General features: G+C 62.9%; 105 protein-coding genes and 4 pseudogenes (1 of these 109 only partly in view). 40 read left to right on the top strand and 69 right to left on the bottom strand.

The annotated features are described in order from the left end of the window. Window positions 1-115: 115 nt before the first annotated feature. From WP12_RS25920 to WP12_RS24230, 11 genes and pseudogenes are all read left to right on the top strand, one after another. Window positions 116-244, top strand: a pseudogene (locus WP12_RS25920) (type IV secretion system protein); the annotation flags it as partial. 333 nt (window positions 245-577) lie between these two features. Beyond that, complete coding sequence (locus tag WP12_RS15885) at window positions 578-1267, top strand: virB8 family protein (protein ID WP_046194749.1); 690 nt, start codon at window positions 578-580, stop codon at window positions 1265-1267. Further along, window positions 1264-2121: a P-type conjugative transfer protein VirB9 gene (gene virB9, locus WP12_RS15890; RefSeq protein WP_046194664.1), complete on the top strand. Its 858-nt coding sequence runs from the start codon at window positions 1264-1266 to the stop codon at window positions 2119-2121. Before WP12_RS15885 ends, virB9 begins: the two co-directional genes overlap by 4 nt. Before the next feature lie 5 nt (window positions 2122-2126). Next, complete coding sequence (gene virB10, locus WP12_RS15895; RefSeq protein ID WP_046194665.1) at window positions 2127-3347, top strand: type IV secretion system protein VirB10; 1221 nt, start codon at window positions 2127-2129, stop codon at window positions 3345-3347. A gap of 1 nt (window position 3348) precedes the next feature. Next, the gene (virB11, locus tag WP12_RS15900) at window positions 3349-4353 is read left to right on the top strand and encodes a P-type DNA transfer ATPase VirB11 (RefSeq protein ID WP_046194666.1); all 1005 of its coding nucleotides are present in this window, start codon (window positions 3349-3351) and stop codon (window positions 4351-4353) included. Next, window positions 4319-6316: a type IV secretory system conjugative DNA transfer family protein gene (locus WP12_RS15905; protein ID WP_200894538.1), complete on the top strand. Its 1998-nt coding sequence runs from the start codon at window positions 4319-4321 to the stop codon at window positions 6314-6316. The genes virB11 and WP12_RS15905 overlap by 35 nt, the downstream gene beginning before the upstream one ends. After that, window positions 6306-7241, top strand: coding sequence for an LPD7 domain-containing protein (locus tag WP12_RS15910; protein ID WP_046194751.1), 936 nt, complete (start codon window positions 6306-6308; stop codon window positions 7239-7241). Before WP12_RS15905 ends, WP12_RS15910 begins: the two co-directional genes overlap by 11 nt. A gap of 116 nt (window positions 7242-7357) precedes the next feature. After that, on the top strand, window positions 7358-8218 hold the full coding sequence (locus WP12_RS15915; RefSeq protein WP_046194667.1) for a type IV toxin-antitoxin system AbiEi family antitoxin: 861 nt from the start codon (window positions 7358-7360) through the stop codon (window positions 8216-8218). Beyond that, complete coding sequence (locus tag WP12_RS15920) at window positions 8215-9135, top strand: nucleotidyl transferase AbiEii/AbiGii toxin family protein (RefSeq protein WP_046194668.1); 921 nt, start codon at window positions 8215-8217, stop codon at window positions 9133-9135. The genes WP12_RS15915 and WP12_RS15920 overlap by 4 nt, the downstream gene beginning before the upstream one ends. Window positions 9136-9461: 326 nt before the next feature. Then, the gene (locus WP12_RS15925; RefSeq protein ID WP_046194669.1) at window positions 9462-9959 is read left to right on the top strand and encodes a nitroreductase family deazaflavin-dependent oxidoreductase; all 498 of its coding nucleotides are present in this window, start codon (window positions 9462-9464) and stop codon (window positions 9957-9959) included. A 146-nt stretch (window positions 9960-10105) separates the two neighbouring features. Then, a complete protein-coding gene (locus WP12_RS24230; RefSeq protein ID WP_084691191.1) occupies window positions 10106-13147 on the top strand; it encodes an EAL domain-containing protein in 3042 nt (1013 codons plus the stop codon). A 236-nt stretch (window positions 13148-13383) separates the two neighbouring features. Here WP12_RS24230 and WP12_RS26490 read toward each other — a convergent pair. Continuing rightward, window positions 13384-13455: pseudogene (locus tag WP12_RS26490) on the bottom strand (transposase domain-containing protein); the annotation flags it as partial. A 148-nt stretch (window positions 13456-13603) separates the two neighbouring features. Between WP12_RS26490 and WP12_RS15935 the strand changes: the two are divergent. Next, entirely contained in the window at window positions 13604-14263 is a 660-nt protein-coding gene (locus WP12_RS15935; protein ID WP_046194670.1) for an SOS response-associated peptidase family protein, read from the top strand. Window positions 14264-14312: 49 nt separating this feature from the next. After that, window positions 14313-14963, top strand: coding sequence for an SOS response-associated peptidase (locus WP12_RS15940; protein ID WP_046194671.1), 651 nt, complete (start codon window positions 14313-14315; stop codon window positions 14961-14963). A gap of 30 nt (window positions 14964-14993) precedes the next feature. On the opposite strand, the gene WP12_RS15945 is transcribed toward WP12_RS15940, so the two are convergent. From WP12_RS15945 to WP12_RS15980, 9 genes are all read right to left on the bottom strand, one after another. Next, on the bottom strand, window positions 14994-16082 hold the full coding sequence (locus WP12_RS15945; RefSeq protein WP_046194753.1) for a relaxase/mobilization nuclease domain-containing protein: 1089 nt from the start codon (window positions 16080-16082) through the stop codon (window positions 14994-14996). 32 nt (window positions 16083-16114) lie between these two features. Then, complete coding sequence (locus WP12_RS15950; protein ID WP_046194672.1) at window positions 16115-16645, bottom strand: plasmid mobilization protein; 531 nt, start codon at window positions 16643-16645, stop codon at window positions 16115-16117. Window positions 16646-16897: 252 nt separating this feature from the next. Beyond that, window positions 16898-17107 (bottom strand): hypothetical protein, encoded by a 210-nt coding sequence (locus tag WP12_RS15955; RefSeq protein ID WP_046194673.1) that lies wholly within the window; start codon window positions 17105-17107, stop codon window positions 16898-16900. A gap of 62 nt (window positions 17108-17169) precedes the next feature. Next, window positions 17170-18066, bottom strand: a complete 897-nt coding sequence (locus tag WP12_RS15960) for a ParB/RepB/Spo0J family partition protein (protein ID WP_046194674.1) — start codon at window positions 18064-18066, stop codon at window positions 17170-17172. Next, window positions 18066-18830: a ParA family protein gene (locus tag WP12_RS15965; protein WP_046194675.1), complete on the bottom strand. Its 765-nt coding sequence runs from the start codon at window positions 18828-18830 to the stop codon at window positions 18066-18068. The genes WP12_RS15960 and WP12_RS15965 overlap by 1 nt, the downstream gene beginning before the upstream one ends. Window positions 18831-18858: 28 nt before the next feature. Then, on the bottom strand, window positions 18859-19032 hold the full coding sequence (locus tag WP12_RS25555) for a hypothetical protein (protein WP_167535076.1): 174 nt from the start codon (window positions 19030-19032) through the stop codon (window positions 18859-18861). Further along, on the bottom strand, window positions 19025-19210 hold the full coding sequence (locus WP12_RS15970) for a hypothetical protein (RefSeq protein WP_235399165.1): 186 nt from the start codon (window positions 19208-19210) through the stop codon (window positions 19025-19027). The genes WP12_RS25555 and WP12_RS15970 overlap by 8 nt, the downstream gene beginning before the upstream one ends. 212 nt (window positions 19211-19422) lie before the next feature. Continuing rightward, window positions 19423-19722 carry a DUF7673 family protein gene (locus WP12_RS15975; protein ID WP_046194676.1) on the bottom strand — a complete coding sequence of 100 codons (300 nt, stop codon included), beginning with the start codon at window positions 19720-19722 and terminating at the stop codon, window positions 19423-19425. A gap of 54 nt (window positions 19723-19776) precedes the next feature. Then, window positions 19777-20169, bottom strand: a complete 393-nt coding sequence (locus WP12_RS15980) for a DUF3768 domain-containing protein (RefSeq protein WP_046194677.1) — start codon at window positions 20167-20169, stop codon at window positions 19777-19779. A gap of 241 nt (window positions 20170-20410) precedes the next feature. On the opposite strand from WP12_RS15980, the gene WP12_RS15985 reads away from it, so the two are divergent. The 3 genes from WP12_RS15985 to WP12_RS15995 all read left to right on the top strand — a co-directional run bounded on the left by WP12_RS15985 (window position 20411) and on the right by WP12_RS15995 (window position 21907). Further along, window positions 20411-20797: a hypothetical protein gene (locus tag WP12_RS15985; RefSeq protein ID WP_046194678.1), complete on the top strand. Its 387-nt coding sequence runs from the start codon at window positions 20411-20413 to the stop codon at window positions 20795-20797. Between the two features lie 67 nt (window positions 20798-20864). Further along, the gene (locus WP12_RS15990; RefSeq protein WP_046194679.1) at window positions 20865-21173 is read left to right on the top strand and encodes a hypothetical protein; all 309 of its coding nucleotides are present in this window, start codon (window positions 20865-20867) and stop codon (window positions 21171-21173) included. Continuing rightward, window positions 21170-21907, top strand: a complete 738-nt coding sequence (locus tag WP12_RS15995; protein WP_046194680.1) for a zeta toxin family protein — start codon at window positions 21170-21172, stop codon at window positions 21905-21907. The genes WP12_RS15990 and WP12_RS15995 overlap by 4 nt, the downstream gene beginning before the upstream one ends. Before the next feature lie 65 nt (window positions 21908-21972). On the opposite strand, the gene WP12_RS16000 is transcribed toward WP12_RS15995, so the two are convergent. The 3 genes from WP12_RS16000 to WP12_RS25560 are packed head-to-tail and all read right to left on the bottom strand — an operon-like array spanning window position 21973 to window position 22746. Then, window positions 21973-22362 (bottom strand): hypothetical protein, encoded by a 390-nt coding sequence (locus WP12_RS16000; RefSeq protein WP_235399166.1) that lies wholly within the window; start codon window positions 22360-22362, stop codon window positions 21973-21975. A gap of 9 nt (window positions 22363-22371) precedes the next feature. Then, window positions 22372-22533: a hypothetical protein gene (locus WP12_RS25925; protein ID WP_235399167.1), complete on the bottom strand. Its 162-nt coding sequence runs from the start codon at window positions 22531-22533 to the stop codon at window positions 22372-22374. 48 nt (window positions 22534-22581) lie between these two features. Next, on the bottom strand, window positions 22582-22746 hold the full coding sequence (locus WP12_RS25560) for a hypothetical protein (protein ID WP_200894539.1): 165 nt from the start codon (window positions 22744-22746) through the stop codon (window positions 22582-22584). A gap of 275 nt (window positions 22747-23021) precedes the next feature. On the opposite strand from WP12_RS25560, the gene WP12_RS16005 reads away from it, so the two are divergent. After that, window positions 23022-23456 (top strand): thermonuclease family protein, encoded by a 435-nt coding sequence (locus WP12_RS16005; protein ID WP_235399168.1) that lies wholly within the window; start codon window positions 23022-23024, stop codon window positions 23454-23456. Between the two features lie 13 nt (window positions 23457-23469). Here WP12_RS16005 and WP12_RS16010 read toward each other — a convergent pair whose 3' ends face one another. Beyond that, window positions 23470-23901, bottom strand: a complete 432-nt coding sequence (locus tag WP12_RS16010) for a DUF1810 domain-containing protein (RefSeq protein WP_046194682.1) — start codon at window positions 23899-23901, stop codon at window positions 23470-23472. A gap of 189 nt (window positions 23902-24090) precedes the next feature. Here WP12_RS16010 and WP12_RS16015 point away from each other — a divergent pair, with 189 nt between their 5' ends. The 3 genes from WP12_RS16015 to WP12_RS16025 are packed head-to-tail and all read left to right on the top strand — an operon-like array spanning window position 24091 to window position 29616. Further along, window positions 24091-24822, top strand: coding sequence for an ImuA family protein (locus WP12_RS16015; RefSeq protein ID WP_046194683.1), 732 nt, complete (start codon window positions 24091-24093; stop codon window positions 24820-24822). After that, the gene (locus WP12_RS16020; RefSeq protein ID WP_046194684.1) at window positions 24743-26302 is read left to right on the top strand and encodes a DUF6504 family protein; all 1560 of its coding nucleotides are present in this window, start codon (window positions 24743-24745) and stop codon (window positions 26300-26302) included. Before WP12_RS16015 ends, WP12_RS16020 begins: the two co-directional genes overlap by 80 nt. Further along, window positions 26299-29616, top strand: a complete 3318-nt coding sequence (locus WP12_RS16025) for an error-prone DNA polymerase (protein WP_046194685.1) — start codon at window positions 26299-26301, stop codon at window positions 29614-29616. Before WP12_RS16020 ends, WP12_RS16025 begins: the two co-directional genes overlap by 4 nt. A 52-nt stretch (window positions 29617-29668) precedes the next feature. On the opposite strand, the gene WP12_RS16030 is transcribed toward WP12_RS16025, so the two are convergent. Continuing rightward, window positions 29669-30082, bottom strand: a complete 414-nt coding sequence (locus WP12_RS16030) for a single-stranded DNA-binding protein (RefSeq protein ID WP_046194686.1) — start codon at window positions 30080-30082, stop codon at window positions 29669-29671. Between the two features lie 686 nt (window positions 30083-30768). On the opposite strand from WP12_RS16030, the gene WP12_RS24945 reads away from it, so the two are divergent. Continuing rightward, on the top strand, window positions 30769-31302 hold the full coding sequence (locus WP12_RS24945) for a hypothetical protein (protein ID WP_152664027.1): 534 nt from the start codon (window positions 30769-30771) through the stop codon (window positions 31300-31302). 80 nt (window positions 31303-31382) lie between these two features. On the opposite strand, the gene WP12_RS16035 is transcribed toward WP12_RS24945, so the two are convergent. The 8 genes from WP12_RS16035 to WP12_RS16070 all read right to left on the bottom strand — a co-directional run bounded on the left by WP12_RS16035 (window position 31383) and on the right by WP12_RS16070 (window position 42580). Further along, window positions 31383-32342 carry a DUF2493 domain-containing protein gene (locus tag WP12_RS16035; RefSeq protein ID WP_046194687.1) on the bottom strand — a complete coding sequence of 320 codons (960 nt, stop codon included), beginning with the start codon at window positions 32340-32342 and terminating at the stop codon, window positions 31383-31385. A 244-nt stretch (window positions 32343-32586) separates the two neighbouring features. Beyond that, window positions 32587-32886 carry a hypothetical protein gene (locus tag WP12_RS16040; RefSeq protein WP_052730433.1) on the bottom strand — a complete coding sequence of 100 codons (300 nt, stop codon included), beginning with the start codon at window positions 32884-32886 and terminating at the stop codon, window positions 32587-32589. A gap of 339 nt (window positions 32887-33225) precedes the next feature. Continuing rightward, entirely contained in the window at window positions 33226-34164 is a 939-nt protein-coding gene (locus WP12_RS16045; protein WP_046194755.1) for an ArdC family protein, read from the bottom strand. A gap of 128 nt (window positions 34165-34292) precedes the next feature. Next, complete coding sequence (locus WP12_RS16050; RefSeq protein ID WP_046194688.1) at window positions 34293-36365, bottom strand: ParB/RepB/Spo0J family partition protein; 2073 nt, start codon at window positions 36363-36365, stop codon at window positions 34293-34295. 149 nt (window positions 36366-36514) lie between these two features. Beyond that, window positions 36515-36931 carry a hypothetical protein gene (locus tag WP12_RS16055; RefSeq protein WP_235399169.1) on the bottom strand — a complete coding sequence of 139 codons (417 nt, stop codon included), beginning with the start codon at window positions 36929-36931 and terminating at the stop codon, window positions 36515-36517. A 58-nt stretch (window positions 36932-36989) separates the two neighbouring features. After that, a complete protein-coding gene (locus WP12_RS16060; RefSeq protein WP_046194689.1) occupies window positions 36990-41210 on the bottom strand; it encodes a strawberry notch-like NTP hydrolase domain-containing protein in 4221 nt (1406 codons plus the stop codon). A 66-nt stretch (window positions 41211-41276) separates the two neighbouring features. Then, the gene (locus tag WP12_RS16065; RefSeq protein WP_046194690.1) at window positions 41277-42176 is read right to left on the bottom strand and encodes a DUF7146 domain-containing protein; all 900 of its coding nucleotides are present in this window, start codon (window positions 42174-42176) and stop codon (window positions 41277-41279) included. 83 nt (window positions 42177-42259) lie between these two features. Continuing rightward, window positions 42260-42580: a single-stranded DNA-binding protein gene (locus WP12_RS16070; RefSeq protein WP_046194691.1), complete on the bottom strand. Its 321-nt coding sequence runs from the start codon at window positions 42578-42580 to the stop codon at window positions 42260-42262. Between the two features lie 753 nt (window positions 42581-43333). Between WP12_RS16070 and WP12_RS16075 the strand changes: the two genes are divergently transcribed. The 3 genes from WP12_RS16075 to WP12_RS16085 all read left to right on the top strand — a co-directional run bounded on the left by WP12_RS16075 (window position 43334) and on the right by WP12_RS16085 (window position 46837). Continuing rightward, window positions 43334-44410, top strand: a complete 1077-nt coding sequence (locus WP12_RS16075) for a replication initiation protein (protein WP_046194757.1) — start codon at window positions 43334-43336, stop codon at window positions 44408-44410. Window positions 44411-44550: 140 nt separating this feature from the next. After that, complete coding sequence (locus WP12_RS16080; RefSeq protein WP_443027885.1) at window positions 44551-45780, top strand: AAA family ATPase; 1230 nt, start codon at window positions 44551-44553, stop codon at window positions 45778-45780. A gap of 46 nt (window positions 45781-45826) precedes the next feature. Then, complete coding sequence (locus WP12_RS16085; protein ID WP_046194758.1) at window positions 45827-46837, top strand: ParB/RepB/Spo0J family partition protein; 1011 nt, start codon at window positions 45827-45829, stop codon at window positions 46835-46837. Here the strand turns inward: WP12_RS16085 and WP12_RS16090 are convergent. Further along, window positions 46803-47780 carry a hypothetical protein gene (locus WP12_RS16090; protein WP_235399171.1) on the bottom strand — a complete coding sequence of 326 codons (978 nt, stop codon included), beginning with the start codon at window positions 47778-47780 and terminating at the stop codon, window positions 46803-46805. The genes WP12_RS16085 and WP12_RS16090 overlap by 35 nt on opposite strands. Before the next feature lie 127 nt (window positions 47781-47907). Between WP12_RS16090 and WP12_RS25330 the strand changes: the two genes are divergently transcribed. Together WP12_RS25330 and WP12_RS16095 are read left to right on the top strand one after the other, a co-directional pair. Beyond that, window positions 47908-48075: a hypothetical protein gene (locus WP12_RS25330; RefSeq protein WP_160299232.1), complete on the top strand. Its 168-nt coding sequence runs from the start codon at window positions 47908-47910 to the stop codon at window positions 48073-48075. Between the two features lie 148 nt (window positions 48076-48223). Then, window positions 48224-51142: a Tn3 family transposase gene (locus tag WP12_RS16095; protein ID WP_046194694.1), complete on the top strand. Its 2919-nt coding sequence runs from the start codon at window positions 48224-48226 to the stop codon at window positions 51140-51142. Between the two features lie 351 nt (window positions 51143-51493). Here WP12_RS16095 and WP12_RS16100 read toward each other — a convergent pair whose 3' ends face one another. From WP12_RS16100 to WP12_RS24235, 9 genes are all read right to left on the bottom strand, one after another. Further along, the gene (locus tag WP12_RS16100) at window positions 51494-52366 is read right to left on the bottom strand and encodes a 3'-5' exonuclease (protein WP_046194759.1); all 873 of its coding nucleotides are present in this window, start codon (window positions 52364-52366) and stop codon (window positions 51494-51496) included. A 77-nt stretch (window positions 52367-52443) separates the two neighbouring features. Then, window positions 52444-53355: a hypothetical protein gene (locus WP12_RS16105; RefSeq protein ID WP_046194695.1), complete on the bottom strand. Its 912-nt coding sequence runs from the start codon at window positions 53353-53355 to the stop codon at window positions 52444-52446. Then, complete coding sequence (locus tag WP12_RS16110; protein ID WP_046194696.1) at window positions 53352-56555, bottom strand: RNA-directed DNA polymerase; 3204 nt, start codon at window positions 56553-56555, stop codon at window positions 53352-53354. Before WP12_RS16110 ends, WP12_RS16105 begins: the two co-directional genes overlap by 4 nt. Further along, on the bottom strand, window positions 56552-57592 hold the full coding sequence (locus WP12_RS23515) for a CHC2 zinc finger domain-containing protein (protein ID WP_160299233.1): 1041 nt from the start codon (window positions 57590-57592) through the stop codon (window positions 56552-56554). Before WP12_RS23515 ends, WP12_RS16110 begins: the two co-directional genes overlap by 4 nt. A 107-nt stretch (window positions 57593-57699) precedes the next feature. Next, entirely contained in the window at window positions 57700-61074 is a 3375-nt protein-coding gene (locus WP12_RS16120) for a UvrD-helicase domain-containing protein (protein WP_046194697.1), read from the bottom strand. Further along, window positions 61074-63629: a PD-(D/E)XK nuclease family protein gene (locus WP12_RS16125; RefSeq protein ID WP_235399172.1), complete on the bottom strand. Its 2556-nt coding sequence runs from the start codon at window positions 63627-63629 to the stop codon at window positions 61074-61076. Before WP12_RS16125 ends, WP12_RS16120 begins: the two co-directional genes overlap by 1 nt. Before the next feature lie 105 nt (window positions 63630-63734). After that, window positions 63735-66668: a DEAD/DEAH box helicase family protein gene (locus tag WP12_RS16130; protein WP_046194699.1), complete on the bottom strand. Its 2934-nt coding sequence runs from the start codon at window positions 66666-66668 to the stop codon at window positions 63735-63737. Beyond that, window positions 66668-68722 (bottom strand): site-specific DNA-methyltransferase, encoded by a 2055-nt coding sequence (locus WP12_RS16135; RefSeq protein ID WP_046194700.1) that lies wholly within the window; start codon window positions 68720-68722, stop codon window positions 66668-66670. The genes WP12_RS16130 and WP12_RS16135 overlap by 1 nt, the downstream gene beginning before the upstream one ends. Window positions 68723-69295: 573 nt before the next feature. Next, window positions 69296-69826 carry a hypothetical protein gene (locus WP12_RS24235; RefSeq protein WP_084691193.1) on the bottom strand — a complete coding sequence of 177 codons (531 nt, stop codon included), beginning with the start codon at window positions 69824-69826 and terminating at the stop codon, window positions 69296-69298. A gap of 308 nt (window positions 69827-70134) precedes the next feature. Here WP12_RS24235 and WP12_RS16145 point away from each other — a divergent pair, with 308 nt between their 5' ends. The 5 genes from WP12_RS16145 (at window position 70135) to WP12_RS16165 (ending at window position 77272) form a co-directional block, all read left to right on the top strand. Then, on the top strand, window positions 70135-70866 hold the full coding sequence (locus WP12_RS16145) for an ImuA family protein (protein WP_046194702.1): 732 nt from the start codon (window positions 70135-70137) through the stop codon (window positions 70864-70866). Then, entirely contained in the window at window positions 70787-72343 is a 1557-nt protein-coding gene (locus WP12_RS16150) for a DUF6504 family protein (protein WP_046194703.1), read from the top strand. Before WP12_RS16145 ends, WP12_RS16150 begins: the two co-directional genes overlap by 80 nt. Next, a complete protein-coding gene (locus tag WP12_RS16155; RefSeq protein WP_046194704.1) occupies window positions 72340-75657 on the top strand; it encodes an error-prone DNA polymerase in 3318 nt (1105 codons plus the stop codon). The genes WP12_RS16150 and WP12_RS16155 overlap by 4 nt, the downstream gene beginning before the upstream one ends. A gap of 256 nt (window positions 75658-75913) precedes the next feature. Further along, window positions 75914-76573 (top strand): SOS response-associated peptidase family protein, encoded by a 660-nt coding sequence (locus tag WP12_RS16160; RefSeq protein ID WP_046194705.1) that lies wholly within the window; start codon window positions 75914-75916, stop codon window positions 76571-76573. 45 nt (window positions 76574-76618) lie between these two features. Beyond that, entirely contained in the window at window positions 76619-77272 is a 654-nt protein-coding gene (locus WP12_RS16165; RefSeq protein WP_046194706.1) for an SOS response-associated peptidase, read from the top strand. A gap of 258 nt (window positions 77273-77530) precedes the next feature. Here the strand turns inward: WP12_RS16165 and WP12_RS16170 are convergent, their stop codons facing one another. Genes WP12_RS16170 through WP12_RS16180 form a run of 3 tightly spaced genes read right to left on the bottom strand, consistent with a single transcriptional unit; the run spans window position 77531 to window position 79010 of the window. Then, window positions 77531-78469 carry a reverse transcriptase family protein gene (locus WP12_RS16170; protein ID WP_160299234.1) on the bottom strand — a complete coding sequence of 313 codons (939 nt, stop codon included), beginning with the start codon at window positions 78467-78469 and terminating at the stop codon, window positions 77531-77533. After that, complete coding sequence (locus WP12_RS16175) at window positions 78441-78782, bottom strand: helix-turn-helix domain-containing protein (protein WP_046194708.1); 342 nt, start codon at window positions 78780-78782, stop codon at window positions 78441-78443. The genes WP12_RS16170 and WP12_RS16175 overlap by 29 nt, the downstream gene beginning before the upstream one ends. Before the next feature lie 27 nt (window positions 78783-78809). Then, window positions 78810-79010 carry a hypothetical protein gene (locus WP12_RS16180; protein WP_046194709.1) on the bottom strand — a complete coding sequence of 67 codons (201 nt, stop codon included), beginning with the start codon at window positions 79008-79010 and terminating at the stop codon, window positions 78810-78812. Between the two features lie 564 nt (window positions 79011-79574). Here WP12_RS16180 and WP12_RS16185 point away from each other — a divergent pair. Further along, window positions 79575-80558 carry an AAA family ATPase gene (locus WP12_RS16185; protein WP_046194710.1) on the top strand — a complete coding sequence of 328 codons (984 nt, stop codon included), beginning with the start codon at window positions 79575-79577 and terminating at the stop codon, window positions 80556-80558. A gap of 13 nt (window positions 80559-80571) precedes the next feature. Beyond that, on the top strand, window positions 80572-83031 hold the full coding sequence (locus tag WP12_RS16190; protein WP_046194711.1) for a S8 family peptidase: 2460 nt from the start codon (window positions 80572-80574) through the stop codon (window positions 83029-83031). Between the two features lie 114 nt (window positions 83032-83145). Here the strand turns inward: WP12_RS16190 and WP12_RS16195 are convergent, their stop codons facing one another. From WP12_RS16195 to WP12_RS16220, 6 genes are all read right to left on the bottom strand, one after another. Then, on the bottom strand, window positions 83146-83865 hold the full coding sequence (locus WP12_RS16195; protein WP_046194712.1) for a DUF6602 domain-containing protein: 720 nt from the start codon (window positions 83863-83865) through the stop codon (window positions 83146-83148). Continuing rightward, complete coding sequence (locus WP12_RS16200) at window positions 83862-84518, bottom strand: nucleotidyltransferase domain-containing protein (protein ID WP_200894540.1); 657 nt, start codon at window positions 84516-84518, stop codon at window positions 83862-83864. The genes WP12_RS16195 and WP12_RS16200 overlap by 4 nt, the downstream gene beginning before the upstream one ends. Window positions 84519-84999: 481 nt before the next feature. Beyond that, on the bottom strand, window positions 85000-85203 hold the full coding sequence (locus WP12_RS16205; RefSeq protein ID WP_046194714.1) for a hypothetical protein: 204 nt from the start codon (window positions 85201-85203) through the stop codon (window positions 85000-85002). 45 nt (window positions 85204-85248) lie between these two features. Beyond that, window positions 85249-88308 carry a MobF family relaxase gene (mobF, locus tag WP12_RS16210; protein WP_046194715.1) on the bottom strand — a complete coding sequence of 1020 codons (3060 nt, stop codon included), beginning with the start codon at window positions 88306-88308 and terminating at the stop codon, window positions 85249-85251. 3 nt (window positions 88309-88311) lie between these two features. Beyond that, on the bottom strand, window positions 88312-90615 hold the full coding sequence (locus tag WP12_RS16215) for a type IV secretion system DNA-binding domain-containing protein (RefSeq protein WP_046194716.1): 2304 nt from the start codon (window positions 90613-90615) through the stop codon (window positions 88312-88314). Then, window positions 90605-90895, bottom strand: coding sequence for a hypothetical protein (locus WP12_RS16220; RefSeq protein WP_046194717.1), 291 nt, complete (start codon window positions 90893-90895; stop codon window positions 90605-90607). The genes WP12_RS16215 and WP12_RS16220 overlap by 11 nt, the downstream gene beginning before the upstream one ends. Before the next feature lie 743 nt (window positions 90896-91638). On the opposite strand from WP12_RS16220, the gene WP12_RS16225 reads away from it, so the two are divergent. Next, window positions 91639-91857, top strand: a complete 219-nt coding sequence (locus WP12_RS16225; protein WP_046194718.1) for a hypothetical protein — start codon at window positions 91639-91641, stop codon at window positions 91855-91857. Window positions 91858-91970: 113 nt separating this feature from the next. Here WP12_RS16225 and WP12_RS16230 read toward each other — a convergent pair whose 3' ends face one another. The 5 genes from WP12_RS16230 to WP12_RS16245 form a co-directional block, all read right to left on the bottom strand. Beyond that, window positions 91971-92195, bottom strand: coding sequence for a hypothetical protein (locus tag WP12_RS16230; RefSeq protein ID WP_046194719.1), 225 nt, complete (start codon window positions 92193-92195; stop codon window positions 91971-91973). A 251-nt stretch (window positions 92196-92446) separates the two neighbouring features. Next, window positions 92447-92617, bottom strand: a complete 171-nt coding sequence (locus WP12_RS25335; protein ID WP_160299235.1) for a hypothetical protein — start codon at window positions 92615-92617, stop codon at window positions 92447-92449. 177 nt (window positions 92618-92794) lie between these two features. Continuing rightward, the gene (locus tag WP12_RS25340; RefSeq protein ID WP_160299236.1) at window positions 92795-92965 is read right to left on the bottom strand and encodes a hypothetical protein; all 171 of its coding nucleotides are present in this window, start codon (window positions 92963-92965) and stop codon (window positions 92795-92797) included. 208 nt (window positions 92966-93173) lie between these two features. Continuing rightward, entirely contained in the window at window positions 93174-93752 is a 579-nt protein-coding gene (locus tag WP12_RS16240) for a hypothetical protein (RefSeq protein ID WP_046194721.1), read from the bottom strand. 198 nt (window positions 93753-93950) lie between these two features. Continuing rightward, window positions 93951-94925, bottom strand: a complete 975-nt coding sequence (locus WP12_RS16245) for a DUF2493 domain-containing protein (RefSeq protein ID WP_046194722.1) — start codon at window positions 94923-94925, stop codon at window positions 93951-93953. Between the two features lie 568 nt (window positions 94926-95493). Between WP12_RS16245 and WP12_RS25565 the strand changes: the two genes are divergently transcribed. Beyond that, on the top strand, window positions 95494-95667 hold the full coding sequence (locus tag WP12_RS25565; protein WP_200894541.1) for a hypothetical protein: 174 nt from the start codon (window positions 95494-95496) through the stop codon (window positions 95665-95667). 1 nt (window position 95668) lies between these two features. Next, entirely contained in the window at window positions 95669-96028 is a 360-nt protein-coding gene (locus tag WP12_RS16250; protein WP_046194723.1) for a hypothetical protein, read from the top strand. A gap of 28 nt (window positions 96029-96056) precedes the next feature. On the opposite strand, the gene WP12_RS16255 is transcribed toward WP12_RS16250, so the two are convergent. The 13 genes and pseudogenes from WP12_RS16255 to WP12_RS16315 form a co-directional block, all read right to left on the bottom strand. Next, on the bottom strand, window positions 96057-96377 hold the full coding sequence (locus tag WP12_RS16255) for a single-stranded DNA-binding protein (protein WP_046194724.1): 321 nt from the start codon (window positions 96375-96377) through the stop codon (window positions 96057-96059). 602 nt (window positions 96378-96979) lie between these two features. Further along, complete coding sequence (locus tag WP12_RS24240) at window positions 96980-97273, bottom strand: hypothetical protein (protein ID WP_152664030.1); 294 nt, start codon at window positions 97271-97273, stop codon at window positions 96980-96982. Between the two features lie 43 nt (window positions 97274-97316). After that, window positions 97317-97676: a type II toxin-antitoxin system Phd/YefM family antitoxin gene (locus WP12_RS24245; RefSeq protein WP_069067201.1), complete on the bottom strand. Its 360-nt coding sequence runs from the start codon at window positions 97674-97676 to the stop codon at window positions 97317-97319. Window positions 97677-97820: 144 nt separating this feature from the next. Next, on the bottom strand, window positions 97821-98108 hold the full coding sequence (locus WP12_RS16270; RefSeq protein ID WP_052730435.1) for a hypothetical protein: 288 nt from the start codon (window positions 98106-98108) through the stop codon (window positions 97821-97823). A 130-nt stretch (window positions 98109-98238) separates the two neighbouring features. Continuing rightward, window positions 98239-98757 (bottom strand): DUF736 domain-containing protein, encoded by a 519-nt coding sequence (locus WP12_RS16275; protein WP_046194727.1) that lies wholly within the window; start codon window positions 98755-98757, stop codon window positions 98239-98241. A 162-nt stretch (window positions 98758-98919) separates the two neighbouring features. Further along, window positions 98920-99249 (bottom strand): hypothetical protein, encoded by a 330-nt coding sequence (locus WP12_RS16280; protein ID WP_046194728.1) that lies wholly within the window; start codon window positions 99247-99249, stop codon window positions 98920-98922. Window positions 99250-99491: 242 nt separating this feature from the next. Then, the gene (locus WP12_RS16285) at window positions 99492-99959 is read right to left on the bottom strand and encodes a hypothetical protein (protein ID WP_046194729.1); all 468 of its coding nucleotides are present in this window, start codon (window positions 99957-99959) and stop codon (window positions 99492-99494) included. 78 nt (window positions 99960-100037) lie between these two features. After that, window positions 100038-100388: a DUF3768 domain-containing protein gene (locus tag WP12_RS16290; RefSeq protein WP_046194762.1), complete on the bottom strand. Its 351-nt coding sequence runs from the start codon at window positions 100386-100388 to the stop codon at window positions 100038-100040. Between the two features lie 5 nt (window positions 100389-100393). Next, a pseudogene (locus tag WP12_RS16295) lies at window positions 100394-100996 on the bottom strand (hypothetical protein); the annotation flags it as partial. A 103-nt stretch (window positions 100997-101099) separates the two neighbouring features. Further along, complete coding sequence (locus WP12_RS16300) at window positions 101100-101558, bottom strand: hypothetical protein (RefSeq protein WP_046194764.1); 459 nt, start codon at window positions 101556-101558, stop codon at window positions 101100-101102. Next, window positions 101542-103350, bottom strand: coding sequence for an integrase (locus WP12_RS16305; RefSeq protein ID WP_046194730.1), 1809 nt, complete (start codon window positions 103348-103350; stop codon window positions 101542-101544). Before WP12_RS16305 ends, WP12_RS16300 begins: the two co-directional genes overlap by 17 nt. A 4-nt stretch (window positions 103351-103354) precedes the next feature. After that, window positions 103355-105172 (bottom strand): site-specific integrase, encoded by a 1818-nt coding sequence (locus WP12_RS16310; protein ID WP_046194731.1) that lies wholly within the window; start codon window positions 105170-105172, stop codon window positions 103355-103357. Beyond that, window positions 105165-106298 (bottom strand): tyrosine-type recombinase/integrase, encoded by a 1134-nt coding sequence (locus WP12_RS16315; protein ID WP_046194732.1) that lies wholly within the window; start codon window positions 106296-106298, stop codon window positions 105165-105167. The genes WP12_RS16310 and WP12_RS16315 overlap by 8 nt, the downstream gene beginning before the upstream one ends. A gap of 209 nt (window positions 106299-106507) precedes the next feature. Here WP12_RS16315 and WP12_RS16320 point away from each other — a divergent pair, with 209 nt between their 5' ends. The 3 genes from WP12_RS16320 to WP12_RS16335 are packed head-to-tail and all read left to right on the top strand — an operon-like array spanning window position 106508 to window position 108821. Then, a complete protein-coding gene (locus tag WP12_RS16320; RefSeq protein WP_038577284.1) occupies window positions 106508-106996 on the top strand; it encodes a TIR domain-containing protein in 489 nt (162 codons plus the stop codon). A 5-nt stretch (window positions 106997-107001) separates the two neighbouring features. Further along, on the top strand, window positions 107002-108162 hold the full coding sequence (locus WP12_RS24255; RefSeq protein ID WP_084691196.1) for a toll/interleukin-1 receptor domain-containing protein: 1161 nt from the start codon (window positions 107002-107004) through the stop codon (window positions 108160-108162). A 2-nt stretch (window positions 108163-108164) separates the two neighbouring features. Continuing rightward, a complete protein-coding gene (locus tag WP12_RS16335) occupies window positions 108165-108821 on the top strand; it encodes an SLOG domain-containing protein (RefSeq protein ID WP_038575783.1) in 657 nt (218 codons plus the stop codon). A gap of 16 nt (window positions 108822-108837) precedes the next feature. On the opposite strand, the gene WP12_RS16340 is transcribed toward WP12_RS16335, so the two are convergent. The 9 genes and pseudogenes from WP12_RS16340 to WP12_RS16380 all read right to left on the bottom strand — a co-directional run bounded on the left by WP12_RS16340 (window position 108838) and on the right by WP12_RS16380 (window position 114500). Continuing rightward, window positions 108838-109392 (bottom strand): toll/interleukin-1 receptor domain-containing protein, encoded by a 555-nt coding sequence (locus WP12_RS16340; RefSeq protein WP_038575785.1) that lies wholly within the window; start codon window positions 109390-109392, stop codon window positions 108838-108840. 46 nt (window positions 109393-109438) lie between these two features. Further along, a complete protein-coding gene (locus WP12_RS16345) occupies window positions 109439-109936 on the bottom strand; it encodes a TIR domain-containing protein (RefSeq protein ID WP_046194735.1) in 498 nt (165 codons plus the stop codon). Between the two features lie 241 nt (window positions 109937-110177). After that, window positions 110178-110585 (bottom strand): annotated as a pseudogene (locus WP12_RS16350) (hypothetical protein); the annotation flags it as partial. Between the two features lie 124 nt (window positions 110586-110709). Further along, the gene (locus WP12_RS16355) at window positions 110710-111090 is read right to left on the bottom strand and encodes a hypothetical protein (protein ID WP_046194736.1); all 381 of its coding nucleotides are present in this window, start codon (window positions 111088-111090) and stop codon (window positions 110710-110712) included. A 16-nt stretch (window positions 111091-111106) separates the two neighbouring features. Next, on the bottom strand, window positions 111107-111907 hold the full coding sequence (locus tag WP12_RS16360) for a Mom family adenine methylcarbamoylation protein (RefSeq protein WP_046194737.1): 801 nt from the start codon (window positions 111905-111907) through the stop codon (window positions 111107-111109). 18 nt (window positions 111908-111925) lie between these two features. Then, a complete protein-coding gene (locus WP12_RS16365; RefSeq protein WP_046194738.1) occupies window positions 111926-112249 on the bottom strand; it encodes a hypothetical protein in 324 nt (107 codons plus the stop codon). Beyond that, window positions 112246-113382 (bottom strand): phosphoadenosine phosphosulfate reductase domain-containing protein, encoded by a 1137-nt coding sequence (locus WP12_RS16370; protein ID WP_046194739.1) that lies wholly within the window; start codon window positions 113380-113382, stop codon window positions 112246-112248. The genes WP12_RS16365 and WP12_RS16370 overlap by 4 nt, the downstream gene beginning before the upstream one ends. Then, entirely contained in the window at window positions 113379-113843 is a 465-nt protein-coding gene (locus tag WP12_RS16375) for a hypothetical protein (protein ID WP_046194740.1), read from the bottom strand. The genes WP12_RS16370 and WP12_RS16375 overlap by 4 nt, the downstream gene beginning before the upstream one ends. Before the next feature lie 12 nt (window positions 113844-113855). Continuing rightward, window positions 113856-114500, bottom strand: a complete 645-nt coding sequence (locus WP12_RS16380; RefSeq protein ID WP_046194741.1) for a hypothetical protein — start codon at window positions 114498-114500, stop codon at window positions 113856-113858. 176 nt (window positions 114501-114676) lie between these two features. Here WP12_RS16380 and WP12_RS16385 point away from each other — a divergent pair, with 176 nt between their 5' ends. Continuing rightward, window positions 114677-114999, top strand: the start of a protein-coding gene (locus WP12_RS16385; protein ID WP_152664031.1) for a hypothetical protein. Its footprint extends 370 nt past the window's final position; only the first 323 of its 693 coding nucleotides appear in the window; its start codon is at window positions 114677-114679; its stop codon lies off the right edge, out of view.

Raw genomic sequence — 114999 nt, forward strand, 5'->3', positions numbered from 1 at the left:
GCACAACCTCAGCTTCACGCAGCTTGCCAATGATCTCTTCCGGGCGATGCTTCTTGCTCGGCATTCCTTGTCTCCTTCGTCATCCAAAATATCATCAATTTTGGACCACTCAGAAGGGGGCAGATCATTCGCCGGCTCAGCCTGGGGAACGATGGCGGCACCGTTTCAGCAGAGCCGCATCGCCCGCAACAGTCGCAACCTTGAACGGGCCGCTCAGCGCGGCGGTTCGGTCAGCCGCGCATGACAAGGAAAAGCCTATGACGAGGTCCTCTTCGATAGTCCGATGGCTTCGGCGTTCGACAATCGTCATCGCCCTGCTCCCGGCGTTGGCGAGCGGGGCATCGGGGCCAAAGAAGCTGCCGGTTTGCAACGGCAAGCACCTGCGTGACGCTAACATCTATGGAAGCGTTTTGCCGGGTTCACCATTACCGGCCGTGGTTGCGCCCCCTGCCCCGCCACCCGTGCCGCAGATCAAGCAACCGATCGAAGGCGGGACACCGCCGCCGCCGGTTCCCGACCCCGCGCCCGAAAAGACTTCCGCGCGGACGGATCCTCGATCCTTTGGGAGTTGCTGACCATGCGCAGCCAGGCGGAGGGCGTGCCCGCAAAGGACGCCGAGCTCTATTTCGGGCAGGCACGATCCTGGGATCAGGATCGCCAGCGCAAGTCGCTTCGATCCGAGCGCATAGCGTGGATCGTGGCAGGCCTGGCGATGATTGTGTCAGCTGCGGAGGGGTTCGCGCTCGCGGGCCTTGCCCCGCTGAAAACCGTCATGCCGTATATCATCCGGGTCAACCAGACGACGGGCGCGGTCGACGTCCAGACCACCCTCACCCAGAAGCCGATGCGCTACGACGAGGCGGTCACGAAATTTTTCCTCGCGCAATATGTCAGGCAGCGAGAGAGCTGGTTGCCGGCGGCGGCCGAAGAGAATTTCAGGGCCGTCACCATCCTGTCCGAGCCGGGCGAGCAGCAGCGCTGGGGTCGCTTTTTCAGTTCGAACAACGCGGCGAGTCCACAGGTCGTCTGGGGCAAAGGTGCGGTGGTCCAGGCCCGTGTCCGCAACATCGCCTTCATCAATGACCGTGTTGCCAACGTGCGCTTCACCCGCACGGTGCAGACCGAAACGGATACGCAGAGCAGTGATTGGATCGCGACGGTGACCTTCCAATACACCAACGCGCCGATGGCGGAGGGCGACCGGTACCGTAATCCGCTTGGGTTTCAGGTCCAAAACTACCGCGCCGACCCGGAGGTGGTGCGGTGAAGCGGCTGATCCATATCGCAGGCATCCTCGCGCTTATTGCCGCGCCCGCGTTGGCCGAGGATACGCCGCGCGCGGGACCAGCAGACCAGCGCGTGAAGTTCGTCGAATATCAGGAGACCCAGGTCTACCGCATCGTCGGCACGTTCCGCACGGCGACGCAGGTCGTCCTCGGTGCCGACGAGACGATCGAGCATGTCGCACTCGGGGACACGGTATCGTGGGAAGTGGCGGTCGCCGGTCACATCCTCTTCCTGAAGCCACGCGAGCGCGCAGGTCCAACCAACCTTATCGTCACGACCAATCGCGGCGGCGAGCTTCGCAACTACGCGTTCGAGTTGACTACGCGCCGGGGGCCGATCGGTCGTGGCAGCAGTAACACCTTCTTCCAGGTCCGTTTCCGCTACCCGCGTGATGAAGCAGACCGCGCGGCCCGGATGCGGGCGACCCAAGAGGCGCAACGCGTCGCGGCGCTTCAGGCGAGCGTCGTTCGCGGTGCGCTCGATCATGGTGTGATAGAGGGGCCGCGCAATTTGAATTACAAGGTCCAGGGCTCGAGCGACCTCCAGCCGTCGGAGATCTCCGACAACGGCCAGTTCACGGTCCTGCGCTTCCCAGGAAGCCATGAGATTCCGGCGATCTACCTTGTTCGGCCGGATGGCTCGGAAAGCCTTGTCCCGTTCGATGTGCGAGACGAATTCGTTGTGGTGCATGCCGTTGCGGCTCAACTCCGACTGCGCCGTAACCGAGAGGTGCTGTGCATCTATAATCTGGCACCGACCCCTTACGGTGTCGACTACGGCACCAACACTGCGTCGCCGCATGTCGAGCGCACCATTCAAGACCCGAAGGAGTGAGCGCGATGGACGAATCTGCGCCTGAGGACCGTCGTCGCCCGCATGGCGATCCCACGCCCGAGCGCGACGAGATCATCCGCGAACGCGGTATCGACCCGATCGGCGGCATGACGCCGGCGAAGCGCAACACAGCGCTGATCTTCGCCGGCACGGCGATGGTGCTCGGCATTCTGTGGGTGAATTCGGGACCGAGCAAGAATGTCAGCAGCTTGATGGCGAAACCCGAAGCAATGGCGCGGCGACCCGATCTCGCGGCGCGCGAGACGGTCGCTTATGATGCTGTCGCTACAAAGGCCAAGCCGCTCGGCCTAGCAGCTGTTGATCCCAACGCGCCGGTCATCAACCCACCGCCTGGTGCACAGGTCGTCGGCCCTGATGGCCAGATCGTACCCGCAATTCAACCGGGAGCGGCCCCCGCCGCGGCACCGCAGAACAATCGCCAGAACCTCGCCGACCAGGCGCGGCGATCGACATTGATCGCCTATGGCGGCCGGGACGCGATGCGCGCTTCGGGAGCCGGGACCAGCGCCGATCCCGCCCAGCCAGAAACAGCCGGCGATGGGTCTGCGGGCCAGGCCGCCCGCGGCGCGCCCAATGCGCTGGACGCGCTTCGACAGAGTTCCGCGGTCGGCGAAGCGCGGGCCTCGATGCTGCCGAACCGCAACTATCTCGTGACCGCCGGAACGCTGATCCCGTGTATTCTCCAGACTGCCATGAACTCGGCGCAGCCCGGCTACACCTCCTGTTTGATCCCGCGCGACGTCTATTCCGAAAATGGCCGGGTCGTGCTGATGGAGAAAGGCACGAAGGTGCTCGGCGAATATCATGGCGGCATTCAGCAGGGCCAGAACCGCCTTTTCGTTCTATGGACGAGAGCGGTCACACCTCAGGGGGTCCGAATCGACCTGGCGTCGCCCGGCTCGGACGCGCTCGGCCGAGCGGGAATAGCCGGATCGGTCGACACATTCTTCTGGGCACGGTTCGGCAGCGCATTGCTGCTCTCGTTGGTCGACGACGCCGCCTATATCGCCGGTCAATCGGTGTCGGGCGGCAGCAACAACTTCAACAACACGACGCGCACGCCGAGCGAAGGCGCGGGCATAGCACTCCAGAACAGCATCAACATCCGCCCCGTGCTCAAAAAGAACCAGGGCGAGGAAGTCGGGATATTCGTCGCCAAAGACTTCAATTTCGCCGACGTCTACAATCTCGAGCTGCGGCGTTGACGTGAGCGATACCGCCGTCCTGCGCCACTACCTGGCACCGATCCTGCCACTGCTGGAGCCGGTCGAGGTGACGGAGCTTGTGATCAACAAGCCCGGCGAGGTCGGCATCGAGGATCATCAGGGCTGGCATTGGCATGATGTCGCCGAACTCGACAGCGACTGGCTCGCGACGCTCGCCGTCGCCGCCGCGAGTTTCACCCGGCAGGACGTCAATGCAGAGACGCCGATCTGCTCGACGATATTGCCTGGTGGCGAGCGCTGCCAGATCGTCATACCGTCAGTGACGCCGAGCGGGGCGCCATCCTTCACGGTGCGCAAGCCATCGCGCGTCAACCTCGCAATCGATCAACTCGCCAACACGGGACTGTTCAAGGGCACGCGCTCTGCCGCACGCGGTCTCGGCGGGGTCGATGCGCAGCTGGTAGCGCAACGCGATGCCGGTGACTGGCCGTCCTTCTTCAGGACCGCAGTTGCTGCCCGCAAGAACATCCTGGTGAGCGGCGCGACCGGGTCAGGCAAGACCACCTTCGCCAAGGCGCTCATCCAGCTGATCCCGCCCCATGAGCGGCTGCTGACGATCGAGGATACGCGCGAGCTCGTCGTCGAGCATCGCAACGTCGTGCATATGGTCTATTCGAGCGAGCGACAGGGCCTCGCCAAGGTCGGCCCCAAGCAATTGCTCGAAAGCGCGCTTCGCATGCGCCCCGATCGCATCCTGCTGCAGGAGCTGCGCGACGGCACCGCCTTCTTCTATCTGCGCAACGTCAACTCGGGGCATCCTGGCTCGATCACGACCGTCCATGCCGGCTCGGCCATGGGAGCGTTCGAGCAGCTCACCTTGCTGGTCAAGGAATCGGAGGGCGGGCGGGATCTCGCCCGCGACGACATCCGCGGGCTGCTTCGCATGTTGGTCGACGTTGTTGTCCAGACCCGCAAGCACGCCGGAAAATTCGAGGTCGAGGAGGTATATTTTGACCCGCCTGTCGGACGCACGATCACTCACTAGGGTCGCGATCGTCGCGGGGATCCTCGCGGCGGTGCTTATCCTCGGCTCCCTGTGCGCGGTGCTGGTGGCGCTCGTCGGCTTGAAGCAGATCGGGCCGCGGATGCAGATCACGGCGGTGCCAGCATGGCTCTGGTACTATCGCGGCGATCCGCTCCTCCACCTGTGGTTGAACCGGGGCGCGTTGGTCAGCGGTGCAATCGCCTTCGTCATTTTGCTCGTCATCCTGAAACGGGGGCGCTCGCTGCATGGCGAGGCGCGGTTCGCGCGTGAAAGCGAGATCCGGCAAGAACAGCTGCGCAGCAAGAGCGGCATCATCGTCGGCCAGAAGGGTGGCCGCTATCTTGTGTTCGGCGGGACCGAGCATGTGCTGCTCGAGGCGCCCACGCGTGCTGGCAAGGGCGTAGGTGTCGTGATCCCCAATCTTCTGAGTTGGGCGGACTCGGTCGTGGTGCTCGACGTGAAGCGCGAGAACTGGGACATCACAGCCGGCTTCCGGGCGCGCCATGGCCAAGCCGTCTATCTGTTCGACCCGCTCGATCCCGAAGGGCGGACCGCGCGGTACAATCCGCTGAGCTTCATCGATCGTCTCGACGACGTCGATGTGGTCAACGAGCTCCAGAAGATCGGCGGCATGTTATTTCCAGCACCCGAGAAGGCCGACCCCTTCTGGGCTGAAGCCGCGCGCGCCGCCTTCGTCGGCGTCGGCGCCCTTGTTGCGGCCAACCCCGCCCTCCCCTTCACGATCGGCGAAATCTACCGGCGGCTGACGGCGGGCGACCCGAAGGTCGAGCTGCCCAAGGTTGTCGATGAAGCGCAGAAGCGCGGGCAGCGGCTAAGCCAGGCCTGCGTCTCGGCGTTGAGCGACTTCACCTCCGCGTCCGACAACACCTTCTCCGGTATCAAGCAGACGATCACCTCGAAGCTCAGCCTCTGGCTTAACCCCTATGTCGATGCAGCGACGTCGGAGACCGACTTCGATCTGCGCCAGGTCCGCCGCGAGCGGATTTCGATCTATCTGGGCGTCTCGCCGGACAATATCGATCGGATCGCGCCGGTCTATAATCTGTTCCTGCAGCAGCTGATCGATCTCAACACGCGGGAGTTGCCGGCGTCCGGGGGCCAGGTGCCCGTCCTCCTGCTGCTCGATGAATTCGCTCGACTGGGCAAGGCACCGGTAATCGCGTCGGCCTTTTCCTATGTCGCCGGCTACGGGCTACGCTTGTTGCCGGTAATCCAGAGCCGCTCGCAACCGCGGGGAATCTACGGTGCGGACGTCACCGACGAGATTATCGCCAACTGCGGTCTGGAGGTGGTTTTCACACCGAAAGAGCTGAGGGTCGCCAATGAACTCTCCGAGCGGCTCGGCTTCTTCACGATGAACGTAAAGTCGAAGAGCCGCACCATTCACGGCATGCTCGCCAACCGTAGCATTTCGGAATCCGATCAGCGCCGCGCGCTGATGATGCCGCAAGAGCTGATGCAGATGCCCAAGGGCGATTTGCTGTTGCTGCGCGGCGGGATTCCGCCGGTTCGCGCGCGTAAGATCGAGTATTTCCGCTCGCGGCATTTCACCAGCAGGATCTCGGACCCGCCCAAGGTTGCGCCGCGGCTGACCGTGATCCCGCAGGCGAAACAGGTCTCGCCGCCGGCCAGCGCCGGCGCTGGCTCGGATGTGCTTGCCCAAGCGATCGAGGCGAAGCGGGCGGCGCTCCTCACCCCACCACCAACCGAGGAAGAGCCCGCCGTGACCCGCACGCTGACTGACGACGAATTGTCCGGCTATGCCGAGATCACCGACGACATGCTCGTCCTGGGCGAACTTGAGGAGCTTCCGCCGCCGGGCGATGAGAAAGCGGCGATTGCCTTCGTCATGGCGATGACCGCGCGTGCGGCCATCGAGCCGGACGACGATCACGATTCATCCGAAGCATTAGTGACAGCGAGGCATGATCATGGCCGATAATGACAAGGCGGCGGCGCCCAAGCCGCGCGCCAGGACCAACAGCGTCGCCTTTGACGACAAGGAGCGCGGCAAGGAGGCCGCGCCCGCAGTCCAGGCGACCAGACCCGACCCGGTCGCTCCTGCCATTGATGTGGAACGTACGGCCGAGCCGGGCAAGAAGCCGAAGGCTCTTTCCGTCGAGGCGGGCGATCTGCCCGAAGCCGTGCGCAAGCGCTATTATGCCGACAAGGCGAAATGGTCCGGGGAGCCGGCCTTTTTTACCTCGGCCGAGATGAAGGATCCAGCGTTCCGCGATCAGGGCCGCCGGCTCGTCACGGCGACAGAGAGCCAGGAGGTCGTGAAGGATCTCGTCGCGATCGCGCAGCATCGTGGGTGGGAGAGGATCCACGTCACGGGGACCGAAGCCTTCCGGCGATCGGTTTGGCTCGAGGCGGGCCAGAAGGGGCTCGATGTCAGAGGCTATAAGCCGAATGATCGCGATTTGCAGGAGCTCGACCGCCTCCGCAGCGATGCCAGCAAGAACACGATCGCGCCAATGATCGCGCGCGACGCGGCCGAGAGCCGCGATCCGGCGCCCGGCCGGCGATCGAGCGAGTCCCCCGTTACAGCGCGGCAGCCCGGCGGGCGCGCCGATGGGCGGTCGATGCCCAACGATCGGGCTGTCGATAGCCAGATGCGTGTGATGGAAGCCGTGATCCGGCGCACCTTGTTCGATAATCCAGAGGCCGTCACGCGCGTGATGACCGTAGCGCGCGCGCAGCTCGATGCGCATATAGCTGTCGGGCGCACTATTCGGCCCGCCATTGTCCGGGATGCGGGCGCATCGGTGCAACGCGGGGTCGAGCCTACCGCAGGGCCAGCGCGAGGCGCGCCTGTTCGGCAAGGCCGGGATCACAAGCCGCCCGAGCGTAGCCGATCGCGCTGATGTAGGCGCAGAGGCTGGTTTGGGAATCGATCCGTTCGTTCGTATTTTGCGAACATATTTGGCCTGTCGTAAACTGCGCATTGCCATCGGTTCGCAAATCGTTCAAATAGTTCGTCATGGACGAACGAAAGCGCCAGCCATTAAACCAGCTTCTCACCAGCCTGACCCCCGGGCTGATGGTCGATTCCGCCTGGTTGCAGGCGCAGGGCATCTCCAGGACATCGATCCACGATTATGTCCAGCGGGGCTGGCTCGAACGCGTCGCGCCGCGCGTCTACCGACGCGCGAACCCGGCTGGCGGGGCGACAAGCTTGCGCTGGGACATGGCAGTGATGTCAGCGCAACGGATTGGAACTGCATCCTTCTATATCGGCGGCATGACCGCACTCGAACTCCGCGGGCTAGGGCATTTCGCCCGTCTCGGCGGCGACCGGACGGTCCATCTCTATGATCCGGAAGGCGCGGTTCCCTCCTGGCTGCAGAAGCTCCCGACCGACGCGATGGTAGTCCTCCACAACCGCGCGCTTTTCTCGAATCCATCGCTTGGTGTCGAATGGCATCGGCTCGATCTGGGGACGACGCGCCTCGGTGCCGCCGTGCCGTCGCCAGACGCGAGTGAACCTTGGGACCATTTCTTGCGGGTAGCGGGTGCCGAGCGGGCAACCATCGAGATGATGGAAAACGTGCCCCAACGCCTGAGCTTCGAGCATGTCGATACGATCTTCGAGGGCTTGACGACGTTGCGGCCGAGGCTCCTGACCAGCCTGCTTGAAGGATGCAAGAGCATCCGAGCCAAGCGGCTGTTCCTGTTCTTCGCCGATCGCCACGACCATGGCTGGGCGAAGCATATCGATCGCCAGCATATCGATCTGGGTCGCGGAAAGCGGCAGCTCGTCCCGGGCGGGCGGTTGGACCCTCATTACCAGATAACGGTGCCGGCGACCTTCACCGCCAAGGCAGGGGAAACAGCCCAATGACCGCGCAGCGATATGTCGACCAGGTCAGCTTGCTCGTCCGCGCCATCCCCGAGATCGCGCGCGAAGACATCTTCGCGTTGAAAGGCGGGACTGCGATCAACCTGTTCGTGCGCGACTTGCCGCGCCTGTCGGTCGATATCGATCTCGTCTATCTGCCCGTCGCCGATCGCGACAGCTCGCTTCAGGCAGTCCGCGATGGTCTCGACCGGATCGCGTCACGGCTCGAGCGAGACGGGCGCATGACCGTCGAACGGCGGCTCCTTCCCGACGGCAAGCGCCTGGTGGTCCAGTCCGACGGCGTGACGATCAAGATCGAGGTATCCCCGGTATTGCGGGGCTCGGTGTTCCCGCCGGTGCTGAGATCCGTGAACGCCGCAGTCGAGGAACGCTTCGGCTTCGTCGAAATGCAACTCGTGTCCGAGGCCGACCTCTATGCCGGGAAGATCGCGGCCGCGCTCGATCGCCAGCACCCCCGCGACCTGTTCGACATCCACTTCCTGTTCGCCAACGAAGGGATCAGCGACGATCTCTTCAAAGCCTTCCTGATTTATCTCGTCAGCCATCCGCGTCCCGCGCACGAACTGCTCTGCCCGCACCGGCTCGATATCAGCGCCCAATATAGCGACGAGTTTCTCGGCATGACCGTCGCGGACCTGTCCCTCGATGCCCTTCTGGAGGCACGGGAGCAGTTGGTGCGCGAGATCCTCGGCCGCGCGAGCCATGGTGCAAATCGCCACTTCCTCACCTCCTTCCATCACCTCACGCCCGATTGGGATGCGCTCGGTTTCGAGTCCACGATCGCGGACTTGCCGGCGCTACGCTGGAAGCGCCTCAATCTTGAGCGGCTACGCTCGGAGAATCCGGCGAAGTTCGATCACCAGCTGCAGGCGCTCCAGGATTGCCTCGGGTCGGCGTAAGCGCCCGCCCAGAAAAGCGGTCGGTCGGCAAGGACCGGGTCATAGCCGTTTTGAGGCGGTCGAGGGCTTCCTGAGATCTGCCCTTCGTTCCGCCGTGGTCGATGAGGCTGGAATGACGGGGGTTGGGACTTACCCGCCATTCCCAACGACGGCGGCAAACGTCAGCTTCCGGCGGGAGCGGACACTCAGACGTTCGCCAGTGCAGTGGCCCCCAATGAGCGAGTTCATGTTCGCAGGCCCTTTCGGCGCGGGACCGCCTTCGGCTATGGTGACGCGACCGCGACGCACTGCGGCCGGCAAACCACCTCCCAGCGGAGAAGCTCCCTATGAGCGCCACCAATTCCACCCCGCCAAGCATGCACGAGTGGCAACAACAGCACCTGCAACGTTACCTCCGGTCCGGCGGCACGGACGGCCATTTTTTTGATTTCGGCCCAATCAATGACGAGGGCTATCAACCGATCTGCCTGATAAAGCATGTAGGCCGCAAGACTGGCCGCACGCTGGTCGTGCCGCTCATCTACGGCATGGTCGAAGGCGAGATCGCAATCGTCGCTTCGAAGGGCGGCTCGCCAACACACCCCGCATGGTACCTCAACATCGCGGCGGCGAGTGAGGTCGAGGTCCAGGTCGCCACGCAGGCCTTCCGCGCCACCTGGCGCGAGCCCGTCGATGCCGAGCGGCAGCGGATCTGGGGCCAGATGGTCGCGATCTATCCGCCCTACGCCGATTATCAGGAGAGCACGGACCGTCTGATCCCGCTCGTCCTGATGAAGCCGGTGGCCGCCATCTCGGTATTCGAAGAAGCTGATCTGGATCGCTGAAGCATTGATGCGAACACCGGCCCGACGCCGGTGGATGGCGTAGTGATCCGCGTCGGTCAGGAACTTTTCGTCCATCACGCCGAGGCTTGATGTTCGCGATGTGCGAAGTTTGTGCTAGCATGATCGTTTCCTGAAAAGGGACCATAATGCCGAAAGCAGCGTATCCGATCGACGAAGCCGCCCGGCTCGATGCGCTATTGGAACTTGGCGTGTTGGACACGCCTCCGGAGCCAGAGTTTGACGCCTTGGTCAAGGCTGCGGCCTTGATCTGCGAGGTTCCAATTTCGTTGGTCAGCCTGGTTGATGAGAAGCGTCAGTGGTTTAAAGCGAATGTGGGCCTGCCCGGGGTTGCCGAGACGCCACGCGATTTCGCGTTTTGTGCACATTCCATCCTCGGTAACGACCTGCTGGAGACGTCCGATGCGACGCTGGATCCACGGTTTTCCGATAATCCGCTGGTTACCGGCAACCCCGATATTCGCTTCTATGCAGGAGTGCCATTGCGCTTGAGCGGTGGTAGCCATGTCGGAACGCTATGCGTGATCGACCGCCAACCACGCCAGCTCAATGATATCCAGCGCGAAGTGCTGCGCAATCTCGCAAATGCCACCGTTAAAGCACTCGAAGGCAGGCTTGCCGTTCGAAAACTACATGATGCAGTCAAAATAATTAATGCTAGAGAGTCAAGCCTGCGGTTAATAGTTGATAATGCGCCGTCGATGATGGCGTATTGGAATCTTGACCTCACTTGCCGTTTTGCTAACCGGGTCTACGAGCGATGGTTCGGCGTTGAAGCAAGTGGACTGGTTGGCACCAACATCCGCGATCTTCTCGGGCCTGAATTATTCGCACTCAACAAGCCGCACATAGATGGGGTCCTCGCTGGTAACGAGCAAATATTCGAGCGGGCCATTCCCGGCCCGGACGGCATAATTCGGCACGGTCTTACATATTATTCGCCGGATATCATCGATGGCGAGGTGCGCGGATTCCTTGTTCAGGTGAGCGATGTGTCGGCACTTAAAAAGGCTCAGGCCTCGCTGGAGGAGGCTCAGCGGCTCGGTGGCATCGGCAGTTGGGAGTGGTTACCGGAGTCCGACGTTACGACCTGGTCGGAACAGCTCTATCACATCATGGGGCGAGATCCTGCGGATGGGTCCCCTTCGTTCGCCGACCATGCACAACTCTATACGGCGGAAAGCTGGGCGCGGCTGCAGACCGCTGTTGAGACTGCATTGCAGAGCGGCCAATCCTATATCCTGGAGATGGAGTTTGTAACGCCAGACGGACTGACAGGCTGGGTCGAGGCGCGAGGCGAGGTATTCCGCGATGAAGCACAGCATGTAGCCAAGCTGCGCGGTACCGTGCAGGATATAACGTTACGACGCGCTCTTACCGCACAGCTTGCGGCACAGCATGAATTGTTGCGCGTTACGCTCGAATCGATCGGCGATGCCGTGATAACCACCGACGAGCGCGGCATTATCACGTGGTTGAACCCGGTAGCCGCGCAAATGACCGGCTGGGATTCAGTTGATGCGCAGGGACGCCCCCTAAGCCAGGTTTTTCACATTATAAGCGAGGAAACCCGACGACTGGCCGAGAATCCAATCGAGGTCGCGCTACGGCAAGGCCGGATCGTCGGCCTTGCCAACCACACAATGCTGATTTCACGAAATGGTCACGAATTCAGCATTGAGGATTCGGCGGCGCCGATCCGTAGCGAAACTGGCGACATGATGGGCGCGGTTCTGGTATTTCACGACGTCACGGAGCAACGCCGCCTGAGCAACGAGATGAGCCACCGGGCGCGGCACGACGGTCTCACCGGCTTGCTCAACCGGACCGAGTTCGAGATCCGATTACAACGTGCACTTACCGAAGCGCAGACGGGCGGGAGCGCTCACGCTCTGATGTATATCGATCTCGATCAGTTCAAGATCGTCAACGACACTTGCGGTCACACGGCAGGCGACATGTTGCTTCAGCAAATCACGAAGCTGCTCCGGGACACGGTTCGTAGCGGGGATACGATCGCGCGCCTCGGCGGCGATGAATTCGCCGTCCTTCTCGAACATTGCTCCCGCCACGACGCCGAGCGCGTCGCGCAGCAGATTTGCGATCGCCTCGACGACTTCCGCTTCATCCATGATGGAAAGCGGTTCAGAATTGGCGCCAGTATCGGTCTGGTCCCGATCGACAGCCACTGGCCCACCTCGACAGCAATCATGCAAGCCGCGGATAGTTCCTGCTACGCCGCAAAGGAGGCAGGCCGCAACCGCGTGCATATATGGTTCGAGGCGGACCACATGATGCACGCCCGACAAGGTGAGACTCAATGGGCGACCCGGCTGGAGGCGGCGCTCGACGAGGGGCGCTTCCGCTTGTTCGCGCAACGTATTTTGCCCGTCAACGATACCGGGCATGGATTGTATTTGGAGGTGCTGCTGCGTCTGGTGGAAAATGACGGCATGGTGATCCTGCCGGGCCTATTTCTCCCTGCTGCCGAACGGTTCCATCTGGCTTCGCGGATCGATCGGTCGGTGATCAGGCAGGTTGCCGACCTGCTGGCGGGCCAGCCTGATCTCTCGGCTGTCGATACGATCTGCATCAACCTTTCCGGTCAATCCATCGGCGATCGCGCGTTCCATAGGGAGGCAATAAGCATATTGAGCGCCGCCGGCACGTCTGTGTGCGAGTGCATCTGCCTGGAAATCACGGAAACGGCCGCTATCACCAACATCGCCGATGCCGGCGCTTTCATTGAACAGATGCATCGGCTCGGCGTAAGGATCGCGCTCGATGATTTCGGTGCGGGCGCCGCCTCATTCGGTTACCTCAAATCATTGGCGATCGATGTTCTGAAGATCGACGGTCAATTTGTACGCGACATGATCAGCGATCCGCTCGATGAAGCGGCGGTACGCTGCTTCGTGGATGTCGGCAGAGTCCTCGGCATCAAGATTGTCGCGGAGGGCGTTGAGAAGCAGGCTGTATTTTCCCGCTTGAAGCTGATGGGCGCGGATTATGCGCAGGGCTATCTCTTCCATCGACCTGAGCCGATCGAAGACATCATCCATTGCGCCCGCGCCGGTGATGGCGAGCGCGATTCATCGATCGCTGCAGAAGTTATCGCCGGAAGAGGCCCCGTCCTCGGCACGGAAATGTTCTGTCCAGATTGCCCCTGAAAGTCGCCGACGGAAGCAGCTTCCCTAGGTAACGTCGATCGGGACCGGCAGGATTTTTCCGAAATGGCCGTTCGCTGCCGATAAGTGGAACGACCGGCTTTGGGTCGTAAGCGCCCGAAAGATCTATCCGGCGTCGACCGGCAGCTATTCTCACCGTCCTTGCCTGCAGCGGACAGTGCGCCCCTTTTCCCGTTCCCGGTCCGCACTCCGATAGCCAAGCGGCACGGCGCAAGTTCCTCGATGCGGTTGACCCGGTGCCCTTCGGCGATGCGGGTCAGCGCTTCGCGCAGCCACGCTTCGGGGTCAACGAACTTGAGTTTTGGCGGTCTCGATACGGCCGACCGCTTAGCGGAGCGAAGCGATCAGCTTCGGCTATGGCGCGAGACACGGCATTTGTTCGATGTTTGTTCCATGCTATATCGGGCACTCATCGAGTCGATTTGCGTGAGGTGAGCCATGTCGAGGCTCTATACCGTCGTCAGCACTGTCCCCGAGATCGCCGCGCATTTCGGCGCGGAAGCGAGTCCTGAGCTGACGGTGCCGTCGGAGACCGTCGAGGCCCTGCCGGGCCTGGTGGTGTTCGAGAAAAGCGGCCGCCGGCTGATGCGGCAGATGGACTGGGGCTTTCCGCGATTGACCCGCGAAATGCGCGAGCGCGGAGATCTCCCTGGGCGGATCGGCCTCGTCGCCGATCTCACCAATCCGCTATGGGACAAGCTCGTCGTGCAGCCGCAATATCGCTGCCTGATCCCACTCACTCACTTCGCCAACCCGAATGGCGATCCCGGATCGAAGACGCGCAGCTGGTTCTCGGTCTCCGATCGGCCAATGCTCGCCTGGGCGGGCTTCTGCCGCAATGTCCCGGACTATGGACCCGTCTATGCCGGCATGACGATGACCGCCAATGCGGCGGTCGAGCCCTATAACGACCGCATGCCCGTGCTGCTCGAACCGCAAGACTATGCGCGGTGGCTCGGCTGCTCAATCAGGGACGTCATCGGCTTTCAGATTCGCCCCCCGATAGCGGCTGCGCGGATGACGGTGTTGCACAGTGACGATCTCTGGCGGAGCGGTGATCTTCCGGCCGCGCTGCAACCGCAAATGGCTTTGCTATGATCGCGATCATCGGCGATGATCGACCCTGAAACACGAGCCAGGACCGTCCATGTGTAATCTCTACACAGTCAGGAAAAGCGCGGCAGAAGTCGCGGCGCATTTCGGTGTCGATGTGCCGACCGAATTCAACACGCCCGAAGAAACACTGCCAGGTTATCCCGGCATGGTCGTTCGCGAAGCCGAGGGCGCGCGCGTTCTTCAGTCGATGGTGTGGGGTTTCCCGCGGCCGATGAAAAGCAAGAAGACCGGCCTTCCGATCAAGCCGAAGCCCGTCAACAACATCGCCGACCTGACCAATTTCATGTGGCGCGGGATCGCACCGAAGCCGCAGTGGCGTTGCCTGATCCCGGTGACCGGCTTCGCCGAAGCGGAGGGTGAAAAAGGCTCGATGACGCGGACCTGGTTCGCGGTGAAGGATCAACCGATCTTCGCCTGGGCGGGCATGTGGCGGATCAGCGACGAATGGGGAGCCGTTTATTCCGGGATGATGACCGACTGCAATGAGGCGATCCGCCCGGTGCACGACCGAATGCCGGTCCTGTTGCACCCGGACGAATATGACCAGTGGCTCCACGGCTCTCTGGATGATGTGATCGCCTTCCGCGACCGATGCTTTCCGGACGAGTTGATTGAGATGAATCGGACGGACGAGCTGTGGTCGCGCCGGCGACCCGCACAGGTAAGCCTGGATCAACTCTGACCGCGGCGGCCTCGCGGCCTGGCCCCTGCCCTATCGATCGCGATCGCGCGGCTTGGGCCGTTCGCGATCGGGTGCCTTGCCGCTTTCGTTTCCGGTTTCTGGGCTACGCTCGACACCGCCACCAGCGGCCCGTTCGGCCATCATGATTTCGCGCGCGCGCTCCAGGCGCCGCGATACGGCCGGCGGCATCGCCGCGACGAAGCTCGTCACGTCTTCAGCTAGAGCGAGGTCATCCTCCTTGCCCGTCGCGGCCAGCGCTGCCGCCGCCTGAGCATAGGCACCGCGGATGAACTTCTGCCGGCCGAGCGCTGCCACATCCTCGGGCCGCCGCTCTGGCTCGGCCGAGCGCGCGAACTCGGCCGCGCGTTCCTCGGTCAGCCGATGGATGTCGAGCCCCCTGCCCTGCTCCGCCGTGCGCGCTTCGAGATGCAGCGCCGGCGAGCGAACCCGCTTCTGGACATGACCGCGCGCGCGGCGCGGCGTCGCCTCGGCCGCGACGCCGCGTTGCCGCAATTCGTGCGCAAAGCTCTCGCGCCAGTGATGCAGATCCGCCTTGCGCGGATTGAAGCGTGTTCCGTCTTCGCCCTGGGTCGCAACGGTCAGGTGGACATGCGGATGATCGGTATCGGTATGCAGCGCGACCATATAGGCGAACTGCCCTTCGAACTCGACGCGCGCAAAGGCCTGGACCGCGTCGTGGATCGTCGCCGCATCGGTGGTGCCGCCCGGCATTGAGAGCACCATCGACATCGAGGTCGGTCGATCCTTGCCATAGGGGTTCATGGCCTGGTCGAGCATGTCCCAATCGGCGGCGATGACCTTGAGCCGCTTCTCGTCGGTGATGATCTCGCCTTCGCTGCTGCGGACCTCGAGCTTTCCGTGCCGCGAAATATAGCCGAAATGCTCGGCGAGATGGGCAGCACCACGCTGCTTGCCCGAGATCTTGACCATGACCTCCGGCGCCTTGCGCACGATCCGTTCGAGTTTCGCTCTAGCCTCGGCCTGCGACAAGGCGGGCGCGCCCTCCGCCGCTCCCCTGCCCTTGCCGCCGGATCGAATTCGCAGCGTACCGCCCTTCAACGTCCGCTTGCCCCCGGTCGGCGGGCGCCAGGCCTCCATCAGGCTCGGCAGCGGAAGGACGTCATCATCCTTCACGCCGGCGTATCCCAATAGGCGACGTCGCCGGCGAGTGCGCGACCCAGCGCGCGAAGCTGACCGTCGATTTCTTCCTGGAACGAGGCGACCCGCGCCGCTTCGCGCGCGAGATCGAGGCCCGAGTCCACCATCGTCGCCGCATTGAGCGCGCGCACCGCCTGGTTGAGGTTGATCCCGATCCGATTGAGCTCGCGCCAGGATTGCGAGATCAGCGCGCGGTCAGGTTGTGGCGGCGGCGATTTGCCGAAGAGTCGGCGGCGCAACAGCGCGACGATCCATTCGGTGCGCTTGAGACCTCGTTCGCTAGCCGCCGCGTCGAGCCGGTCGATGTCGGTCGCGGTCAGGCGGACTTCGACGCGGGCGGTCGTCCGCTCACGCGGCGACGGGACAAGGACTTCATCTTGGGGATTGCGAAGCGCCTGATCGATCAGGCCGCGCAGGTGGGCCGAACGACCTCCGTGGGAAGCCGCCACCGCATCGAAGCGCGCCGCGAGTTCATCGGGCAATCGCACGTTGAAGACAGCCACCTCAAAAGGCTATTGTCATACATCCCCGGCGTCAAGCCTATCCGGCCCTCACCTAATTTGAACCTTCTTCAGTCTGCTCAAGCAGACTCGAAGCCTTCTTCCGAACCATCGCCTCCCCGGCTGCATACGCAAGCCGAAAATGCCCTGCGAAACGAAAATGGCGGCATCCCTGAAGAAGGGATGCCGCCATCATTCTATCTGAAAAATCGATTTCTCTACGCGGAGTGAGGGGTTCTGGTGGTTGGTCTCGCGCTAGGCATCATTGGCCGACGTTGGCGGGTTCGCCTCGTCGATCAGGCGTTGAATGGCTGCGATCGGAGTATCGTCCTCAAGACGGATCATCGCACCGCACGAACAGGCCGCGGCCTTCTGCAACCGTATCTGGCTGAAGGGCACGTTGAGAATTGCCCCGCATTTTGGGCAGTCCACTTGCGCACAGATATCGTCCAACTCACCGGCCATCGGTAATCCTGACTTTCCAAAGCGACTCATCAGCCTCAGTTCGCGACTCTACCCTAATCGCGTCAGTCGAACGACAGGTCGGATGATGCTACCTCGTCTTCGTCACCGTCATCGAACACGACACGGACCCGATCAGGCAGCACCAGTCGGGCAGATCTGGTGCCAACCATGACCTTGAACGGGCTCGGCTGGAACGATGCCGAAGACCGCCCTGCCCTGCCCACCCGCTTTCCAGACGCTGGTTCGACTGGCGCGGCGGCGGGCGCGGCCTTTGCAGACGGCGCCCCTGTTTCAGCCGGCACTTTGAGCGAGGTGACGAACATCGTGCCTTCCGCAAGCGTCACGCCCCGCTCGCCGAATCCCCTGACGAAGTCGCGAACCTCCAGCGGGTGCTTTCGTGCAGCCCGGTGCAAATCGTACAGAACCCGGATCGGGGCCTTGTCGATTGCGTCGCGCAGATATGGCTCCATCTCGCCATAAGCGGCGTAGAGCGAGACGAACTGCTTCGAACGGCCGAGCGCCTTGGCGATCTCGGCCTGGTTCATTCCATCGGCCAGCATCCGCTCAACACCGAGTGCCAGCTCGCGCGACGAGAGGCTGGCGCGCTGGTCATTCTCGACGATCTGGTCGGCAAGGACATCGGCCCCCTCCCCCGCATCGCTGACAATGGCCGGGATGGTTTTCTTCCCCGCTGCGAGCGAGGCGCGGTAACGCCGCTCACCCATCCGAATGACATGCTTGCCATCTCCATTCTTGGGACGGACGATAATCGGCTGCAGCACGCCGCGCGCCTCGATCGAAGCCGCAAGCTCCGCCATCTCGGCTTCATCGAAATGCGTGCGGGGATTGCCGGGATCGGGCGTCAGCCAGTCGAGCGGCAGCTCCTCGACGCGGCGCGCACTTTCGTGCGCGCCAACCAGCATCCCGAATTCCTCGGCCCGTTGGTCGAACTTTCCCATCAGGCCGGCTCCTTGGTCCTGGTATCAACCCGACGTTCCACCTCGGCGAGGATCGTGCGGATCTCCTCGGAGGCCGCCTTGGCGCCGCTCCCCTTCTCGTGCCAGACCGCATGATGGTTCTCGGCCGAATGTTTGTAGGTCGGCCGCGCCTTCACGAAGGCCGGGAACATCATCGTCGGACCGACGGCGTGTGCGAGCTTCACCGCATTCTCCATCTCGCGCTTGTCGAAGGCGTTGACCATCGACGGTAGCAGCCCAAGGAAATTGACCTTGCGGCCGCCGCGCGCGGCTTCGGCCTTTTTGAGCGCGGTCAGCAGCATCTTGGCGCACTCGATCGAATCCTCGGCAACCTGGACCGGCGCGATCACCTCGTCGGCAACCGCCATCGCGCTCAAGGTCAGCTCATCCCACTTGGGTCCGGTGTCGATAACGCAATAATCGAAATGCTTGGGCAGCCCCCGGAAGCGCCCGATGAAGTCGTGAACGTCCGCGGCCGCCTTGACCATTTGCAGGCGCGGGTCGGCGCCGAACACGGTGATGCCGGGTGCATCTTCAAGCACGAGCTTGGCCTCGGGATCGAACAGGTCGGCCGAGAACCAGCCATTGCGCTCTTTGGCAAGGCGACGCGTCGAGCTGCCCTGCGGGTCGAGATCGATATACGCGACCCGGCAACCCGCCTGCTCGGCGAGATACCAGGCGAGATGGGTCGCGAAGAAGGTTTTGCCGACGCCGCCTTTCAGGAGGCTGATCACGATGGTTTTCACGAAGATCTTCCGTCCTGGGCAACCGCGCTCAATAGTCGTCGCCGCCGTTGCGAAGGTTGCGCTCATAATGGTCCCGCGCCGACCAGTCGCCGCGCGCGCCAAATCTGGGTCCGACGTAGCGGAACAGATAGACGGTCAGCGCGAAGCAGGCGAACGCAAACAGGATCGCATGATCGGGATGGCGCGAAAAATACTCAGCCATCATCAGTCTCCTTGAGAAGCGCGGGCCGTGGCTGGCGACCGCGCCGATCACGAAGCTCCTCATCGGGGACATCGAGACCATAGGTTTGCTTGAGCGCGTTCATGATCAGCGCTCGCAGCGTGATATTGCCCTGATCCAAGGCGAGGCGTGCGATCGTGGCGTGCATCTTCGGGGTCACGCGAAGCTGCAAAAAGGCTGAGCGCCGGTCTTCGCTCCCCTGCCCCTCCATCGCCACAGGCGTCCTCTCCTCCATCATGACAAGGACATCGGGCTATGCTTCTGATGTATTGAATTCAATACATCGTCGGCGAACGGACGGATTTTCGCGATCATCGTCGCAAGGCCGGAGTCTGCTCAAGCAGACTTTCGTCTTGCCGAATGCGAAGAGCCTCAGTTCTCGACGGGCGCGGGCATGCGCCAGCGCTCGACCAGCGCGACGATCTGGTCCTTATAGCCCATCTGGTCCGGGTAGATCGCGCCGGGATGGCCGCCCAGATAGAGGAAGACCAGGCCCATATCGGCGGCGACCGCCTGGTCGACGCCGAACAGATCGGCGAGGTCGAAGCCGCCATTGTCGCCAGCATTCCACCAGGCGAGCAGGAAATTAGCGACGCGCTTGGCCTGCCCGGTATCGGACGCGGCGAGATCGAACAGGCGGTCGAGCGCCTCGAAGACAGGTTGCTGGGTCATATCCGACTCCGCAAAAAAGCTGGTGGCCCCGACCGGGGTCGGGGCCAGTATATCTCAGTATTCGTGCGTGAGAAGGATTGTCAGCACGCGCGTGGTCATTTCCGGATCGGCGGGATCGGACGAGCCAAAGTCCAACGTGCGATCATAATAATCGATCTTCCAATACAGCGCGGCACCCCGGAATTCGAACCGCCCGAAATCGCGCTCGCCGTGCGGATCAACGTCGGGACCAAAATCGTCATAGTCGCGGATGGTGCGCAGCAATTCGGCCTGGGCGTGGAAGTTGCGGAACAGGCTGACGTCGCCGATCAGCTCCTGGACACCGATGGTCATCACCACACGATTGTGGCCGGGCTGGGTGAGGTTCTGTCGAAGGGCATCGTTGAGGCAGGCGATGGTCGCGATGCGATCCGACGCTGGGGCAGGGGAGGCGTTTTGATCGGGCATGACGTACGATCCTGTGTTTTTCGACAAACCCCGCCGATCGGGGTCTTTCAACAGGGACCGGCGCGCCGGGGCACAGCAGGCTTGCGCACCCGCAGGGTCGAAACGGCAGAGGAGAAGCCCGGCTACGGGCTTGCGCGCGCCTGCGCCTCGGCAAGGACCGGACATGGTGATGATCCCGTCGTCTCGGCGGCTGCGAACACCAGGCCATCACGCTCTCGATCAGGATGCTGGACCAGTCGCGATGAAGCGGACTATCGTCGACAAGATGACCGCCGCGCTCCACATTCTCTGGCCGATTTGGACGAAAACCGTCGGTGCCATGAGCAAGCGTAATATCCTCGTGCGCAGCCAGTGTCGGCGCTGCGGCGCGCTGATGCGGGTCGATCCGGTCGATCTGGTCGCGCGATACGGGGCAGGGCATTCGCTCATCGACACTCAGGAACGCTGCCGAATGGTCGCCTGCGACGGCGCGGCCTATTATCTGGCGGCCCGAACCTATGGCGCGCCGTGGCGCGTCCTGCTCGACGATCCGGTGTTGAAAGAGGGTCTTGAGGGTCGGCCTGCGGCCGTTACGGGCCGGAGCCTGCAGGTTTGCGGACAAGCGACGGTCTTGGACGTCAGCCCCTAGCGATCAGCCCTTATAAACGCTATCTTGGTATCAGCAGAATTGCATCAAGCCTGAAGGAGGGCAGTATATGGCGACAAACGCAGTTATTCAGCCCACGACGGGCAAGATCAAGTCGCGCCGGGTCCGCTTCGGCAGCGTAACGGTGACCGCCCCAGCGCCGTCGTCGGCGCTCGTCCAGCACAATATCGAACTCAGCACGCAGGCCCTTGAGCGTGTGGCGAAGCGCCTGGCCAAGCCGGGCGTGACGCTCCGTGCGAAAAAGGACGTGCCGCTTTACTCGCTCGATAGCGATAATCCCGACGTGATGATCCGTAAGCTGAACGGCAAGACCGAACGCGGCCAGCTGGTTGACGGTAGCTTCAAGGCGATCGATTGACCTCTGCGATCGAGGCGATCCGACAGGTTCGCCAGACACAGGAAAAGCGTAAGAAACCGCTCGCGATCGTGCTCGCTGGCCATAATGGTTCGGGCAAATCGACATTGTGGCGCCGTAGCCTCGCCGATGAACTACAGATGCCGTTGGTCAATGCCGACCGCATGATGCTGTCGATCCTGCCCGAGCAGGCGAGCGACGGCGCGCTCCCGTCCTGGGCGGCGACACTGCGCGATACCGATCAGAGCTGGATGAAGGTGTCGCAGCAGGGCGTACAAGCCTTTGTCGGTCATGCGATGAACGCGAAGGTACCATTCGCAATGGAAACCGTGTTTTCTCACTGGCAGGCGCTGGGCGACGGCACCTTCGAATCCAAGATCGACCAGATTCGCCAGATGCAGACGGCGGGGTATTTCGTTCTCCTGATCTTCGTGGGCCTGGCGAGCGTCGAGCTCTCGATCGGCCGCGTCCAGACGCGGGTTCAGGAAAATGGCCATGCGGTGCCCGAGAATAAATTGCGCGAACGGTTCCCGCGGACCCAGATGGCGATCGCCGAGGCGATAAAGGTCGCCGACGCCTCCTTGCTCGCGGATAACAGCCGGACGTCGGCACAGGCCTTCACCGTCTGCCGGGTCCAGATCGAGGAGCGCGAGATCTTTGACCTAAGGGCGGGCGAGAGAACCACCCCGAGCGTGATCTCGCGCTGGCTCGAGATCGTCAGCCCCCGCGTCGGCTGAGCGATAGCCCCCGCGGCAGGGATCGCGACCCGCATGGGCCGAGACCCGGAACGGGGCTCGGGGCGTCAGCCTAGAGCCCGGTCCGGTGCAACCGGAGCCGTCTGATCCTGCTCCAGCGCACCAAAAAGTCGCTCCAGCACCATGTCGAGGCTTACCAGTTTCTCGAACTTGCTGATCCTGATCGTCCGATGGTTTGGCCGTTCAGCCTTCTCGCCCTGCGCATTTCCCTTGGCATGCTTGGCGATCATGTTCCGGCTGATATCGGGCAAGGGCTCACCCGGCTTGCCGCCAAACCAGAGATAGTGGTCGAACAGCAGATCCGGCGTCACCACGATCCACAATATGCACCCGCTCGGCTTGTCCATCAGCTTGAGGTTGATCTTCACCTCATCGGTCTTGCCGCCGAGCGTCTTGGTCTTGAACTGGATATGGCGGGTGACGCGGTGATAGCTCATCACTTGGAGCTAGCCGCCGGCATCGAACTCGGATCGCAGCACCTCGACGTCCGTCACACCCATCTGCCAGAGCCGGCGCAGCGCTTCGCCCACGAAAACATGCTCGACGATACGTTCGCGCAGCGTCGAGTTGATATAATGCGGGCTGGCTTGCTCGGTCAGGTCATCCAAAGGCGATCTCGCGGGAGAAGGGGCGGGGGCGCAGCCCCCGCCCGAGGGTCAGGCGAATGGATCATATTCGTTGATGACCGATACGTCGCCGTCGAAGTCGTCGGCGGTGATGACGCCGAACTGGGTTCCGATCGCGATGACCATCGTTGCGACCATGAGGCTTTTCGAGAGGCTGAGTGCGCTTCTGCGGGCGGTCCAGATGTCGGTGAACATATCGAGGCTCCTTCAGATGCCGGCGGGTTCATCCCCGCTCGACTGGCGCCCGAAGTGTTGGTCTCGTGGCCGCGATCATCTTTTGGCGGCACGGCAAAAGGCCGTAGCGAAGCGTGCGGACGCTTTACGGGTTGATCGCATTAGGCCGCGGGAGCGACCAAGGATTGCGCCTCAAAGAGCGGGGTGAAGCTGCCGGCATGGGGGTGGCGCTGTTCCACCGTGCTGATCCCAAATCGACATCATCCGACCCCAGGCCACCGTTCGCATCTTGTTCCATGAAACGCGCGCGCTACTGTCCCGCGATGACCTGGCTGCGCTCCCCATCTTCGATCTGCCTGCTCCTGATGAGCAGCGTTGCCTGCGGCACATCCGCCGGCGCCGAGACCGGGCAGGTCCGCTATGTGACGGATGGCGACACGTTTCGCCTGGAGAGTGGCGAGCGCATCAGGATCGCCAATATCGACGCGCCCGAGATTCATGCGCGCCAAGCAAAATGCCGGCTCGAAATCGAACGCGGCGAAGCCGCATCCGAACGCGCCCGAACCTTGCTCGATGGCAAGGTCGTGACGTTCGAGCGGGTAGGGCGCAGCTATAACCGGACGGTCGCGCGCGTCCGCGTCGACGGCCGGGATCTGGGCACAGCTCTCATTGCCATGGGCGTCGCGCGACCATGGCTTCGCCATCATCCCAAACCCGACTGGTGTTCCTGATGGATTGCCAATTCTAGGTCGAGGAAGATCCCACCTTCGCAAGTGTCGCCGCGTCCGCGGCACCGTCGAACCACCGATCGAGCGCCGCGACAAAGAGCGGGCCTCCGCCCGCTTCGGCGAACAGGGTCAGGCAGGAGCGGAGCTTCATCGCGTCGACCTTGCCGAACACCGCGATCGCGGTCGTCCCGGTCAGATCCTGCAGCGCGCCAACACAGTCGCGAAGTCGGAGCCCAAGCAGGGGATGCGCCAGATAGGCGCGCGCTTCGTCCAGCGATCCGATGGCATAGCGCCGCGCCATGTCGCTGGTGCCGAGACCGGCGATCTGCGGAAAGATGAACCACATCCAATGACTGCGCTTGGCGCCGCGCCGGATCTCGGCGAGCGCTGTGTCATAGGTCGTCGCCTGTGCCGTCACGAATCGGTCGAGGTGGAAATCCGCAGCCATCACTCTCCCATATCCTCCTGGCACCCAGGACGCGTCGCTTCGCACAATTTTTTTGCCGCCAGCAAAAGCCCGGCGGAGGCGGTTATCCACCGCCGGAGGCAAAATCGATACGCCCCCGACGCTTGACTCTCGGACGGACTGAATAGAACAAAAGGCGAACTAATCAACCGCCCGAGTCTTTTGAATGTTATGCGCGAAGCCAGCGTCATCGAAAATCTGCGAGCGCGCATCGCGCAGATCGAAGGCGTGGGCGCTCGCCATGGATCGATTCCGTTCGGGCTGGAGGCCATCGACGCCAGCCTGCCGGGCGGTGGCATAGCGAGCGGCGCGCTGCATGAGGTCGCCGGCAGTCCCGATCTTGCCGACGATGCGAGCGCGACGATCTTTATCGCCGGAATCCTGGCGCGGGTGGAGGGCCCGGTCCTCTGGTGCCTGCGGTGGCGTGACCTGTTCGCGCCCGCGCTCCAACTCGCGGGGTTGCATCCCGATCGTATAATCTATGTCGAGGCGGGCAGCGATGCGAACGTCCTGCTCGCCATGGAAGAATGCCTGCGCCATCCCGGCCTTGGCGGCGTGGTCGGCGAGGTCACCAAATATAGCACCACGGCATCGAAGCGGCTCCAGCTTGCCGCCGAGGGATCAGGCGTCGCCGCCTTCGTTTTTCGGCGCGCGTCCAAGCCCGAGCTGGCGGCCGAGGGAACCGCCGCTGTCACGCGGTGGCGGATTACGGCCAGTCCGAGCGAAGATCTCGGCATCCCGAGCCTCGGCCGCGCGCGCTGGCACGTCGAGCTGGAGCGCGTGCGCGGGGGGAATCCGCACGCATGGATAGTGGAGGGCTGCGATGCGACGGGTCGTATCGGTCTACCTGCCGCACTGGTCGACAGACCGGCTGCGGCGGCAGACCGCCAAGTCGCCGCCTGACCGGCGCGACACACCAATCCCGACACGCCCGCTCGTCACGGCGATCCCCGATCATGGCCGGCGTATCGTCGCGGCGGTCGATGCCGGCGCACGCGCGCTCGGTATTTCGCCCGGCATGACCATCACCAAGGCGCGCTCGTTCGCGCCGGAGCTCGACATCGTCGACGCGCAACCCGAAGCCGATGTCGAGGGATTGCGCCGCCTGGCGCTATGGGCGGGCCAGCGATACTCGCCGATCGTCGCGCCCGATGCACCTGACGGTCTGTGGCTCGACATTACCGGCTGCGCCGCCCTGTTCAGCACCGAGGCGGCCTTGCTCAAGGATCTCCACCGCCGCGTGGCCGCCTTCGGCGTATCGGTCCAGATCGCCGTGGCCGACACCGCGGGTTGTGCCCATGCGGTAGCGCGGCATGTTCCCGCCGGTCGGCCGGTGACGATCGAACCTGGTGATCATCGTAAAGCGATCGCACTCCTTCCTATAGCGGCGCTGCGGCTCGAAGCCGATGTCGTTGAGGGACTGCGAAAGCTCGGCTTCGAACGGGTCGAGCAATTGATCGGCGCGCCGCGCGGGCCGCTCGCCAAGCGGTTCGGCCGTAGCCTGCACCGTCGGCTCGATCAGGCGCTTGGGACTGTGGCCGAACCGATCGAGCCGATATTCCCCGAGCATCTGCCCCGCGCGCGCTGCGGCTTCATGGAGCCAATCGCGACAGCGGAGGCGTTTGCCAAGGTGATCGGCGATCTCGTCGCCGAAATCGTCGATCAGCTTGGTCGGGTGGGCAAGGGGGCGCGGCGCCTCGATTGCTATTTCCACCGGGTTGACGGGCATACGCAGGTCATCCGGGTCGGCACGGCCACGCCGAGCCGCGACCAGGCCCATCTGTCGAAGCTTCTTTGCGCGAAGATCGAGACCGTCGAGCCAGGTCTTGGGATCGAATCGATGACCTTGCTGGTCTCGCTGATGGAGGCCGTCGCCGCCCGACAGGGCGAGAGCCTGGAGCGCCTGGGCCAGCGCGGGCCGGATCTCGCCGCCCTGGTCGACACCCTCTCCAACCGCTTCGGCAGTCGGTGCCTGCACCGCATGGCGCCGCACCCGAGCGAGATGCCCGAGCGCTCGGCGGCGAGTTCATCGGCGCTCGATACCGCGCGGGGCGCGGGCTGGGACGATGATCTGCCGCGCCCCGCGCGGATGCTGGCGCGGCCCGAAGCGATCGAGGTCATCGCGCTTCTGCCCGATGACGCGCCGAGGATGTTCATCTGGCGCGGCAAGCGATACCGGGTCACGCAGGGCGACGGACCCGAACGGCTGCACGGCGAATGGTGGCGCGACGCCGGGATCGAGAGCGCGCAGCCGCTCAGCATCCGCGACTATTATCAGGTCGAGACCCTGAGCGGCGGCCGTTACTGGCTGTTCCGGGCAGGCGATGGAGAGAACCGGTCGACCGGATCGATGCGCTGGTTCCTGCACGGGGCGTTCGCGTGAGCGAGAGCCAAGCCCGTTATGTCGAGCTGCAGGTCACGACCCATTTCAGCTTCCTGCGCGGTGCGTCGAGCCCGGAGGAGTTGTTCGTCACGGCCGCGCGCATGGAGTTGCCCGCGCTCGGCATCGTCGACCGCAATTCGGTCGCCGGCATCGTGCGGGCCTGGGACGCCGAGAAGACGACCGGCGTCCGCGCCATCATCGGCTGTCGGCTCGATCTCACCGACGGGACGGCGCTGCTGGTCTATCCGACCGACAGGGCGGCCTATGGCCGCATGTGCCGGCTCCTCAGCGTTGGCAAAGGCCGGGCAGGGAAGGGCGCTTGCCACCTTGAATGGTCCGATGTCGCGGAGTGGAACGAAGGGCTTCTCGCGATGCTCGTCCCCGATCGCGCCGATGCGGTGACCGAGGCCGCGCTGGCGCGGACGAAGCGCATGTTCGGCGATCGCGCCCATATGGCGCTCGTCGTCAGGCGGCGGCCGAAGGACGCAATCCGCCTGCGCGATCTGTCGGCGCTCGCGGCCGCCGCAGGCGTGCCGACCATCGCCACCAACGACGTCCTCTATCACACGCCCGAACGTCGGCTGCTGCAGGATGTGGTCACCTGCATCCGGGAGAAATGCACGATCGATACGCTGGGGGCCGCGCGCGAGCGATTTGCCGATCGCTATCTCAAGACCGGCGAGGAGATGGAGCGGCTCTTTCGTCGCTATCTGAAGGACACGCGGCCAGTCGCGCGCAGCGTCGAGTTCGCGGCGAGCTGCACGTTCAGCCTCGACGAACTCAAATATCAATATCCCGACGAGATCCAGGTGCCGGGCCGCACCCCGCAACAGGAACTCGAACGGCTGACCTGGGAGAAGGCCCCCGAACGCTATCCCGAAGGTATCGAAGGCAAGGTGCGCGCGCAGCTGGAGCATGAGCTTCGGCTCATCGCCCAGCTCGACTATGCGCCCTACTTCCTGACCGTCCATGCGATCGTCGCGGAAGCGCGGCGGCGCGAGATCCTGTGTCAGGGCAGGGGGTCGGCCGCGAACAGCGCGGTCTGTTATGTGCTTGGCATCACCTCGATCGACCCGGTCCGCTCGGAACTGCTGTTCGAGCGTTTCGTCTCGGCCGAGCGCCGCGAGCCGCCCGATATCGATGTCGATTTCGAACATGAGCGCCGCGAAGAGGTGATCCAGTGGATCTACGAGACCTATGGCCGGACGCGTTCCGCGCTGACCGCCGTCGTCACGCGCTACCGCGCGCGCGGCGCGGTGCGCGAGGTCGGCAAGGCGCTGGGACTGTCGGAGGACATGACGGCCGGCCTGTCGGGTGCGGTCTGGGGATATAGCCGCGAAGGCGTCGAGGCGAAGCACGCGGAGGAGCTCAATCTCGACCTGAGCGACAGGCGCCTCGCGCTGACGCTTGAACTGGCGCGGACGCTGATCAACACGCCGCGCCACTTGTCGCAGCATCCCGGCGGGTTCGTGCTGACCCGCGATCGGCTCGACGAGCTTGTGCCGATCGAACCGGCGGCGATGGACGATCGCCAGGTCATCGAATGGGACAAGGATGACATCGACGCCCTGGGCTTCATGAAGGTCGATGTGCTGGCGCTCGGGATGCTGAGCTGCATGCGCCGCGCGTTCGCGTTTCTCGAGAACGACAAGGGCATCAAGCACGACCTCGCGACGATCCCGGCCGAAGATCCCGCGACCTATGCGATGATCAGGAAGGCAGACACCTTGGGCGTCTTCCAGATCGAATCCCGCGCGCAGATGGCCTCGATCCCGCTGATGGCTTCGAAGACCTTCTACGATCTCGTGATCCAGGTCGCGATCGTCCGCCCGGGTCCAATCCAGGGCGACATGGTCCATCCCTACAGGCGGCGACGTAACGGCGAGGAGGCCGTCACCTATCCGACCGAGGAGCTGCGCCGGGTACTGGAAAAGACGCTCGGCGTGCCCCTGTTTCAGGAGCAGGCGATGCGGGTGGCGATCGAGTGCGCCGGCTTCACGGCAAGCGAGGCCGATCTGTTGCGGCGCGCGATGGCGACATTCAAGCTCACGGGCGGGGTCAGCCATTTTCGCGACAAGCTGATCAGCGGCATGGTCGGCCGCGGCTATGATCAGGAGTTCGCGGAAAAGACGTTCAAGCAGATTGAAGGCTTCGGTTCCTACGGCTTCCCTGAGAGCCATGCCGCGAGCTTCGCGCTGATCGCCTATGCGTCGAGCTGGATGAAATGCCATCATCCCGACGCCTTCTGCGCGGCATTGCTCAACGCGCAGCCCATGGGGTTTTACGCGCCGGCGCAGATCGTGCGCGACGCGCGCCAGCATGGCGTCGACGTGCGGCCGATCGACGTGAACGCCAGTCGATGGGATTGCACGCTGGAAGCGAGCCGCGGACGGCACAAGGCCGTCCGTCTCGGGCTGCGCATGGCACGCGACCTCTCGAACGCAGACGGTGCGGCGATCGTCACCGCGCGTGGCACGACGGCTTATGCCAGCATCGAAGAGATCCAGCGCCGTGCCGGCGTCGGGCGCGGCGCGCTCGACCGGATCGGCGATGCCGACGGGTTTGGATCGCTGGGCGCGGACCGCCGCTCCGGGCTGTGGGAGGTCAAGGGCCTCGGAAGCGCGGCGCTACCACTATTCGCGGCTGCCGATAAACGCGACGGCGAGCTGCGGCAGGAGGCGATCGAGCCGACGGTCATCCTTGCGTCGATGGGGGAGGGCGCGGAGGTGGTCGAAGACTACCGCGCTTCGGGCCTATCGCTCCGGGCGCATCCGCTCGCATTCCTGCGCGACGAACTCAAGGCCCGCAAGATGATCACCTGTGAGGCGCTGCGCACCACCAAGGATGGGCGCTGGATCGAGCTCGCCGGCATCGTTCTCGTCCGGCAGAAACCGGGGAGCGCGAAGGGCGTCATGTTCATCACGCTGGAGGATGAGACCGATGTTGCCAACCTCGTGGTGTGGACCAAGGTCTTCGAGGCCAACCGTCGCACGGTGCTCGGCGCGTCGATGATGGGTGTGCGTGGCCAGGTCCAGCGCGAAGGCGAGGTCATCCACATCATCGCCCAGCGGCTCGACGATTTGTCGGGCATGCTGGCAAGCGTCGGCCGCCGCGCGGACGTCGCCGAGATCTATCGGGTCAGCAGGGCAGACGTGGTCAGAAACCCGATGTCACCGGACCCGCGCGATCCCGAGCATCAGCCCCTGGGGCGGGCCGCGAGGGAAATCTACATTCCCGATCTGCGGCTCGGGTCCGGGATCATCCCCGGCCAACCGACCGAGGGCATCAAGATTAAGCCGCGCGATTTTCGCTGACCGCAGACATGGAAAAAGGCCCGGTGGCTTTCGCCACCGGGCCGATGCCGCTTCAGAAGGGGATGTCATCGTCTTCGGTCGTGTCGTTGCCGTTGCCCGACCGCTCGGAGGCCTGACGGGCGCGGGTGAGGAAGGTGACTTCGTCGGCGATGATCTCGGTACCGTAGCGCTTGATGTCGTCCTGGTCGGTCCAGGTCGTGTAGTGGATCCTGCCGCGGACCATCACCTTCATGCCCTTCTGGACATAGTCCTCGACGGTCTTGCCAACGCCGTTGAAGCAGGTGATCCGGTGCCATTCGGTGTCCTCGACGCGGTAGCCGTCGCGATCCTTGATGACCTTGCCGTCGCTGTCGCGCTTCGGCCGCGAGGTTGCGAGCGAGAAGTGGGTGATCTTGGTGCCGCCCTGCGTGGTGCGGACTTCCGGGGTGGCGCCGACATTGCCGGCGAGGATGACGATGTTCTGCATGTCGAGGTTTCCTTATCTGTCGGCCGAGGGATGATCCCTTCGACTGATCCCCGAAAAAGGCGGCCAGGACGGTGCCTCCACCAAAACGCGCCAGCGCGCAGGGGAACCCCGAGGCGAGGGGTGGTGCGGGCAGCCGTGGCACACGGCAACTCGGCCCGAAGGATCGCGGGTTGGAGGCGGCGAACGGCCGACTTAGGGGTCAGGTGAAAGAGAAGGGATTGTCCCTCACTGCCGACACGAACACGGGAAACAGTGCAGGATCGTCCGCCATTCTCGCCTGTGTCCACGCGCCGGATCTCTCGACCCGGCGGCACCAAGATAATCCACTTCCTTCCCGCCCGGCCGCAAAGAGCCAGCGACGGCGCAACCAGATAAGCCGGCCCCCGATAGACCGAGGACCATTGGCACCGATCCCAAGCGGGCATCGGCAAGCTCGAGGAGATCCACAGATGGTCAGATTGTGTCGGCCCCCGGCCCTTGATTCATGGCATGATCTCAACCGGCACGTTCGCGCATCGTCTCGCACCGACCTGACAGACGCATTGCCACCGACGTCCATCTGCTCAGGCGCCGCGCGTATCGGGAAAGGAACGACACACGTTTCGCCGACATCACGGTGAACGGGTTTGCGCCGGCACGCCGAGGACCTTGAGGATCGGTTTCAGCCGCCGGCCCGCAGCTTGCCAGTGATCGACAAGCTCAAAAGAGCGGGCTGCAATGAACCATTCCCGATCACGCCGCCGCATGGCTCAAGGCGCTGGCGATTCATTCGAACAGACGGCAATCTGGGCAGAATGCCAAATTCGACGTCCCAAAAGCCGCCCGCCGATCGCCGCGATCTTGAGTATTTCGCAATGGCAGTTTGTTACGGCAACGCGGCAACCTTGCTGAACGAGCAACCGGTAACGGACAAACCAGTCCATTGGCCCTTCTTCCAGCTTGTGGCGCATGCGCTGGAGCTTTCGCTCAAGGCAGTCCTCAGCCACCAAGGCCGGGACGAAGAATGGCTAATGATGATTGGGCACAGTCTTGAGCGCTGCTACACGCAGGCATCAGCGGCGGCCTGTATACCGATCGCGATCCAGCAACCGACGCGCTCATGGGTTCGCTCGACGAACCCCATGCGCTCCAGGTCTTCCGATACCCTCAGAACTCTCGTTGGGTTGCCCCAGATCCGCATTGGACAATCCAGACAATGGAGACCCACCTCGAAATCGTGAGGCGCTATCTCGCCGTCCAGACGGGAGCAGATCGCCGACAAGTTTGGAGGGGCACCGGGAAAACCAGTGCCCCCGCAAGGTCAGCGGGATCGCTGCCGGCGTTCCGGATCGAGTGACGCTGGCGCTGTTCCCAGCGGTCCCCGACGATCGACGACCCGGATGTTGCGCGCTTTCGCCTCGATCACGAGGCGTTCGGTGACGCCGTTGCCCTGAAAGGCGATCACGAACCTCGGCTTGAGCGAAAGCATTTGCTCGTTGCGCCGGAACCCCGCCCGATCGCCGAGCTTGCGATCCAGGCCGAACCGCACCTGCTGGATGCCGTTCTGCTCGGCCCAGGATGCCGCGAGCCGCTCGATTCCCTTCATGTCGCCGCCATGGACAAGGTACATATCGCCGACATGGACGCGCACCTTGTTCAGGGTGCCGAGCAGATTATCGGCGAACGTCTTCATATCGGCATCGTTGGGGAAGGTCAGGCGACCACCCGCGAACACCACCGGCGTACCCTGCGCCGTGTTTGCGGTGAGCGCCCGCTCGCGTCGCGCCCGCAGGAAGGCATGCCCATCGACGATCCCGGCGGTGACGCCCAGCGAGATGCGATTGCCAGACGATGGCACCCATGACCGGCCAGTCTCGCGGATATAGTGCGCGGCGGCGACATCGCGCATGATCTCGAACGAGCCAGCAGATTCCTCGACCTTCTTGGCAAGATCGATCTTCTCCTCGAGATTGGCCGTGCTGATCTCGGAGCCGTCCTGTTCGGCGAGGAGCAGGCGGATGTCGTCGGTCAACCGGTCGACCAGCCCGTGCTTCTTGGCGGCGGCACGATGGAAAAGGTTCACCAGACCCCACCCCAGATCTTCGATGTCACGCTCGAGCGACGTGTTTCCCATCGTCGTGAAGAGATCGCTCCAGATTGCGGTGACGGTCTGCTCCAGGGCCTCGACGGGCGGCGGTGCCATGCCGGTCAATTCTTCGGCGCGGGGTTCGAGGTGCCCTAGCTCCAGTGCCGCGAGCGCGGCTGCAAGCGATGTGGACATGATAGCGAGCCTTTCTGTCTGTGCCGGCGGCCTCTCCGCCGGATGCGCATCCTCTGGGCGCCCGCAAAAGAGGCGCTGGCACCGAGGCGCAGCCGAGGGGAACTCGCGAACAAGGGGTGGTGCGGGCAGCCGTGGTACACGGCAACTCGGCCCGCCGGTCGCGGGTTGCCAGCGCCTCGCGGGCGCCCATATGCCGCATCCTCTGGCGGGGAGGTGTCGGGACAGGCCGGCTCTTGCCCAGTCCTCATGCGCTGCCGTCCGCCCGGAACGGGGGTATCTCCAAGTCCGCAGCAGCGAAATGCGCCAGCACCGCCGCGTAGCTTCCGAGGCCGCGCACCGTCTCGACCGACATCAGGATCTCGTCGTCGTCAGATGCTGTGAAGCTCCGTGCATCCGTGCCATCGAAAACGAGGCGCTCGGGACCGAACGACCCTGACGCGCCGCCCGCCCAGCGGGCAAAGATGAGGCCATGATCGATGCAGAATGTCTCGATCGCGTCGAACCGGCCCCAGGCGACCTCAAGGCCAACCAGATAGAGGGACACTCAAGAGGACTCTCCTCTCAAAGATTGGGCCGTCGGTTTGTTTGGCGTACTGAAGGGGCAAGAAGCCCCGCGCGCGGGTACGCGCGGGGCCGGGCTTCACCCGGGTGAGCGGTGTGGGTTATGCCGGGTGGCACGGAATATCGATCCCGTGCGACAGAAAGCAGACATAGCAGACGCCCCCGCCTGCTATGTCCCTCGCGAGCTATGGCAAATCCGGCTCACCGCCCATTGGTGGGCCGCACCTGAAGAGGCGGCACCTTGTCGGTGCCGCCTCAGTCGTCTCGAACCTGGAAAGGTCCAATGTCTCGGACGCTGCCTCACCTCTGGGGTGAGCGGGCGTCAGGCGGCCTCGCGGATGCGCTCGGTCTCGGGGCGTTCGCCGGCATCGATCGGAATGCCGGTAGCGCGGAGGAGGAAGCCGGCGGCATCTTCGGCACGCGCCGCAGCGGTCATCAGCGCGCGGCTGTCACCCTTCAGGATATCGAGCCAGTAGCCGATATAGGCGGCGTGATCGTCGAGATGGTCGGTCGGCAATCCGAGATCCGCGCCGAGCAGCGCGGCCGTCATCTCGGCCACCAGCTCCTCAAACGCATACGCCGCATCGCCAAACCGCTTGCCGAAGGTTCTGTCCAACCGATCCGGGTGACCCGTCCAATGGCCGGCTTCATGGACAAGGGTGGCACCCCACTGAGCGCGCGACGAAAATTGCGTGAGTGGCGGCATCGTGATGCGGTCGGCGATCTTGTCGTAATAGGCTTGGTCGCCACAGTGGCGGATCTTGGCGGGGAGCGCGTCGAAGAAGCGCATCGCCTGGTCCGACAGCTGATCCGCCGGCATCACCAGCTCGACGGGGCTTGGATAGTAATGCGCCGGCAGCCCATCGATCTGGTCGGCCGAGAAAACGGCGTAGCTGCGCAAGACACGGCGTTGCTCGTCGGTTGTATCACCCGGACGCGCGGCCGATTCCACGGTCTTGGTGTAGCTTTTGTAGAAGATTGCGAATTGCGACCGCTCGCCCTCGCGAACCTGCCCGCCAAGCAGCTGGGCCTGGCGGTAGGTCATCCAGTAGCGCGAACTATATCCGCAATTCTCAGACGCCAGCCAAAGCCAGAACGTGTTCATGCCCCGATAAGGCTCGCCGGTCGCGCGCAGCGGTCGACCGCCCGACGCATTGGGGCGCCATGGTTTGACCCAGGGGCGGACGCCTTGAGCGAGCTTTTCGATAATCGTTTGGGTGATGACGTCCGCAGGGGAGGGCTTTGCGCGATTGCGGGCCATGACGGTCTCCATCTTTTGAGGGAACCCCCTTCCGAGCGCGCCGGTCGCGGCCCGGTGGGGTCACAAAAGAAGAGGCGACACCTTTCGATGCCGCCCCAGTTTCCTCGAACGATATGGCATTCTGGTGGTCAGGCGGCCTGATCGAGATCCTCGACATCGTCATCGGTGCCATCGGTCACCAATTCGTCGCCACCCAGGGTCTCGTGGTCGGTCAGCAAGTCGCCGTCATCACGATCTTCATCCTCGCTGTCCGTCACGAAGTCGGAACGCAGGCGAAGGGATTCGGGCTTCTCGACGCCATCGAAGCGCATCGCATCGGGCAGCCAGGCGAGGGCCTTTTCCTTGACCTCCGCCTCGACGATGCCGTTGCCCGAGCACAACGAAGCACAGGTCGCAGCTAGTTCGCTCTTCTTGGCGTCCTTGTACCGGCCGCGCAGGATTGGGCCGCCGATATCCTCAAGCGCCTCGAGCATCACATCCTTCTTCACGCGACCGAAGAAGTTCTGTGCCGACGGACGCCACCACCGGGCAACATCGATGTCGAGCATCCGGCCGAGATGGTCATGGAAGCCGTTCTGGCGTCCACCGCCCACGATGTTGAGCGTCGGCTCCAGCGTCTGTGCGACCGCGAACGCAAGCCACGCGGCCCGGGCTTCCTCATCGAGCGCGCGAAACGCGTCGAAGCGTTCCGAGAGCGTCGAGGCACCGGCCCAGCTCGTGTCGAGGGCCTGCTTCTGCTCGTCGATAGTGGCGCTGGCGGCGCTGTCCTCGTCCCGGAAGGTGAAGATCGGGAACGCGGCGGCCGGCGCCTTGAGGGTCGAATGATCGCGGACGTAGCTGTTCGCGAACACGACCTCGATCGCCATCAGGAAGATCGCGAGGTCGAGCGCGAGCGGTTGATCGTTGGCGATGTGGGCCGCCAGTATCTGACGCCGCTGCGTCGCCAGTTCATCGACCAGCGTGGCGCTGAGCCGGACGCCAGCCTCGCCAGTGTCATCGCCATCGTTCTTCCCATCGCCGGGCCGCTGTTCGTCGTCGCCCGATCGGATCGGCTGTTCGCTGAACAGGCGGGCATGAACCCGCACCTCGCCGTCGGTGCCGATATAGACGAAGGTGCCGAGCTGGCTGGCGACCTCCGGATCGACCGCGGCGCGTGCGGCCTGGATCGCGTCGACCTCGCGCTCGATCTCCTCAAGGCGCGTGTAGGCCGCCGTCGCCTCATCGGTCGCGTCGGCGATTTCGCCCTCGAGTTGTTCCTCGATCGTGTCATTTTCCGCAGCCAGAGCCTCGACCAAAGACTGTTCCTCATCGGTCAGCGGCCGCAGGGGAGCGTGATATTGGTGGAGCTGGCGCTCCAGATCGTATGGCACGCTGGTGCCGAGAACCGGCGTCACGAAGGCGAGGCCCTGCGTTTTGGCAATGTCCGCCGCAGCATCCTCGAGCTTCTTGGCCGTGAGGGTATCGATGATGTCGATATCCACCCAGCTTTCCTCGGCTTCGGAGCCGAAAAGGTCATTCTCGACCCGACCACCGGCTTCGAGATAGACGTCGCGTCCGATGAAGCGCGCCTTTGCGTCGGTTGCCTTGACGCTCCCATTGAGCAGCGCACGACGGATGTTGTCGGGATTGCTGCCATAATAGGCGTTCTTCATCGTCTCGAAGATGCGCGCCTGGCGCTCGGTATCTGGCGTCACCGCGTAGGCCTGGGCGACGCCGAGCGTGATCTCGCCCGCAGCCAGGGCCTGAAACACCGCCGGAGCAAGCTCGGCGAGGCGGACCCGCTGTTCGACGAAGCGCATGGTGACACCGAAGCGCTTGGCGACGTCCTCGGCATCGGCACCCTTGTCGATGAAATGCTTGAACGCGGTGCATTCGTCCGCCGGGTTCATCGGCACGCGGCCAAAATTTTCCGCCAGGCTAGCTTCACTCGAGACGCCCTCGTCATCGAGCACTAGCACATGAACCTCGTGGTTGGCCGGCAGGACATCGGTCGCGATCAGGTGCTGGAGCGCGCGCAGCCGCCGGCCGCCCGCCTTGACCGAGAAGTGACCGGGCTTCTTCAGCGGGGTCACGACGAGATTCTGCAGCAGGCCGTGCGCAGCGATGTTCGCCGCGAACGATTCGATATCAACGTCGCGGTTGCTCTTGCGGACATTGTCCTTCGACAGCGACAGGTTCTTCACTTTGACAGACTGGATCATGGGATTTCTCCACGAAGAGGCGAACGCCAGCTTTTCTCGCGCCCGGAACCTGCTCATCAGGCCCACAAAGGCGAAGCCTCCTCCCCTCTGGAATCTGGCTGGAATGTGAGGATGGGACCGCGCGCAGCGCGGGGACCGGCGATCGAAGGTCAGTCCACCAGGGCGTCGGCGAGCGCGCGGTAGTCGGGATGGACGCCGTCGCGCGTTGCGATCGCGGCAAGGTCGAGGCGGTCGTCGCGAAATCGGATGGCGATACGGGTCACGACCGCGGCTGCGCCTCGATGATAGGGCAGGAGCCAGATGACACGACGCGCGCGCAGAGCGGTGCGGATCCCTTCGATCCGCTCGGCAAGACGGGGATCATCGGGGATGTTCGATCCAAGCGAGACGATGGCCGTATCATAGGCTTTCGCGATCGGCGGCCACGCAGCGACCGTCGCGGCGCTGACGCCTTCACGCGCCGCGACGTCGCAGGTCACACCATAGCGCGCGCGAACAGCCGCAGCGGCCCCGACGTCGATGCTGTCGCCGAGGAACAGGCAGGAAAAGGCGGCAGCGATCATCATGCTCGCGCCGGGATCCCCCGTGGCGTGAGACGACGGAGGATGATCGCTACCGCCCCGCTCATGCCCGCACCGCCGCGATCACGGCTTCCGCGCGGGCCTGCGGTATGAACAAGCGGGTCTTGTAGGCGATGATTTCGGAGAAGCAGCCGAGCGCCTTCAACTCGGAGAGCCGGTTTGCCGGCCAATCGAGCAGCTCAAGACGCTGTTCGCCGGCGACGAGGCTCCGTTTGATCCGATATGGACCAACCGCCTCGACCGATCCGGTGCCAAGCACATGGCGGACAAGATCGCTGGGCATGATATCCACCGCGCCCTCGACACCGAAGCCCGCCGCGATCTTGGGAACGACCGGTGCCGGCACAAGGCGGCCGAGCAACGACTGACCATCCTCGGTCGTCAGGCGCCAGACCTGGACGTGGTCGTCGGGCAATTTGCCCCAGACCGGCAACAGCAGCCCCGTGACGAGATAGATCGTCTCGGTGCGCGTGCGATGGCGCATCTCCTCGACCTCGGCATCCCAAAGCTGCGCGAACTCGCTTGCCTCGGCATCCTCCCACAATGTTTCGAGGAACAAGTCCTCGCGGTGACGTTCGGTGCGGGTGGGCCTCACCAGCTCGAACCGTTTCACAGGCCGGCCCTCCTCGTCCGTAAGGGAATGGGTCGGACTGCAGATGGCGGCTTTGCCCGAGCGGCGGTTGACGACGCGCCGGCTCGCGCCGTCATTGCAAAGCCATTCGATCCGATCACGCCCGACTGGCCGATAGCGCTGCTCGGTTTCGAGCCGCAGGATCTCCGTGACCGCGCCGGTGACGGGGTCTCGGCGGATCGTCGTCCGGTCAAGGATCGTGATGCGCTCGGCATTGATGGTCTCGACCCCCAGATCGAGCGTACCGGCTTCCCGGGCCGCCTCGATCCGCGCCTCGATGAGGCCGAGATATTCGTCGAAGATTGAATTCTGAAGTGCGATCCGCAACGCGAGGATCCGATTCAACCATCGCTGGATCGGCGGCAACTCCTCGACCAGGCCGCCGCCCTCACCCTCGAGATTGAGACCTGTCAGGGCCTGGAAGTCGGCGAAACCGATCGAGGCGAGTTTCCCGGCGAATAGCAGCCGGAACCAGGTCACGAGCGATTCTTTGGCGAAGTCCGATTCGAGATTGTCGCGGGGATCGAAGAGACCTTGACCGCCGGTCTGGCGTTGGCCGCGGGTCAGCGCGCCGAGGCTGTCGAGGCGGCGTGCAATCGTGGAGATGAAACGCCGCTCGCCACGGCAATCGGTCGATACGGGCCGGAAAAGCGGCGCCACGGCCTGATGGGTTCGATGCGTCCGCCCTAGCCCTTGAATGGCAGCATCGGCGCGCCAGCCCGGCTCGAGGAGATAATGGATTCGCCGCGACTGGTTCTCTGCGTCCAGGCTCGCATGATAGCTTCGCCCTGTACCTCCAGCATCCGAGAAGATCAGGATGCGCTTGGCACCGCGCATGAAGGTATCGGTTTCAGCAAGATTGGTACGCGGAGAGCGGCTTTCGATGCGCTGCCCGCCACGGCCGTCATCGACGACCCTGCGCGATCGTCCCGTGACCTCGGCCACGCTGTCGGTGCCGAAATGTCCGATGATGTGGTCGAGCGCGGAACCGACCACTGGCAGCGCGCCCAGCTCTTCGAGCAGCGCGTCGCGCATTTTGATCGCCTCAAGACAGTGAACGGGCCGGCCGTCTTCGTCGATCATCGGTTCGGACCGGATATTGCCGCCGTCATCAGTGAACGTACGCATCTGGCGCGTCGGGAACGCCGCGTTCAAATAATCCATGACGAACTCCCGAGGCGAGAGCTCGATATCGAGATTGGCGCGCGCTTCGGCGTCGAGCCCGGCCAGCGTTCGATCGAGCATGGCTTCCGACGTCGACACGAGCTGGATGACCACGCAGTCGCCGCGTTCCAGATCAGCCCGGACTGCTGGGATGAGCGAGGGCAGTTTCATCGATATAAGCACCTGGGCGAAGAACCGCTGCTTGGTCGATTCGAAGATCGAGATTGCTGCCGCCTTGGCCCCGCCATTGTAGGTGGATTTGCTGAAGCTGTCGGTGATCCTGGTCGCGTCGAGCGCGGCCTGTAGATTGCGGTGGATGATACCCCAAGCATCGGCATAGGCGTCATAGATCGCGACTTGTTCCGGTGTCAGCCGATGTTCGAGGACGTCATATTCGACGCCGGCGAAGCTCAGCGCCCGAGCCGCGTAGAGCCCCTGCGCCTTGAGATCGCGGGCGATCAGTTCCATTGCGGCGATACCGCCCCGGCGCAGGCTTTCGACGAAATCCCGCCGATCGGCGAAGGCGGTACTCGGCCCCCAGAGTTCGAGGCGCGTGGCATATGCCAGATTGTTGACGTCGGACGCGCCTGTTGCCGAGACATAGAGGATCCGGGCACGCGGAAGGAGGTTCTGGAGACGGACCCCGGCGATCCCCTGTTCCGAACCCTTCGAAGTGCCGAACCGACCCTCGCCGCCTGCGACGCCGGCCATCTCATGGGCCTCGTCGAACACAATCATGCCCTCGAAATCGTCGCCCACCCAGTCCAGGATCTGCCGCAGCCGCGTGCCGCGATCACCCCGGTTCGAACGCAGCGTCGCGTAAGTGAGGAACAGGATGCCCTCCGATGCCGCGATCGGCGTGCCCAGCTTCCATTGATTGAGATGCTGAATGTCGAGCGAGAGGCCGCCGACGGCTGTCCAGTCGCGGCGGGCATCCTCCAGCAAGGTCTCCGTTTTGGATATCCAGATGTGCTTGCGGCGCCCCCGCAGCCATTGGTCGAGCACGATCGCGCCGACCTGACGGCCTTTGCCGGCGCCGGTGCCGTCGCCGAGGAAGAAACCCGTCCGAACAGGCCTGCCGGCTTCATCCGGGATGAGGGTCAGCCCTTCGTCTTTGGTCAGGAACCGCCCCGGCAGATCTCGCTCGAACGCGGAGCCGGCATAGATGATCGTCTCGAGCTGGGCATCCGACAATGTCCGGTTGAGCGCGAGCTCGGGCGGGAGAATGGGCGCATAGCCGGGCTTTGGAGCAGCGATCGAACCCATCGCGATCGATTCTACCAACGCCGTCGGATGAGGCTGCGCGGCGTGGATAGAAATGCGGCTCGGACGGTACGGCAGATAGATACCAGACGGCGCCCCGACTGGCGCCGCATCCTCGAAAACCTCGTAGGCGATCGGCTCGGCGCTGGAGGTGGGGGGTGCCGTTTTGACCGGCGCGATATCACCAGACCGGCGCCGGAAGCCGCCGAGCAACGCGGGCCGTGTCTTGAACCGGCTTGGCAATGCTCGCGGCATTTGCGCTTCTGGCGCACAGGCGGCCCGTTCGCAGGCGACCAACGCATCATCCAAAGTTGCGCAGACGATCTTCGCGGCCGCGCCATCGCCGCCTTTGCGCAGCAGCACCATCTGGACGGGTTGCGAAGTTCCGTGCCGCGCATAGGCGGCCGCCGGAAGTTCAAGCTGGGCGAGGATGCCGGCCCCGGCGGTAGCGACGCGCCATTCCGGGGATTGCGTATCGACCCTCGTGGGCAGGATCACCACGCAGCGGCCACCAGGCCGGAGGCGGGTCAGCGATGCCCGGAGGTGCCGCAGGCCCGCCACGCGGTCTGCTCCACGACCATCGCTACGCGAAAATGGAGGATTAAGGAGGATGGCGTCGGGAGAGATTTCGACGGGGAGAAGATCGTCGATCAGTTCCCCGTCGTGACCGAAATGCCGAGCCTCAGGGAACGCCGCCTGGAGCATGTTCCGACGCCAGGGGTCGATCTCGTTCAGGACCAGCGAGGCGCCGGCACGCTGCGCAAACACCGCCAACAGCCCGGTCCCTGCCGATGGTTCCAGGACGGTTTCGCCGGCGCGGATGTTGGCGAGGCGGGCAGCGAGCAAGGCCAGGGAAGCCGGCGTCGAGAATTGCTGAAGCTCGATCTGCTTCTCGCTGCGGACGCTATGAACGGGCAGGCGCGCTGTCATCGCTGCCACCACGGCAAGCTGGGCGGTAAGTGCATCCGGCATCGACGCACGGGCGAGGAACAGCACCTGGCCGAGTTCCAGCACGTCATAAGCGTCGCGGATCGACCATGTGCCGTCGGCCGCGCTCGAACCGTAGGCGCGGGTCATGGCGGCGATCAGGGCTGGTCGCTCGATGCTCACATTGCTTGCGATCACGCGGGCGATCTCGTGCGCTGCGATGATGGCCGGGTCGGAGAAGTCCAGTTCAAGGTCGGCTGATGCGATGGCTGCGGGCATGGGAAGCTCCTCGGTTTTGCCCAATGGTCGTCACCGGGCCACCTCGCCGAAGGCCACCTCTCCTCTCTAACGGGAGTGAACAGAAATCTCGGCCCGGGGGACGGCATTGCGGGCAAGCCGATCGCGTAGCGCGTCGTTCCAATCATCTTGATGAGATGGGAGCCATTCTTCGACCCGGCGCCCATTGCCGGCCAGATGCTCGCCCGCGCGCGCCAGGCAGGCCTTGGCTGCCTTGTTCCGCTGGCCGAACACGATGATACGCCTAACGTGGGATGGGATGCCAACATGGGCGTAGCGCTCGGCACCAAGCACGGCCCACACCGGCAATTGGAACCAGTCGATAGCGGACAGGGCATCTTCGATCCCCTCGGCCAACCCCAGGACATCGTCCGGCTCTCCAAACCGGACGCTGCCGGTTCCGAGCAAGCCCAAAGCCAGCTTCGGCTTGCGGAATGGGCGGTGGAGAATGTCGGTGGGATCGAGAAAAGTGCGGTGGACCGCCACAAGGCCCAGTTCGTTCTTCACGGCAGCAATCATGGCCGGGAGGCTGCGCCGATCCTTTCCCTTGCCGATGATCGTTTGAGAATTGAACCGTAGCTCGGGCGACGGTGTATAAAGACTGCGGGCGTGGAGATAATCCTCAGCCAGTGTCCCATCGACCGGGATGCTGTTCTGCCACAATATCCTGGCGAGACCGCTCAGGTCGCGAGCCGGTGCATGAGGCTCAACGTGGATCGGGGCGCGATCATGCAAACCCTGTCGATCGAGCGCCTTCAGAATATCAATCGACGTACATCCCGCAAAGCATTTGAAGAGGATGGCCTTCGATCCCAGGCGGACCGAAAGGCTTGGCGATCGATCGTCATGTGCCGGGCAACGGCATTCACCCCGCGATCCTGACCAACGTCCGCCGAGACTTTCGACGATCTGTTTTGCGCGGACTGCGGCATCGATGGTTGCGGGCATGGGCGAAGCTCCTCGCGAAATCCAAGTTTCGCTCCGCGCATGCTACCTCTCCTCTCGAACGATCGGTGCGAGGTACGATCGATCTATGCTGCCTTTGAAGCGAGGACGCCGAACTCCTCGACGATGCGATCCGTCGTGTAATGCGTGGTGCCGTCGCGCTCGTAGGAGCTGTCGCGGAGCCGGCCGGAGACCCGGACGAGATCACCGACCTGGGCCTTCTCCTCGATATACTTTCGCTGGCCGTCGCTGAAGATGACGACCCTGTTCCAGTAGCTATCCTCGGTCCACTGATCGCCCTCGCCGCGTCGACGATAGTTGGCGCAGACCGAGACGTTGGTGACTTTGGGTTTGGCGTCGATCTCGCCGATTCGCCCGATGATCTCGAATTTGGCGAAATTGATCATGCTACCTCCTCACTGCAGTGCGCCCGGAGTGATGACGAAGCGGTGATCCAGCTGCTGTCGGTTCGCCGAGCACCTCGATCGTCGGCAGTTTTGCCAAGAGCGCGGTTCCTCGATGCTACCGTGGGATGTAAGTTCTGAGGTATCCCCCCAGACAGGGGGACCAGGCGATCTTGTTCGGCGCCCGAAGGCTCTGCGAATCGGTCTCTGCCCTTCAAGAATCATTCTAAAACAACGCCGCTGCTCGCAGCGGAAGGATTCATGATTCAATAGATTCTAATTCGCGGCCAGATTGTTGTTTAATCACAGCCTGTTATGCCGAACTACCTGACCGCATGGGGGTGTTTGTCTGACCGTTCGGGGGCAGATGCCTGTCCCATTGGGGGGTCTTTCCTGACCAATCGGGGCTTCCCTGACCGCTTGGGGGAAGGAAGGGACACCAGCAAAAGTACGCCAGGTTGGGCGTTGTGAGCGAGGAGATTTGCAGAAAATCGCCGTTCGCGGCGAATGATCTGCGCTGCATTGCGACTCGGCGGAATCCCAGAGGTTTCTGACTTCGCCATGCTTATTCCATCCTGACCGCGTGGGGGCGCGTAAGCCGTCAGTATCCTGACCTGACTTGACGAAGGAGGTCAGGTCAGGCAGCAAATAGGTCCCGAGCCCTGATTCTGATCGTAATATGGCATGGAAGCCGAAGGTAGCGATAGTGCAGTTGTAGTCGATGGCGAGGCTGAGGAAGCAGTTCCAGGCCGCGCGATGCGAGTTGCTGCGGCACTTCGGGCGAAAGGCGGCGAGGAGTTTGCCAAGCCCGGGAATATTATCGAGGTTAAGTTCGTCAAAGGCGAGTCGCTTAGCCTCACGGCGTCGCGCCTATTGGCCTTGATGATCCTTGCTGCTGGTGGTGATGCTTGGGAAGACAAGCCTCACCGGATGCGCAAGGCCGACATTCGCCGCGGCCACAAGGGCAACGAGCGGATCACCGATATGCTTCAGGAGTTGCATCGGACGCTGTTTGCCGTCGACGACAAGTCATGGCGAGGCAAGAAGGCGACGACCTTGTTTTCACTGATCTCCCGATCACGCGAGGAGACCGAGGAAGACGGCGGGGAGGCAGGGTGGATCGAGTGGGAGTTTACCCCTGACGCTCGCAAGCTGATCCAGGCATCCGAAACCTATGCCGTGCTGAACAGACAGGCGGTCCTCGGATTTCGATCGAATTATGCGCTGAGGCTCTACGAGCTTGGAGCGCTTCGACTGCACAGGCGGCAGGCGACATGGCGGGGGGACATGACCGCGCTGCGAGCAGCGCTGGGCGTTCCTCCGGAAGTCTACACCGACTTTGCGCAACTGCGCCGCAAGGTGCTCGAAAAGGCCAAGGCCGAGATCGATCAGCTCGCACACTTCCGCGTGGAATGGCGGGAAATCCGGCAGGGCAGGACAGTCTCGGAAATCGAGTTTCGCTTCGAACCAAAGGATGCGCCGGAGTTGATCGCGACGGTGGATGAGCTCGAGCGGCACTCCGGTGGCCGTCGCCAACGGCGAGAAGGCACTGTGGAAGTAGTGAGTTTGGCGCCACCGGCCCTGCCGGCGGCCAAGGCCGAAAAGGTCGCGAAGGCTACAGACCTCACGTTTCCGTCGGGGTCTATCCGCTTTGGATCAGAGGAGCTTGCAGCCATCGCTCGGCGAAGTGGGGGTGGTTGGGATATCGACCTCATCGCGGATGGATTTCGAGGGCAGATGGGCGACCGGCTTGAGAAGCTTCGTGGCGCTAAACTGATCTCGTCCTGGACGGGCTTTTGTGAGGGCTGGGTGACGCGGCGAGGCAGAGCATAAGCGGAAATTGCACGCGTGCAATTTGGTCGATCCCCCACCGAGTCAGGATAGGGTTCGGGAGCGCTGTCCACGGCGCCAAACGGCATCGCAGCTTTCGAAATTGTCGAAATTATTGACAAAAAAGCGCAAGTGAGTGCACCATGTCCCAAATTTCAAAAGGTGGGCATGTGACTTCAGCGCTGCAAATTGAGGGGACGCAGGATCTGGTCTCGGTGGCGACATTGGCTGCCCGGACGTCTTCGGTCCTTGAACGGTTGCGAGATTCTGCGCGAAGCGCGCGCGCCGATGACCGGCGCGAGCCGACTTTTACGATCAGCAAGGCGGCCGAACTGGTAGGCCGGACTTCCGCGGCGATTCGCGATGCGGAGAAAGACGGTCGGCTACCCGAACCCGTTCGGGGCGAGAATAACCGGCGCGAGCGCTACACCCTCGCGCAGATCAATGACATGCGCGGTGTGTTTGGGACGCGGCCCTACCGGAGCCCTGACGACCCATGCTGCGTCGTCGCCGTCCAAAATTTCAAAGGCGGCGTCGGCAAGTCGACGATCGCTGTCCACCTTGCTCAATATCTGGCGATTCGTGGCTATCGCGTTGCATTGATCGACTGCGACAGCCAGGCCTCTGCGACCACGCTCTTCGGCTATGTTCCCGATCTCGATCTGACCGAAGACGATACGCTCTATCCGTACCTCCGCGAGGAGGAGCGCACGTCGCTCGACTACGCGCTGCGCAAGACCCATTTTGACGGGCTTGAGCTTATCCCGGCGAACCTCCGCCTGTTCCAGTCCGAATATGAACTGGCGGCGCGCATGGCGCGCGGGAGCGGGGCGTTGCTCGACCGCTTGAGGCAGGGCATCGATAGTATTTCGGATCGCTTCGATGTCATCGTGATGGATCCGCCACCTGCTCTTGGTGCTATCTCGCTCTCCGTCCTGCGTGCAGCCAATGCTTTGATTGTGCCGGTGCCGCCGACGGTGATGGATTTTTCCTCGACCGCGGCGTTCCTTTCGATGCTCGACGAGACCATCGAGCAACTGGCGGAACGCGATCTCGCGCCTGAACTCCAGTTTCTAAGGTTCGTCGCTTCGAAGGTCGACGAGAACAAGTCGATGCAGAAGGAACTCCTCAACCTTATGCGGACCCTGTTCGGGCACGCCATGATCCGGACTCCGCTGAAGGATTCGGCGGAGATCGACAACGCCACCGCCAGATTGATGACCGTTTACGAGCTCGACGGCCCCGCGACGAGTTCGCAGGTACGCAACCGTTGCCTGGCTTATCTCGATGGCGTGAACCAGGAAATCGAAGTGGACGTGCGATCGATGTGGCCAAGCCATCGGGCCAGGTTGCGCCAGGAGGCATTGGCGTGAAGAGACGAAATTGCACGCGTGCAATTTCCAACGAATGGAGAGCCGCATGAGCGGAAAGAATAGTGGCTTTGCGGCCGATCTGGCAGCTGGCATCGACCTGACAGCTGATGCTGCACCTCGGCGGAGCGGCCTTGCTGCGAATGTCCTCACCGGGCGTAGCAACAGGATCGCAGAACTCGCGTCGGGCGCCGTTGTAACGCGCACCCACGAACTGGTTGACCCGGCGCGTTGCCGGATGTGGTCCGGGCACAACCGCGAATATGCTCTGCTGAACGAGCAGCGCTGCGAAGACCTGATCGAGAGCATCAAGGCGCAGGGGCGCCAGGAAATACCCGCGATCGTTCGCCGCGTGGCGGGCGATCCGGATATCGATTTCGAAGTGATCTGCGGTGCCCGCAGACATTGGACGATCAGCTGGCTGCGGGCGCATAATTACCCGGATTTCAAATTCCTGGTCGACATCCGGGAAATCGGTGACGAGGAAGCGTTCAGGCTTGCCGACATCGAGAACCGCGCGCGCGATGATCTCACCGATCTCGAACGCGCCCGGGATTATCTCCGTGCGCTCGACGCCTATTATGGCGGGCGGCAGAAGACGATGGCGGAGCGTATCAATGTCAGTGAAAGCTGGCTCACACGCTATCTCGACCTGGCACGGTTGCCGGAAGAGTTGATGGTCGCCTTTCCCGAGCCCCAGGAACTCGGAATCCGCAATGTCATCGCCTTGAAGCCACTCCTCAAGCCCGACGACAAGCGCGCTCGAGTGGTAAAGGAAGCTGCGGTTCTAGGGGAGGCGCAGGCGGAAGCCGGCAAGGCCATGCCGGTGCTCGATGTGATCAGAGCGCTAACGCTTGCCGGAGACCGCCCCAAGAAGTCAGGATCCCCCAAGAAGTCAGGTTTGGCACAAACCGTATCTAGCTCGACTGGCAAGGCTGTGCTGAGGATCGAAGGCACGGATCGCAAGGGCATCCGCTTGACCCTGCTGAACAAGGGCGGGGCGACCCGCGAGGACGCCGAGAAGGCTATCCGCGAGGTGCTTGACCTCCATTGGTCCTGATGTGCCCGTTGGCTGCCAACAAGAGCTTCCTCGCGCCCTGGGGCGATATCTCGAGCAATTGGGCGACGGCCTTGGGTTGAAGACCGGGATAGGCGAGTTGCAAGCGTGCTAGCAAAGGAGCTCGGCTCCGGCGCGTTACCGAGAGCAGATCCACCAGATTAACGGCCTGTGTCTCGATAGCATCGAGTTCCTGCAGCCCGGCACGAACGGCTTTCGCGAGTGATTCCGCCATCATGTCGGCCAATTTTGCGGGTGTTGCTGGCAGGAATTTGGGCAGCAGCACGAAGGACGGGATGACACGGGTGGTGACGCGCGCGTGGAACAGCATCGTCGGCACGGCGACCGCGATCAGCCAGTTGCGGTCGGGCGCGCGTGACGGCAGCGATAGTGCGCGGCCATCGACCGTCACGACCTCGGCCGCGTCAGCGCTGCTCGCGCGGGTGAGGTCGGCGATGGCGAAGACGCGATCGGCGATCGCCCGCAGGCCGCCTTTGGGAAAGGGCAGGGCGGCTTGTTGTCGGACGGTTCGCCACAGCGGCCCAAAGTGGGCGATATCTTCTCCCCCCCACAAGGCGGCCGCCGACCGATCATCAAGCACGGTTCGGAGCGCGTTGAGCGTGGCCCGCAGGATCGGGTCGCGACTATCTTCGTCGCGGCTGATCGCGAGGTGGAATACCGCCGCCACCGAGATCGGATCGTTGAGGCCTTCGGAGGCGCGGGGAGGGGGTGTTCGCCCGGTGATCCAGTCCTGGAGATCGCTTAAATCGATCGGCACGCCGGCGAGGCCCGCTAGTGCTACAGCCCCGTGAAGCCGGGCTTTTGCGAGAAAGATGTCGGTGCAGGGGCTGCCGCGCAGCCGGCCGTCGAGGCGCCCGAGCTGCAGCATCGTTTCGGCACGGCGCTCGGCCCATTGCTGTGCGGTATCCATGGCGTAGCCTGTCATGAATGGAAACCAAAGTCAGTAGTTAGTTTCCCCCTCAAATACGGTCGAAACATGGACATGCGATAATTGCACTTATCACATGTCCATGTTTGACGCCTCTCTATAAGGTGCGCTACACATTGCGCCGATGGATCTTCCCTCGCACCTCGACAACAAAGCCCTGATTGCGGGGGAAACAGCGCCGGCGCCGATGATGGCGCCCGACGATCTCTCGTGGGCGGTGGTGAAGATGCGGGCTGTTGAGCCCATCGTCGTCAACGAGCCGCTGATCGCCGCCTACCAGGGGTTCTCGTGACGGCGGTGCAAAAAGTGCCGCTAAGCAAGCTATTGAAACATAGCGATAAAAGCCGCGAGAAAATTGTAACCCATTGATATCATTGACCGGTGAGGTTTCTCGACCTTCAGCCGGCGGTGTGTAGGGTCTTTCCTGGGAGGGCCGAGTCGTGGATGCGCCGTTTCGACAATATCTTGGTTGCGAACGGTTTCCGGAGAATTTAACCGAACCCGAAGTCGCGCATTTCTTCTCGCTTTCCGAGGACGATCGGCGAACCGTCCGCCGCCGCCGGCGACCGTTAAACCGGTTGGGCGTGGCGCTGCAGGTTGGTTTTCTGCGCCTCACGGGAGCACCACTCAATTCCGTGGAGATGATTTCGCCGCAAGTGCTGGCTCATCTCGGTGCCGAGCTTGGGATTGCACCGCCCCGGCTTGCCTCAATCCGCGCGCTTTACCGCCGCCACCGCACGCTGTTCGAGCATCAGGACGCGGCGAAACAGGCACTGGGTTTGCGCGACCTCACCGAGCACGGGGAACGCGCGTTGAATGGCTTTCTGCGGCGCGAGGCCGGCGACAAATTCCTCGTGGACGAGTTGGAACAAGCCGCGCGCGCATGGCTCCGTGATCACCACTATGTCCAGTTGCCAACGCGACGGCTGAGGAGTTCTGCATCAGGCGCCCGGCGCCATTACGATGGCGGTCTGTTGGCCGGCGCGGTAGCCGCAGTGGGGATAGAACAGACGAAGGTCTGGCCGCTTGAGCTGTCGGAGACGATGCCAAATGGCAAGACGCGGTTGGAATGGCTTCGAGACAGTCCCGCGTCCCGTAAAACCAAAGGCCTCGCCGACCATATCGCGAAGATCGATTTTCTGAAGAAACTTGGGGCCGACAGGCTCCATCTTGGCTTGGCAGCCGGAATGCTGAACGCCCAGGCGAGATCAATGCTCTACCGCAAGCCTGCGACGCTCAAGCGGATGCGTGGTGAGCGCAAGACCATTGAAATAGCCTGCTTTCTGCGCTTGCAACTGCTGCGTCTCACGGATGGCGGTCTGGGGATGATCGACTACCGGATCGCCGATCTCTGGCGTCAGGCCCGAACCCGCGCCGAGGCGGCGGTCGAGGACGAACTGCGCCGACATCAAGCGTTGGTCTTGCAATTGGCAAGCCTTGTCGACGATGAGAATACCTCCGCTTCCGTCGCGCGCGACCAGATGCGCACCATGTTGGCGCCGTTCCTGCCGGCCAGCGCACACGGTCCATCCACGAAGGTTGGCCGGGTCCGGCGGGAACTGGCGACAGCAGGCAGAGGCGCGAGTGAGTTGTTGGGCGCGGCTTCGTCGATCAGCTTGGACCTGCCGTCGACGCACCCGCTTTCGCAGGCATTGACGACACTGGACCGGGTGGCGGGTTCGGAAATGGGACGATTGCCGGAAGGCACCGCCAATCCATTCGGTCGGACGTGGGCGTTCCTCATCGATCAACCGGACCGCGAGGCCGCCTTTGGCGGCTATAGGGCGGCGACGCTCATGCTGCTCAAACGCTCGCTGCGCAATGGGCAGGCCAGCGTCGACCACAGCCTGGAACACCGTGCTCCTGAGGACCGCCTGATCCCAAAGGCGCAATGGCAAAAGGAACGAGCACGGTTCGTGCGAAACCTCGCCGTGTCAGCCAAGCCGGAAGCGAACATCCGCTGGATCAAGGATGAACTCACGACGGCCCTGAAAGCCATCGATGCGGCGGTGTCGAGAGGCGATATCCGGATTGAAAACGACCGATTGGTCGTTCCAAAACTCAAGGCGGCTCCCGAAGACGAAAGGCTCAAGGCCATTCGCCGCGAACTGTTCGCCGGTGTCGGAAAGATCCAGTTGCCGGATCTGCTGATCGCCATCGATGCCGCCACGCGCTTTTCCTGGGCGCTGTTGGGCAGGTCACCCGCAAGCGAGCATGAACTCATAATCCTCTACGCGGCCCTGATCGCCTTGGGCTCAGATCTGACCGCCGCCGACATGGCGCGCATGACGCTCAATATTGAAGCCGACGCAGTCGGCGAGATGATGCGCCGCATCGAGGCGAATGGTCGATTGCCGGCGGCCAACCGCTTGGTGCTTGATCATTTCAGGACGCTTCCGGTCACCAGGCTGTGGGGAGGCGGAATTCAGGCATCGGCCGACATGATGAGCCTTGATGCAACCCGCCATCTCTGGACAGCCCGCCATGATCCGCGACGGCGCACGCCGGCTGTCGGAACCTACACCCATGTGCTCGACCAATGGGTGATCCTGCATGACCAGGCCGTCGTCCTGAACCGACGGCAAGCCGGGGCCGCTATCGAAGGGGCTCTTCGCCACGAAGCCGTCGATCTCCACCGTGTCGCGGTGGATACGCATGGCCACACACATTTCGGTATGGCGCTGGCCAATCTGGTGGGGTTTGATCTCGCGCCGAGGCTGGCCGGCATGAACAAGCGCAAGCTCTATCTCCCGCGTGGCCTCGATGTACCTGCCAGCCTGCGGCCAATTGTGAGCGAGACCGTCTCAACCAGCGCCATCACTCGGGGATGGGACCCGCTCCTCCGAATTGCGGCATCGACCAAGAGTGGTTGGTGTTCCGCGACCTACGTTTTGGACCGCTTTGGCAGCGCCGCGCGGGGCGATGAGGCGTTTCAGGCAGGGGATGCCTTCGGCAGGCTGTTACTGACCCGCTTCCTGGGCGCTTATCTCGGCGATCCGGCGTTCCGTGGGATGAATGACGCTTTGCTCAGCCAAGGCGAGTCGGTCCACACCCTGCAGCGCGCGATCTATTCCGGGCCGATCGGCGCACGGCATGGCCGCACGCCCGAACAAATGGCCGCGATATCATCAGGCCTGACACTGCTTACCAACGTTATCATGACGTGGAACGCGACCCGGATCGGTGAGGTTCGAGCGCGAATGCCGGACACCTTTCCGGATCATCACATCATGCACATCGCCCCCAATGCGCACGAGCATATCAACACCAAAGGCGTCATCACCATTGACGTCTCGCCACACCGGGATCGGCTCCTGGGCGGGAAACCGCCAGCGGCCGGGATCAGGAGCGTAACATGAAAAACCTCCAGAATGAGGGATATCAATCACTTACCGCGAGCGACGCGCTATTATATCAGCAATTTCAATGGGTTGCTTAGCGACACTTTTTGCACTGCCGTCACGAGAACCCCTGATGGGTACTAGCCGCCTATCCATAGTATGCGGGATCAACCACGGCCCGATCGAGCGGCATCAGCAGATATTACTGACAGACAGTTTTTGGAGGAAATCAGTCGCATAGATTCCGTTCAGGACGGGAGCGGGCGTGGCACGTCCTCGTTCAAACGAGCTGCAAAGTGCCCCCAGCCCACGCATACCGGCATGCCGCGGCCGGTGCCGGTGCCGGTGCCGGCAAAGAGGGAACGTCCGTCAGGTGTCACGGGCAAAACGTTCGCGCGCCGTGATTGGCCGTAGGTTTGCTCGACCGCGGCCGCGATAGACGTTTTGCTCAAGCCAATCGACCTCACTCGGTAGGCCAACCTCTTCGGCCTCGCGCCACCAGAAGCGGCGCCGCGCGTCCCAGCGATATCCGGCGCCCTTGAGCAGATCCTTGGCGTCGAAGGGTGCACCGACGGCCTCTATGCGGATGCTCGCCGCCTCGGCCCGCTCGAGCAGGTGCGACAGGATCGTGCGATCGCTGGCCACTTTCAGGCCCAGCAGAGCGGTTAGTGCGGCGACGTCATTGCCAGCTCGATGGCCCTGGAAGAACCAACCTCCCTGCAGCAGCAGGTGGCCGAGGGATCGGCCATCGAATCCGAGCGCGAGCCAATCGAGCTGCGAAAGGCTGCAGGCCCAAGGGAGTCGCCGCAGCGGCGGAAACCGAAGATCGAGAAAGGGCCGGTCAAAGGCTGCATTATGCGCGATCACGAAATCAGCCTCGCCGATTAGTTTGACGATCGCCGCATCGTCGAAGCGCTGTCCAGCGAGGTCTGCGTCGGTCAGACCGGTGAGCGCCGTCAGTCGTTCGGGCATGGCCCGACCGGGATCCTCTAGCCAGGACCGAACGCGTTCGATCGCGACGATCTGTCCGGCCCGGTCGAACGTAAAGCGCTGGATGGCAACTTCGACGGTCCGGTCGACGTCGGGGTCGAGGCCAGTAGTCTCCGTGTCGACGACAGCTGCGATCCGTTGCCCAGGCGCGGGGATGGGCAGCTCTGCGTCGCCGATGTCAACGTTAAGCGCGCGCAGCACGCGATAGCCTGGCATAGCTTCGAGGCGCCGCGCGAGCTCGTCGCTCTCCATGTGGAGCGCGGGCGCCCTTGCTGCCGGATCAGCACCCGCCCTGCCGGCGAGCCGGTTAAGAAGATGCTGCACAATGCTCATCCGTCGCTCTTTTCCGCTTTCGAAATAGGGACAACTGGCAATCGATAACCTGGCGGCAGACTCTTGAAAGCCTTCTCACCGTCGCTCATCGGATCGCTGTGGCTCTGATGCAGATCGAGCGGTGCCACTGGTAGTTCGATGATCTGGCCCGTCGCGAGCCCCGCGCCGGCATGCTGATAGATCGTGCGTCGCTCGGGCTGGCGATAGGGCGATACCGCCAGCGAGCCTCCAAAATGCCCGCAATTGCAGATGACGACATTGCAGAAGACCATCCGCGCCACGGCCTCCGCCACATGCCGAAACGAAGTTGCATCCTTGTTGAGTGCGAGAATAAAAAGATGTTGAACCCGGCCTCGATACATGGCGATCCGTTCCAGATCGAGGAAGTCGTAGCACACCATGACGCCAAAGGTCCCAATGGCGCCACCGTCGAGAAGCCAAACCGAGGGATCTCGCTTGAACGTGTAAGCTGCGGCAATAAGCTTCTTGTCCTCGTCCGGCGCAGCGTAGGTCTTGCCGATCCGGCGCGTCATGGTTTTCGAACCCATCGCTTTGCCGCGCCATCGTTGTGGCACGATCAGGAGAGCATCATTATGCACCTCTCCAGGGGCATCACCGGCGCGATAATCGAGCCCTGCAATCACGACCGACTGCATTTTTGTCGCCATTGCCCGCAATTTGCCTTCGAAGCCGGTCGGCACTGCAAGCTCAGGCAGCACGATGATGTCGGGTGGCGGGCTTTCCTGGTGGAACGCGGCAAAATAGCCCCTGATCTCGGTAATCGCTCGCTCCTCCTCACAAGGCGACATTTTTGGACCGTTTACCCAGGCCGCAATCGGGTCAAGGGAGGTTTGGATAATGCCGAGCTTCAGCGTTTCGGTGAGATGGGAGCTGTGGGGCTCGCTCATTGCGGTTGATCCCCCTCGGCGGCGTCGCCGTCGGCAAACGCGCCAATCTGCTGCAGACGAACTGGGATCAGCTGCCGCGGCTCATGCTCTAGCACGGTCATCTGGCTGCGTTCGAGCTCGCCCTGTGCCTTGACAAGGAGATAACGTAGCGCGTCGGGCGATCGGATCGGTCGATCAAACTCGCTGTCATCGGCGGCACGGCGGAGGAGGTTGCCGAACAGGGACGGGAAAAGTGGCAGGAAGGACGTCTCAACGCTTCTTGGCATCAGACAGGACTGCAGGATCGCAAGCGTGAACGAAGAAATCGGCAGGCGTTCAAGGTCCCACGTAACCGTGTCGACAAGACTGCGTTCCTGTCCGCGGATATTCCAGGCCGCTGGTAGCGCGAAGCTCAGCCGCAAGATGCCCCAGAGGAGCTGACCGAAAGGACGCAGTCGCCGCTCCCAGCGACGCTCGGTCCGCTGGACTAGCTCGCTGTAGCGGAAATCGTCGATGCCCGGCTTAATCATCGTTGCGCTCTCTTCGCGCGCCAAGCGGCACCAGCCCTCCCAGGTGATCCGGTCGTTGATGCGCCTGTCCGGTTCCACGTTGCGCCAGGTCATTGGGATGCGAACATTCTCTGGGTGAAGACGATCGAGGAAATCCGCATCTGGGCCACCGAATTTGAAGAGCGGCTCAAGGATTTGACGGGTGATCTCGAGCGCGGTCCATTCAGAACGGCGCGGATCGCTTGGCGAGCGTGTCCGTGCATACGCAACCCAGTCGCGGAGGGACATCGTGTCAGGTGCTAGAGCGATCCTCGATGCTACCGCCGCAACGACCGAACTATCGGCCGATAGCACGGCGAATTGGTCAGGCGCCGCTCGCGCCGCATCGAGCAACCAGCCTGCGTCATCGGCCGCAAGCAGGGTCGGCTCAAGCCGTAGCCGCGTCCATGCCTCGTTCGGGAGTTCGGCGGGATAACGGCGCAGGTTGATCCAGTCATATGAATCAGCAGTATCGTGTTCCGTGACCATGTCGGGCCAAAATGCCGGCGGGTCGTAGCGATGGGTGCCGGTTGTCGCGAAGAACCAGTGCGACCAGATGCCGACTGAGACCTGCGTCGCGGTGCGCAAGTTGGCCAGCGTTGGAACGGCCTCCAGCGTTTCGGCTGTCCGTTGTCGCATGCTGGTTGCGAGCGCAGGGTCTGTTCGCCCGACCTCCAGGGCGCCGAGCAGCATTGAGGCAACGAAAGCGCTCTTCGCATCGAGCTGAAACCGTTGGAGCGGCTCTGCACGTGACAATGGCACGAATGCGTCGATATCTGCCCGCAAGGTGTGATTGATAAACGATCGCGCGGCCTCCCTCTCGCGATGGAGCAAATCGACGCGATTCACTGCGGCGCAGGCGGTCAGAAGGTGGCGGGCAAGGTGCTGCACGCCAAGTGCGCCAAGGTAGCATTTGAGCAGACGCGTCTCGCCCTCACCATGGAGGCGCATCCATTCGCCCAGACGTGAGAAACCGTCATGACCCGTGGCGCGGCAATAGTCGATCATTCGGATAAACAGTCGCGCCTTGTCCGGATGCGCGTGAAAAGCCTCGAACAGCAGCCCGAAATGGCGCTTGAGCAAGGCCTCCCAAATGCTTTGCTCGTCGCGCTTGCGAAGTTCAATTTTCTCATAAAGCCGTTGGATTTCGGCTTCGGCGCTTTCGTCGAGAGATTTGCCCGCAGTCTCGATCTTACGCTTCTTCTCCAGGGTCAAGGCCAGATGGCGATGCGCCTCGAGCAGCTCATCGTTGGGACGAAATAGTGCTGGCGTAAGCGTCGCGATGCGTGCCGCCGCGAAGGCCATTCGTGTGTCTCCCCGGATCTCCTGCTCGGGAATGTTCGCGAGCAGAAGCCATTCGAGCTGTTCCAGTCGCTGCCCGCGCCCGGCGTCGGTCAATAGGTCGAAATCGGTTGCCGCCAGCATCGACACCTGGGCGAGTGTCCGCGTCATCAGCTCGGTCGGTTTGCGGCCGTTTACCTCAGCCGCCCTCGCGACTTTCTCGATCAACTCGTCGTGGGTCTCGCTTGCCTCACCGGATCCCTCGCATAGTTCGGGATGGAGTATGGATTTCAGTTCGGACGGCACATATTTGTCGGGTTCGATCCGGGCACCGATGTTGAACGCCTCAAGCAGCCGTGCATATTCTTCGATCCACGCGACTAGCGCCTTGAAATCATAGGCGAGGACTTCATGATCATCGACGAAGCGAAAATGAGCGATGGTGCGCCTTTCCCGCAATATCTCGTCGACCTTGAGATCGAGCGGCAGCATCGCGACATTGGCGAGGAAGCCGCCGGCGAAGAGGCCAGTGGGAATGCCCTCAAACAATCCCGGCGGCACCTGCGGCTCGACTGTTGTTTTCATCTCGTCGGTTAACCCGCTGTCATCGACCTCGAACCGCAGCATGTCGTTGAGCAGGGTCGCAAGCGGGGCCTCATCCCGGAAGCCGTCGATATACTCCTCGAACCCGCGTACGATTGCTTCCAAACGGATGGTTGGATAGAATTTCATCAGGTCGAATGACGCCGCATAGAGTTTTTCACCCTGCGACGGCGGCCGGATCCAGAATGGTAATTCTAGATAGGCGAGCCCTTCGGTTTGGTCGAGCGCGCGACGCTCGCCCTGGTCGAGTTCGTCCTCATCGATCAGCTCGCTCACCATCCGGCGGGCGGTTAGCGAGATATGGCGGCGATAAAGTGGCCAGCTATGCTTGAAATGGCGGTAGAGATGGCCGGCCGAATGGCGATAAGGGCCGATGTTCAGCTGTGATCCCTTGCCCTCAGGCGATTCCTCCTCATACCAAGCGGCCCGATACAGGCGGTTACCATAACTCCAGGCCGGCATCTTTCGGTCGAGTTCGGGTCCAAGCACGGTGGCCATCGCTGTCCATGCGACTTGGTCCCGCACCGCGATCTCGAAATATTGCCTGAGCCTGGGCTTGCCCTCTTTGTCGGGCTTCTTCGTTTGCGGCACGAGCCGGATCGGCCGGGCGACCCAGTGCCCAGCGGCGAAGTCAGCACGTATACCCTCAAGTTCCGCTTCGAGATTAAGCTCGAAGGCTGCGAGAGCCGCCTGATCATACAGGCTGTCGGCCGACCGATAGCAGCGCCGGACCTTACGCCACGCCCACAGCAGCGTCTCGGGCAACAGCAGGATGTCATGCAGGCTCATCGGTCGATCCCCTCCCGTGCCCGCAAAAAGTCGTTTAAGTCATTGATGCCCTCCGGCATCGACGTAGTCGACGCCGTGATCCCATGATCGCCCAGCAGCCGCACCAATCGTTGGGCGAAGCCCGCGCCCGCCGCGTCGGCGTCGCCGAGTACCGCGACATTGCGACCGCGCAGGCGGGCAATCGTAGGTGCATCGATCCGGGCGCTGGCCCCGACGAAACCGATCGCCGGGATGCCAAGTTGATGCGCGGAGAGAACGTCGGTCACACCCTCGCAGATTGTAATTGTCGGGGCAGAACCCGCCAGTGCTTCGAGATTGAAAGGCGGCGGTGGCAGGTGCGCTGGGCAGAGCCATCGGCTGTCGCGCTCGCCGTCGGGGCGCCGCGCCTGTAGGAATACAATCTCGCCGTCGATGACGAAAGGGAAGAGCAGGTAGCCCGAGCGAAAGGCCAGATAGGGACCGTAGCGACCCTTGATCATAACCCCGCAGCGTTCGAGACGCGTTTCCCCGAAGCGTTCGCGCGCCGCACGAAGCAACGCCTTGCCCTCGCCAAGCTGGCCAACGCCGAAATGTGCGAGCGTCGCGGGCACGAAACCGCGCGAGTCGAGGTAAGCCCGTCCGGACGGTGCGAGCGGCGATTGCGCGAGAATCCAAGTGAAGATCTCGCTATCGGAGCCGACCTCCCCGGTGGAGCCGGCAGGGGCAGTGACCGAGGGAAGAGGATCACGCACCGTCCGCACGCCGCGACGAGGCGATTTTCCAGACCGCGTGTCATCGATTCCGAAGCGACCGCCGAGCCATCGGCAAGCGCCGAGAAAGTCGGTGCCTTCCATGATCCGTACAAGATCAATCGCGTCGCCGCCGCGATTGCACGCGAAGCAATTGAAACGGTTGGTCCGCGACCGAACCGAAAAGGACGGGTGCTCATCGTCATGACCGGGCAAGCGGCATCGCGCCATGCCACGAGACAGCTGAAAGCCGAGCGCAGTCGCTACCGAAGCGATCGGGATCGCCCTGAGCTTCTCAGCGTCAAACATCTTTCCGCCAGCGCGACGGTCCGTCGGCCGGCGCCCCCCTCCTTGCAGCGCCATCCGTGTTCTATGCCCGATGGCCGCGCATACGCCAAGGCGACGCTGTGCATTACTCAAGGAACGCTAAACAGTTTCCCGCTTGTAACAAATACGACCATTCCTTTTGGAATACCAGTCACCTCGAGGTAGCGCAGAACCTGGGAACGGTAGTGATCGAGAGCCTCCCCGCTAGGGTTCACGTCGCTCTTCCAATCGATCACCAGTTCGGGCTTGCCATCCTCACCGATGCAGAGCGCATCAACGATCCCGAAGGTGGCAAGTTCGCAGCAATCATCCTCGATCGAGCCGTAGACCGGCAGCTCGGGCACAAGCCTGGGCCGAATTGCCGCGATCTCGGGCAGTGCCAGCGTCCTCCCCACAGTTACCGCTATCTCGTCCGCCGATAGTCCAAGCGCGGGATCGAGTCCGGGTTCGCGGCCGAGATCCCGGATCAAACCAGCGGCCCGTGCGACGAGTGCCCCGGCATCGTCCGCGGTCTCGCCAGTCAGCACTTCCTCGATCAGCTTGTGGATGACGAGACCCCGCTCCCGGCCGCCCTGGACGGCGATGGCATCGATTGCGGGGGAATCGTCATCGGCCCCAAGTACGATCTGCGGGACGGATACGACATCCAGTGGACCCGCAGGATCCTCATCCCGACTCGGTGCAATCCAGCGCAGCTTGTGGCTAGCCGCGACTACCGCCACCGCCTCGGCCACAAACACCTCTCGCGTCTGTCCATTCTCCGGATCTCCGTCGATCGTCTCGAACCCAGGTGGATGCTGATCGATCTGGATGAGCGGCAGTCCATCAAGATCGAAGTCCATCAAAGCGTTCCAGCTGCTTTTCGCTGGAGCCACATCGAGCTTCGGCAGCACGAGCAGCTCGCGGGCCCGGGTTGCCGCGACATACCAAAGCCGCAGCCGCTCGCGCTCGCGCTCCGCGACCTCGGCTGCTTTTGCTTCCTCGTAACCCGCAGGCTCAACCCCGAAGATTGGCAGGAAGATGCGCCTCGTTTCGCTGTCGATGATCGGATCGCGCACGTCGTTGCCTGACGTCATCGTGTTGATCGGCACGACGATCGGCCATTCGAGGCCCTTGGAGGCGTGCATCGTGACCAGCGATACCGCTTCCTCCTGAGCGTCAGGACGCCCCTCGGCCGACCGGACCTTGCCCTCCCATGCCGCCGTCATCACGTCCGCGAACGCCCTCAATCCTCGTACGCCATAAGGCTGCGCCAGGCTCAAGAAGAGATCGACATTGGCCAGCGGCCGCTCTGCCTGCCCGCCATGGCGCTGGAGCAGGATGGCGCGCACGCGCAGCACGTCAACCGCCTCGGCCAGCAATTGGTGCGGCGTGGTTCCGTTGATCCCCCGACGGAGTGCCTGAAGCTTCTCGACGATGTCGCGGGCGTGGCGGTTTTCGATCGCATCTGGGTCGAGGTGGATATTGAGCTTTGGGCGTGCTGCGGGACGCTCCGGATCACGGGGCTGGTTCCAGACGAGATCGAGCAGTTGCTCCTCGGTCAAGCCAACCAGCGGCCCGCGCAGGAGTGCGATCAGTGCGAGGCTGTCGCGGCTATCGGCCAGCACTCGCGTGATCGCGACGAGATCCTGCACCTCCTGGCGGCGGTAGAAGCCTTTGCCGGCTTGGGTCGCCACAGGCACGCCGCGCTTCTCGAGCGCCTCTTCGTAACGCCACAGTTCGGTCCCGCCGGGCGCCAGCAACGCGATGTCGCCAGGTCGGCAGGGCCGTCGCTCGTCGGTCTTGCGGTCGACGATGATCTGGCTGCCGATCAGCCGGCTGCACATTTCCGCGACGGCCTCTGCTTCGCAGTCGCGCTGCGCGGCCGCTTTGGCCTTGCCGTCCTCGCCCGCGCATTGAACCGGGAGCGCTGCGACGCACAACCCCTCGCCGTGATCAGGGTGAAAGCTGTCGAGTGCGGTGAATCCCGGCTGCCCTTTCTCGACCGTCATGTGCGGCGCGAAGCGTTCGTTCACATATGCGAGGATCGCCGCGCACGAGCGGAAGTTAGTTGAGATTGACAGCAGGTCTTGGGGATTGAGTGCCCGGATCGCCTCGCGCGCCCGGATATAAGCGGCGACGTCGGCCCCGCGAAAGCGGTAGATCGCCTGCTTGGGATCGCCGACGAGGAACAGCGCACCCGGCCTAATCCGGTAGGCCGCCCAATCCTGCGGATCGGCACCGGCGATCGGGTCGCCGCACAACCGCCAGAATATTTCCGTCTGAAGGGGATCTGTGTCCTGGAACTCGTCTACCAGCACATGGGTGTATCGTTTTGCCAATGCTTCGCGCACCACCGGATGATCGCGCAACAAGTCGCGCGCCGCGAAGATCAGGTCGTCGAAATCGAGCAGCGCCGCCGAACGCTTATAGTCGCGGAAGTTGTCGGCGATGGGTTGGATAGCCGCGATCAGGTCTGCCAGCACGCGTCCTGCCACGGCTTGTAGAAGCACCGTCCAACCCCGACAGCAGGCGAGGTGGAGCACTTCGGCTTGGGCGTTGAGCAGCCCACCATCCGCCTTGGACAGGCCTGCCGTCTTCGCTGCCGCCTCCCATTTGCCCTTCTTTTTGTAGGCGCTGAACGCACCCTTAGCCGTGCAGAGTGACGGGTGCGGGGTCGAAGCAAGCAGGCGAACAAGCGCCGGGGGCGCCTCGTCCTCAACCGCGAATGCGATCGCCTCGCTCATCTCCACGAAGGCCGAGGCGCCCGCTGTACTCTCCGCCTCCTGAGCAGCCGTGCCGATGACGAAGGCGCGATAGGCTTCAGCCGCCGCGCCGAAGGTCGTCACCAACGGCGAGATCCCGCCCACATCAGGTGCCACCAGCACCCGATTGTCGCGCAGCGCTCCTGCCGCAGTTGCGATCAGTTCGCTCGCTTTCGTTGGGTTCAGGAACACGAGCTCGGCGACGAGACTCTCCTCGCCCGAGTTGAGCGTGACGCGAAGCCAGCGATCGACGGCATCGCTGAACGTCAGGTCCGCTTGCGCGGGGTCCATTAGCGAAGCGCCGGGATCGATGTTCGCCTCGACCGGATAGGGCTTGATGAGCCGCTGGCAGAAGCCGTGGATCGTCGAGCAGGTAATCTCGTCGATCGCGGACGCGGCTTGGTCGAGGTTCGCCCGCTGCTCGGCCGAAAGACCGCTCGGCAGGGCGATACGCAGTTCCCGGGGCACTTGCCCGTCGAGTAATTCGTCGATGAAGTCGCGGACGCGGGCGAGCAGCTCGCTCGCGGCGAGCTCGGTGAATGTGACGGCCGCAATCACTTTGGGCGCAGTGCCACCGGCGAGTAGCAACGCCAGCCGCCCAGCCATGACCGCGGTCTTTCCCGAGCCCGCCCCGGCCTCAACCAGGACGGAGCGATCGTGCGCGGTCATCGCGGCCAGGCGCGCAGCTTCGTCGCGAAGTATCGGGATCGCGATGTTCATTAGATCGCTTCCCAGACGAGCGCGGCATCGCCCAGTGCCTCACGTGCCGGTTCCAGTTTTCGGGGGCAGTAGCCGTTGCCGGCATTCGCCGGTAGCGCAAAGCTCAGATCGTCATAGTCACCGCCATTGTCGGGCCCGATCACGGCGCGTCCGGCGAGCAGGCTTGCGCGCGCCGCCCGGAGATGTCCGGCCAGATCCTCCATCACAGCCGCCGGTTCCTCAAGATGGCGGGCTTCCGTGTCACGAGGGTAGAGCAACGCTGCATCAATCTCGATGCCGTCGCCAAGCAACGCCTTCACCGCATAGGCATAGAGGCAGCGCTGCAGCTCTTTCCCGCCCTGAAGGACGACCTGGTCCTTCGGCAGCTTGCCGCCCTTATAATCGAACACACGTGCCTTGGCCGCATCCCCCGAGAGGTCGAGGCGATCGATATAGCCGGATATCTGGAATCCGGTGTCGACGATCTCCACCGGCTTGGTCGTGTCCCAAGGCAATGCACCGTCGGACTTCGCTTTTTGCCCGCCAAACGGTACCTCGGTGTAGCATTTTTGATCTGATAGAGCCGGTTCAGGATGCTGAAGCGCGTTCAGCGCCGTCTGTTTGGCGTCCTCCACCGTGCGGCGCCACACGACGAGCGGCGGCACCGCTAGTTCGGCTTGCCACTGCCTGGCGACGGTTGTTGCCGCCTGCTCAATCGCGGCGACAACCTGATTCGGACGTGCGCCGGCAAGGCTCCCCTGCCCTTCCAGCAGCCGCACCGCATGATCGAGCGTCTCGTGGAGCAGGATGCCGCTTTGTCGCGCGTCCAACACGAGCGCCTCCTCCGCGCTTTCCGGTGCGCTGATCCCGAGCGCATAGCTCCAGGTGAACCCGAGCGGATTGCGCAGCAGCTTGGCGAGCGAGCTCGCCGACTGCACCCGTTGCAGTGCGGCAAGCAGCGCGGGATGATTAGCCCGGACCATTCCGTCATGGGCAGTGACAGCGGCTCGCTGCCAGTTGTTCCAGCACTCGGCTGCAGAGCGTGCCTGATCGCTGGCGCCGAAATCCGCGGGACGCGCCACCAGGCGATCGGTTTCGCTCATCGCATGCGTTGGCCGCCGATTACGGCGGATATAGCGGGCGTCTGGCTGCCCGCGCAGCAACGGGCTCTTGCCGAGCAGCCGTCCTTCGCTGTCGCGACGAGCTCGCGAGAGCACCACCTGCTCAGTCGTAGTGCAGAGGATCGTCTCGAAATCGCGACGGTCGGCAGCGGTAACTGGCAGCGGGTCGAGCTCTCCGACCGGGACGATATGATCGGACAGCAACCGATCCTCGGAAATCCGCCTTGGCCATCCGGTCGAGGTCAGGCCGAGCAGACGCACGAACTTCCGAGGCGATGCCGCAAGCGCCGACGCCGGCATCCACGCCACCGACACGCACACCTCGCAGGCATCCTCCTGGCGTAGGCCATCGATGGTGACGTCGATCGCGGCCGCGCTGCCGGCGAGCAGGGCCTTCTTCCAGATACGTAGCGCGCCGCCTGACAGGAAGGTGCGCCCCATCTCGTCCGCATCGTTCGTCCCACCGCTGAGCTTTTCGACGATTGCCCGGAGGTCGGAGCTATGTTCGATACTATCGGGCCAGCGATCGGCTGTCAGGCCGCTCAGGAGCCGCTCCCAGGCGTCGGCTGAGGACAAAGGCGCATCGGGCGGCAGCACGCGCTGCCAACCTTCGGGAAGCATCTGGAACGGCCCCGAGCCAGCGAGCAGCGTCGCGAGCCGCCGCAGGCGCAACTGCGATAGCCCGCGCACCAGGATGTCAGCCAGCGCTGCGGCCGTCTGCCCCTCCCGGGTGGTGACCACCCGGATACTGTGAACGAAATGCAGGTCGATATTGGCGTCGGCCCTGAGCGCCATGAACTCATCGTCATAGGCGGCCGGCGCAGCCGCCGCGATCGCGATTTCGGATGGCTTGGCTGTGCCGCTGGTGATCAACTCGCGCGCCCAGCGCAGCGCCTCGATTGCCTCATGATAGCCGCTGGCAGCGCTTACTGACTTAACGTGCGGCGTGGCTGGCTCCGATCGCTCGATCTCGACGTTCGAACCTTCCAGCCAGGCGGGGACTGAGCGCGGCCCTGCGTTCCAGCGCACCGGTAACGTCCCGGCAAGCTCGATCAGCAACTCGCGCCAGCACGGCGAAAGCTCGCTGATTCCGACGATCTCGATCTCGCCGAAGAGCACGGGAGCAAGGTGGAGACGAGCAAGCGCTTGCGAAGCGAGATCGACCGGCCGCAGCATCGACGAAGGTAGGCGTTCCAATAGGGCCTGCTCGAGCGCGGCCATCGCTGCTAGCCGGGGATGATCACCGGCTCTCGCAGAAAGGTTGATGCCGGTGCGCCAGACCTTATGCAGGGTGTCGGCCGTGGCGCCCACCATGCCGGGTAGAAGCTTGATGGCATCCAGCTCACCGAGATCGGTATCGGGCAGCGTCTTCTGGATCCCATCGCGTAGCGCCTCCGCGTCGATAGGCCGCGCGAAGCCGCCGGCAAGGCGGGCTGCCAGCTGCTCGAAGGACATGACTTGGACGCCATGGCGTCGGTTGCGGGCAGCAGCTAGGCGGATCTCTCGGGACGTCAGCCGCCCATGTGCTATGTACGTCTGCCTCTTCATGCCCCGCCCCACTTAGAATGCGAACTTCGCTTGACCCTTGTTCTCGACAGGGCGCAACTTCGCGTAGGCGAAGAGGTCGGCCAACGAACCGCCCTTGTCGCGCCACCCATAGAATGTATCCTCGCCCAAAAGGACATAGTTCCACTCTGCGCCGCTGCGGTGTTCTGCGGGAAGGCCATTAATCCGGTTGCACCAAGCCACCGCAGCTTTCCGCTTGCGGAGCACGTTTGGACTCGTCAGCTGGCCCTGTGCCTTGGTTTCGATAAGGTAGATACCATTGCCCGTACGCACGAGAAAATCGGGAGAATAGAATGCGGGGAGACCGTCTTCCTTGATATAGCGTAGCCGCGCAAAGGTATGCTTTTGCTCGTTGATCTTGCAGTGGGCATCGACGCTGGCATCCCGCTCACACGTTTCCATGAAGGCGTGTTCTAGGCCGCCATTCCGCGACGGGTATGGCAGGCGAAAGTAGATTGCCTTCTCGACGGCGAGGGATGACCCCTCTCGCATCGCCAACTTCGGCACTTCGGAGAGGCGCCGGTGCGCCACCTCTGCCTCGGCAACGATCACACTTTCTTCGGCCTCAAGTATTGCCCGAGCCCATACCTTAATGAGGTGCTCCGTCACCGGGTCGATGAGCAGGACTCTCCAATTTTCATCGGCGAGCGGATCAATGACCTGACGGAAAAGGTGGTTGCGAACAAAGGTGTCGATTCCTTCGGCCATCTCGGCCCGATTGATCTGGATGTAGGGGAACTTGTTCGCGTTGGCGAAAGCCTTGGGGCTGCTCGTAGTATCTGTCAGCGTGACGGCCTCTGCAATGCGCCGCGTAACTCGGGCGAGATAATCGTTGTAGCCCGTTGCCGTCATCACTCCGCCGTGGACGCGATAATCGCCGAAGCGAGTTTTCGCCTGCACATCTTCGGAGTGGAATTTTTCGCCTTGGCCGAGCTGGCTCTTCAGCTGATCGAGCGTGAAATTGCCAAACGCCTGTAGTTTTGCGGGTTCGATATGAGTGTCGTCCAGCTCCTCCACTTCTTCCCGGAGGATGAATGGAAGAGCGAAATCATACTCCTCGAAGCCGGGCCGCAGCCCGACCGAAATAAGATCGCCGGTCGAGCTGGTATTCTGATCGTCCTCGTCGTCCTCTTCGGTAGCGAGGCCTTCTTGAATCAGCTCGTCATAGAACCCCTGGAAAGCCGGGTGCTCAACGATCGACAGAATGTCGATCATGTTGGAAGGGGTCTTGCCGGTGCGAATGAGTTGACGATTCTCTCGTTTGATGTCGTCAAATTCGTTACCGCGCCACATGAGGCGCAGCCCGCGCCCAATGGTCTGCTCCAGCAGGATACCGGAGCCGGACGCCCGCAGCGGTACGATCACGCAGATGTTGTTCACATCGAAGCCCTCGCGCAGCATTAGGACGCTGACGATGACCCGGGGCGACCGATGCCGATCGACGTCGAACAGGCGTTCGCGCAAAATCTTCCACTCGTCCGGTTTCAGCTCGCCCTTACGGTTGGAATCGACGCGAAGCAGCTCATCGTCAGCAAGGCCTTCGAGCGTCATAAACTCGGCGACGAGGGGGGTGACAGTCGTATCCTCGCAGACTACCAGCATTTTCGGGTGCTTGTCAGGATCGAGGCCGGCGAAATCCGCTTCGAGTTTGCGGAGTTTGGTCAGGCCGGCGCGAAGCATGATCCGCTGCCCTTCAGACAGCATCGGGTTGCCGTTTTCGTCTCGATCGGCGTTGAAGTCGAGGTCTTCATGGCTGAGCGCCCCGATTTCCGAGCGCTTGTCGAGCACGAGGGATTTCACGAGACCTGCGCGCATCGCGGTTTTCAAGTCGAAATCGACGACAATGTGCGGAAAATAGGCCTTTCGAGAATTCCTTCCAGTCCCAACCTCGTTGTAGGGCGTCGCTGAAAAATCAACCTGAACAAAGCGAGCGCCCTTCGGCTGTGAAATCAAGTTAAGGCTCTTCTGCCACTCGACCTCCGTAACTTCCCCCTCCCGCTTGAAATCGTGGATGTGGTGCGCCTCGTCGTTAAACACCATTAATGCCGGTAGGTCTTTTAAGTATGAGAGAATACCGCCACGCTCAAACCGACGGTTGAGGACGTTCAAATCATTGCCCTGGCTCATGCCAGGCATCAGCGGAAAAATGCTCTGCACCACGGCCTTGGGATCGACAGTATCTCCGGGGGCGACGATCTCATCGTCTTCGAGTGGCTCGCCTTCTTCTGAAAGGACGTGCCAGTTAGAAATGGCGATGATCCCGCCGGCTGTCGTTTTGCGGCCGATCTCTTCTTTAGGGCAGACTGCACCTTGGACGAAGCGAAACACCTCATCCCGATAGGCGTCAGGAATGAACAGTTCTTGGAATATCGCTAGATCGGAAATCGAGAAGTCGCGCTTGCCGTGGCGCTCTTTGCCCATGAATGCATCCAATAGGCGATCATAGACGATGAGGCCGGGGACCACGATAAGGAAATTTTTTGTGTAGCGCTCGCTTTCCGGCGCGCGGTTTGCGTTTAACACTTGCCAGACCAAGAGGGCTTGCAGCACCCACGTTTTGCCGGTGCCGGTCGCCATTTTCAGGCAGTATTTGGGATAGCCATTTTTCGGCGCGCGAATGATTTCAGAATCGCGCGTGCTTGCCAACAAAACGTCGGGGGCCGCCCTCTGGTAGAGGTCCTGCAACGTCGCAATGCCCAGTACCTCGTGGGCATAAATTACATTGAGTAGTGCCTGCCGCTGCCCAGGATGGAAGTTGAACTGCCTGGAGTCCTGAAACTCCGCTTGAAACCACCATTTCAGTAGCTCGGCCGTCGTCTCCGAAACCAGGTCAAGGATCGGCGCCGTTCCCGCTTCTAGGCCGGCTGAGAGCTCTTCAACCTTGGCGGTTAAACCGCTGGCAAGAGTAAGTTCGTTGATGCCCGCCATCACGCCACCTCGACCATGGCTTCGGCTTCGAATCCGAAGACATCCACGACCCGAACGCAGATCAAACGCTTGCCATCCTTCCTTGGAAGCCCCGTCAGCCTTGCGGTCGAGACGACTCGGAGGGGATCGTCATCATTCTCAGTGTTTCCTCGATAGTCTTGCCACACAGAACGGAACACTTCGCCGTCATAGTCCGGATCGACGCTCCAATATTCAATGAGTGCCAACGGATCCGAGTTGATGACGTTTTGAAGTTGGCGTCTGTTTGCATCGTCCAAGTTGAGCGCATCTGGCGAAAGCAGAACATAGTTTGCTATCGCCACGTCCAATGCCTCCCCTTTTCCTTCGGCCCTGCGAAGCACTTCGCCCAGCTTGAGATACTGAAGCGACGAAAAGCGTACCTCGTCAGCCTTCAACTTGTGGCCCTTTTTCTTGAGACGATCGAGAAGGTCGGGCGGAATAACCAAAACCTCAAGCTTATCTGCCTGACCGAGCGCCTCAATATCATGTCCAATTGTCGGAGAAAAGTTCCAGCCGAGGACGATGACCTTATCCCATCCTCCCATAAGATTGTCGCGAATCTCGATGGCCCGCCGAAGCGTAGTGAGGCCCGTCATCTTATTTGGGCTGTCGGCCAACACCAAAGTTTTGCTGCTTCCGGCTATCCGACCCATGTTCTTGTTTGGATTCTCATCGACCGGTAACGGGAGTGCTCCAAAGAGTCCCAGCACGATCTCGGCAAGATCGCCGATACGGAACCGGCTTCCCATAGTCGAGCGGAGCTGCTCGACTTGATAGTCGCCAATGTGCTGGTAAAGAAAAGGGCGGGCGTCCTGATCGATCAGGCGCTTTCGCGCGATCATACAGGCGGGCTTACCGAGGTCGGACACTATCCAGCGCCGGCCAAGCCGTTCGGCCACCGCGGCCGTAGTCCCCGAGCCTGAGAAAAGGTCCAAGACGAGTGAGTCAGGATTACTGGATGCGCTTATTATTCGCTCAAGAAGCTTCTCAGGTTTTTGGGTGCCGTAGCCCACTTTCTCGGACGACCATCCCCGTATCATGCTGATGTCATCCCACCAAGTACCAACCTGGACACCTTTGGAATCGTCTAGATATTTCTTTTGCATCGGGACGGTGCCGGGATTCGTTTGGATCACTAGCCCAGCGTCTATTAGGCCTTGCATCCTCGCCCGCGAATAACGCCAAGCGCGAGTAACGCCCATTACTTCGTAGACGGGATTGCCCTTCGCCGCTCCGCCGGGGCCCAACATATTCTCCATCTTGTATCGGCGGCCGTCGGGGTCTTTGTACTTGTAAAACCCGTCGACGTAGTTGTCAGACAGAGGCAGATATATGGGATTCCAAATCCTGCTCTGTCCTTTGGCGTAAAATAGGATGACGTCGTGGACGCGACTATAATGTTTGCTTCCCTGTGCCGCATCGCCCTTTGCATCGGAGCGTTTCCAGCAAATCTCATTAACGAAGCTATCGGGTCCAAATATGCTGTCGGCCACGACCCTCACATAGTCTGCAACGTGCCAATCTAGGTGAATGTAAATAGAGCCACTGTCAGAAAGAAGCTCACGCATTAGCACCAGGCGCGGCACGATATTTTCGATGTATGATGACGTGCCATTGGACCAAGTGTCGGCGTAGGCATACTGCTCAATCACGGTGGGGCGTTGCTCAATATCACCAGTAGGCAAAGATATCTTGGTCTTGTAGTCAGCTTTGCTGTCAAACGGTGGATCGATGTAGATGAGATCGACCTTCCCTCTTATCGACCCGGAATTATCGTCACCCGCCAGAAGGGCAGCCATCGCAAGTAGATTATCACCGTAGATCAGCCTATTGGCGCTCGTATGAATTTGCTGATAATCGGCCCTTTCGCTACTGCGAAGTAGATCCTGCCAGTTGCTATCTCTTGAGGGAATCACCAGTTCACGCGTCTGCAGCCCGAGGCGGTAATTGCTCTCAGCGCGCTCCATGACACGCTCCGCTTCGCGCTTTCCCTCCGTCACGATCGGCGGAAGCTGCTCTAACAGACTCTTCATTCAGAGATTCCTTTTTCCGTGCGGGTGGCACGGTCACGCGCTTTAGATATTGAAAGGTCACGGTTGTAATGACGCGGTCGCCACAGCAGCGTTTGTGGGAAAGCGCTGCCTAGCGGCTCATGATCGGTCATGAGAGTCCCCTCGCGCGGCGTTAAGTCGATGAAGAACGGCTTTCTCAAGCCCTCCGAGCTCGAGTTTTTTACGGTTGACGATCGCCAGCAGCCTTGGTCCGAGATCTTCGGGACACGTCGTTGCTGATGAAAGCCAGTAGCGGACCGTACGGTCCGAGACGCTCAGATCTGCAGCAAGGGGCGCCTGCCATCGTTCGCCATATAGCGCTTCTCCGACAAAGCGGAGCAGACCGAGTTTGCCTTCGTCCCCCATTTCCGCGTTTCTAGGAAATTGGGGAGCGATGATCAAGGAAAAGTGGTCGCTAACCTGCCCGGCTGCTAGCTTTGGGTCAGCAACCAATGAGGTGGCTCGGCGACGAGCAGCCCGAGTGGAGCGGCCGTTATCTTACTGCCAGGCTACGCGATATTGCCTAGGGTTCGCTACCGGAATGATCGTCAGATGTTAGCGGCGCGCTCCAAGAGCGTGGGCAGCTTGCCGCGTAAGAGTGTAAACCGCTTCGCGTTGAGCACCTCGATTTTGATGGTCGACGCGGAACCCCTGGTAGTGCCGGCGAACGAGCCCTGCCTTCACCAGATCCGAGACCGCCCGACTGACACTGCATCGACCAGATCGGAGCACGCGGCGCCGCACCTCGGCGTCGATGATCGCATGGGCTTCAGCGGGATCGGTCGGTAGAGCGCCACTGCGGGAAAGTTCGTCGCGCACTGCGGCTGTCGTGGCGCGTCGCTTGGGATCGCGCTGCGCCATTGGAACCATGGCGTCTGAGAGCCAGTCCCGGACGGGAACACGGCGATCGGCATCCTTCACATAGGGGCCTGCGCGCCCAGACGGTCCAGCCGCCTTAGCGATCAGGTTGAGCACCATGAACGTGTAGCGGGGACGGTCTGAAACGCCCGCCAGACGCTCAAGAACCGCCGGCAGATCCAGGACCGTGCTGTCGTCGTCGCACACAAAGAGATCCGGTTGAAACATGGAACATTACAAGCACATCGGGTGCTCAGTGTGAATCCCTATTCGTGCCTTCCCAGCGAATTTCCGGCTATGGCACTTCACCGGGCATCCCAGTTTGGCGTCCGTTATCGGTAGGGTGTTTCCTTCCTCCGCGGTCTCCGCGAGAGCAGCACGAGTGGCACTTTACCCGATATCGCGGCTTTCCGGGTAAAGTGCCACTGGCGGCAAATGCCCCGATGAGAGCCCCGCGAGTTCCTGGCTTGACTCAAGCGGTCGGGAGATAGAACGTATAGGGAACATTTCAACCGCTCCCGAGTCGCACCAATGCTATGCGCCAGTCTATCGTCCTCGAACATCTGCGAGCGCGTATCGCGCAGATCGAAGGCGTGGGTGCGAGGCATGATGCTATCCCGTTCGGCCTAAGCGAACTCGACGGCCGGTTGCCAGGTGGCGGGATCGCAACAGGCGCTCTCCATGAGATCATGGGCAGTCCCGATCTCGCCGACGATGCGAGCGCCACCACGTTTCTCGCGGGAATCCTCGCCCGGATCGAAGGTCCCGTTTTCTGGTGCCTCCGGTGGCGCGACCTGTTCGCGCCTGCTCTCCATCTCGCTGGGCTGCATCCAGACCGAGTGATTTATGTCGAGGCGGGAACAGACACCAACGTGCTGCTGGCGATGGAAGAATGCCTCCGCCATGCCGGGTTGGCTGGCGTGGTTGGAGAGGTCGCGAAATATTCGACAACCGCCTCCAAGCGTCTTCAGCTCGCGGCGGAAGCGTCGGGTGTGGCCGCATTCGTGTTCCGTCGAGCCGCGAAGCTTGATGAGATAGCCGAAGGCTCGGCCGCGATGACGCGTTGGCGCGTCATCGCCTCTCCGAGCGAGGATCTCGGCATTCCGAGCCTGGGGCGCCCGCGGTGGCAGGTTGCGCTGGAGCGTGTCCGGGGAGGGCTTCCCCACACATGGATCGTGGAGGGGTGCGATGCGACGGGTCGTATCGCTCTTCCTGCCGCACTGGTCGACCGACCGGCTGCGGCGGAAGACCGCCAAGTCGCCGCCTGAAGGCGGAGCCTCCCCTGCCCCCCAACCGCTGGTGACGGCGATTCCCGATCATGGCCGGCGCATCGTCGCGGCGGTCGATGGAGCTGCGCGCGCGCTTGGCATCCTGCCGGGCATCACGATCACCAGGGCACGGTCCTTCGCGCCGGAGTTCGAGGTGGTGGATGCCGACCCTGACGCCGACTTCGAAGGGCTGCGGCGCCTCGCCCTCTGGGCCGGCCAGCGCTATTCCCCGATTGTCGCGCCCGATCCGCCCGACGGAATCTGGCTCGACATCACCGGATGCGTGCATCTTTTCGGCAATGAAAGGGCTTTGCTCAAGGATCTGCACCGCCGGGTTTCGTCATTCGGACTTTCCGTTCAGATTGCGGTCGCCGACACCGCTGGCTGTGCCCATGCGGTCGCCCGCCAGGTGCCGGCGGGCCGCCCGGTCACGATCGAGCCGGGCGATCATCGCAAGGCGATCGCGCTCCTGCCGATTATGTCGCTGCGTCTCGATTCCGACGTGGTCGAAGGGCTGCGAAAACTCGGCTTCGAACGGATTGAGCAGCTCATCGGAAGCCCGCGGGGGCCGCTCGCCAAACGCTTCGGGCGGTCGTTGCATCGCCGCCTCGACCAGGCTCTGGGCTTTCTGCCCGAGCCGATCGAGCCGATCTTTCCCGACCAGCTCCCCCGCGCGCGGCGCGGCTTTGTCGAGCCGCTGTCGACAGCGGACGCGTTCGGGCAGGTCATCGCAGATCTCGTTGCCGACATTGTCGATCAGCTTCATCGGCTCGGCAAAGGTGCCCGCAGGCTCGACTGCTATTTCCACAGGGTCGATGGCCATAACCAGGCCGTCCGCGTGGGCACCGCGACACCCACGCGAGATGTCCAACATCTGGCCAAGCTGCTTTCCGCCAAAGTCGAGACGGTCGATCCTGGTCTCGGCATCGAGGCGATGACGCTGGTCGCGCAGCTGGTCGAACCCATGGCACCCAAGCAAGGCGAAGGTCTCGAGATCCTGGCGCGGCGTGGGCCCGATCTCGCCTCGCTGGTCGATGCGCTAGCCAATCGTTTCGGTCAAAACCGCCTATACCGTACCGCGCCGCGTGCCAGCGTCATGCCCGAACGCGCGGTGGGGCTCACTAAAGCGCTGGCCAGCACGACAGGCGCCGCGTGGGACGACGACCTGCCCCGGCCTTGCCGGATGCTGAGCCCGCCCGAACCGATCGACGTCACCGCGATGCTCCCTGATCACCCGCCCGCGATGTTCATTTGGCGGCGCAAGCGGTTTCGCGTGACCCGCGCCGACGGACCCGAGCGCTTGCATGGCGAATGGTGGCGCGACGCCGGTCATGAGGCCGAGCGGCCTCAGACCGTGCGGGATTATTATCAGGTCGAGACCGCGACGGGTGGTCGCTATTGGGTCTTCAGGCTCGGAGATGGCGAGAATCCAGCGACAGGGCCGATGCGCTGGTTCATCCACGGAGCGTTCGCGTGAACGACCCCGACCCCTCCTACGTCGAACTCCAAGTCACGACACATTTCAGCTTCCTGCGCGGAGCGTCGTCGCCCGACGAGCTGTTCGCCGCCGCGGCGGTGCTTGGCCTGCCGGCGCTCGGGATCGTTGATCGCAACAGCGTTGCCGGCATCGTCCGCGCCTGGGATGCGGCAAAGACCACCGGCGTGCGCGCGGTCATCGGGTGCCGGCTTGATCTCACCGACGGCACCGCGCTGCTGATCTACCCGACCGATCGCGCCGCCTACGGCCGAATGTGCCGGCTCCTGAGCGTTGGCAAGAGCCGCGCCGGCAAGGGTGCGTGCCATCTCGATTGGTCGGATGTCGAGGATTGGAATGAAGGCCTGATCGGCATACTCTGCCCGGACCGCGCTGACCCTGTGACCCAAGCGTCGCTCGCGCGCACCGCGCAGATTTTTGGCGAGCGCGCCTATATGGCACTGTCGATCCGTCGGCGTCCGCGCGACGCTATCCGACTGCGGGACCTTGCGGCGATGGCAGCGTCAGTGCGTGTGCCGACCGTGGCCACTGGCGATGTCCTCTACCATGCGCCCGATCGTCGGATGCTGCAGGACGTGGTCACCTGCATTCGGGAGAAATGCACGATCGACGAACTCGGCGAGCGCCGCGAGCGCTTTGCCGACCGCCACCTCAAAACTGGCCAGGAGATGGAGCGGCTGTTCCGCCGATATCTCCGGGACACTGCGCCGGTCGCGCGCAGCGTCGAGCTGGCGGCGCGCTGCGCCTTCAGCCTCGACGAACTGCGCTACCAATATCCGGACGAGATCCGGGTGGCCGGCCGGACGCCGCAGCAGGAACTGGAGCGGCTGACCTGGAAAAAGGCGCCGGAGCGCTACCCCGAGGGCATCGATGGCAAGGAGCGCAATCAGCTCGAGCACGAGCTTCGGCTGATCGCGCAGCTGGACTATGCGCCCTATTTCCTGACCGTGCATTCGATCGTCGTCGAGGCTCGGCGCCGCGGGATCCTCTGCCAAGGGCGCGGATCGGCAGCCAATAGCGCGGTCTGCTATGTGCTCGGCATAACCTCGATCGACCCCGTGCGATCCGAGCTGCTGTTCGAGCGCTTCGTATCGGCCGAGCGGCGCGAACCGCCCGACATCGATGTCGACTTCGAGCATGAGCGGCGCGAGGAGGTGATCCAATGGATCTATGAGACCTATGGACGCACGCACTCGGCGCTGACTGCGGTCGTGACCCGCTATCGCGCACGCGGTGCGGTGCGTGAAGTCGGGAAGGCGCTCGGGTTATCCGAGGACGTGACAGCCGGACTTTCCGGTGCGGTTTCGGGATGGAGCCGAGAAGGCGTCGAAGAGAAGCATGCCGAAGAGCTCAACCTCGATCTCAGCGACAGGCGCCTGACACTCACGATCGAGCTGGCGCGACTTCTGATCAACACACCTCGCCATCTCTCGCAGCATCCCGGCGGATTCGTACTGACCCGCGACAGGCTCGACGAGCTGGTCCCGATCGAGCCGGCCGCGATGGAGGATCGCCAGGTTATTGAATGGGACAAAGACGATATCGACGCGCTCGGCTTTATGAAGATCGATGTGCTGGCGCTCGGCATGCTCAGCTGCATGCGCCGCGCCTTCGAGTTCCTCGAGCAGCACAAGGGAATCAAACACGACCTCGCGACAATCCCGGCTGAGGATCCCGCGACTTACGCGATGATCCGCAAAGCGGATACGCTCGGCGTCTTCCAGATCGAAAGTCGCGCGCAGATGGCGTCGATCCCGCTGATGGCACCGAAGACCTTTTACGATCTGGTGATCCAGGTCGCGATCGTGAGGCCAGGTCCGATCCAGGGCGACATGGTCCATCCCTACCGGCGCCGGCGCAGCGGCGAAGAAGAGGTGACCTATCCGACGCCCGAGCTTCGCCGCGTGCTGGAGAAGACGCTCGGCGTCCCCCTTTTTCAGGATCAAGCGATGCGGGTCGCGATCGAATGTGCCGGGTTCACCCCGAGCGAGGCTGATCTGCTCAGGCGCGCAATGGCGACGTTTAAGCTGACGGGCGGCGTCTCCCATTTTCGCGACAAGCTGATCGATGGGATGGTCGCCCGCGGCTATGAGCGCGAGTTCGCCGAGAAGACTTTCAAGCAGATCGAAGGATTTGGAAGCTACGGCTTTCCCGAGAGCCACGCCGCCAGCTTCGCGCTGATCGCCTATGCCTCGTCCTGGATGAAATGCCATCATCCTGACGTGTTTTGCGCAGCACTTCTCAACGCCCAGCCGATGGGCTTCTACGCACCGGCACAAATCGTCCGTGATGCCCGCCAGCATGGCGTCGAGGTTCGGACGATCGACGTGAACCACAGCCGTTGGGACTGCACGCTCGAGCCGGCAGCCGGCCGCTACAAGGCGGTGCGGCTTGGTTTGCGCATGGTGCGCCAGCTGTCCAATGCCGATGCCGCCGCAATCGTTACCGCGCGCGGCAATATGCCTTATGCCAGCATCGAAGAGATCCAACGCCGTGCGAGCGTCGGTCGCGGCGCGCTCGACCGGATCGGCGAGGCAGACGGATTCCGCTCGCTCGAGCACAGCCGCCGGTCGGGCTTGTGGCAAGTGAAGGGTCTGCGCGACGCCCCCCTTCCCCTGTTCGCTGCGGCCGATGCCCGGGACGGACTGCTCCGCGATGAGGCATCTGAGCCCGAGGTTATGTTAAGCCCGATGGGCGAAGGCGCCGAAGTCGTAGAGGACTACCGCGCGTCGGGCTTATCGCTGCGCGCCCATCCGCTAGCCTTCCTCCGCGACGAGCTCACCCAGCGCCGGATGATCAGTTGCGCCGCACTCCGCTCAACCAAGGACGGGCGCTATGTCGAGCTCGCCGGAATCGTGCTGGTCCGGCAAAAGCCGGGGAGCGCAAAGGGGGTGATGTTCATCACCCTCGAGGACGAAACGGACGTCGCCAACCTCGTCGTGTGGACCAATGTCTTCGACAAGAACCGCCGAACCGTCCTCGGCGCGTCGATGATGGGCGTACGCGGCCAGGTGCAACGCGAGGGCGACGTTATCCATGTGATCGCGCAACGACTCGACGACCTCTCCCCACTGCTCGCGAGCGTCGGCAACCGCGCCGATGTCGCCAACATCTACCGTCAGAGCCGAGCCGATGTGGTCAGGAGCCCCATGTCGCCAGACCCACGTGATCCGGCGGAACGGCCGCTTGCGCACCCGGCGCGCGAGATCGCAATTCCGGATCGGCGGCTGGGGACGGAGATAATTCTCCGGCAGCACACCGACACGATCAAGATCAAAGCAAGGGATTTCCGATAGTTCGGCGCTCCCCGACTCATCCTATGCCCGAGGCCGTGATTTCAAAGCGAGTGACTAGCTGCGGCGGCGAAGCTCCAGAAGGGTCTCTCCTGATGTGGCATTGTCGAAGATTATGGAGCGCGATTGATTGTGTTCTTGTTTCGTTCTATACCTTGATACGGTGAGCAGAGATTCGGCAGCGCTTGCCCGAAGGTGTGGCCCGGCAGTGCCGCCGGAAGGGCAGCGAGCCGTTGCTGTCAGATGAGAGGTCAGCTCGATGTCGAGACTCTACACCGTCACATGCAGCGCTGCAGACGTAGCGGCCCACTTTGACGCGGAAGCTCCGATAGATCTGAAAGTGCCTGCCGAAACCGTGGAGGCTTTGCCTGGCCTTGTCGTCTTCGAAGCGAATGGACGGCGCCATCTGCGGACAATGGACTGGGGCTTTCCGCGCCAGACTCGCGAAATGCGAGAAAGGGGCGATCCCCCGGGTCGAATTGGCCTCGTCGCGGATGCCACCAACCGGCTGTGGGAGCATTTGGTCGTCGAGCCACGATATCGCTGCCTTATTCCCCTGACCCATTTCGCAAACCCCAATGGGGATCCCGGCGAGAAAACCCGAACTTGGTTTTCGGTGGCGCACCAGCCTCTGGTCGCCTGGGCCGGGTTCTGTAGAAACATTCCGGGATATGGTCCGGTCTATGCCGGCATGACGATGGCGGCCAATGTGGTGGTCGAGCCCTACAATGACCGGATGCCGATCCTGCTTGATCCCCATGAATATGACCAGTGGCTACACGCTTCGATCCGGGACGTGATCGGTTTCCAGTTCCGGCAGCCGCTTGCCGCCGAACGAATGGAGATCCTGCACAGCGATGATCTGTGGCGCAGCGGGAAGCTGCCGGCGAGCCTTCAACCGCAGTTGGCCCTGCTTTAATCGGTCCGATGTTCCTCTTGCCGACTTCCGTGATAGAAAGACGCCATGTGCAATCTCTACACGGTCAGGAAGAGCGCTGCCGAGGTTGCGGCGCACTTCGGGGTCAGCGATCCAACGCAGTCGAATGCGCCGGAGGAGGTATATCCCGGCTATCCCGGAATGGTCGTGCGCGAGACAGAAGGCGCACGCATCATGCAGTCGATGGTGTGGGGCTTTCCGCTACGGTTGAAGGGAATGAAACCCGAGGCCAAGCCGAAGCCAGTGAACAACATTGCGGACCTGAATAAACCTATGTGGATCGGTCTGGCCCGCAAGCCTCAGTGGCGGTGTCTGATCCCGGTCACGCATTTCGCGGAAGCCGAAGGCCAGAAAGGCTCCAAGACGCGCACGTGGTTTAGCGTGAAGGATCAGCCCATCTTCGCTTGGGCGGGGCTTTGGCGCATGAGCGAGGAATGGGGCCCAGTGTATTCAGGCGTAATGACCGATTGCAATGAAGCGATTCGGCCGGTGCATGACCGGATGCCTGTGCTCCTGCACACCGACGACTACGACCGCTGGCTCAACGGCAGCTTCGAGGATGCAGTCTTGTTCCAGGAGCGCTGCTTCCCCGACGAGCTGATCAAAATGGAGCGGACGACCGACCTTTGGGTGAAGCGCAATGCCGCGAGGGGCGCTGATCAACCAAACAGCCTGCTATGAGCGTTGGACTTAGCGCGGATTCAAAGCGTGGCCAGCGCATCCGGCGCAGCATATTCTTGCCAAGGTCGGGGTCGAGGTTTTGAATCCCTTCGCCCGCTCATATTTTCTAAGTGCAATCAATGGCTTTTGAGACAGCCGGGCGAGCGCGCCGAACCTCGATTCGGCCACTGGTCGCACCGAAGGCCACAGTATTGACCAACGCCACAGGCACAGGGCGCCTGCTTTCGCTCTGCTCGGACGCACCGATGTGCTGATGGGTTACCGGCTCTTCTCGACCCGAGATCGGATTGTGCGACGCATTCCAACCGCTGCCGCCTTGCGGCCCGCCCACAGCGGGTCGACCTCGACGGCTTCGCTAACACGTCCGATCAAGCTTGGCATGAGCGCGAGGCGCTGAGAATCCGTCGCCGCCGCCTCCACGCCCGCCATCGTTATCGCGATCTTCCTTGCGCGCCGGTTGGGAAGCTCCGGTCCGCGCGCGGTGATCGCAACACCAGTGACGATCCTTGGCTGCCGGTGAGAGAAGATCTTGGTCTTGTGGGCCTTCAGCCGATAGCGCCCGATGATCGCGCGCGCTTCCTTCTGCATCGCCCGCGTGGCGAACTGGCCGGTGATGGTCATGTCGTCCACATACAGGGTGAACGTGCAGCCCTTGGCTGCCGCAAGCGCCGCGATCTCATCGAACATATTCTTGTACGCCCAGAAAGAGAGGATGCAGCTTGCGTTGCCCCCCGTCGGCAGGTGTCCGTTGATCGTCAGCAGTTTCGTCATGCGGCTGGCGACATCCATCGGATATTCCATCACGTCGGCGAAGAAGTGGCAGACAGCGGCCGCCCGTACCGACGGGAAGAATTTCTGCACGTCGAGTTTTACCGCGCCGCCCTCGACACGGTGCTCGGCGGCGTTGGTGATGTAGGAATGTTTCTTGATCCCAGAATGCAGGTAGGCCGGGGTCTCGACTTGCGCTAGCAAATGGGCCACGCGAGCATGGACCTGCTTGAGCAGCGCCTTTGGCTCCTCAATGAGCCGCTCGGTTTTGCGGTCCGTCCGAACGCAGTAGTTCGTATTCCCGCGACGGAGTAGGCGGTCAAGCTGCGCCGGTGGGATGCACAAAATTTGGGCCAGCCGCACCGGCGAGGTCAGCTTAAATAGCGCACTGCCCCGAAGGCTAACGCGCTTGTGTGGCTTCCCTTTCATCGTCGTCCCCTTCATCGGCTCGCTCGGCTGTTACCGTTGCGATCCAATCCAACATTTTGACGACCTTGCCCGCAACAGCCGTGCGGACTTTCTCCGACGACGAACCATCCGCGGCCTGCTCCGCGAAGAACATCAGCGACGACAGCGGCACGTTGAAGGCGGTCGCATATTTCTGCAAAACCTCCAGCGTGACCTTCTTGTCGCCGCGCTCCAGCTCGGTGACATATGATTTAGACAGGCCGACGCGATCCGCCGCCTGTGTCTTGTTCAGGTCGTGGAACACGCGCACCAGTCTAAGGGCTTCATTCAACATTTGAACGATCTCCCAACTGGATGACGCCTAGGAGTGACGGAACAACTCAACGATGGTGGCGATCAATTTCACGATGGCCTGAGCCACCTTGATCACCGCCAGCAGGGCAATTCGGTTCCGCGCGATCGCTCGCAGGGTCCGCCGCACCGCTTTCGCGATGCGACGACCGATATGCCGTCCGTACCCCAACAACCCGGCGTCTGGGCTTTCCTCCGGCGAACTAGCCATCGTATTTGCCTCCAGACTAACCTCGAGCCGAATTGCTCGCGGCCTGCACTACGTCTGAAGGCGGATAAGGGTTGTGGTTACGCTCCTAGGCTCAACACTGCACACGAAGAGCTTAAGCTCCTCTGCGTGCCCTCGCCCCCTCGGCCCGTCGCCCCGGAGGACGGCGAAAGAGATGGGTTAGATGATAAAGGCCGGATGACCTTCGCTGGTGGCGAACCACCATGCCTGTAGCACAGCTCCATTACCCAAACGCTGACCGACTCATAGATCGGCAGTTTGCAAGAAACAAGCAAAAGTTCGCCGTTGGCGAATTTTTCTCGCGTGCCAGCGCTCAGGTTGCCCATGGCGAGGCCCTAGCTGCTACGCACTAGCTCGTCGGGCGGCCGATGAGCGGACCGTCCGGTCGCTCGGAACTCGGTGGGCGCTTTGACCTCAGCGGCGCGACTATGCCGGCGCCACGCTGCATACGATTGGTGTACGAATTCGCGTTACACGGCGAATCGGTCGCGCTAGATTCGAAATGTGACCACGAACACCCCCGGGGCCGGAACCCTGAACTGACGTATGACGACTGCACGCCACATCGTAGCTTTGCTGCAAAGCCACATAGACGGAGATGGGGATCGCTTCCTCTCCGTGGCGACGCAGCTTGCCGCGCATGAAGCGAGGCAGGGCCACGGGAAACTGGCCCAGGAGCTGCGTGAGCTGATCGACGCGGCCAAGGGCAAGAGCGCGACGGTCGCGAGGCGTGGTGCCGGTCCGGTGCCGCTGGCGCAGCCAAAGGGCGAGCTCGCCGGATTCCTCGAAGCGCGTTATTCCGACACCCGGCTGCCGAGCATGGTGCTGAAGCCCGAGCTTGAGAGTCGCCTGACACGCGTCCTTCGGGAGCAGCGCCAGCAAGAGCGGCTGCGCGGGCGCGGCCTCACTCCCCGTCGCAAACTATTGCTCGTTGGCCCACCAGGGTCTGGCAAGACCATGACCGCCGCCGCTCTGGCCGGCGAATTGAAGCTGCCGCTGTTCACCGTCCTCTACGATGGCCTGTTCGGCAAGCTGATGGGGGAAACCGCCTCGCGCTTGCGCCTCGTTTTCGACGCCATCGGGATGCAGCGCGGTGTCTATTTCTTCGATGAGTTCGACGCGATCGGCGCGCAGCGTGCAGGGCCGAACGACGTGGGCGAGATTCGCCGTGTTCTGAATTCCTTTCTCCAATTTCTGGAGAATGACGACGGCCCCAGCCTGATCATCGCAGCGACGAACCATCCAGAATTGCTTGATAAGGCGCTCTATCGTCGGTTCGATGACGTGATCACCTATGACTTGCCCGATCCGTCCGTGGTGCAGGGTATTCTCGAAGCTCGCCTCGCGACGTTCGACCTCAAGGCGATCAAATGGCCGCCAGTGCTGGAATCCGCTGCGCATCTCTCCCAGGCTGAAGTCGCGCGGGCGGCCGACGAGGCGGCGAAGGTTGCCGTGTTGGACGGACATGACGGCGTGACAACCGCGACTCTGCTGACCGCCCTTACGGAGCGGCGCGCGGCGATCCTCTAAACACCGAGACCCGATGGCAGTACCTCCCCGCGATCGTCCCCATTTTCATGTCGAAGGCGGCGGTCAAAGCGAGGCCTACACCTCACCCCGACTGGTGATTAGCGGCCTCCCTCCAGCACGCGCCCGCGCTGCCCATGCCGCACATCTTGAGCACGCTATCGGCACCGCACTCGCTGCGGGTCGCCAACGCATCGCCGAGCGCGAAGAGGGTCTCGCCGAGGGACAAGCTGGCTTTTATTTGGAGTTCGATATCCCCGTCGCCGAGCGCGGGGCGGTTGAAGCCCTGGAGAACCGGCCGAAGGCAATCGAGCTGGTCGCCGTGCGCCCACCTGCCGACGGTGATGAGATGATCTCCGCAACGGTGTTCGTTCCCGAGGCCGCGGCCGACTTCTTCGTCAAGAAGATCGAAGCCTATCGCGACGAGGTGACGAAGACCGGTAAGCCTAAGAACGAGGCGCTCCTGGCGCGTATCGAAGACGTTCGCCTCGGTGTTACCCGATCCCTCTTTACCGACGATCCCCAGCTCTTTCCCGCCGTCGCCCAGCCTGCCTGGTGGGAAGTCTGGCTACGCGATGGTGGCTTGCCGGTCTTTCAAACCGTCGCGGCCAGACTGGGCGTCGCGATCAAGGAGCATGTCATTAGCTTCCCGGAGCGCGACGTAGCGCTCGCACTGGCCGATGAAGCGACGATGGATCGGCTAATCCGCAACTCGGACGCTGTAGCGGAACTGCGCTTGGCAAAAGACACCCCAACGCTCTTTCTAGAAATGCCCACGGTCGAGCAGGCCGATTGGGCGAACGATCTGGTCGACCGGATCACGCCGCCGTCTCCCCTGGCGCCCGCGGTGTGCCTGCTCGACAGCGGCGCCACGCAAGCGCATCCCCTGCTGGCACCCGCGCTCGATCCGGCTGACCAGCACAGCTACGAACATGGCTGGGGCGTTGGCGACAGCGCCTTTTGGAACGGACACGGCACGTCGATGGCCGGCGTAGCGCTCTACGGCGACCTCGAAGCGACGCTCTCGCACGGTCACCCCGTGGAGCTTGGCCATCGGATCGAAACCGTAAAGATCCTCCCGCCAAACGGCCAGAACGAGCCGAGGTTATACGGCGCGATCACCGCAACCGGGATCGCACGCGTTGAAGACAAAGCGCCGCGCCGCCGCCGGGTTTTCTGCATGGCCGTCACCAGCGATGTCGGCCTCGGTCGGGGGCGGCCATCGTCCTGGTCTTCGGCCATTGATCAGCTTTGCTATGGCGGCGGTGACAGGCGCCGGCTGATGGTCCTCGCTGCAGGCAATTTGCGCGGCGATATCGATCCGGCGGCATATCCCGATCGTAACGATCTCGAAGAGGTGGAGAGCCCGGCGCAGGCGTGGAATCCGCTCGTATTCGGCGCCAGCACCGACAAGATCACGATCACCCATCCCGATTACGACGGATGGGCGCCCGTCGCCCCGGCCGGTGATCTCTCGCCAGCCAGCAGAACGTCGGCCATCTGGGATCGGCAATGGCCGATCCGCCCGGACGTTGTGTTCGAAGGCGGCAATTTCGCCCACGATGGCATCAATCCGGCGTCGGCGATCGATGATCTCCAACTCCTGACCACCCACTATCAACCGAATCTGCGTCTGTTCGAGGCGTTCGGCGACACCAGTGGGGCATCGGCCCTCGGCGCAAACCTGGCGGCTGGCATTATGGCCGCGCGGCCGACGCTCTGGCCCGAAACCGTGCGGGGCCTCATCGTTCATTCTGCGGAGTGGACCCAGGCCATGCGGCAGCATTTTGACGCCGCAGGGTCGCAAGCACAGAAGTTGGCCATGCTCCGGCGCTATGGCTGGGGCGTTCCGAACCTCAGTCGCGCGCTGCTCAGCGCGTCCAACGATGCGACGCTTATGGTCGAGGACGCCTTGCTGCCCTTCCGCAAAGACGGGTCAGCGATCAAGACACGCGACATGAACTTGCACCGCCTCCCGTGGCCGCGCGCGGAGCTGGCTGCGCTCGGCGAACTGGACGTCGAGTTGCGGATCACCCTGTCCTATTTCATTGAGCCCAATCCCGGTGAACGCGGTTGGACTCGGCGACATCGCTACGCATCGCACAATCTTCGCTTCGCGGTGAAACGGTCGCTGGAAGGTCTGGAAGCGTTCCGCCAGCGCATCAACAAAGCGGCGCAGGACGAAGAAGCCGGCGCTGGCGGCGGTGGCGGTGGCGACAATTGGGTGTTGGGTCAAATCCGCGACCGCGGCTCAATTCATAGCGACATCTGGCGCGGCAGCGCCGCCGCGCTAGCCGAGCGGGACGCCATTGGAGTCTTTCCGGTCAGTGGTTGGTGGAAGGAAAAGCCAGCGCTTCAACGCTGGGATCGAGCGGCACGCTACGCGCTCCACGTTTCCATTCGGGCGCCGGAAACCGACGTCGACCTCTATACCGCCATCGCCAATCAGATCGCTGTCCCGATTCTGGCCGCATAGGGCGGGCTGACCTGCTCACGGCCAGCCTCGCGGTTGGGCTTCGGCGAACGCTTCGATTTTCGCCGGCGTCAGCTTTTGACTCGACGAAACCGCATTGCCGCGATTGCTTGCCTGCTATTCGAGCCAGCTCGCATAGGCGCGAACGTCGATCATCGGCACGGTCGCGCTCATCTGGAGCCGCGCGATCAATTCGAGCAGGAATCGAGTGGCCGACTTCCCGCCAAGCTGCGCGCCAAAACAATCACCTGGGTCGCATCCAAAGACCCCATGCGCGGCGATGCACCCAAGATCCAACCGACCTTCGTCGGCGACTGCCTTGAGAGCGGCAATGAGCGGAGCGCCGATGCCGGGCGACCAATCGCTCTGGAACGTGAGGAGTCCTCCCATGATATGCGGCAGCGCCCTCGGCTCGTAGGTCCCACCGGCATGGGGGATAGGCAAACTGGTCCGATACAATCGACGGACGCTGGCCACCTTATCGGCCGCATAATTGACCTGCTGGACGTTGATCGCCTGCTTGGCTTCGAACACCGCATAAACGCTTTCGGCCGGAACGACGAACTTGCCCTGGTAGCTGAAGATGAAGGGAGAATATTGCCGGTCGAACACCACCACGTCGATCTGCTCGCTGAAGGCGCCCTTGCTGTCCACGACATGGGCGCTGGCGACCTGATAGCGTTCCGGCAGATAGGTTTGGAGCAATTCCAGCCAAACCGCTTCGCTTGCATCGCCCTTGGTTCCGGGATGACCGAAACTTCCCCGAACGAGCCCGAGCTTGCCTTCGATGTCGTTGTGGAGGCTCTCCAAAAGCTTGGGCAGCGACCAGGCAGTCATTGAACGAAGCCGCTCCAATTGCCGCCGAGCGCCTGTTCCGCGGCCCTGCGGATCGCGTTCTTTCCAGCGAGTGTCACATCATCTGAGATGATATTGTTGCCGTTCGCCGGGTCAAGCACTCTCGCCGCGACGAATTTGTCCCGCAGATATTCGAGCACCGTGACGACGCTCTGCGAGAGATCCTGCACTGGCTTTCCTCGCAGCGCTTCGATCACGGTCAGCTCCAGATAGAAGGACGGGAACTCCAGCCCCTTTTGTGTGCGCCACAGTTTGAGGAGCCGTGATTGCTGTTGGCGGCCGGTGCGGATGACGGTGCTGATGTGCGTGTCCACATTCGTTTTCGTCCATGTGTCGGCACGGCTGCGATACAGGCTATGGTCGGAAGACGCCGCGTTCTGCCGCTTGGCTGGCACGAGGTCGACATCATAGCCGGCGATAGTCGCGTTGATGGAGACGTTCTGCCGTTTCGGTCGATAGCCCGCTTCCGACACAGCCTTGAACAGTAAGTCGTAGATGGCCTTCAGGGTCTCTGGCGTATCCTCCGACAGCGAAATGAACAGATCGATGTCCGTCCCGCTCTTGTTCGCCGTCCCTTTCGCGAACGAACCGCTGGGCGTCACGCTGCGCAGGAAGCGATTGGCCCATTGAGTCAACACGGGATGGATGATCGATTGGACCTGCCGGACGGGTGAGAAGGCGCTGGTATCGACCGCTTCGCGCGCCAGAATCGATGTCAGATATGCGGTGCTCATCCACTTGCTTTAGCGGGGCGCCCTGGAAGGCGATAGTTGAACCCGCGGAACGACTTGGGAATCGTTGTAAAGAGCACTTCTATTTACCGGGCGTCGCCCTTCCGGCCGGGCTTTCGGCTGCGCCGGAGACAGCCTGCGGCCGTCTCCGCCATTCAGCTTCGATCCCTGACACTCCGGCGTATCTACACCGATCCGCAATACGGTATTCACGGATTTGCGCTCATATGGCGATGCTGGAATCGGGCCAGGGCTGCGCGGGCCCGATCGCGTTGTCGGGCCGCTGCGCTCCTCTTTCGTGCGGGTGCTTAGGGCCAGCCCTCAACACCCTTCGGATCGTCTTCCGCCCCGCTTCCTCCACGCTGCGCGTTCCCGTGCAGCCGGTTCAGCTCCATCCGTCCCGGCGGCCCTCGCCGCTGTCGCGCAGCGAACGGCCATCGAGCGCGGAGCGACGGATCTCCAGCTCGACCTGGTCGCCTTTGCGGCGGGGGCGGATGTCGCGCATGTCGATGTTGTTGCGCTTGGCATAATCCTCGGCGGCGCGTTCGCTGCCGAACTTGCCTGCTTCTTCGAAATCCCAACCACTCATAGTCAGTCTCCATATTGGCCCCGGCACCGCGCCGGCGGCTTCACACTACAAATCGAGGCCGAGGCTCCGCTCCGGCAGCGGCGGCAGAATGTCGCCACGGTCGGGCTTGAGGTCCGGCGGTTTCTTGAGATCATCGACCTTCGCCGGCTCCGCGGGCCTGGCAGGGCCATCCGGCAGCGGAGGGAGGTCGGTTGGAAAATCCGGCAGATTGGACAGGTCGACGCCGTCGATCGGGCCGGGATCGAACTTCTCCGGGATTTTAGGTCCCTTCTTCCCGTCGATATCGAGGCGGCCGAGGGTTTCCAGAGCGGAGGTCTTGTTGCCGGGGTTCATATCGAGCTGGCGGGCGAGCTTCTCCTTGTCGTCCACCACCATCGTCAACTCGTCGCGCACACGCGTGACCCCGACGTTGAACAGGCGCTGGTTCGAGAGATTCCTCTCATGGCTGGACATGACGGTGATCGCTTTGTCGGTCGTGATGCCCTGCGCCATGTGCATGTTGAGCGAGTAAGCGAGGTCGAGGCGCGACAGCATCGGATCGCCCAGGTCGAGGGTGAGGCGCTCTCTTCCGGCGGTTTCGACGGTGACGCCGTTCGCGTCGACGGTGAGCACGCGGGCGAGCGCGGAATTGTGAAGTCCGCGGTCCTTGTCGTTCGCGGTCCACCTGATCTTGTCGCCTTCGCGGAGGTGGAGATCCTTCTTCTCGGTGAGCTCGAGCCGGTCGCGTTTCTCTGTCGGCGAGAGCTTCTGCGGGTCGAAGCGGATTTTCCTTCGGCCGTCGCTCAGTTCGACCTTGCCATTGGGCAGCACTTTGGTGACGTCGTAGCGACCCCGCTCAAGGCCGACATCCTGCGCGCCGCCCCGCCCGACGTCGAGTGTCTGGCCGGGGCGATAGCTGGAAGCGTAGCGCAATTCCTCGCGGGTGAGATTGACCCGCTCGAAGACGGTGAGGTGGATGCCCTCGCCCTTGACGGAGCCCTCTGTTGCAAGGCCGTCCTGTATGCGCTGATTGATGATGGCGCGCGATGCGCGTCCGGAGGCGAAAACGGCGGTGGCTTCACGATCATCGCTCGATAGGCCGAGCCACATTTCGGCGGCCGCGTCAGCCGGATTCATGCTTTCGACGACATTGTCGCCCAGCACTTTCATCGCCTCACCCGCCTTGCCGATATTGGCGAGGGCGGCGACGGTGCGCAGCGTGTCGGTGCGCTGGCGGATATTCTCGTCCATCCGCGCCATCGTGCCGCCGCCCGCCTGGATCATGGCGAAGGACTTGCCGGCGTCGATCGACGAGAGCTGCTGGCGGTCGCCGACCAGGACCAGCTTGTCCACGCCCAGCGCTTCGCTGATTTTGTGCAGCTTGAGCATGTCGCTGCTCGAGACCATCGACGTCTCGTCGACCACCAGCATGGTGCCGCCGAATTTCGCCCGGGCCGCGTCATAGCGCGGGGTGTCGCGCTCGCTGATGTACCGCTCGTTGGCCAGTGCGAACGATGCGATGGTCTGGCTCTTGATGCCGGCATCCGCGGCCAGGTCCGCGACCATCTTGTTCTGGAAGGCAAGACCGGTGACGTCGCGACCCTCCGCTTCGGCCACGCGGGCGACCGCCTCCAGCATGGTCGACTTGCCGGCGCCGGCGACGCCTTGCACGGTGACGGTGCGGTCCGCCGACGAGACGATCAGCGTCGCGGCGGCGAGCTGCCCAGGATTGAGATCGCGTGTGGCGGCTGCCTGGAGTCGCGCCGGCGCATCGCTGGCCGCGATGATCGGCGACGCCTTGCCGCGACCCGCCTCCACCGCTTTCAGGATGCTCTCCTCGGTGCGCAGAGCCTCCTGCGTCGTCACCATGCGGATGCCCTTGTCGCCATCGCGCACGGCGCCCGGGATGAGCTGCCGGTTCTCCACCATCTGCGCGATGCGACGCTCGACGGTGTCGATCGTCACACCCTTCAGGCCGAGGTCGAGCGCCATCTTCGAGACGAGATTGACGTTGAAGGCCGCCTCTCGCTCCGAGAGGATTCGGACGGCCGACGCAACCGCGAGTTGGGTTCGTGCCTCGGCCGGCGATTGGGTCACGCGCGCGAGCGCGCTGTCGACCAGCGGATCGTGCGGGCGAAGGAAGGTGCCGATCTTTTCACGCGCACCGCTGATGGCGTCGCTAACCGCGCGGAATCCTCGCTCCAATTTGCTGTCAGCGAGCGAGTGACCCGCGCGCGCTACGGCGGAGGCAACCAGTCCCTTGCCGTCGAATCCGAGCGCTGCTGCCTTGTCGATCCAATCCTTCTGCAGGCCGTCGCGGTCCTCGACGTTCAGTTTCGGATCGCGCGTATTCGCCGTGACGGCGAGGCGTCCCTTGGGGGATACGATCCCGAGTTCGGCTGCTTTTTCCAGGATCTGTTCGCGGCGCTGGCTGAACGCCTCGAGGACCGCCTTTGGCACCCCGGAAATCTCGAAGGTGCCGTGCTTGCCCTTGGCATCGATCTGGTAGCCCAGCTTCTCCAGACCATCCCGCAGAAAGGCGTGATAGATCGAGCCGATCGTGGTGTTGCTGCTCCAGATCTTGTCGGCATGAAGCGCCTGCCATTTGCCGTCGGGCATCTTCGTGAGGTTGGCGATGACGGCATGGATATGCGCCTGGGGATCGAGCGCGCGGCTCGTGTCGTGCTGGAAGAGCGCGTAGACGAGATTGCCGGTCTGCACCGGCACCTTGCGGCCCTCGACATCCTTGCGGCCTTCGGCGAGGTTTTTCTCGACCCATGCCATCGTCTTGCGGACAGCCGCCATGTTGGCGTCGAGCACCCGCTTGTCGCCGGCGATATAGGCCATCACCGATGCCGACTTGGGCATGGAAAATGTGAGGTCCACGCCAGCACGCCGGTTCTCGACCTGGGCGACCCCTTCGCCATCGGGGAGAATGCCGTTCAGGATTCCTTCGAAGGCGTCCTTTGATATCTCGCCTTGCAGGCCGAGCGCATCGGCGCCCTCGCCCGCCCACATGCTGACTTCGGAAGACCCGTCGGCGGTATAATAATTGTCCTTGAAGTCATCCTTGGCGAAGTAGTTCGCAGCGCCGGATGCGGAACGGACGGAGGCGACCGAGAGCATGGGCTAGATCCCCATGTCCATGCTGTCGTCCTCGCGTCCGGGGGCGAAGGCCTGGCGCAGTTCGACAAGGGTCTGATCCTCGACCTGGGGCGCGCGCTGGGCGTCGCGGCCGTCGCGCCGATCATCACGATCGCGCGCGGCCATCGTCTGCTCCTCGCCATTGCTGCGCGACGCCTGCGCCTTGTCGGCGGCGTGAGTGGCCGGGGACGATTGTTCATCGGACGTGTCGCTGCGCTGGGATGCCCGGCGAGCGGTCTCCTGATTCTCCTCTTCGACCGGATCGGACAGGATCCGCGCCGCCATCTCCTTCGCGACGTTGGTGACTTCCACCACCTCTTCCACGATCTGCTGCGCGCCATCACGCCCGCCTGCTTCGCCGCCGTCCCCGCCAAAGACTTCCTCTCCGCGCCTAGACCGGACGGGCTGCAGATTGGGCCGCGGAATGAAGCCCTCGGCGACCTGGGGATAGTCTTTCCATTCGAGCAATATGGGGGCCGCAGGGAAGCCGTCGGGGAATTTCACGAAGCCGTGCATCGACGGCAGGTTCGTGATGTCGTCGGCGATGACGAGGGGCTCGACCTGCTTGCGCGGGGTCAGGGTCGAGGCGTCGCGGGTGTTGTTGTAGCCATAGCTATACGCCTCATCCATCTGGCGCACTTCGCGGTTGCCGATATAGCGCGCGCATTGCTCGGCGGTGTCGAGATCGGCGGTCGCGAGAATCAGCTTGGAGCGGGCGAGTGATGCCAGGTTGCGGGCACCCTGTTCGCCGTAAACCTCGACCAGTTTTTCGAAGCTGTGGATCCCGAGGATCATCGCGCCGCCGAAGGCGCGAGCGGTCTGCAGGCCGTTCTCGATCGCGGGCAGTTTATGGAGTGCGCCGAGCTCGTCGAACATGAACCAGGTGCGGAGCGAGCGGGTGCGCGGCATGGTCATGAGGCGGTTGATGCAGAGGTCCATCCACAGCGTCAGCAGCGCCCGGTTCATCGCCAGATCGACATAGTTGGAGGTGATGAACAGGATGCTGCCCGGCTTCTTGTCGCGGGTGATCCAGTCGCGGATCGAGAAGGGCTCGCCGTCGTCGGGCAGGAAGCGGAGAACCTGCGCGTTGGTGTTGAACACGGCGCGGATCGATTCCGCCATGCGGGCGGCTTCAGGGGCTGTCAGCGGGTCGGCGATGGTGTTGGCGAGGAAGCGGTGGACGCGCTTCAGATCGGCGGTCATCAGATTCTCTGACAGCGCCAGATTGGTGGTCTGCCCGCGCTCCTGGAGGCGGATGCACATCTCGATGAACAGGGTCCGCGCGGCGAGCGCCCAGAAGGGTTCGGACGATCCGCCATCGGACGGGATCAGGGCAGCGGCGGCGGCAGTAAATTCGCTATGGGTGCGGCAGTCGTTGAAGATCGACCAGGCCGGGCATCGCAGGTCCATGGGATTGAGGATCGTATCGCGCGCCGGGTCGTAAAAGGCTTCGACATAGGCGCCCGTGAGATCGAAGATGACGGCGGTGTCCTGGCGGTCGCGCATCTGCCGGACTAGGCTGCGCAGCTCGGTGGTCTTGCCCGAGCCGGTGGTCCCGATCAGCATCGTGTGCGACTGCTCCATCCGGTGCGGATAGGGGATGCCGGCGAGCGTGTAGGGATGATGGATGCCGGCCGCTTTGCGCTCAGCGAATGGGAGCTGCAGAACCTTGGCCGGTGACATGCCGGGGAAGTGCTGGCGGGCTTCCTCTTCGTACTTGGCGAAATTGTGCTGGCTGACCTCGGAATAGAGAATGTCGCGTGTCACCAGCATCGCCCCGCGCTCATGCCGTTCCTGCAGGATGCGCCTGCCCCGGCCCCGGGAGATATCGACGAACCAGATCGACAGCGGGATGGTCAGGAAAACCGAAACGAGGAAGGCGCCGAGCAGCGCGCGCATGGCGACGGACCAGGCCTGCTGGACCTCGGGAATCTGTTGGACGACAGCCATGACCGTCCGAAGGATCTCGCCGCTGGGCAGAGTGACGTTGACGCGCTTGTTGGGATCGAGAGCGATCCAGTCCCAGAGCATCGCGTAGAGTTTCATGCAGACGAGCTGGAAACCATGCTCGTCGAGCTTCAGCGAGAGGATGATGAACCACGCCGCCAGGAAGACGAAGAACCAGACGATGACGGGGAGTTTCGCGCCCGAAAACCACATCAGCATCTCATGGGTGAGAAGCTGGCTGCCGCGGGTGAAATTGCCCGAGTTGCGCTGGACCTGACCGCGCGCCGAATGGTGGGTCAGCGGAATGTTCTGCCCGTTCGAGCGGATGTCCTTACGCGCCATGATATTGCACCAGGCGCTTGTCGGTTTCGGCGATGATCCGGTCACGAAACTCGGGGAATTGCTCGCGGATGATGATGTCGAGCGCGAGTTGCTGGAACTCGCTGATCCGCGCCAATCGGCGCTGGCTGGCGGTGATGAGATCGGCCGAAGTCAGGAAGGCATCGACGGCGCTCCTGATAAGTTCGGATGGGCTACAATCGCGCTCGGCCGCGATAGCGACGACACGATTGAAGTTCTCACGATCGAGCCGGACCGTGCAATGCTTGAAAGCGGTGGTCAAACCAAGCCTCCTAGCAGGGAGGCTGGCGGGATCTCAAAAAGTGATCCGCTTATAGCGTGGGTCGGGCTGCGGGGCAAGAAAATCCGAGAAGGCGAAAACGGCGTGTTCGCTTGTGGCACGCTCAAGTCTTTGGAATTGCTAGATATTAGAGTCAGCCGAAACGTGTCCCACAACGTGCCACAGGTCATTTAGTCGGTAACTATTTGTAAAATAGCGGAAAAGACATGCACGCCAGTGCGTAAGGTGTGCTCCCAATCCTCAGAGATTGATCCTCTACCCTGGGTCGTCTGCTGGCGTTTCTGGACGAGGGTCGTTTCCGGGCCCGGCGGGGCTCAAAGCCGCCCTGCGGGCGGAACCGGCCGAAGGTCCGGCGATGCCTCAGCATCGTTGGAATGCCGGTGGCGGCCGAATGATTCCGGGTTCGACCGGGCAGGATGCGAGCGAAGCGATACCATCCCAGCGCGCTTGGGGCGACGACCCAGCGCGCCCATCGACGGTGGCCCTGGCCACCGTCGGACGGCAGGGGATCGTTACCCACCGGGCGGAGACAACGCGCCAGCGTTGGCTCCGTGAGATTGGTCGGCGGCGGCCCGAAGGGGCGTCGGCGGCCTAGCGAATAGAGCCCCGGTCGGCGGGCCGAAGGACCGCCGAGCCGCCAAGCTCAACTGCATCTTCCGGCCAACCAGATCAGCGGCTATAGTGTCAGCGTTCATAGCCCGATCAGCGTGAACCAAGAGGCCCCTATGGCACGCACATTGGAACAGGAAAGAGCGGCGCTCGAAGAGGACGCACGCAAGCTGGAAGAACGTCGAAAGAAGCTACTGGAGAAAGAGCGAGAGCAGGCGATTGCGACCGTCGACAAGTCGGGGCTGCTGACGCTCGAAGCCAAGCGACTTGGCGGCCTGATCGAGCGGATCAGGAAGCTGGGAATCGAAGAAGTCGAGAAGCGACTGGCGGCTTGAGGGTCCCGCCGCGACGAATGTCGCGGCACGGGCATGAGGGGCTCGATGCCCCTCATGCCCGTAGTCCCAGGCAGCAAAAAAGGGGAGAGGCGCGAGGCCCCTCCCCTGTCGTTTCAGATCTCGTCGTCCATCTTGCCGGGAACCGTGTGGACCACCCGGTCGATGAGCTGGGCCGGCAGTGCGCCATAGTCGCCTTCGTCGATTGTGATGTAGCCGATTTCCTCGTCCTCGATGACATGCTGGTCGAAGAAGCTGTGGAGTGCGCGGCGTTCGGCGCATGCGACGGCGGCGAGGTAAGCGGCGGTGTCGTATCCGGCGTTGGTCGAAGTGATCTGCATGTGAGCCTCCTGCTGTCTTGAATGACAGAGGATTGGCCGTCGTTGAGGGTGGCGCCGGGTCAGGGACGCGGGCGCAGCCCGCGCCGCGAAGCGGGGAGTGGGGGTGCCGATTTTGTCGTGGTTGGAGTGGAGCGAAGCGGAGCGGAGGCCACGGCAAAATTGGGGGCACCGCTCATCCTTGACGCGGCGTCGCCCTCAACGACATCCTGGGAAGTCTGTGAGAGATTTTATTCCTCTGAGGGTGGGGGTGGTTACCCGGCCGCCAGGCTCTGGCGCAGCAGGGTTTCGAGATGCTCGGCGGCGCGTTGGTGGAGCACGCTACTGTCGCTTGTCAACTTCTCACCCGAGGGCATCCGGCCGCTTTCGACCGAATCCCTCAGCAGGTTGATGGCCGCGCGAAATGCGATCTCGTCTTCGCTCATGCTGCTCTCTCTGGTTGGTGCGCATCGCAATCACTAGCGCATTGGAATTGATCGCGTAACCGGCGGCAAGCGATCTGCCCGTCAAAGGCGAAAGGGGTCGCCAGCGAACCGACGCCCCAGTCCCGGCCGTCACCCATCACGAAACGCGGTGGAGCCAGGCCCATCCCAGTAGGCTCGTCATTCATAAACGCCCAGGGCGGTGAGGCGCTCCGTTTCGAGGTAGGAGATGATCTCGTAGTCGTCGCTTTTCCAATGATAGTCGCCGTTGGAGATGTCGCCCAAAGTGGCCCAGCTGCCGTCGGGCCAGAGCGCGAAATCGTCGCAGCAGCGTGTTGATTCGATGGTCATTATATCCTCCATTCATAAGGGACTGGTGCCGGGTCATGCGCGGCGCGTCCGGGGCAAGGACCGCACGCTTGCGGGCGGCCGCCCGGCGGGGAGCGGGGGAGCCGATTTTGCCGTGTGCGAGCGTAGCGAGGCGACGGTCAAAATTGGGGGAACCGCTCATCCTTGCGCCGGACGCGGGGCGCATGACATCATCGGAAGACTGTGGAAGCTAAGCCCATTCCAGCCGGGACGTTTCGTCGGAATCGGCCGTGGCGAGAAGCCGGTCGAGCCGCTCGACATAATCGGTGAGGCCCTCGGCCGCGATGCGACGTTTTATGGCGGGATTGGCGAGACGCTTACGCATCGCGGCGATGCCGATTTCACCGATGCTGTCGGGATGAAGCCCGAGGCTTTCGAGCAGCGCGAACGCGTTGCCGGAAGCGAGGTCGAGCTCGACGCCGAGATCCGACGTGAGCGCGACGCGCATGTTAATCGTGCCGGCGCCTTCGTCGTGGTGGATGCTGACGCGGCGGACACGAAACTGCGCCTCTTCGACGACGCTGATCACCGCAGTGTCGAAGTCGAAGACGCGCGTCACGCTGGCGAGCGCCAGCGGGCAGACGCGTGCCTCGAAACTGTAGGACAGGAACGCGTCGTCGGCCGCCTCCGGGGCGAGCAGGACGGTGTTGGTACGGATGCTCTCCGCGCGCAGGAACGCCCGAAAGGCCGCGAGCTGGCGGGCGGTGATGACGGCGACCGGACCTTGGTGATTGTCGGCGTCGGTGGCGATGCGAAACACGATGGACATCTCGTCCTCCCTCGTTGAACCGCCTGGCCGCTCCCCCTCCCCTTTTGGCGCGGTACAGATGGCGCACCCGAGAGGTGCGAACTCGACCGGAACGGTCAGGCCTCGCGGCGCGATGGGGCTCGACGCCCCTGAGCGCCGCATTTCCAACGCAAGAAAAGTAGAGAGGCCCCGGCCTGAGCCGGAGCCTCTCCGAAGGGCTCACGCCCGCCGTTCGATCCGTTGCTGCGAGAGCTTGACGATGTGCAGCGGAACCCCGGCTTGCCGCAGCTTCTGAGCGAGGTTCATCTGGATGCCCGAGCCTTCGCAGATGACCGCTTCGACCGGCTTGAGACCAAGGATGCGGTCGTTTCGGACGAAGGCTGCCCGGTTGCCCTGGCTGCGGTCGAGGCGGAACTGGATGACCTTCACACCGCGCGACGCTGCCCAAGCGTGGGCGACGGCATCGCAACCTTTCGACTGTGCGGTGGTGGCGAGGATCATCTCGGGGATGCGGGCCTTGATGGTGTCGAGACCGTTCCAGAGCAGGTCGCCATCCTCCCAGGCCTGACCGCCGGAGAAGGCGACGACGGGACCCTCGGGCGCGAACTGCTCGCGACGCTCCCGGGCGCGGGAGGCGAGATAGTCGCGGGCGTCGATCATAGAGGCGTTGAGCGCGCTCGACACCCGGCTGCCACGCACCGGCGAGAAGGGCTTGCCGGTCTCGACGCGGTACATTTCGGCGGCATGGTCGCGCATGCACTCCATTGCCTCGCGGCACCCCTGCAGCGTCTGGCAGAGGAGCTGAGTGTCCTCCAACTCGGTCGCGTAGATCTCCGACGGGTCATAGGCGCGGGCGAGTTCGCCCAGCTTCTTGGCGGCGTCGTCCTCGCGGCCTTCGATTCGCTTGGCGACGACGTGGAAGCTGTTGGCGAAACCCCAGACGAGATCGGTCGCAAACGGCTCCATGCGCGTGTCGCGCAGCACGTCGAACATGGTCTGCATCATAATCTCGACCGCGGCCCGCACCTGCTCCGGATCGGGCATGTCGAGCGCTTCCGGCGCATCGACGATGCTGAGCTTCGCCATCTCGCTATGCTCGATGAATGCGCCCTCGTAGGTTTCGGTCAGATCCTCGTTCACGCGCGCTGCCGCGATGTGGCTGGCAAGATCGGCGAAGTTGTTGAAAGAAGTCATTATAGCCTCCGAACAAGTCGATCTCTCATCCGGGATTGGATGAAAGATGAAATCTCATCGGATGAGCCGGCGGGCTTTTGTCAGGGACGCGGGGCTTGTCCCCGCGCCGCGAAGCGGGGCGTGGGGGAGCCGATTTTCCTGGGTCCGTAAGCGGAGCGAAGCGAAAGTGACGGGCCCATGAAAATTGGGGGAACCGCGCATCCTTGCACAAAAGGCCAGAGGCTCATCAGACTATGGCGATGAAGCTTGTCTGATACCGAGATGTTAGAGAGAGAATTCGATTTGCCCCGGCCGCGCTGCGGGCGGGTTAACAGCAAATCGGCTCTAGCTGTTCTGGTCGGAAACGCTGGAGCATTCCCCCAAAGGGACCGTCAGGTGAGAAGTCGCAGATACGTATCGAGGTACGGTTCGTACCAAAGTGTCGATCACAGTTACCGCCGCTCGCATGCCCGAGCGAATCCTCGGTCTGTCTGTGTTATGGTCGGAGTCGCGACAAGTGCCATGGCGGCCGAGCCCGGGATCGTTCGGACAGACCACCTGTCGAAACCGCTGCGCCACGAGGTCAGTTATGAACGAGGAAATGATCCGCGAGGCGGCGCGCGCGCTCGCAGCGAGGCTCAAGCACTTGTTGGATGAAAGCCTGGCAGGTGAGATCCGGCTGACCCGGGACGAGGCCGTGCTTGCGCAGGGTTTTGCGGAAAGCGTTGCGGACCTGCTGTCCCCCTCGAGCGGCGGAAAATAGGATGGCAGAAGGCTTGCGTGATGATCGGGAGGACGGCGCGACGCATATCGCCGGGATCTCCGAAGATGGCATCTCGGTGGTGATTGATGGCGAGCAGCGCCTCATCGGCTGGTCGGCGGTCTCCGGCATCACCAGCGCTGTGTCGAAGCGCGACGACGACATGGTTTTCGTTGCGATTACGATCGACGCCGCGGATGGCGAGCGCTGCCTTCTCGTTGCCCAAGATGATCCGATATGGACCGAACTGGTCGAACTGCTCCATCTTTGCCTGCCCGTCGCACCTTTGGACGCGTGGGCAGCGGGAACAGCGGCGTTTCCTGGTGCCTACACGCTGTACCGGCGCCCGATCGTCGGACGATAGGGGCGGCGCCTGAGCGCCGCCCGATCGATCAGAAGAAATCGATCTTGTCGGCGATGATTTCGCAGCCATAGCGAGTGACCCCGTCGCGGTCCTCCCAGCTCGAATAGTGGAGCCGGCCGGTGATCGCGACGACGTTGCCCTTCTCACGGGTGGCGGCGCCTTTGCCGAGCCCATTGAAGCAGGTGACCTTGTGAAACTCGGTCTCCTTGGCGGTGTAGCCGGTGGCCTCGTCGACATAGGTCTTGCCGTCCTTGAGCTTGACGCGGTCGGTGGCGACGATGAGGGTGGTGACGGTGCCGCGGGTTTCGGGATCCTTGGCGACCCGGCCGGTGATGTTGACGTTGTTCATGGCGGTGCTCCTTGGTTGGTCCGACGGCCTTCCCGCCGGTGACACCGAAAGAGCGGCGTGCGGTGTCGCATCGCACTGGAGCGCAAGCGGAGGGGAACCCGCGTAAGGGAGCTGGCGCGGGCAGCCGCGTAGCGGCAACACGGGCGACCGTAAGCGGGTTGCGATGCGACGCCGTCTCGCCGCAGGTGTCACAGGAAAGGCGAAGGGAGGTCGGTGGGCCAATCAGGAGATCAGGCGCCTTGGACGTCCAACCTGAGCGGTGGTGCCGGGCGATGGTCTGAAACCCGCAGGCATCGCGATCCGTGTTCGCCTGCCCATTGGCGTGAGGCCGGAGGTCATCCGCCGACGTCTGGCGACACCGCCTGGAGAGAGGTACACGGGCAATGCCAAGGGCGCGATAGGCGCGTTCCGAGAGCGGCACGAGTGCGATCGCGGCACCGCCTGGGCGACAGGTTGGTCGCGGTGGCGACCCATCGATGCCGGATGGCCCATCCTGATAGACGCTGGGCGATAGGCGGGAGCAGCGCCGTCCCTTGCGTCAGAGCAATTGGTGGCAGCGGCAAGGGGCCAAGCGATTGCGCAAACGACGGGGCTTTGCCCCGTCAATCTCTGGAGAGCGGCTTTATATGGAGGCAGGCATCCAGCGCGGTGGCAAAGAAGCCCGGCGTGCAACGACCGAAGAGGAAGCTACCGGTCTTGTCGATCGGTCGCAGATCATGGCCGACCCATTCGAAGGCGTTGAGTTCGCCGGGGACCAGGCTCGAGCCGGTGTTGCCACCCACCCCCATCGCCGAGGCGACAGGCGCCGGGATGGCGAGCGAGGATGCTGGTTTGTCGTCACCTTTCGTGGTGAGCGGGATGACGGTGACGCGGCGGCCGACGACGGCCATCACCATTACCGGGCGGGCCTTGACGCCCTCGTCGCGGCCCGCCTGCGCTTCACGGGCGAAAAGGAAGACGTAGTTCAGAACGTCGCCGCGTCTCGGCAGCGGGGTCGAGTTCGTCGTCCCACTTGTCGGCGGCGATTTCTGCGGCGCTTGGCCGGGCAGCTTCAAGGTGGGCCTTTTGCTCATCGGTCATCGTCTCAGGGGTTATGACCTCGCGATAGCCGTGGAGGGCTTCCAGCGCATGTTCCAGAAACTCCATGCTGACGATCGCAGCGCGTGGCCGCTGATGTTTTTGCAGGATCACCGGTTCGCGCTGGCAGTCATCGACGATCTGGCCGAGGCGGTTATGGGCGTCGGTCAGTTTGACCGCGGTGAAGTGGTCGAAGTTCCTTTCGGGCTCAGCAGATGCCATGTCCATGTCTCCTGGCCGCCTCATTGGTGTCGATCGCTGTGACCCCACAGCCAGAATCGCACAGACATCTCGGCGCGGCGCAATTTATATAAAATAGCCATTCTGGAAAGAATGGCAAGTTCTCGCTGGTCCGGCATGAACGCCCTATCGCCACGGGCATGCGATCACGAGGTAGTGATCGATAGGCTGCGCGGGGTCGTTTCCTGGCGCTTCCGCCACAAGGCGCTCTTCGAGATGGCAGACATAGAGCCAAGCGTCCGCGAGATCGCCAATAATATGGTCGTCGGCCATGGATGTTTCGCGCGCAAATTGATCGCCCAGGGCGGTCCAGTCGAGTGCCTCGAGGAACCGCTGGCGGCGGACAGCGAAGCGTTCGAGGGCCGCATGGTCGCGCAGCGCGCGTGCGTAGAGATCTGCGAGAGCGAGGCGCATATCATCTCCTCGGGTCAGGGGGCAGTGAAGAAAAGGCAGGGCCCGCCTCGCCGGGAGAGCGAAGCGAGCCCTGCAGGTGGCCGCGCGCCGTGGGACTAGACGCGCGGGAGGGTGGAGCGGTGAGGCGCGATCATTCGACCGGTTCAGGCGTGCGCTGGCGACGTTGGCGACGCCCGGAGGCGGGCTGGTCGCCGCCTGTGAAAGCGTCGTTGGCCGAAGATTCGCCGAGGCCATCGGTGCCGGCGCCGGAGTTGGCGGGGACCTCCTCGCTGCCGGGGAGCGGCGGCAGGCCGTCATCGGCCGCGACCGAGTCGGTGGGTGCGTCGCGGCGACGGGTCGGGCGCGACCAGACGATGTTGTACGAGCCGTCGTCCTGGCGGAAGGCGGAGATGTAGAGCGGCTTGTCGAGGCTCGGATCCTCGATCTTGCCGTTGAGGAACGTCTCGCCGGTCGCGTTGGACGCCAGTTCGAACAGCGCGCCGACCTGCACCCATTGGCGGGCGGCGGACAGCGCGAGGATTTCGAACTTGGGCGCGCGCGGATTGGCCGACTGGACGGTGCGCAGCGCGATGATCATCGCGACGGTCAGGGTCGAAATCTTGCCGGCGTAGGTGCCGCTGGCGTTCTGCGAAATGGTGCCGATGTTCATGGGAATTCTCCTGGATGATGCGCTCGAACCCCTTGTCCGAGACATCTTCCTCGTTCCCACTCAGCTCCTCGGCCGTTCGGCCGAGCAAGGCGCATCAGCGCCGCTCCGGCGGCCGCCCCTTCGGCGGCGACGGGATCGTTCCTGGCCGACGCTTGCGTTGATTTAGTGGATCGAGCCGAATATTCGCCGCTTGGCGGCCTGCTGATGCTCTCCGTCCTTGATCCCGACCGTCGCCTGCATCTCGGCCTGGAGCCGATCGGACAGGTCGTCGGGGATGATCGCATAGGGCGCGACGATGGCGATCGCGGCCTCGGGCGTTGCCAGCTCGCCCGGCTCGGTACCGAACCAGATCGTCGCCTCGCCCTCCTCGGCCTCGGCCTCGGTGGGGGTGAACACTTGCGCGAAGAAGGTCTGCAGCGGCCGATCCCACCCGATCACGGCTCTGATGATCGACGGCTGATCCGGCCTGGGCTTCAGTTCATGGCGGCTCATTCCGAGGTCCTCCGGATCCGGTGCGCGACGTGGCGCGCCGCGCCTTCGGCGCTGCTGATCGCTTTGCCCGCCGCAGCCGCGGCGTTCCTCGCCCCGGCCTGTCGAAGGAGTGTACGGGCTTCGCGCAATCGCTCAACCGCAATTGCGATGGCCTGGCCATGTTCGTGGGTTGCCGGTGTTATGTGGCGCATGATGGTCTCCTGCGTGGATTATCGGCGGCGGCGGCAGGGCGTGGATCCACGCTATGCGGCGGGCCGTTCGGGGAGTGAGCCCTCGACGACGAGCGGCGGCACCTTGGCGTCTGCAGCGTCGAAATGGGCGCGGATGGCTTCCATCGAGCCGAGCTTCTCGGCGGTTTCTCGGCCGATCATCACGCAATCGTCCTCATCGGCGGCGAACCAGGCCGGTTCTCCGTCACCGCTGAAGACGACGCGCTCGCCGCCCCATTGGCCGGCGTAGGAGCCGGACCACCGGGAATAGACGATGCGCTTCTCGCGGCACCACGCCTCGAGCGCCTCGAAGCGGCCAAAGGCGACTTCATGCGCGCACAGGCTGAGCGGCTCCCCGACGTTGCGATGCTCTGGCTCGAAAGGCTCGCCGTCCCATTCGATCGACAGGCCCTCGAGGGCGATGAGCTCTGTGAGCTCGGCATAGTCAGCGGCGGACATCGTGCCGCCCAGAACGATGGACGCAGAAACGCGATCGGCCATGATTTCCTCCGGAGCTAAGAGTGAGGTGACGCCCAAAGGGGCCGTGGGAGCGCGCGAGAGACGGGTTTTCGGATGCGGTCAGTCGTCCTCGGGCAACATGATCGTCATGACTCGGGTCGTGATCGCGGCGTTCGCCGGGTCCTCGGACCCATATTCCAGCGCCACATCATAATAATCGATCTTGAAGCGCACGATCTCGGCGCCGACGGTGAACTCGCCGCGGTCGCGCTCCGGGCCATCCTCTGTGCGGAACTGGTAGCTGCGCACCGCCGCCATCAGCTTGGCCTGGGCGATTATCTCCAGAGTTCGGCCCTCGCCACGTGCGATCCGTCCGAGGCAGGTCCGGGTGACGACGATACGGGCGTTGCGGTCGAGGCCTTGTCGGCAGCGATCATTGAGCGCTGCGATCTTGACTATGTCGTAAGTCATGGTGGTCATGCCGCCTCCATCAAGCCAGCGTTGAATTGATCGAGCCATTCCGACATCGCGGGTCGCTCGCTGATCGGAACGAGCGCGGCAGCGTCCTGAAAGCGGACGAGCTCGGTCGGCGCGTCGCGAATGATCGCATCGATCTCGTCGGCGGCGAGGAGCTGCTCGGCGCGGATGAAATCCGTGATGCGGCCTGGCCGGGTTCGCGTCGATCGGCGCCAGAGTCCTTCGACCGTCCGCAGCCGTGGCGCGGCGCGCGCTTCGATCAGCACGATGATGCGCAGGCACCATGTCGGGAGGGCCCGCACTTCGTCGGGGCGCATAGCGCCGCAGAAGAAGCAGCTGGATTTCGGCGGGACGGGCAGGCCTTCGGCCTCGATCCGCTCGATGCATCGGTCGCGGGTCCAGCCCCAATCCCGCAGCGGGTAGCGGCAATCGAAGAGCGTGTTCGCGATTGTCGATGCGTGGGCATAGCGCCGCGTGTCGGCCGGCGAGGCATCATATCCGATCAGCCGAACGACCTTCTGGCCGCGCGCCCAGGCTTGTTGTGCGGGTTCCCAAGCTTTCAGGAACGCGTCCTGCGGGGCCACCTTCCATTTGAGGCTGCATTAGGTCTGGATCGACCTGTCTTATTGGCCTCGCAAAGCTCGCATTTCCGTCGTTCCTTCACCCTCTCCCCTTGCATGACGCCCGATTAGGGCGTGACCGCCTTCAGGCAACAGAGGGATCGGGCGCTCCGGCGTTGGTGCGGATCGGAACGGGCCGGCGCATCCGATCGAATTCCTGCACGAGTTGCGCGTTGCGGCGTTCGAGCCGTTCCGCCCGCTGCTCGGCTTCGACAGCGCGCTTCAGCAGGCTGGCATTATGTGTTGCAAGGGCGATGTTCCTAGCTTCAGCATCGCGAAGAGCAGAGCGTGTGCGATCAGCCTCGCCTGCGGCCGTTTCAGCGGCCCCCTCACGCTGCGACTGAAGCTCACGCAGGGCGTCGAGAACGCCGGCATGGTGGGTATAGATGATGTTGCGGCCGACCCCGGCTGCTCGTGCGAGCCCGGCGACCGTTGGCGCGGTGGACGCGTTATTAGCGAGGACGCTAAGGGCTTCGCGCAGGCGTGCATCGGTGTTCGCCCGCCGACGGGCTTGTGGGGTGGACAGATCAGTCTCGGACGCCATCGGCATTTCCTTTGTCGAGCTGGGCCAAGATGCGGAGAGATTCCTGGATGCGTGCTTCGGCAAGCGCGCGGCTCTCGGCATCGAGGTCATCGCGCTGGGTCAGCGCGGTGTTACGTTCAAGGCGCGCCTCCCAGACCGGCCTATGCCGGTCAGTCACGGCGAAGTTGGCGCAACTTGAGCAGGTGCTTTGCGTGCGAAGCACTGGGTTCGGCTCGCGCTCGCCGCCGAGGCAAGCGGATGTCTCCCGGCGGTAAAGGCAATAGCCCCAGTCGCAGACGCCGAGGCGCATATCCGTTTCGGCGAGGATTTCGGTAATATAGGCATCGACATCGCCCGATCCCGTGCGCCCGCGGAACGGCGATCGCTCGGAGAGCATGACGCCCGCCTTCCCCGCAACGTGCGGAGCCAGGAGCAGGTCTTCCAGCGCCTTGCGGGTTTCTTCGGCGGCCTGCTCGTCGATCAACTCGGCAAGCTCGAAGTCGGTGCCGACATAGGCCCGGTCGGTCATCGCGCGGTGGACATGCCCGAGATGGCGTTGCAGCGCCGTCAGGCCGGTGCGGTCGCGCCGCCCGATGAACCGCGAGAACGTCTTGCGCCCCTGATAGGTGGTCAGGCGCCAGGTGCCGCCTTGGTGGTCCGGCAAGGCGAGGAACGGCGCAAGCCGCTCGTTCAAGCGGACATTGACCATGGGTGACCGCAGTCGGGCGACCGGCATCATCGTCGGGAGCGGTGATCGTCCCCGACCGAGCTGGTGGAGCCAGAGATTCTTCTCGCCGCTGAGTTCGCGGAGCGGAGCGGAGAGACGCTCGAGTATGTGGATTGCGCGCTGGACCGGCTCGGGCGCGAGCCAACGGTGGAGGTCGCCATGTTTCGTCAGCGACGTCTTCGTGATCGTGCCGACCAGATAGACGTGTTCCTCGCCGTCTTCGTCGGTCGCGCGCCGTTCGAGGCAGCCCTCTTCAAGCCTGAGTATCTCGGAGGCGCGCGCGCCAACAAGATAGGCGATGACGGTGAAGCAGGCATCGCCAAGCCGGTCGAGCATGAACGCCAGGCGGCGCAGTGGCCATTCCGGATTCGGATACCGATCGGCGCAGGGACATGGCTCGGCCAGCATCGCGCGTCTGATATGCCAGTGGAGCATTCGTCCCTGGTGCCGTGGTCGGAGCCGTTCATACAGGTCTGCGAGATGGTCGCGCAGGGCGATTATCTGGTCCGCCGGATCGCCGAGCAACTCGATTGCCCCGCTGATCAGCGGCACGGCGATCTCGTCAGGGGTATAGGGATGACCGCCATAAGGCTTCCAGTGCCGCTTCCCGACCGAGGCGGCGCGAGGCGGTGCCGTCGGCGGCGCGTCGTCCAGCTTGTCGCGCTGCATATGGAAGGTGCGGATCGTGCCGAGATGGCCTTCGGCGGTGCTGAGCGAGAGCAACGCGCCGTTCCTGCCCGGGCGTGCGCGCAGCATCGCCACGAAGCGACCCACGGTGTCCTGATCGAGATCCCTGAAGCGTCGGACGTTTTCCGCCGCCATCCACCGGGCAAGGAAGCGGATATGACTGAAGTGGCCGCGGATCGTTTCCTTTCGGAGCGGCATCCGGCCTTCGGGTGGATCGTGCCGCAGCGAGAGCAGGAACAGTTCGGCCGCGTGCCGGAGCAGCGTCCACTGATCGTCGCTGAACCGGCTTCCGTCCGGCATTTCGAACCCCCAGTTGAACGTCATCGCGGCGGGCACGCCTTCGTTCCCGAGCAATGGAGCCGGAACCTGGGTGAACGTGGATGTCGGGACGGAGGCCATGAGGCTATTCCAGGTCTGGCAGCGAAGGCAGGGCGCACATGAGCCGTTCGGCGTCTGGCATCATCTCGGGCGGGAATGCCGGTAGCAGGTCTTGCGTCAGCACCTGAAGGCTGGGCGCGTAAAAGAGGCCGAACCGGATCGGGTCGATCCGCTCCCGCGCAGCTTCAAGATGCCAGGTGGCCTGGACGATCCGCGCGAGATGATCCGGGTCGATCGGGACGATCAGGCCCGGACAGGCAAGGCAGCCTCCCAGTTTCGGGCACACGCGACCAGGATGGGCATGTCCGCTGTCAGTCGGGCGAAGGCAGTCGTGGCCGAACAGCGCCGTCACCGGCGCGCCGGTATCCGCGCCTCTATGTTGCGAGCGATCCGAGATTGTCTCGCCGCGGACCCATGTGATCATCAGCGCCTGAAGTCGTGCGATCGTATCGCGTTCGAGGCGGCGAACGGCATCGCCGTCGACGTAGATATCTGTGGTGGCGACACTCGCATGATTAAGGACCGCCTTGGCCGCCATGATGTCGCCCTGCGATGCAGTATAATGGGCGCTTGCCATGCTGCTGCGGAACAGCTTGGGCGAGAAGTCGGGAAGCAGCGCACGAGGCTTTTCGGGATGCGCTTCGTTCCACGAGGCGATTGCAGCGTTCTGGCGCTCGTAGAAGCGCAACATTGCCGATCGCAACGTGGCCTGCACGATATGGCCGGCGTGATGATCACGCTCGAGGCGGCCAGTCGTCATGAGGAAGCGATGCAGGAACAGCCGATCGCGCCTGGACGGTTCCACATGCGGCAACAACGGCGCCGTCATCGCAAGGAGCTTTTCTATCAGGCGAGGCGCCGCATAGGGCCGGCGATTGTCGAATGACCGCCGTTGCATGCGTTTCACCCTACCGCCGGCGCGGGGTTTCACCCACTCTACCATGACGCGATGCCGCTCGAGCGGATGGGGCACCAGGCAGTCGCGCTTGATCTGGCGTAGCGGACCGGCATTTGCCGCCGTCTGGATCAGCAGCACGATATAGAACGCAACCAGCGTGTCGGTCGTGAGGTGGAGATAGCTTTCCAGCTCACGGAACCCGCCTGCGTCGGCGATCCGCTGCCGATCGGGCTTGTTAAGGTCCGAGCCTCGGGCGGGCGGCATGACGCCGTGGCCGAGGCGGTGGAGCTTCCATATCCAGCGATCCCGTTCGGCGGTCCGGCCACCATGGAGCGGCAAGTTCGGAAGAGCGACGATGGTTTGCCCGTGCTGGAACTTGTCCCAGGCAGTGTCGATCTCGGCATAGCAGACTGCCAGCAGGGCACGCATTGCGGAGGTCGTCAGCCTGTCTTGCGGTAGCCGCTGGACGCCGGCGAGCGGGATCGCATTGTTGGGAACGGCGAAGCCCGGTGCGAACAAGCCGGGATTGTCCGCGATCGCGCGCTTAAGGACCGGCCGGATCATACCGAGCTGACCGGATTGCGACTGGACGCCACGCCTGCGCCCGTTGGTGGGCCTCGCCAGCCATGTAATGAACCGGCGGATCGTCGCCGTATCGAGATCGACCGCGCGCCTGACACGCCCATCTTCGCACAGGAACCTGCCGAACACGCGGAGCGCGAACCAGCGTGAGGTGCGGGTGGCGGCGCTGGACGCCACATCATGATCGCGGAAGGCACGCGAGATAGCTGCGCTGATGTCGTCCGGCATTCCGAGCAGCGCCGGGTTGAAGCGTTGGACGATCCTGCCCCATTCGTCGCGGAACTGGATTTCGGCGATCTCCGCCGGATGGTCCGCCGGCGTCGGTTCGAGCCGAAGCGTCCGATCGAGGCGGCTCCTAGCCATCGGCCGGGATCAGCTCGCCATAGAGATAGGCGAGGCTTTCGCTCAGGTCGCGCTCGTGCAGTTCGACACAGCGCAGATAGATCGCCGTCGTCGTGATCGAAGCGTGGCCGAGCAGCACCTGCACGACCTTGAGCGGGTTGAGGTCGGGATTGGTGCGGGCCTGGACCTGGAGACGGGCCAGCATCGCCATCGCAAAGGTGTGCCGGAGCCAGTGCAGTGTGCCCTGCAGCCCGGAAGCGGCAAACGCTTCGGCAAGCTGCGCCGTCAGGAGCTTGCGCGTCATCGCCCGTCCATGCTCGTTCAGCAGGAGATTGGACGGCGCGCGGTAGCGCCGGTCGGAACGGCGGATACGGCGGACGATCCGGGCGCGTTCCTCGCCGATATACCAGTGCGTATGATCGAGCAGCCGAAGCGGCGGATAGGCCGTCCTTGGCCGGTCGCCCTTGGTGATATGCAGCGGCACGCCGACCAGCGGATCGCTATCGAGGTCGAGCGGCCAGCTATCAGGGATCTGACCGACGGCGAGCGCGCAAAGTTCCTTGCGCCGCAGACCCGCTCCGAGCGCCCATTGCGCGGCAAGTCGCGCAGTCGGCCTGAGATGCGCGAACAGCCGCGCCAGTTCGTCGGCGCGCAACGGCCGCGGCAACTTTTCAGGGCGCGAGACGATCAGCTCGTTGACTTGGCGCCGCTGGAAGCCTGGGCGATAGGCACCATCAAGCATCAGCGTCATCTTCTCGGTCAACCGGAACGGGCAATGGTCGATCAGCCCTCGGTCGAGCGCCCAACCATAGAAGCGGCAGACGGTCGAGACACGCGCATTGATTGTGGTCCGGGCATAAGGCCGCCCGGTATGCGTGCTGGGATTCTCCAGCATCCGGTTGCGATAAGCAGCGATGACACGCTCATCGGCCTCGCGCCATTCGATCCCCGATTGTTCGAGCGAGTCGAACCAGTCGTGGAGATGTTCGCCATAGGTCCGGACGGTTTCAGACGCCTGCGCGCGGCCGCTCAGTTCGGCGTGCTCCATGAGCCAGACGAAGGCAGGCTCGATGATCGCCATGTCGGCGTCGAACAGGATCGGGAAGCCAAGTGGGACATTGGGCATGCCAGAGAATGCCCGAATCATTGATACCACGGGCTATCTCCCTCGCCCGCACAGATGCGATTTCGAAAGTAGCGCAATATGGCCGGTTTGACCGACCCATTTCGATGGAATGGGCGGTTTCCTCGTCATGTCGAAGGGTGTCGTTGCGACTCGACACCAACCACTCACCGTGGCTGCTGACACTTGGCTCCCGCCTTGATATGAGTGAACGATGATCGAGGGGGGAAGTGGTGGCACGTCGGGTATTCTTTAGCTTTCACTATGACCGTGACGTTCGACGGGTCGTGCAAGTCCGCAATTCCTGGGTGGTTCGGCCCGGTGGCGAAGCCCAGCCCTTCTATGACAAGGCAGAGTTCGAAGAGGCGAAGAAACGAGCGGGCGGCATAGAAAAATGGATCGAGGAGCAGCTCAAAGGTACGTCCGTGACTGTGGTGCTGTTTGGCGCGGAGACGTATGACCGTGAATGGGTCCGGCACGAGATCAAGAGAAGCTACGAGCTTGGAAAAGGGCTCTTGGCCATCGACATCCATAGCGTAAAAGATCCGCAACTTGGGATTGATCGTCAGGGGACCAACCCACTCAGCTATTTTACAATTAAGCAGAATGGCCGGGATGTTCCGCTTTCGAACCTATACGGGGCGTATGATTGGGTTCGGGATAACGGCTATGTCAACATGCCGGCTTGGATTGAAACTGCAGCAAAGGCGGCCGGTCGCTGACATCAATGAGTATCTATGAATTGGCCATACTTGGCGCCGTAACGCCCGGGGATCGCGCAACACTAACCGCGACGCTCGCCGATATCGTTTCCGACTTCGGATTGACGTTGGGCGACGATGTAGTTGTGCATAATGCGGACACGCTGAGCGGACGACACAAACCAGCAGCATTCGCATGTGCGTATTTCGGAGGAAACGCCCAACAAGATCTGGAGGCGGCCCAGGAACTCATCCGAGCGAGCGCGCCCATCATTCCCACGATCGCCGCCGGCGCAGACTTCAATGTTCACATCCCCCAGTTTCTCCAGCCCATCAACGGGCTAACGCGGCGCGCTGACGATCCAGCGATGACCGAACTCGCATCGGCGATGCTGGAATGCGTTGGCCTGCTCCGCCGACAGCGACGGGTATTTGTCAGCTATCGACGCGTTGAATCCCGAGCAGCTGCGTTGCAACTCCACGATCTCCTCGCATCCCGCGGATTCGACGTTTTCCTGGACACACACGATATTAGGCCCGGCGATCCGTTCCAAGATGTGCTTTGGCACAGGCTCGTCGATTCTGATGTTATGGTTATGCTCGACACTCCAACTTATTTTGATAGCCGATGGACGCGACAAGAAATAGGAAGAGCACGCGCAAAGGAGATTCAAGTTCTTCGTGTCATTTGGCCTGCACATACACCGAACAAGCTGACTGATCTTGCAGAGACCATTTATCTTGATCCAGAAGAACTCGAGGGGGCGGATGGACCGATAGTAGCAAAAACGGCCGATGCAATCGTTCTTGAGGTGGAACGGCTACGAAGCCGAAGCATCGCATCTCGATATATGTCGATAACCGGCAAGCTTCGCGCTGACGTCGAAAAAATTGGAGCATCGGTGGAAGGCGTCGGCGCACACCGAGCTGTCGCTGTGCGATTGCTGGATGGTCAAAAGATTTGGGCATATCCGATTGTTGGAATCCCCACGGCCGAAATTTTGAACGATGTGGCCGATAAGGCGCGACGAGCGGAACAGCAGGAGATACCGGTACTGGTCTACGATCATATCGGCATCCGTGATGCATGGAATGCCCACCTACGATGGCTTGGAGAGCATATTCTCGCGGTCCGCACGGTTAAGGTTTCCGAAGCCGGATGGGCTCTCGCAGCATGGGAGAATTGACCATGGCTGAGGCCATTTTCCTATCGGCAGGTGTGCCAGATCCGAAGCGAGGGCCACAATATGCGGCGACCGCCGACACTGTCGCGATTACGGCCGCAGTTTCCGCTTTGGTGCACGTCACACTTGGTCGCAGACTTCTTGTTTGGGGTGGACAACCCGCAATCACACCGATGATCTGGGTGGTCTCTCAAGACATCGGAGTAAATTACGGACATTGGGTACGGCTCTATCAGTCCCGCCATTTCGAGGATGAATTCCCCGAGGACAACGAGCGATTCAATAACGTGATTTATACAGACGAGGTTGAGAAGGATCGGGAGAAGAGCCTGCTTGCCATGCGCGAGCGCATGTTTTCCGAACACAAGTTCAAAGCAGCGGTATTCATTGGTGGTATGGGTGGGATCGTACAAGAGTACGAAATGTTTCGACGCCTGCAACCAGAGGCTGCAGTGATACCAGTAATCTCCACGGGCGGCGCGACGCTTGAAGTGGGGGCGCAAGTTGGGTCTCTAGCGCCCGACCTAGCGGAAGACCGAGACTATGTTGCGTTATTTCACCGCCACCTTGACGTTTCCGTCCGAGAGGAGCGCTTCGAAAGCCCGGCCCTCCAACCGGCTGTCGTTGAGGAGCGATTTTGGCAGCCCCCTGCCACTGCTTAAACGGGGTGGGAACTCATCATTCGCCAGCCAGCCATTCGCTGAGCTCCGTAGCTGTGTTCCTTTTCTCGTCGAGAACCATCCAGACACGCTTTTGATGACCCTGTAGATCCCCCCAGACAATGCGGCGGTATAATCCCAGATACTCCCACGATGCCCATGCTTGCTCATGCGAGCTGTCGGATGCCGGGAACAGCGCGATCTTCGTCAGCCCCTTATACCCATCGGCCACGCCTAACTCCCAGGGCACCCAACGGCTGTCCTTGCTGTTCTTGCTTGCAAGAAGGACAAAGCGCTTGGTCTGGCGAATACGGCTCTTTAACAGCCCCGCCGTTTCCTCCGTCGTGTATGGGGGCATTTCCGGGTCGATTTCATCGACATAGACCCTGGCTCCGTGCCCTTCCAACACACGAATAGCGCCAACGACCAAATCATCATCTTTGCTTGAGTGCGAAAGAAATGTGGTGCCTGAGAGGCTACGAGAAGCAGCAGATTTTCTGAGACTTGCCTGTTCGCTAACATTTAACTTATCGGCAAAATTCCGAAGCTCGGATTTTGTAATGTATTCGATCATAATCGAAACTCTATCATCGAATATCGCACGAATTCACGGAGTTCCATCAGTTCTTTGAGCGGATCGCTATCGCGTCCTCAATCCAGCTCTCGATCCCGTTTTTGATCGAATCATAGACTGCCTTGCTATCTGTGCCTGAAGGGGTGACCAGCTTCGCTATGGACGATAGCTTTTTCCCGGTATTTCCATAGCCGACTTCGTCAAACGGATTGCTACCAGCCGCGCACGAATTCCCGTCGTGGCCGAGAAGTTTGTTTATCCGAATGCCGACCACTCCTTTGCCGGCATCCCAGCCTTTAACGATCTCGCGGACTACCCAAGGGCGGCTCGCTGTTTCAGAACCGACAAGCACCACCACACAGCTCTTGCCGTACATGTTGTCATCGATCCATTCTTCGATGGAGGCCTTGCCCTTCCGCTTGACCTCTTCCCACGCATTCGCGGTGCAAAGAGTCTGCCCTTCAAGAGCACCGATGTTACGCACTTGCTGGGTGCGCCAAAAATCGTTCGCGAAGTGGAAACTGAAGAAAACGCGCCGCGCCATAAGGCCCCCTTTTGTTCTCCGGTCTTCTACAAGCCCAGGCTTTGTTTCGCCAGTGAAATCGATCCTGAAATGATCTGCTCGCGAATGAAGTGCGGTAATTGAGTCCAAGCGGATTCATCCGGCAATCAGGCGTCGCTGCGCGACGCGAGTGACGGGCCGACCACCGCCAGCTCTTTGGGTTAGCGCGGCGGTCGGCCCGTCACTCATCGCGAGCAAAAGAGACAGTCTCTGAAGCCGGACCTAACGAGCAACTATGGCGGCCAAGGCTTATGCTGGGCAAGGTCGCGTTCGTGAGAATGTTCGACAGCAACGAGTAATAGGGCGGCCAGTGCTTGAAGCGCTGTGGTATATAGCGGACGACTTCATAGCGGATTCCCCGCGCGCGCATCCAAGCGGCGATCATCGTCTGATATTCGTAGGTCTCGGGCTTCTCGGAGCCGGTATCGGCGCTCAGGACAAGGTCCGGGGCCTCGCCGCGTGCGGCAAGCTCGATCAACAGGGCGGTACTGTCGACGCCGATACCATAAGCGAGAACGACCGGAGGTGGCTCGGCAACGCGGATATAATCCGGGCGGTGGGGGGAACAGAGGTCGTTCACCCGCTCCGCGGTGGTCGGGGGCGGCGTGCCGTGGGGAATGAGGCTGGTCATCGGCCGCTCCGGAACTTGAGCGCTTCCATCGCTCAAACCCGGACTTCCCCCTCCTCTTTCACCTCGGCGTAAGACGCCGCCGGTCTGGCGAGGCCGCTAAAAATGGCGTTCTCGGCCTTGGGGGTTATGAATCGTCGCCCGGCTGCCCCATCAGCACAACGAGGATGCTGGGCTTTTCGAGCATCGCGCTCTTGCGGCTGTCATAGTCGCGGCGGTCCTCGTGGCCGATCGTGAGGACGTCGAAGACGGGAGATCGACCGTTGTCGGCGTTGGGCACGGTCCAGCCCGCATCGTGGAACTGGACGTCGACGAAGCGGGCCGGACCGCCCGTGCGGTGAGGACCGAAATAGAAGGTGATGCGCCTGCCCTCGGATGTCTTGGCGCTGATCGTGAAGCCGCCATCGGGAATGTCGATGGGCAGCGTCGGCACGCGGTTGAAGCGGGCGAAGCCGATCTTCTCGGCGTCTTCGCTGGTCATGATGGGAAGCGTGGTGATGTCAGCCATGGGAAATATCCTCGGTTCAGAAATGAAGGGGAAGGCTTAGGTGATCGGCCGGTAGCTCCTTCGGATAAGGTAGGCGGGGCAAACTGCGCCCGCGGCGGCGAGCCTCGCGGGTGAGCTCGAAGCAATATGTGTAGAGCCCGGCCTGGCGATGGCGGATCAGATGACGCTCGCGCTGCAGCCGCCAGAGCCATGCCGCTGGATCCTCGGCGATGCCGGGACACGGCATGCCGAGGCGTACGAGCTGGTCGACCGCGCCTTCGTGGCCGCGCTCGCCCAGGCGGATCTTTGACAAGGTGCGTCCGGAGACCGTGACGCCGCCGGCGCGCAGCACGGTTCTCGGCCTCGTGACGCCGCGGTGCGCGCCGCTGAGCGCGCCATAGATCCGGCCGATGTGACCGGCCTGGGGATCGCTGTACGAAACTACGGCCTCGATGCCCGGGCGCTCGCGGCGCAGGTGACGAAAGGCCCGGCTGACGAAAAAGCTCTCGCCATTTTGCGGAACGCTGTCGGTCAGAATGAGGCGTGCGAGGACGCAGCCGCGCGCCGCTTCATCGAAGCCGGTATGGCGTGTGATGACGGCGTCGGTCGCGGGGACAGCGAAGACGGCGACGCCCTCGAGGGTGGCGCCGCGTCCGAACAGGCCGACGGCGACCTGAGCGGCGGGGTAGCTCGGCAGATAATGGTGGCGGGCAATGAAGGCCCGCGCAACGTGATGGTCGATCACTTCGACGCTATAGGCCTTGGGATCGATGACTATGAGATCGTGCGCCAATAAGGCGCGACGCTCGCGCCATCGCTGGCTGCGGGTCGTTTCCATGTCGGGGATCCTCGAAATCTATAGAAGACGGAGCTGAACCGCGTGACTGTCGATCACGGCCCTGGCGAAGCGCGCGGCGCCGGCCTGGTCGGCGCAGGGGAAGAGTTCGTGGCCGGTGAAGAGCTGGAATGTGCCGTCGAGCTCCATCGCGCATAGCCAGCGCTGGCACCCATCGATCTCGACCATGGCGAGAGGGATGCAGCGGCTTGCGCCATAGGGCCGGGGCTGAACCGGATCGCCCGGAAAACCGGCCAGCGTCCAGAAGCGCCATCCAAGCGGCGCCTGCCGATCGACATCGGCGGTGATCGTCAGACCCCCCACTGCGGCGCGAATCCGGCTCATTTTCGGCGCTTTCTGGCGCCGATTGCCATCAATTCCTCGAATCGCACCATAATGGAGCTTTCGGTCGGGTAGCGTTCGGCGAGCCCGTGCCTGCGCAGAATCGGACGGCGGGCAGCGAGGATGGCCGACGCTTCGGCTGCGGTCGGCAGGCGCGGTGGCCAACCTTTCACATAGCGTAGCCCGGAGGGCATCGCCGCCTCGATGCGCCGGCGTTCGGCCTGGTCGGCCTTGGCGCGGACGATATCCGCGCGCAGAGCGCGTGAAAGCAGGTGCGGCGCGACGTCGGAGAGCCAGCGCGAAGGCTGGAAGGGAAAGGTCGAACGCGCTTCGATCCCGACCAGTTCGCGGTAGACGGCGCTATTGGGCGGGGCCGCGGCCGATGCCTGCAAATCGTGCAGCGATGCGAAGATGCAGTAGCGGCATGACAGCCGGGTGGCCCGCCAGACCGAATAGGCTTCGTGAAGCAAGAGGCCGAGTATGTCATGGGCGCGGAAGACGTCGACCGTGGTCCAATCTACGATCGGATGCCAGAGCGACATGGCCGTACCATAGCGATTGCCTGGCGGGGCAAAACGCGTGTCGGCCTTGGCGACCGCGGTTTGGGCGCGGTTGTGGCTTTCGTCCCGGCGAATGCCGACAACCGAGATCACGTGCTCGCCGCGCAATGCGCGCGCGATGGCCGGGCCGATCGTCGCGATCTTCATCTCGCTCTGACAGAATTTGAGCGAAGCGGAGGACCATGGCCCGATGAGGTTGTAGGTCTCCAGGGCTTCGTAGCGCCGCTTGCCGCTTTCGAACCGCTGGATCCAGCGATCGACAAGGTCTCCGGCCGCGCGGCGCACGACGGTCAACGGAACGCCGCCGGCGGCGGCGATCGCCTCGACTGTCGCTGGTGTCGAATCCCATTCGGCACGTCCGAGATCGGCATGGATGGCCATGCGGCGCTGGCGTGGATGGCCGATGAGGTCGAGGTACAGATTGACGGCCGCCATCGCCGCCGTCGAATCCTTGCCGCCGGACAGGTTGAATACGACCCAGGCGCCTGCTTTCAGCGCCTCGATAATGTCGGGTGTGATCGCGATCTCGGGCAGCGCCCAAATCCCGAGAGGCTGGCGGAGATCCGGAGCCGTCATGCCGCCTGCTTCCCGCGCCGATCGACGCCAAGCGCGTCCGCGGTCAGCTCGTCGATTTGAGCGGCAAGCGCCTGGTAGCGGCCGGTGAGTTCGCTGACGCTGGTGTAGATTGCTGCGTCGTTGGGATTTGCCGGGACCCGGAGCAGGACCGGCAGGATAACAGCTGTGATCTCCGGATAGAGTCTGCGAACGATGATGGCTTCGATGCGCTGCGCGACCAGATCAATCGCGCGGCCCCCATTATAGCGGGCGGGGCCTGGTCGCAGTTCGAGGTGCGACAGCGGCGCAATGACTTCGCTCAGACGGGCGAGGCACTCGCCGGCACGGCCGTGACCGAAGTTCGTTCGGTAGGATATGAGCGACTGACGTTCGGGGGATAGCTGGTCGAACGGGATATACAGACGATACGCAAAGTCTGGATGGTGCCCCGCCGCACGGGTTCGCGTTGCTATGATCTGCATGGCGGTCTCCGATCATGCGAATAGGCGCGACGGCTCGGCCGCGGGAATGGTGAGGCCGAGTTCGCGTTGCAGACGCGCTGCGAAGCGGTCGGGTGCGAGAAGGTCGCGGACGGAGGCCCAGCGGTTGCGGTCGCCGATATGGTCGCCGCGCCCCTTCACCTTGCGGTATGCGATCTCGTGGTCGGGGCCGAGGGGTCCGAGCGAGAGGCGGACCCAGACCTCCTCACCGTGGAGCGTGATGTCGCCCGAGACCGCCGGGCCGCCCTTGTCGGAGCGGACGTCGTAGGTCCCTTCCGCAAGGCTCAGGGCCTCGGCCAGGCGGCGCATCGCAGCGCGGCCTTCGGAGTGAAACACGCGCTTGGCCGCTTCGTCATAGGCGACGCCGCGATAGGCGAGCGTCTTGAGCGCAGGGTGCCGGCGGATCTCGGCGATCGCGTCGAGACACGCACGTCGCAACTCCAGATCAGCCGGCTCAGCCTCGCATACGGTAGCAAACCGCCGCGCCAGCAACACCACTGCGGGGTCGCTTTCGAAGTCCTTGCCGGCATTGCGACAGTCGGTGATGGCTGCCTGGATGGCGTGAAGCGTGGCGCCGATCGTGGTCAAGGCGCTGGGTTCGAGCGCCTGTTGATGGCGCATCGTGATGTCGTACGGCATGGGCGAAACCTCCGGTCTCGAGCGCTTCTTCGCTCGACCGGCTCGCTCCCCCTCCCCTTTCTGTTCGATCACAGGTGCCAGGCTTGGGACGCGGTGACGTCAGACCCTCGGCAGGCAGTGGTCAGCAATGGTTAACGCGGTTACGCTAGATTCCATCCAAAATGGAGGAGATCGCCTTGGGCATCGACATTATGGAATGCCTGCGGGCCGGCGTAACGGATCTCCGCCTGCCCGGGACCCCGATGGTCGGCCTTGAGAATGAGCGGAAGGCTGGCCCCAGCTCGACCGCTGTGATGTCGGTCATCGGACCCATCCAGGTCGATCTGTTCGTCGCGGCCGTGAACGCGATCGCCGTCAAACGGGTCGAATTGCAGCTGCCGGAACAGGTGGATGTCGAGACAAAATATGTTCTGGCGCAGCCTTGGCGGTTTGATGGCATGGTGGACGCAGTGCGTTGCCACCGAGACGGACTGCGTGGCGAGCGTGTCAAATTGACCCG

Source organism: Sphingomonas sp. SRS2 (assembly GCF_000971055.1).
In the GTDB taxonomy this organism is placed as follows: domain Bacteria; phylum Pseudomonadota; class Alphaproteobacteria; order Sphingomonadales; family Sphingomonadaceae; genus Rhizorhabdus.

Bases quoted from the DNA above. Each gene is read 5' to 3' on its own strand.
- WP12_RS15885 (WP_046194749.1), top strand. From the start codon at position 578: ATGCGCAGCCAGGCGGAGGGCGTGCCCGCAAAGGACGCCGAGCTCTAT.
- virB10 (WP_046194665.1), top strand. From the start codon at position 2,127: ATGGACGAATCTGCGCCTGAGGACCGTCGTCGCCCGCATGGCGATCCC.
- WP12_RS15910 (WP_046194751.1), top strand. From the start codon at position 6,306: ATGGCCGATAATGACAAGGCGGCGGCGCCCAAGCCGCGCGCCAGGACC.
- WP12_RS15915 (WP_046194667.1), top strand. From the start codon at position 7,358: ATGGACGAACGAAAGCGCCAGCCATTAAACCAGCTTCTCACCAGCCTG.
- WP12_RS15920 (WP_046194668.1), top strand. From the start codon at position 8,215: ATGACCGCGCAGCGATATGTCGACCAGGTCAGCTTGCTCGTCCGCGCC.
- WP12_RS15925 (WP_046194669.1), top strand. From the start codon at position 9,462: ATGAGCGCCACCAATTCCACCCCGCCAAGCATGCACGAGTGGCAACAA.
- WP12_RS24230 (WP_084691191.1), top strand. From the start codon at position 10,106: ATGCCGAAAGCAGCGTATCCGATCGACGAAGCCGCCCGGCTCGATGCG.
- WP12_RS15935 (WP_046194670.1), top strand. From the start codon at position 13,604: ATGTCGAGGCTCTATACCGTCGTCAGCACTGTCCCCGAGATCGCCGCG.
- WP12_RS15940 (WP_046194671.1), top strand. From the start codon at position 14,313: ATGTGTAATCTCTACACAGTCAGGAAAAGCGCGGCAGAAGTCGCGGCG.
- WP12_RS15945 (WP_046194753.1), bottom strand. From the start codon at position 16,082: ATGGAGGCCTGGCGCCCGCCGACCGGGGGCAAGCGGACGTTGAAGGGC.
- WP12_RS15955 (WP_046194673.1), bottom strand. From the start codon at position 17,107: ATGGCCGGTGAGTTGGACGATATCTGTGCGCAAGTGGACTGCCCAAAA.
- WP12_RS15960 (WP_046194674.1), bottom strand. From the start codon at position 18,066: ATGGGAAAGTTCGACCAACGGGCCGAGGAATTCGGGATGCTGGTTGGC.
- WP12_RS25555 (WP_167535076.1), bottom strand. From the start codon at position 19,032: ATGGCTGAGTATTTTTCGCGCCATCCCGATCATGCGATCCTGTTTGCG.
- WP12_RS15975 (WP_046194676.1), bottom strand. From the start codon at position 19,722: ATGACCCAGCAACCTGTCTTCGAGGCGCTCGACCGCCTGTTCGATCTC.
- WP12_RS15980 (WP_046194677.1), bottom strand. From the start codon at position 20,169: ATGCCCGATCAAAACGCCTCCCCTGCCCCAGCGTCGGATCGCATCGCG.
- WP12_RS15985 (WP_046194678.1), top strand. From the start codon at position 20,411: ATGAAGCGGACTATCGTCGACAAGATGACCGCCGCGCTCCACATTCTC.
- WP12_RS15990 (WP_046194679.1), top strand. From the start codon at position 20,865: ATGGCGACAAACGCAGTTATTCAGCCCACGACGGGCAAGATCAAGTCG.
- WP12_RS16000 (WP_235399166.1), bottom strand. From the start codon at position 22,362: ATGAGCTATCACCGCGTCACCCGCCATATCCAGTTCAAGACCAAGACG.
- WP12_RS25560 (WP_200894539.1), bottom strand. From the start codon at position 22,746: ATGTTCACCGACATCTGGACCGCCCGCAGAAGCGCACTCAGCCTCTCG.
- WP12_RS16005 (WP_235399168.1), top strand. From the start codon at position 23,022: ATGAAACGCGCGCGCTACTGTCCCGCGATGACCTGGCTGCGCTCCCCA.
- WP12_RS16010 (WP_046194682.1), bottom strand. From the start codon at position 23,901: ATGGCTGCGGATTTCCACCTCGACCGATTCGTGACGGCACAGGCGACG.
- WP12_RS16015 (WP_046194683.1), top strand. From the start codon at position 24,091: ATGCGCGAAGCCAGCGTCATCGAAAATCTGCGAGCGCGCATCGCGCAG.
- WP12_RS16020 (WP_046194684.1), top strand. From the start codon at position 24,743: ATGCGACGGGTCGTATCGGTCTACCTGCCGCACTGGTCGACAGACCGG.
- WP12_RS16030 (WP_046194686.1), bottom strand. From the start codon at position 30,082: ATGCAGAACATCGTCATCCTCGCCGGCAATGTCGGCGCCACCCCGGAA.
- WP12_RS16035 (WP_046194687.1), bottom strand. From the start codon at position 32,342: ATGTCCACATCGCTTGCAGCCGCGCTCGCGGCACTGGAGCTAGGGCAC.
- WP12_RS16045 (WP_046194755.1), bottom strand. From the start codon at position 34,164: ATGGCCCGCAATCGCGCAAAGCCCTCCCCTGCGGACGTCATCACCCAA.
- WP12_RS16050 (WP_046194688.1), bottom strand. From the start codon at position 36,365: ATGATCCAGTCTGTCAAAGTGAAGAACCTGTCGCTGTCGAAGGACAAT.
- WP12_RS16055 (WP_235399169.1), bottom strand. From the start codon at position 36,931: ATGATGATCGCTGCCGCCTTTTCCTGCCTGTTCCTCGGCGACAGCATC.
- WP12_RS16060 (WP_046194689.1), bottom strand. From the start codon at position 41,210: ATGCCCGCAGCCATCGCATCAGCCGACCTTGAACTGGACTTCTCCGAC.
- WP12_RS16065 (WP_046194690.1), bottom strand. From the start codon at position 42,176: ATGCCCGCAACCATCGATGCCGCAGTCCGCGCAAAACAGATCGTCGAA.
- WP12_RS16070 (WP_046194691.1), bottom strand. From the start codon at position 42,580: ATGATCAATTTCGCCAAATTCGAGATCATCGGGCGAATCGGCGAGATC.
- WP12_RS16075 (WP_046194757.1), top strand. From the start codon at position 43,334: ATGCGAGTTGCTGCGGCACTTCGGGCGAAAGGCGGCGAGGAGTTTGCC.
- WP12_RS16080 (WP_443027885.1), top strand. From the start codon at position 44,551: ATGTCCCAAATTTCAAAAGGTGGGCATGTGACTTCAGCGCTGCAAATT.
- WP12_RS16085 (WP_046194758.1), top strand. From the start codon at position 45,827: ATGAGCGGAAAGAATAGTGGCTTTGCGGCCGATCTGGCAGCTGGCATC.
- WP12_RS16090 (WP_235399171.1), bottom strand. From the start codon at position 47,780: ATGACAGGCTACGCCATGGATACCGCACAGCAATGGGCCGAGCGCCGT.
- WP12_RS25330 (WP_160299232.1), top strand. From the start codon at position 47,908: ATGGATCTTCCCTCGCACCTCGACAACAAAGCCCTGATTGCGGGGGAA.
- WP12_RS16100 (WP_046194759.1), bottom strand. From the start codon at position 52,366: ATGGAGAGCGACGAGCTCGCGCGGCGCCTCGAAGCTATGCCAGGCTAT.
- WP12_RS16105 (WP_046194695.1), bottom strand. From the start codon at position 53,355: ATGAGCGAGCCCCACAGCTCCCATCTCACCGAAACGCTGAAGCTCGGC.
- WP12_RS16110 (WP_046194696.1), bottom strand. From the start codon at position 56,555: ATGAGCCTGCATGACATCCTGCTGTTGCCCGAGACGCTGCTGTGGGCG.
- WP12_RS23515 (WP_160299233.1), bottom strand. From the start codon at position 57,592: ATGTTTGACGCTGAGAAGCTCAGGGCGATCCCGATCGCTTCGGTAGCG.
- WP12_RS16120 (WP_046194697.1), bottom strand. From the start codon at position 61,074: ATGAACATCGCGATCCCGATACTTCGCGACGAAGCTGCGCGCCTGGCC.
- WP12_RS16125 (WP_235399172.1), bottom strand. From the start codon at position 63,629: ATGTCCTTCGAGCAGCTGGCAGCCCGCCTTGCCGGCGGCTTCGCGCGG.
- WP12_RS16130 (WP_046194699.1), bottom strand. From the start codon at position 66,668: ATGGCGGGCATCAACGAACTTACTCTTGCCAGCGGTTTAACCGCCAAG.
- WP12_RS16135 (WP_046194700.1), bottom strand. From the start codon at position 68,722: ATGAAGAGTCTGTTAGAGCAGCTTCCGCCGATCGTGACGGAGGGAAAG.
- WP12_RS24235 (WP_084691193.1), bottom strand. From the start codon at position 69,826: ATGTTTCAACCGGATCTCTTTGTGTGCGACGACGACAGCACGGTCCTG.
- WP12_RS16145 (WP_046194702.1), top strand. From the start codon at position 70,135: ATGCGCCAGTCTATCGTCCTCGAACATCTGCGAGCGCGTATCGCGCAG.
- WP12_RS16150 (WP_046194703.1), top strand. From the start codon at position 70,787: ATGCGACGGGTCGTATCGCTCTTCCTGCCGCACTGGTCGACCGACCGG.
- WP12_RS16160 (WP_046194705.1), top strand. From the start codon at position 75,914: ATGTCGAGACTCTACACCGTCACATGCAGCGCTGCAGACGTAGCGGCC.
- WP12_RS16165 (WP_046194706.1), top strand. From the start codon at position 76,619: ATGTGCAATCTCTACACGGTCAGGAAGAGCGCTGCCGAGGTTGCGGCG.
- WP12_RS16170 (WP_160299234.1), bottom strand. From the start codon at position 78,469: ATGAAAGGGAAGCCACACAAGCGCGTTAGCCTTCGGGGCAGTGCGCTA.
- WP12_RS16175 (WP_046194708.1), bottom strand. From the start codon at position 78,782: ATGTTGAATGAAGCCCTTAGACTGGTGCGCGTGTTCCACGACCTGAAC.
- WP12_RS16180 (WP_046194709.1), bottom strand. From the start codon at position 79,010: ATGGCTAGTTCGCCGGAGGAAAGCCCAGACGCCGGGTTGTTGGGGTAC.
- WP12_RS16185 (WP_046194710.1), top strand. From the start codon at position 79,575: ATGACGACTGCACGCCACATCGTAGCTTTGCTGCAAAGCCACATAGAC.
- WP12_RS16190 (WP_046194711.1), top strand. From the start codon at position 80,572: ATGGCAGTACCTCCCCGCGATCGTCCCCATTTTCATGTCGAAGGCGGC.
- WP12_RS16195 (WP_046194712.1), bottom strand. From the start codon at position 83,865: ATGACTGCCTGGTCGCTGCCCAAGCTTTTGGAGAGCCTCCACAACGAC.
- WP12_RS16205 (WP_046194714.1), bottom strand. From the start codon at position 85,203: ATGAGTGGTTGGGATTTCGAAGAAGCAGGCAAGTTCGGCAGCGAACGC.
- mobF (WP_046194715.1), bottom strand. From the start codon at position 88,308: ATGCTCTCGGTCGCCTCCGTCCGTTCCGCATCCGGCGCTGCGAACTAC.
- WP12_RS16215 (WP_046194716.1), bottom strand. From the start codon at position 90,615: ATGGCGCGTAAGGACATCCGCTCGAACGGGCAGAACATTCCGCTGACC.
- WP12_RS16225 (WP_046194718.1), top strand. From the start codon at position 91,639: ATGGCACGCACATTGGAACAGGAAAGAGCGGCGCTCGAAGAGGACGCA.
- WP12_RS16230 (WP_046194719.1), bottom strand. From the start codon at position 92,195: ATGCAGATCACTTCGACCAACGCCGGATACGACACCGCCGCTTACCTC.
- WP12_RS25335 (WP_160299235.1), bottom strand. From the start codon at position 92,617: ATGAGCGAAGACGAGATCGCATTTCGCGCGGCCATCAACCTGCTGAGG.
- WP12_RS25340 (WP_160299236.1), bottom strand. From the start codon at position 92,965: ATGACCATCGAATCAACACGCTGCTGCGACGATTTCGCGCTCTGGCCC.
- WP12_RS16240 (WP_046194721.1), bottom strand. From the start codon at position 93,752: ATGTCCATCGTGTTTCGCATCGCCACCGACGCCGACAATCACCAAGGT.
- WP12_RS16245 (WP_046194722.1), bottom strand. From the start codon at position 94,925: ATGACTTCTTTCAACAACTTCGCCGATCTTGCCAGCCACATCGCGGCA.
- WP12_RS25565 (WP_200894541.1), top strand. From the start codon at position 95,494: ATGAACGAGGAAATGATCCGCGAGGCGGCGCGCGCGCTCGCAGCGAGG.
- WP12_RS16250 (WP_046194723.1), top strand. From the start codon at position 95,669: ATGGCAGAAGGCTTGCGTGATGATCGGGAGGACGGCGCGACGCATATC.
- WP12_RS16255 (WP_046194724.1), bottom strand. From the start codon at position 96,377: ATGAACAACGTCAACATCACCGGCCGGGTCGCCAAGGATCCCGAAACC.
- WP12_RS24240 (WP_152664030.1), bottom strand. From the start codon at position 97,273: ATGGTGATGGCCGTCGTCGGCCGCCGCGTCACCGTCATCCCGCTCACC.
- WP12_RS24245 (WP_069067201.1), bottom strand. From the start codon at position 97,676: ATGGCATCTGCTGAGCCCGAAAGGAACTTCGACCACTTCACCGCGGTC.
- WP12_RS16270 (WP_052730435.1), bottom strand. From the start codon at position 98,108: ATGCGCCTCGCTCTCGCAGATCTCTACGCACGCGCGCTGCGCGACCAT.
- WP12_RS16275 (WP_046194727.1), bottom strand. From the start codon at position 98,757: ATGAACATCGGCACCATTTCGCAGAACGCCAGCGGCACCTACGCCGGC.
- WP12_RS16280 (WP_046194728.1), bottom strand. From the start codon at position 99,249: ATGAGCCGCCATGAACTGAAGCCCAGGCCGGATCAGCCGTCGATCATC.
- WP12_RS16285 (WP_046194729.1), bottom strand. From the start codon at position 99,959: ATGGCCGATCGCGTTTCTGCGTCCATCGTTCTGGGCGGCACGATGTCC.
- WP12_RS16290 (WP_046194762.1), bottom strand. From the start codon at position 100,388: ATGACTTACGACATAGTCAAGATCGCAGCGCTCAATGATCGCTGCCGA.
- WP12_RS16300 (WP_046194764.1), bottom strand. From the start codon at position 101,558: ATGGCGTCCGAGACTGATCTGTCCACCCCACAAGCCCGTCGGCGGGCG.
- WP12_RS16305 (WP_046194730.1), bottom strand. From the start codon at position 103,350: ATGGCCTCCGTCCCGACATCCACGTTCACCCAGGTTCCGGCTCCATTG.
- WP12_RS16310 (WP_046194731.1), bottom strand. From the start codon at position 105,172: ATGGCTAGGAGCCGCCTCGATCGGACGCTTCGGCTCGAACCGACGCCG.
- WP12_RS16315 (WP_046194732.1), bottom strand. From the start codon at position 106,298: ATGATTCGGGCATTCTCTGGCATGCCCAATGTCCCACTTGGCTTCCCG.
- WP12_RS24255 (WP_084691196.1), top strand. From the start codon at position 107,002: ATGAGTATCTATGAATTGGCCATACTTGGCGCCGTAACGCCCGGGGAT.
- WP12_RS16335 (WP_038575783.1), top strand. From the start codon at position 108,165: ATGGCTGAGGCCATTTTCCTATCGGCAGGTGTGCCAGATCCGAAGCGA.
- WP12_RS16340 (WP_038575785.1), bottom strand. From the start codon at position 109,392: ATGATCGAATACATTACAAAATCCGAGCTTCGGAATTTTGCCGATAAG.
- WP12_RS16345 (WP_046194735.1), bottom strand. From the start codon at position 109,936: ATGGCGCGGCGCGTTTTCTTCAGTTTCCACTTCGCGAACGATTTTTGG.
- WP12_RS16355 (WP_046194736.1), bottom strand. From the start codon at position 111,090: ATGGCTGACATCACCACGCTTCCCATCATGACCAGCGAAGACGCCGAG.
- WP12_RS16360 (WP_046194737.1), bottom strand. From the start codon at position 111,907: ATGGAAACGACCCGCAGCCAGCGATGGCGCGAGCGTCGCGCCTTATTG.
- WP12_RS16365 (WP_046194738.1), bottom strand. From the start codon at position 112,249: ATGAGCCGGATTCGCGCCGCAGTGGGGGGTCTGACGATCACCGCCGAT.
- WP12_RS16370 (WP_046194739.1), bottom strand. From the start codon at position 113,382: ATGACGGCTCCGGATCTCCGCCAGCCTCTCGGGATTTGGGCGCTGCCC.
- WP12_RS16375 (WP_046194740.1), bottom strand. From the start codon at position 113,843: ATGCAGATCATAGCAACGCGAACCCGTGCGGCGGGGCACCATCCAGAC.
- WP12_RS16380 (WP_046194741.1), bottom strand. From the start codon at position 114,500: ATGCCGTACGACATCACGATGCGCCATCAACAGGCGCTCGAACCCAGC.